Consider the following 110486-nt stretch of genomic DNA (forward strand, 5'->3'; position numbering starts at 1 on the left):
TCGTGGTCAGCCTCTGGCGCGGCGAGTTCGGCCTCGACATCGTGGCGGCCCTGTCCATGACGGGGGCGCTCGTCCTTGGCGAGACGCTCGCCGCCGCCGTGGTGGCCCTGATGTACGCCGGCGGGTCCATGCTCGAGGCCTTCGCCGAGCGGCGGGCGGGGCGCGATATGACGGCGCTGCTCGCCCGTGCGCCCCGAAGCGCCTGGCGCCTTCGCGGCGGAAAGCTGGAGGAGGTTCCCCTTGGGTCGGTCGAGGCCGGCGACAGGCTGCTGGTGCGGCCTGGCGACGTCACGCCGGCCGACGGCGTCGTCGCCGATGGCGAGGCTCTCCTGGACCAATCCGCCATGACGGGCGAATCCCTGCCGGTCCGGGCGCCGACCGGCGCCGAGTTCGTCAGCGGCTGCGCCAACGCCGGAGGCGCCTTCGAGATGGTGGCGAGCCGCAGGCCCTCCGAGAGCGCCTATGCGGGCATCGTGCGCATGGTGTCGGCCGCCCAGCAGTCCCGGGCGCCCATGGCTCGCCTCGCCGACCGCTACGCCATGGCGTTCCTGGGGCTCACCGTGGCCCTGGCCGGGGGAACCTGGCTCGTCACCCATGACCCGGTCCGGATGCTGGCCGTGCTCGTCGTGGCGACGCCGTGCCCGCTGATCCTGGCGGTTCCTGTCGCCATCGTAGCCGGGATGTCCCGATGCGCCCGGGCCGGCGTGCTCATCAAGAACGCTGGCGTGCTCGAGCGCCTTTCCCGCGTCACGGCGCTGCTGTTCGACAAGACTGGCACGCTCACTGTCGGGACGCCCATGGTGGTGGGGATCGACGCCCACGAGGATTTCACGCCGGACGAGATCCTCGCGGCCGCTGGCGCGCTCTCTCAGGGCTCGTCGCACGTGGTGTCCGCCGCCATCGCCGAGCATGCGCGCCGGCAGGGGCGCGCGCTGGCGCCGCCGCGGGCGGTATCGGAAGCGCACGGCGCGGGTCTGACCGGCGAGGTGCAGGGGCGGCGCGTGGCCGTCGGCGCCTATGACCATGTGGCCGCCCATGCGGCCGATCGGTCCTGGGCCGAGTCGCGGCGCGCCCGGGGCGGCGAGCGCGGCATGACGGCCTATGTGGGAATCGGCGGCCGCGTAGCCGGGGCGATCACCCTGGCGGACGTGGTCCGCCCGGAGGCGGCGAGGGCGCTGGCGCGGCTGCGCCGAAGCGGCGTTTCCCGCATCGTGCTGGTCACGGGCGACGCGCCCGCCGTGGCGAACGCCGCGGTCAAAGGCTTGCCCGTGGACCTGGTCATCGCCGGCGCGAGTCCGGCCGAGAAGGTGGACACGGTGCGCCGCGAGCATGGGCGCGGGACGACCGTCATGGTGGGCGACGGCGTCAACGACGCGCCGGCCCTCGCTGCGGCGGACGTGGGCGTCGCCATGGGAGCCCGCGGCGCGGCAGCCGCCTCGGAGGCGGCGGATGCGGTCATCCTGGTCGATGACCTCGACAGGCTGCCCTCGGCGATTCTCATCGCCCGCCATTCCCGTCGAATCGCGCTGCAGAGCGTCTGGGCCGGCATGGGGCTCTCCCTGGCCGGCATGGTGGCCGCCAGTCTGGGCTACCTGAGTCCCCTTGAAGGGGCGCTCCTGCAGGAGGGCATCGACGTCGCGGTTATCGTTAACGCGCTCCGCGCCTTGCGGATTCAAGCGGAATCCAGGCCTGAGCCGCAGAGTGGCCGGACGGAGGAGGCCGCCGCTCCCCAGCCCGCGGCTCCCGGCGCGTGAAATTTGCGCCGAGGCTGTTGACAGGGGAGGGGGGCTCCCGTAGATCAGCGCCACCGCAGCGGACTGCTTCGACGGTTCGCCTCGCGGGGGTGTAGCTCAGTTGGTTAGAGCGCCGGCCTGTCACGCCGGAGGCCGCGGGTTCGAGCCCCGTCACTCCCGCCACTTTCCCTCTCAAGATCACATACATGGCCTCAGCTCGGGGATCCCCATCGAGGGAGGCTGGAGGACAGGTTCCGATTCCTGATCGGTTTCGGTTCTCGTCGTTTCGCCGTGTCTCCCGCCGGCCGAGTTGCGGCCTGCGAACCGCGCGCCGGGCGAAGCGTCCGGCGCGCGACAGCCTTCCCGAATGTGCTTTCCGCCACATCGTGGACATGCTGCGCGCCGGCGAAGTCTCGCTGGGCATCGCCATGAACAACCAACCGCACCACGACATTCACGTCGAAACCATCGGGCATGCCGATCTGGTGTGCCTCATGCCCGCATTATGAGCTGGGCTGGGCGTGTCGCCCCATAGGCCGCGCTTATGGGGCGCCTCGATTCCCAACTTTGACGCGATCAGGTGGGAGCGGCAGCTTGCCAGCTCGGAATTCCGCGCGGCCTGGAGAAGGCGATGAACGTGATCGTGCTCGGCGGCGGCTTCATGGGGACGGCCGCCACGTTCTTTCTCGCCCGCCGAGGTGTGCGCGTGCCTTCGGGCGATCCTCAGCTGAGCGCGTGGCTCGCCAATCCGTAGACCCGTGGGGTTCCCCCCGCGTCAGGCGTCCGGAGCCACGGCCCGGGACCGAGCGACATGGTCGTGACCGTGTCGAAGACCGGCAGGCCCGACCGGACGAGCAGCTCTGCGAAGGGACCTGTTTCGTTGCGGGTGTCCAGGCGAACGAAGGAGCCGGCGTGCTCGGCGATCAGGGGGCTTGCGAGCGCGGCGGCGTCCTCGTCGTTGCGCGCGACGAGCGGCCCGATCACGTGCCCCCGGCCGAACGGCCGGCACAGGGCGTAGCCGACCACGTCCCCGCCGCGCTCGAGCACGAGCCCCGTCGATTGAGGCAGGAGCAGCTCGAGCAAGCGAAGCCTGTCGGCCCCGAAGGCCTCCCGGTCCAGCGCGAGCACCGCCGCCGCGTCGCCGGCCCTGACCCGACGAAGGGCCCCAGGCGCCTCGACGCGCGGCGGCGCGAGGGCCTCGCCCTGGCACTGGAAGACGGTGGCCTCCACCTTGAAGCCCATGGATCTGTAGAGCGGCATGGCCGGGCGCGTGGCGTTGAGGCCCAGCCGGCGCGGCCTCGTGCGGGCGATGACGTGCTCCATCAGCCAGCGTCCGGCGCCATGGGTCTGGAGCCTGGGCGACGTGATCAGCATGCCCATGGTGGCGAAGTCGTCCCCATGGTCGAACCACATGGCGGTGGCGAAGACGCGTCCAATCTCGTCGCATGCGGCGACGCCCTGTCCGAAGCCGCGCAGCATCTCCCAATCCGCCCCGCGGTGGGGCCAGCGGACCGCCATCGAGAGCGCATGCAACTGCTCCAGTTCGACATCGCGGATGTCCGCGATCCGCATGCGGTAGGATTCGATCGTCAGCTCGTCCGTCGCACCCGTCACCAGCGTGCCCACCCTGCCTCAGCGCCCCTCCGTCTTGTATCCCAAGCAGCGCCGCATCATGCGCTGCGGATCGCCGATTAGTCGGCACATTCCGTCGATTTAGGTGTCCTGGGCGCTCCGGAGGACGCGGACTCCGCCGCTCGGCCGCATTTCGGCGCGATCTGCCGCGGGGCGGCTTCGGTTCGACGCAAAATGCCGCATAGGGCCGGCGATGCTTGGGTCAACCGCTATGGCCGGTCCAGCGACCACATCCCGCCGACCGGATCTAAAGCCGCGCGGGCGCTTATGGCGGCCATCGAGCGCACGACCGCGTCGGGCGTCGGCGCCGTCCCGGGCAAGGACCGCACCGAGGCGATCACAGCCGCCCTGCTGGCGGCGCTCTGAACGAAGGAGATCCGACATGCTGAGCCACACGGGGCTGCTGCGGCAGAAATGCCTGATCGCCGGCGCCTGGCGCGACGCGGGCAGCGGCGCGACCATCGACGTCACCGATCCCGCCACCCGCGAGGTGATCGGGACCGTCCCGGACGCCGACGGCCAGGACACGCGCGACGCGATCGAGGCCGCGGCGGAGGCCTTCGGTCCCTGGCGGGCCAAGACCCAGGGGAGCGCGCGGCGCTGCTGGAGCGCTGGCACGCGCTGATGCTCGAGAACCTCCAGGCGCTCGCGCTCATCCTCACCACCGAACAGGGCAAGCCCCTGGCGGAGGCGCAGGGCGAGATCCGCTATGGCGCGTCCTTCGTGAAGTGGTTCGCCGAGGAGGCGCGCCGCATCGGCGGGACCACGATTCCGTCCCCGACGCTCGACCGGCGCATCCTGGTGCTGAAGGAGCCGGTCGGCGTCTGCGGGATCGTGACGCCCTGGAACTTCCCGAACGCCATGATCACCCGCAAGGTCGCCCCTGCGCTCGCAGCCGGCTGCACCGTGGTGATCAAGCCCTCCGACCTCACGCCCTTCTCGGCCCTGGCGCTCGGGGCCCTGGCCGAGCGGGCCGGCATCCCGGCCGGGGTGATCAACATCGTGACGGGCATGCCCGCCGCGATCGGCGCGGAGCTCACCGGCAACCCGACCGTCCGGAAGATCTCGTTCACCGGTTCGACCCGCGTCGGCGCGCTGCTCATGCGGCAGGCCGCGGACAGCATCAAGCGGCTGAGCCTCGAACTCGGCGGCAATGCGCCGTTCATCGTGTTCGAAGATGCGGACCTCGACCGGGCGGTGGAGGGCGTGATCGCCTCCAAGTTCCGCAACGGCGGCCAGACCTGCGTGTGCGCCAACCGCATCCTCGTGCAGTCCGGCGTCTATGACGCCTTTGCGGAACGGCTTTCGGCCCGGGTGTCCGCCATGAAGGTCGGACACGGCACGGAGGCGGGGGTCGACATCGGACCGATGATCAATGCGGCCGCGCTGGAGAAGATCGAGCGGCACGTGACGGATGCCCTGGCCAAGGGCGCGCGGGCCCTGTCCTCCCGGGCGCCTGCGCCCAGGGGCGGCTTCTACACGACCCCGGTCGTGCTGGGCGGCGCCAACACGGACATGCTGCTGGCCGGCGAGGAGACTTTCGGCCCGGTGGCTCCGCTCTTCCGGTTCGACACGGAGGCCGAGGCGCTCGCCATCGCCAACGGCACGCCGTACGGGCTCGCAGCGTATTTCTACACGGAGAGCCTGAAGCGGGCTTGGCGCGTGGGCGAAGCGCTCGAGTTCGGCATGGTGGGCCTCAACACTGGCGCCATCTCAACCGAAGTGGCGCCCTTCGGCGGCGTGAAGCAGTCCGGCCTCGGCCGCGAAGGCGCCCAGGTCGGCATTGAGGAATATCTCGAGATCAAGAGCTTCCACATCGGCGGCCTGGACTGAACGAAAAAGGGCGGCCCTCGGGCCGCCCTTTTTGTTGAACCCAGGCGCGCTTACTGGAAGCGGTCGAGGATCTTGTAGTAGAGCCCGACCAGCGGCAGGAACCAGGGCTGGCCCAGGTGGCCTGGCACGGCCGGCCAGCTCAGGCCCTTCACCGGGTTCCGGTCGTCCTTGCCCAGGATGGCGTCCGCCACCATCGAGCCCATGTAGCTCGACATCTGCGCCCCGTGGCCCGAATAGCCCATCGCGTACCAGAGCCCGTCCTCGTTGCGGCCGGCCCGCGGGTAGCGGTCCTTGGTCATGTCGACGAGGCCGCCCCAGCAATAGTCAATGTCCACGTGGGCGAGCTGCGGGAAGAGGTTGGCCAGGCTCGCCTGCAGGATGGCGCCGCTCTTCGCGTCCGACTGCTGGTTCGACACGGCCGAGAAGCGGGCCCGTCCGCCAAAGATCAGCCGTCGGTCGGGAGAGAGCCGGAAATAGTTGCCGATGTTCATCGAGGTCACGCAGGTGCGCTCGCGCGGCATCACGCCCGCGATCTCGGCGTCCGTCAGCGGTCGCGTCGCCACGATGAAGCTCCCGACGGGCACGATGCGGCGCCGGAACCAGCCGAAGGCGCCGGTGGTGTAGGCGCCTGTCGCCACGAGGACCTCGCCGGCGCGGATCGACCCACGCGGCGTCTCGAGCACGCGCTTGCCGCCGTCGCGGCGCAACGACGTCACGGGCGCGTTCTCGAACACCGTGGCTCCGCGACGCGCGGCAGCCTCCGCGAGCCCGGCCGCGTAGCGGCCCATGTGCATCACGGCGCTCTTCTTGAACAGCATGGCCCCATGAAAGGCGTCGGAGCGCACCTCGCTCGCCACGTCCGCGCGCGTGAGCAGCGCCGTGTCGGGATCCACCTCGCGGTGGACGGCTTCGAAATTGCGGGCGATCGCCTCCATGTGGGCCGGCTTGGAGGCGAGCTTGAGCTTACCCACGCGCTTGAAATCGCAGGCGATGTTCTCCTCGGCCACGGTCCTCTCGATGAAGTCGACCGAGGCGTCGAAGGCGCGGTAGAGGGCGGCGGCGCGCTCGGGCCCGAGATGCGCCTTGGCGGCCGGGTAGGAGTGGGCGAGGCCGTTGTTGAGATGGCCGCCGTTGCGCCCCGAGGCGCCGGACCCGACGATCCCGGCCTCCAGCAGGGCCACCTTCGCGCCCGCCATTGTCAGCGTGCGCGCGGCGGAGAGCCCGGTGAAGCCGCCGCCCACCACGGCGACGTCGTAGGTTCCCTCGGCGGGGCCTGCGGCGCCGCCAGTGAAGGCCGGCGCCGTGTCGTGCCAGTAGGACGCGAAGCGCATCGTCAGGTCCTCACAAGCCCAGGAGGGCGGGCAGGCCGGAGATGTCCGTGATCTCCACGTCGTTGTAGTAGGGGTTCGCCGGCTCGTGCCCGCGGTTGACCCAGACCTTCTGCCTGATGCCGAGGTCGTAGGCCGACATCAGGTCGTAGCGGAACGAGGACGAGCAGTGCATCACGTCCTCCGGATTGCAGCCAAGCATGTCGAACATGTACTCGAAGGCCTGGAAGCGCGGCTTGTAGGCGTTGGCCTGCTGGGCCGTGAACACCTTGTGGAACGGCGCGCCGAGCTTCTCGACATTGTGCATGATCTGGTCGTCCGAGGCGTTCGACAGGATCACCAGCGGGATCTCCTTGGCCACCTTGGCGAGGCCCGCCGGAACATCGGGGTGGGGGCCCCAGCTCGGCACGCGCTCGTAGATGGCGCGGGCGTTCTCGGGCCGGAAGGCGACGCCGCTCTTGCGGCAGGTGCGCTCCACCGCGTTGTGCACCACCTCGGCGTAGGGCTTCCACGCGCCCAGGATCTCATCCAGCCGGTAGGCGGCGAAATGCTTGATGAACCGCAACATGCGCGGCTCGTCCAGCTGGGCGCCGTAGATGTCGCGCGCCGCCTCGGCCATTTGGAAGTTGGTCAGCGTGCCGTAGCAGTCGAACGTGATGTACTTGGGGCGGAAGCTGGTCATGGCGGGCGTCCTTAAATGAGTCCGACGGGATCACCCGAAGGATAGGCGCCGCCGGGCAGAGGCTTCGCCGGAAAAGCTTCGCGGCCGAAGCAGATCCTGCCGTATCGCGAAAGCGCCGCGGCAGAGAGTTGCGCCGCCCAGCCCGGCTTTCACGGCCATCCGGGACCTCACGGGCGGAGGTGCGCCACGGCGTCGGCATAAGATGCGGCGCCGGCCGCGCGGAAAGATGGAAGCTGCCGTCGCCGGGTCGCAATGGAGCGCAACCGCCTCGCGGCCTGGCGCTACCGTTTCCGCACGATGACGAACCGGACCGCGACATCCACCCAGTCGGCCGCGCCCATCGGCGCGCTGACGCCCGGCCATCTCGACGAGGCTCTCGCCCTGTCGCGCCAGGCAGGCTGGCCCCACAGGCGCGAGGACTGGGCCCTCGTGCTCGGCCTGAGCCGCGGGTTCGCGGCCTTCGAGGGCGGTCGTCTGGTCGGAACGGCTCTGGCGACGCCCTTCGGCGCGCATGTCGCGACGGTCAACATGGTGATCGTCGACGAGGCGATGCGCGGGCGCGGCCTCGGCCGGCGCCTGATGGATGCGGCGATGCAGGCGGTCGCGGGGCGGGAGCAGCGGCTCGTCGCCACCCGGGATGGCCTGCCGCTCTATGAGAAGCTCGGGTTCCGGGCCGTCGGCCAGATCGTCCAGCGCCAGGGCCCGGCCCCTTTGGTGAAGCAACTTTCGCCGGCGGTGGATTGGCGCCTGGCCGCAGCCGACATGGACCGGATCGCCGAGATCGACCGGGCCGCCACTGGCGCGGATCGCGCCGCGCTGCTCCGCACTCTCGCGGCGGCAGGCGCGATCGCGGTCCTGCGCGACGAGGGCGGCGTCGGCGGCTTCGTCGGGTTGCGGGCCTTTGGGCGCGGCCAGGTGGCCGGCCCGGTCGCGGCCCGCTCCCAGGCCGAGGCCCGCGCCCTGCTGGAGGCCGCCTTCGCGCGCTGCGCCGGCGGCTTCGTCCGCGTCGATACACCGGATTCCGAACTCGACGCCTGGCTCGCCGCGAAGGGCCTGGCCGCCGCAGGCGGCGGCGTCCCCATGGTGCGCGATCCGCGGCCGCGTCCCGCCGCCCCGTTCCACACCTTCGCGCTCGCCAGCCAGGCTTTGGGCTGAAACCGGAGAGACCCATGTCCAGCAATTCCCTGGTCGAACTCGACCGCCTCCACCTGGTTCACCCGGTGGCGTCCTATCGCGGCCACGAACGGGCCGGCGTGCGCGTGCTCAAGTCCGCCAAGGGCGCGACCGTGACGGATTCGACCGGCCACTCCATGGTGGACGGCTTCGCCGGTCTCTGGTGCGTGAACGTGGGCTACGGCGTCGACAGCATCGTGGAGGCGGCGGCGAAGCAGATGCGCGAGCTGCCTTACGCGACGGGGTATTTCAGCCTGGGCTCCGAGCCGGCCATCCGGCTCGCGGCCGAGCTCGCCGAGCGCGCGCCCGGCGACCTGAACCACGTCTACTTCACCCTGGGCGGCTCCGACGCCGTCGACAGCACCGTGCGCTTCATCCGCTACTACCAGATCGCGCGCGGGCGGCCGGCGAAGGACCAGTTCATCTCGGTGGAGCAGGGCTACCACGGCTCGTCCACGGTGGGCGCGGGCCTCACGGCCCTGCCGGCCTTCCACCAGGGCTTCGGCGTGCCGTTCCACTGGCAGCATAAGATTCCGTCGCACTACAGCTACCGCAACCCGGTGGGCTCGGACCCGGCCGCGATCATCGCCGCCTCGACGGCGGCGCTGCGCGCCAAAGTCGAGGAGATCGGCGGCGCGGAACGGGTCGCCGCCTTCTATCTCGAGCCCATCCAGGGCTCCGGCGGCGTGCTCGTGCCGCCTCCGGGTTGGGTGAAGGCCATGCGCGACCTGTGCCGCGAGCTGGACATCCTGTTCGTGGCCGACGAGGTCATCACGGGCTTCGGCCGCACGGGCCCGCTGTTCGCCTGCGAGGACGAGGGCGTCGTCCCGGACCTGATGACCACCGCGAAGGGCCTGACCTCCGGCTACGTGCCAATGGGCGCGGTGTTCCTCTCGGACCATGTGTACGACACGATTGCTGATGCGGCGGGACAGGGCGTCGTCGGGCACGGCTACACCTACTCGGCCCATCCGGTGAGCGCCGCCGTCGCGCTCGAAGTGCTGCGGCTCTACGAGGCGGGCCTGCTCGAGAACGGGCGCAAGGCGGGCGCCCGCCTCATGGCGGGGCTCCACAGCCTGGCGGATCATCCGCTGGTGGGCGAGGTCCGCGGGCGCGGCATGCTGGCGGCGGTCGAGCTCGTCACCGACAAGGCCCGCAAGACGCCGCTGCCCGCAGCCGCGGAGCCGGCGCGCCGCATTTTCGACCGCGCGTGGGACAACGGCCTGGTGATCCGCGCCTTCGCCAACGGCGTGATGGGCTATGCGCCGCCCCTGTGCTGCACGGACGCCGACATCGACGCCATTATCGAGCGCACGCGCATGACCCTGGACCAGACCCTCGAGGACACCGCCGTCCGCGCCGCCATGGCCTGAGCCGGCCGGCGCCTCGCGCCGTTATGTCGGTCCGCCGGCCAATACAGAATTTTGTGCTGCGGGGCCTCGCGCATTCAGCGACTTCCGCAGCCCCACGCTGAGACACTCATACGAAGGTCGAACAACGACCCGAGCGAGAGCCGCCCGAACGGCGGGACAGATCCTGCAGGCGGACCCCGAGGGGGCCTGCGGCGGAACGACAGCAGCGGGCGCGGCAGGCCGCGCCGACGGGCAGGGGAACAGGACGTGGCGAAGAGCTTGCGCGAATTCCGGTACATGACCTTCGATGTGGTCGGGACGCTGATCGACTTCGAGGGCGGCATCAAGGATTGCCTGGCGTCGATCGCCGCCGAGGCCGGCGCAGCGGTGGACGGCGAAAAGGCGCTCACCTTTTACCGGAAGGCCCGCTACTCGCCCGAAGCCCTGCGTTTCCCCGACGATCTCGAGCGCGTCTATATGGTGATCGCGTCCGACATCGGCCTGCCGGCCGAGCCGCGCTACGGCAAGCGGCTGCGCGATTCCGCCGCCTCCTGGAAGGGGTTCCCGGACAGCGCCGAAGCGCTCGCGCGGCTCGCCCGGCGCTACAAGCTGATCGCCATGACCAACGCCCAGCGCTGGGCCTACGAGCATTTCGCGGACGCGCTCGGGCGGCCCTTCCACGCCGCCTTCACCACGGATGACACCGGCACGGAGAAGCCCGACCCGGCTTTCTTCCAGCAGGTCTTCGCCTTCGTGGAGGGCGAAGGCGGCCGCAAGGAGGACATCCTGCATGTGGCCCAGAGCCAATACCACGACATCGGCGTCTCGCGGCGGCTCGGCCTGACGAACTGCTGGATCCAGCGCCGCCACGCCCAGCCCGGCTATGGCGGCACGATCGAGCCCGAGAGCTTCACGCAGCCGGATTACCACTTCACCTCGTTGGCCGAGCTCGCCGACGCCGTGGAGCGCGAGAAGGCGGCCTGAGCGCCGCTCCGGGCGGCCGTGCGCGGCCCGGGCAAGTCAACGAGAGAAGGGAAGGGGAACCTCGTGACGGACAAGATCGCATCCAACTGGACCAAGGCCGACGACGCCATGGTCGAAAACGCCATCCGCCGCGGCGCCACGCGGCGCGAGCTGATGCAGATGCTGCTGGCGGGCGGCATGGCCGCCGCGGCCGGCGGCTCCGTCCTGGGCCGCGCCACTGCGGCCGTCGCCCAGACCCCGACCTCGGGCGGCCACCTGAAGGCCGCGGGCTGGTCGTCCTCGACGGCGGACACGCTCGACCCCGCCAAGGCGTCCCTGTCGACCGACTACGTGCGCTGCTGCGCCTTCTACAACCGGCTCACCTTCATCGATAAGAGCGGCACGCCGCAGATGGAGCTGGCCGAGAGCATCGACACCAAGGACGCCAAGGTCTGGACGATCAAGCTGCGCAAGGGCGTGACCTTCCACAGCGGCAAGACGTTGTCGTCGGCCGACGTGGTCTACTCGCTGAAGCGCCACCTCGACCCCGCCGTGGGCTCGAAGGTGAACTCGATCGCCAAGCAAATCTCCGAGGTGAAGCCGGTCGACGACCTGACGGTCGAGGTGACCCTGGCCAACCCCAACGCCGACCTGCCCACCATCCTGGGCACTCACCACTTTATGATCATCGCCGACGGCACGACGGACTTCTCCAAGGCCAACGGCACGGGCGCATTCGTGTGCCAGACCTTCGAGCCGGGCGTCCGCTCGGTGGGCGTGCGGAACCAGAACTACTGGAAGAGCCAGAAGGCGCACCTGGACTCCTTTGAGTTCTTCGCCATTCCGGAAGACTCGGCGCGCGTCAACGCGCTCCTGTCGGGAGACATCCAACTCGCCGCCTCCATCAATCCCCGGTCGATCCGGCTCGTCGAGAACCAGCCGGGCGTGGTGCTGTCGAAGAGCAACTCCGGCGGATACACCGACCTGAACATGCGTCTCGACATGGCCCCCGGCGACAAGCAGGGCTTCGTGGAGGGCGTGAAGCTGCTCCTCAACCGCGAGCAGATCAAAAACTCGGCGCTTCGCGGCCTCGCCGAGGTCGCCAACGACCAGCCGGTCCCGCCTTCGAGCCCTTATTTCAACACCGAACTGAAGCCGCGCGCCTTCGACCCGGACAAGGCCAAAGCCCTGTTCCAGAAGGCCGGGGTGCTTGGACAGGCCATTCCCGTGGTCGCCTCGGACGCCGCCTCGTCGTCCATCGACATGGCCGTGGTCCTGCAGCAGGCCGGCGCCGGCATCGGCATGAACTTCGACGTGAAGCGCGTGCCCTCGGACGGCTACTGGTCGAACTACTGGCTGAAGGCGCCGGTTCACTTCGGCAACATCAATCCGCGTCCGACGCCCGACATCCTGTTCTCGCTGCTCTACACCTCCAGCGCGCCCTGGAACGAGAGCCAGTACAAGTCCGAGAAGTTCGACCGCATGCTCGTGGAGTCGCGCGGCCTTCTGGACCATGCCAAGCGCAAGCAGATCTATGGCGAGATGCAGGCCATGATCTCCAACGAGGCAGGCACCGCCATCCCGGTGTGGATCGCCAATGTGGACGCCATCTCGTCCAAGCTGAAAGGCTTGGAGCCCAACCCGCTTGGCGGCATGATGGGCTACGCTTTCGCTGAGTACGTCTGGCTGACCGCCTGAGGCCCGCCTCTTGCATTCCCGGGAGGCGGCCGCTCGGCGCCTCCCGGGCGACGCCCGTCCACGCCAGGAGCGAGGCCGAGACCGCTTCATGAACAGCTTCGTCTGGTCCCTCGTGGGCGGCCGCGTCCTGGTCGCGGTGTTCACGCTCCTGGTGGTGTCGTTCACCGTCTTCTGCGCGACGGCGATCCTGCCCGGCGACGTGGCGGAGGTGCTGTTGGGCCAGGCCGCCACGCCCGAGGCGGTCGCCGGCCTCCGGGCGGCGATGCACCTCAATGATCCGGCCCTGCTGCGCTTCGTACGCTGGCTGGCGGGACTGGCGTCCGGCGATCTCGGGAAATCCTACGCCAACAACATGCAGGTGGCTCAGCTCATTGGGCCTCGGCTGCTCAATTCCCTGAAACTCGCAGGGATCACCACGCTTTTCTCGGTGCCGATCGCGCTGGCGCTGGGCATCGCCGCGGCGATTCTCCGCGGCAGCGTCTTTGACCGCGCGCTGACGTTCCTGACCATCGCGGTGATCTCCGTGCCGGAGTTCATGGTGGCCACGACGGCGGTCCTGCTCTTCGCCGTGCACCTGAAGTGGCTGCCGGCTCTGTCCTTCGCCCGGGAGGCGACCTCCTTCTGGGACCTGCTGCGGATCTACGCGATGCCGGTGATCACGCTCGCCTTCGTGATCTCGGCCCAGATGATCCGGATGACGCGCGCCGCGATGATCGAGACGCTGGACACGCCCTATGTGGAGATGGCCCGCCTGAAAGGCGCCTCTCCAACCCGCATCGTCCTGCGGCACGCCCTGCCCAACGCGCTGGGTCCAATCGTCAATGCGGTGGCTCTGTCGCTCTCGTACCTGCTGGGCGGGGTGATCATCGTCGAGACGATCTTCAACTACCCGGGCATCGCCAAGCTCATGGTCGATGCGGTGTCGACGCGCGACCTGCCGCTGATCCAGAGCTGCGCGATGATCTTCTGCCTCGTCTACCTGCTCCTGATCACGGTCGCCGACGTCATCGCGATCCTGTCCAACCCGCGGCTGCGCCGATGATGACCCGCGCGATCCCGCTCCCGTTGCACTACCGCATCAACATCGTCGGACTGCTGGCGTTGTGCGTCATCCTGTTCTGGACGATGGTGGCCCTGTTCGCGTCCCAGCTGGCGCCCCACGGCGTCGGCGAGATCGTCGACCTGGACTATTTCGGCCCGATGTCGCGCCAGTTCCCGGTGGGCACGGACTATCTGGGCCGGGACATGCTGTCGCGCATCCTCTTCGGGGCGCGATACACCGTCGGCATATCGCTGGCCTCCGTGACCATCGCGTGCGTCACGGGCGTGACGCTCGGCATGGCGGCGGCGGTGACGGGCGGCTGGTTCGACACGGCGCTGAGCCGGTTCCTCGATGCGCTGAATTCCATTCCGAGCAAGCTCTTCGGCCTCGTGGTCGTGGCCGGGGTGGGTTCGTCGATCCCGGTGCTGATCCTCACGATGGCGGTGATCTACACGCCGGGATCGTATCGCTTCGCCCGCGCGCTGGCGGTCAACGTCAACACCATGGATTTCATTACCGTGGCGCGCGCCCGAGGGGAGGGGGTGCCCTACATCATCGGGTCGGAGATCCTGCCCAACATCATCGGGCCGGTCTTCGCCGATGTGGGGCTGCGCTTCGTCTTCATCGTGCTGCTGCTCTCGGGCCTCTCCTTCCTCGGCCTCGGCGTGCAGCCTCCAGATGCCGATTGGGGGGCGCTCGTGCGGGAGAACATCAGCGGCCTGCCGTTCGGGGCGCCCGCGGTGATGTTCCCCTCCATCGCCATCGCGAGCCTGACCATCAGCGTGAACCTGCTCATCGACAACCTGCCGAAGAAGACCCGGGACCGGAGCGCGTGATGGGCAACCTGGTCGAGATCCGGGATCTGAAGGTCGGCGCCACCACCGACGCGGGTCGCCGTGTCGACATCATCAAGGGCGTGAGCTTCGACATCGCCCCCGGCGAGATCGTGGCCCTCATCGGCGAGAGCGGCTCCGGCAAGACCACGATCGCGCTCACGCTGATGGGCTACGCCCGCATGGGGTGCGCCATTCAGGGGGGCTCGGTCCGGGTGGGCGGCCGCGACATGACCCAACTGAGCGAGAAGGAGAGGGCGGCCGTCCGTGGGACGGAGGTCGCCTATGTGCCGCAGAGCGCCGCGGCGGCGTTCAACCCGGCGATGCGGATCATCGACCAGGTGGTCGAGGTGTCGCGCATTCACGGCCTCATGCCGGATGCGCAGGCCCGGGCCCGCGCGGTGGAGCTGTTCCGGGCGCTGTCCCTGCCCAACCCGGACACGATCGGGGACCGCTATCCGCACCAGGTCTCCGGCGGGCAGTTGCAGCGCCTTTCCGCCGCCATGGCGCTGATCGGCGATCCCAAGCTCGTCATCTTCGACGAGCCGACCACCGCGCTGGACGTGACCACCCAGATCGAGGTCCTGCGCGCCTTCAAGGCGGTGATGAAGGAACGCCGCATCGCGGGCGTCTACGTGTCCCACGATCTCGCTGTCGTGGCGCAGATTGCGGACCGGATCGTGGTGCTGCGGGGAGGGGAGGTGCAGGAGATCGGCGCGACGGCCGACATCCTGTCCGCGCCGGCGCACCCCTACACGCGCGAGCTTCTCGCGGCCTTCCGCCCGAGCGTGGACGCGCAGGCGGCGCCGGCGCCGGCCGCCGTCGCCCAGCCGGTGCTGGAGTTGCGGGACGTCGTCGCCGGATACGGCGCCCTGAAGTCCGACGGGGCTCCGACGATCACCATCGTCAAGGCGGTCAGCCTGAGCCTGGAGGCCGGGCGCAACCTCGGCGTCATCGGCGAGTCCGGCTGCGGCAAGTCCACCCTGGCGCGCGCCATCGCCGGCATCCTGCCCCCGAGCTCCGGGGATATCCTGTTCGAGGGCAAGTCCCTGCCGCGCGCCGCCAAGGACCGCACGCGCGAGCAGCTTCGGCAGATCCAGATCGTCTTTCAGTCGGCCGACACGGCCCTGAACCCGGCCAAGTCCATCGCCGAGATCCTGGGCCGGCCCCTGGCGTTCTACCACGGCCTGAAGGGGCGCGAGGCGCAGGCGCGCATCGACCGTCTGCTCGACATGGTGCGCCTGCCGCGCGCCTTGCAGGAGCGCCGTCCGCCCGAGCTGTCGGGAGGCCAGAAGCAGCGCGTCAACCTCGCGCGCGCTCTCGCCGCCGATCCCCGGATCATCCTCTGCGACGAGATCACCTCCGCTCTCGATACGGTGGTGGCGGCGGCCATCATCGACCTGCTCAAGGAGCTGCAGCGCGAGCTCGGCCTCTGCTACGTGTTCATCAGCCACGATCTTCCCACGGTGCAGGCCATCTGCGACGAAATCGCCGTCATGTACGCCGGGGAGAAGATCGAGCAGATGCCGCGCTCCCGCGTGGGCGCCCGGGACCATCACGCCTACACCAAGCTGCTCTTCGCCTCTGTGCCCAAGCTCGACCCCCAGTGGCTGGACTCCCTGGAGCGCAACCCTGAGCTTGTCGCTGCCCTGGCGAGGAGGTAACAGGATTCAGGATCCCGTGGAGGATCGCGCAGCGCGCATGAAACTCGATCAGATCGACGTCAAGATCCTTGCAGAGCTGCAGAAGAACGGCCGCATAACCAACGTGGAGCTGGCCAGTCTTGTGAACCTGTCGCCCAGCCCCTGCCTGATCCGAGTCCGCAAGCTGCAGGACGAGGGCTACATCACCGGCTACTCGGCCATCGTGAACGTCGCCAAGCTGGGCCAGGCGCTGACCGTCTTCACGGAGGTCACCCTCAAGAACCACCGCCAGATCGACTTCGCGCGCTTCGTCGCGACCGTCGAGAAGCTCGACGCCGTGATGGAGTGCCACCTGATCTCGGGCGGCTACGACTACCTGGTGAAGTTCGTCACCGGCAGCATCGCCGAGTACCAGTCGATCATGGAGCGTCTGATCGACCAGGACGTCGGGATCGAGAAGTATTTCAGCTTCGTGGTGCTCAAGTCGCCGGTGGTGAAAAACCACGTGCCGCTCGCCAACCTGTTCAACCGCTGAGCGGCGAAGGCGCCGCCGCCGCCATTCCCGGCCGCACAAAATGCCGAGCGCGGGGCCCACTCCAGCAGCCGGCTCCGGCGCGCTGCGGCTAGCATGCGAGCGACTCCGGAGAGCCGCCATGCGCGTTCAGCTGATGACCATCGAGACGACGCCGACTCTGCCCCGGGAGGCGGACGTCGTGGTGATCGGCGCCGGCGTGGTCGGCACCTTCGCGGCCTATTATCTGGCCCGGCGCGGCATGAAGGTGGCGCTGGTCGAGAAGGGCCTGGTCGGGGCCGAGCAGTCGAGCCGCAACTGGGGCTGGTGCCGCCAGCAGAACCGGGACGCCCGCGAGCTGCCGCTTGCGACCAAGAGCCTGCAGCTCTGGGACCGGCTCGCGTCCGAGACGGGCGCGGATCTCGGCTTCAGCCGCTGCGGCCTGCTCTACCTCAGCGACGACGAGGCGGAGCTCGCCGGCTGGGCGCGCTGGGGCGCATTCGCGCGCGGCGTTGGGGTGACGACCTACATGCTGGACGCCGAGGAGGCTTCCCGCCGCGGCTCCGCCACGGGCCGGCGCTGGAAGGGCGGCGTCTTCTCGCCCACCGACGGCGTGGCGGATCCGAGCCGCGCCGTCCCGGTGGCGGCGCTGGGCGTAATCAAACATGGCGGCACGGTGCACCAGGGCTGCGCGGCGCGGGGCCTGGAGCTCGAGGGCGGACGCGTCAGCGCCGTCGTGACGGAAGCGGGCGTGATCCGCACCCGCACGGTCGTGATGGCGGGCGGCGCCTGGGCGTCGTCGTTCTGCAACCAGCTCGGCGTGCGCTTTCCCCAGGCCTCCATCCGGTCCTCGATCCTGTCCGTCGCGCCGGGCGCCCAGGGCCTCCCGGACGCACTGCACACCAAGGCCGCGTCCGTCACGCGCCGCGGCGACGGCGGCTACACCCTGGCGATCAGCGGCGGCGCGCGGGTCGATCCCACGCCCCAGCAGATGCGCTTCATCCGGCAATTCGGCCCCATGTTCGCCAAGCGCTGGCGCAGCCTCGCGCCCGGCGGCCTGCAGGCCTGGCGCGCCGGGCACGAGAGCCTCGCGCGATGGCGCCTGGACGCGCCCACCCCCATGGAGGCCTGCCGCGTCCTGGACCCCAAGCCGGACGCGCGGATGATCGTGCTCACGCACCGGCGCGCCGTGGAGCTACTGCCGGCGCTGCAGCGAACCCCGGTCGCGGCGGCCTGGGCCGGCTACATCGACAGCACGCCGGACGGCGTGCCGGCCATCGGGGAGATCGAGTCCGTTCCGGGGTTCATCCTGGCCGCCGGCTTCAGCGGCCACGGCTTCGGCATCGGCCCAGGCGCGGGCCATCTCATCGCCGACATCATCACCGGCGGCGAGCCGCTGGTGGATCCAAAGCCCTACCATCCGCGCCGGTTCTCGGCTTCGTCCTGGGGAAAGGTGGCGGACTTTTAGGCCCGCGCGAAACGCGCGGCGAGGTCCAGGATCAGCCGCTCGCAGGCGGCGAGTTCGGAGGCCTCGATGTACTCGTTCGGCTTGTGGGCGCGCGCGATGTCGCCCGGGCCGCAGATGATGGCGTCGATGCCGGCGGCCATGTAGAGCCCAGCCTCCGTGCCGTAGCTGACCGCCGCCAGGGGCTCCTGGCCGCTGATGTCGGCGAGCATGCGGGCGATAGGCGCGTCCTCGGGAAGGGCGAGCGCGGGGTAGTCCGAGAGCGGCTCCCAGCGGGTCTCGAAACCCTCCGCATCCAGCCGGGCCAGAGCGGTCCGGATTGGGTCGAGCAGCGCCACGGGCGAGACGCCCGACACGGCGCGGGCCTCCACCTCGGCCACGCACAGGGCTGGGATGATGTTCAGGGCCTCGCCGCCGCGAAGGGCGCCGACCTGCACGGTGGAGTAGGGCGGTTCGAAAGCGGGGCGCCGAGGGCCGGACTTGGCCGCCTCCGCAGCCGCCACCGCGGCGGCCAGCACCGGGGCCATCGCGTGAATGGCGTTCAGACCGAGATCGGGCCGGGAGGAATGGCCCGCGCGGCCGCGGATCGTGATGCGCGCGGCCGCCTTGCCCTTGTGGCCGCGGATCGCGCGCAATCCGCTGGGCTCGCCGATGACGGCGCAGGCCGGGTGCGCGCACAGCTCGCCGAGGCGGGCGATCAGATGCGGGACACCCCGGCAGCCGGCCTCCTCGTCATAAGAGAAGGCGAAGTGGATCGGGCTTTTCGGCTGCAGCGCAAGGAGGCGCGGAACGGCGGCCAGCGCCGCCGCGAGGAAGCCTTTCATGTCGCTCGCGCCGCGGCCGTAGAGGCGGTCACCGTCGCGACGCAGGCGGAACGGGTCGGATATCCATTCCGGCTCTTCTGCGGGCACCACACCCATGTGCCCTGAGAGGATCAGGCCCGGGCGGTCGCGCGGGCCAATGGTGGCGAACAGGTTCGAACGGTCGCCCTCCGGACCGGGCAGGACCGTGGCCTGCACGCCATGCGAGGCCAGATAGGATCGGATCCAGTCGACGATGGCGGCGTTGGGGCGTCCTACGACGGATGGAAAGGAGACGAGGCTCGCCAGGATGTCTTGCGCGGTCATGGGCGCTCCGGAAACGCTTCCCGCACCCTAGACGGGACCGCACGGCAGAAAACGCCGTTTTGCCGGCGCCCGCTTCCCGGATGTCGCGCCCAGCCAGGCAAGACGGGCGAGATCCAGCCCGCCCGTTTGCAGTGTGTGGCTGACCGGAGGTTCACGCCCGACCGCGTCGCTCAGAACCTGATGTTCAGGCCCACCACGGGGCCGTGCTGCAGCATGTCGAACTCATAGCGGCGGCGGCCCTCGCCGCTGGCGTAGTCGACATAGAGCGCCCTGTAACCCAGGACGCCCGAGTAGCTGACGCCGTTGCGGTTGGCGAACTCGATGCTGTAGGCCGCGAGCGCTTGCCAGGACCCCTTGCTGCCGCCTCCGCCGATGTCGCCGCGCAGCTGGATCTCCTGGCCCGGCGCGACTGCGATCCGGGCCCGTCCACCGATGAACCCGTCCAGCCAGCTGAAGGAGCCGGACTTGGCGATGGCCAATCCGCGGGCGACCACGACGTCCCCGAGGTCCACCGTTCCGGCCAGGTCGAACGAGAGCTTGCCCTGCTGGTTCCAGTAGCGTGCGCCGGCCAGGGCGTCCAAGCTCACCGCTCCGAACCGGGCGACCTCGTAGGCGGCGCCGGCTTCCACGATGCCCATCTGTAGCCGGGCCTCGGCGGCCGCTCCCACCGTTCCAACCACGCCGGGTTCCGGGGTGACTGTCCGCTCGCCCCGGCGCCGGATCCCCAGATCTGTCCAGACCACGTCGGCGAGCAGCGAGACGGGGCCGTTGCGCGCCTCCAGGTCGAGCATCAGCCCCACGAGCGTGCCGCCGCTGCCTGCCGTCGCCTCCACGACCCTCGGGAAGCTGGCGTTCACGTCGACGGTCCTGCCGCGCACGGTCTGGCTGCCGTTGAGGGATGTCAGCCAGCCGTAGGGCGTCATCCTGTATGTCCAGCCGGAGAGCGCGGGAACGGCCGCCGGCGGCTGAGGCGCAGGCAGGTCCGCCCCGAGCGCGCCGCCGCACGCCGTAAAGGCGAGAGCCGCCCCAAGGACGGGCCCCATCAAACGTCCGCTCATCAGAATGCCCCTCTGAGGTGAAGACTCAACCAGTCTTGATCAGGAGTTGTGAAAGGGCAAACCGGAAACTGGTCGGAGATTGACGGGAGTCACAGCCGACGGGCTTCGTCCGGTCCGCTTGGGCGCCTTCGTCCTGAGAGTCCGGACGCGCTGGACGCCCCCGCAGGGCCAGCCTGCCGAGCCTTGCCGATCGGCGGCTTGCGGCCGGAGACCGCAAGTCCATCCTTCGCGTTGCGGCGGGTGGCGACCGAGGCCCAGAGCGCCAGCTTCACTCCGCCAGATCGCTGGCCAGTTCGACGTCGCCGGGCTTCCAGGTCTTGTCGAACCACGGCTCCAGCGGGCCATAGAGCCGCAGGAGGACGTTCCATCCCTTGCCGGGCACGGTCTGGACCCAGTTGCTCTCCCGGCCCGCCGGCGGTTTCGGGGCGAACCAGATCGTAACGGAGCCGTCGGCGTTGGTCTTCAGGCCGGGATGGTGACTGTCGACCCCCGCAAGCTTCTGGTCGGTCTCCAGCAGTGAGCGCGTCTGGTTGTCGTAGACCACGAAGGACCAGAACTCCTTGGCGGGCACGGGGCCGGGCAGCGTGATCTTGTAGGTCTTCCCGCCGTCGAGGAAGTCGCCCTTGGCGTCCCGGAGAGATGCCGCGTACGCCGAGCCAGAGCCCACCTTCGCCATCGCCATGGCCGGCGTGATGCCGGTGGCGTAGTAGAAGAACATCGTCCGCGCGTCGAGCAGGCGTTCCGCGCCTTGCTGGAACAGGTAGCTGCCGCCGATGAACGCCGTGAACCATTGCCGGTCCGGATAGAACTTGGCGCGGGGATCCCGGCTGTCGAAGAGGAGCGTCCTGGCCGTCGCGTTCGCGACCGCCACGGCGTCGGTCAGGATGGCCTTCATCCGCTCGTCGGGCGCGAAAGGCTGCCCCTTGCGAATGCCGATCGAGGCGAAGAGCCCGATTCTCTCGGGGTCCAGGAAGTCGGCCGGCTCGGTCTGCACCACCTCGTTCAGCTCGTCGTAGAAGCGAGCGGTGTTGGCGCTGATGGTGTTGAACCGAAGGCCGGACGTATTCACGAAATCCGCCTTGGGAGGCTCGCCCGCCTCCGTCGTGGCATTGAGCGGATACATGTTGGCCTGCGCCTTCGCGTGCTGCACGGCCGCGGCGACATCGCCGTCCTTCACGAAAACGCGGAAGAAGACCAGGAGCGTGTTCGTGCGGGGCCTTTGGACGTAGTAGCCCTCCGTCGGCGCGTCCCCCGCGTAGCCCGGCGGCAGGAACAGGTACTTGCCGCCGCGCCCGGCGTCGGGACCGGTCAGGCCAATGTCGGTCACCCAGCGGAAATACCCGTCATCGACGGGCCCGAGCACGGCTGCCGGGGCCTGAAACACCATCGGCCCTTCGCGGAGGTCGATGCAGGCGAAGGCGTACACCGTGGTGGTGTTCGGCGTCAGGAAGAGCGAGCGGGCGTCCATCAGGTCTTCGGTGATGCCGATGGCCCGGTTGCGCCTGACGCCGATTTTTTCGAGGCCGTTGCAAGCGGCCCGCACGGACGTGGCGGGAATGCCGTCCATGAACGCCTGCACGCCGCGCATGAAGTCCAGGTTGTCATACACGCGCTTCACCGTCGCGGCGTCCGGCGCTCCCTGGTGGAAGCGAAGCGCGCCCAAGCGGGTCTCCACGGTGTCGGGCGTTGTGATCCAGGCCGGAACATCAGCCGAGAACTTCGGCTGGCTCTGCGCCAAGGCCCCGCCGGCTCCGACCGCCGACAGGCCAACACAAATCGCCGCCCAACATGCAACACGCGAACACGCACGCATCGTCGCCTCCTGCCCAGCCACTGGTCTGGAGGCAGATTAGATGCAGGCGAGGGGCCTGGATTTGATCTCGCGCATGCCCGCACCCAACCGGCGCGGCCGGCGGGCAGGGCCGCCGCAGCATTTGCGGCCGTCTGGCGGAGCGGCGTTCCGCCCAAGCCGCTTGACAGCGGGGAGTCGCCGGGGTGTCATCCTGCCCCTGGGGGTTGCGATCCCCTCACGAGGCTACGGCCGAAGCATCGCGTCCAGGTTCGCTTTTCAAGCCGGGGACGCGCCATGCCTTCCATCAGCTCCATATCCGTCGACAAACTCGCCCGCCTTATCGGCACGCGATCCTGCCCTGCGCTGGTGGACGTCCGAACGGACGAGGAGTTCGAGGCCGAGCCCTTCCTTGTCCCGGGCTCCGTGCGCCGATCGCACCAAGACGTCGTGGACTGGGCGGCTGCCTACGCGGGCTGCGCCGTGATCGTCCTGTGCCAGCACGGGCGCACGCTGAGCCACGGCGTCGCCGCCTGGCTGCGGCACGCGGGAGCCGCCTCGGCCGAGAGCCTGGAGGGTGGGATTGAGGCCTGGCGCCGCGCCGGACAGCCTGTCGTGGTCGCCGCCAAGCTGCCGCCCCGGGACGCCGTCGGGCGCACGGTCTGGGTCACCCGCGAGCGGCCCAAGGTCGACAGGATCGCCTGCCCCTGGCTGATCCGCCGCTTCGTCGACCCTGCGGCGGTTTTTCTCTACGTGAAGGCCTCAGAGGTGGCTGGCGTGGCGAGCCGCTTCGACGCGACGCCCTTCGACGTGGAGGACGTCTTCTGGAGCCACCGCGGCGAGTCCTGCAGCTTTGACGTGATGATCGAGGAGCTCGGGCTCACAAGCCCGGCCCTGTCCCGTCTCGCCCGCATCGTACGCGCCGCAGACACCGATCGGCTCGATCTGGAACCGCAGGCCGCCGGGCTGCTCGCCGCGTCCCTTGGCCTGTCGCGGCTCTACGCCGACGACCTCCAGCAGCTCGACGCCGGCATGATGCTCTACGACGCCTTCTACCGCTGGTGTCGGGACGCCGCGGACGAGACGCATAACTGGCCCTCCACCCGGCCGGGGCCGTGACCGTGGACGCTGAGGCGCTCGCCCGCGGCCCTGGGCGGCGTTCTGACGCCGCAGCCCCAGGGGTGGTGGCGCGGTTGTACTGGGGCCGGGCGCTCCGGGACTTTGGCGACGGGTTCGTGGCCGTGCTGCTGCCGGTCTATCTCGCCGCCCTGGGGCTTGGGGCGTTCGAGATCGGCCTCGTCGCCACGGCCGCGCTGCTCGGCTCTGCTGCGATGACGCTTGGCATCGGTTGGCTCGGCGCGCGCCACGACACGGCGCGCCTGCTGGTGGTGGCGGCCGTGCTCATGGTCGCGACGGGCCTCGTCTTCGCCGGCGCTAACGCTTTCCCGGTCTTCCTGTTCGTGGCGTTCGCGGGAACCGTCAATCCCTCGGCCGGAAGCGTCAGCATCTTCGTGCCCCTTGAGCACGCGGTCCTTTCACGATCCGTCCCGGACGAGCGTCGCACCGCGTCCTTCGCGGCCTACAGCCTTGTCGGCGCCCTCGCGGGCGCGCTGGGCGGCTTCGCTGCGGCGACCCCCGACCTGATGGCCTGGGCGGGCGTGTCGCAACTCGCGGCCATCAGGGGCATGTTCGTCCTTTACGCCGCCCTGGGCGTCGGCGCCGCGCTGCTCTACCGGGTTGTCCCGACCGCGGCGGGAGTGGGCCAGACGAAGGGCGCCCCGCTCGGGCCCTCCAGGCGCATCGTCCTGAAGCTCGCCGGGCTCTTCAGCATCGACGCGTTTGCGGGCGGCTTCGCCGTCCAGTCGCTCCTCGCTCTCTGGCTGTTCGAGCGGTTCGGGCTGTCCTTGATCCAGGCTGGCTTCTTCTTCCTGTGGTCGGGCGTCCTGGCGGCGTTCTCCTACCCCGTCGCCTCGTGGCTTGCGGCGCGCATCGGCCTGGTGAACACCATGGTGTTCACCCACATCCCGTCGAGCCTCTGCCTGATCGGGGCGGCGCTCGTTCCCAACCTCGACCTGGCGCTCGCCCTGTTGCTGGTGCGTTCGGCGCTTTCCCAAATGGATGTGCCGACGCGCTCATCGTATGTCATGGCGGTGGTCACGCCCCCCGAGCGGGCTGCGGCCGCGAGCGTCACCTCCGTCCCGCGCAGCCTGGCGGCCGCCGCGAGCCCCGCCCTCGCTGGCGCCCTCTATGCGACGGGCCTCACGGCCTGGCCCTTCATCGCCTGCGGCGCGCTCAAAATCGCCTACGACCTGCTGCTGCTCTGGACGTTCCGGCACGTCCGGCCGCCCGAGGAGCAGCCCGGCCGTTAAGCGGGAAGGGGGCGAACAGGAGAAGCGCCATGGGCCGAGCCATCGCAATCTTCGTAGCGTCCGCCGCCATTCTCGCCGGCTCCACCGCCCTCGCTGCGCCCGACTGGGGCGCCCGGTGCTCAGGGCGCTGCGGGCCAACGGCATCGAGGTGACCGCCCTGCACAACCACATGCTGGCCGATGAGCCGAGGCTTTTCTTCATGCATTTCTGGGCCAATGATGAGGCCCGCAAGGTCGCGACCGGCCTGCGCGCCGCGCTCGACAAGGTGAGCCTGGCGGGCGGCGCGCCCAAGGCGGGCATGGAACCGCAGCACAAGGACGTGCTGGCGGCGCAAAAGCAGCACAGCGAGGGCGAGATCGCCAGATGCGGACAGCAGCAGGAGTGAGCCTGGCGCTTGCGGCGGTCCTGGCCGGAGTTCCGCTTCCGGCCAGGGCCGCCACGCTGACGGTTGAGGCGCGCGTCCCGCTCGGCGCCGTGAAAGGCCGCATCGACCACCTCGCCCTCGACCTGGACGGCCGCCGGCTGTTCGTGGCGGAACTCGGCAACGACACCGTGGCTGTGGTCGATCTTCGGGCCGGCCGGGTGGTCGACCGCATCGAAGGACTGGCCGAACCCCAGGGCGTGGGCTGGGAGCCGAAGACGCGCACCCTGTGGGTCGCAAACGCCCGGGACGGCTCGGTGCGCGTGTTCGACGGGGTTTCGCTGAAGCCCCTGGGCCGGATCGACCTCGGCGAGGATGCCGACAACGTGCGGATCAGCCGCGGCCAGATTTTCGTGGGCTACGGCTCCGGCGCCCTCGCGGTGATCGACGCCTCGTCCAGGAAGGTGACCGCGACCCTGCCGCTGAAGGCCCATCCGGAAGGCTTCCAGGTCGACCGGAACTCGGGGAAAGCCTTCGTCAACGCGCCTGACCGACAAGAGATCGCCGTGCTGGACGTATCGACCGGCAAGCAGGTCGCGACATGGAAGACGGGCCGGTTCCGGGCCAACTTTCCGATGGCCCTGGCGCCGCGGGGCGAGGGCTTGGCGGTGGTCGCGCGGCAGTCCGCCGCGCTGCTGCGCTATCGCCCTGACGGGGCCATCCGGTGGCATGCGCCGACCTGCGGCGACGCCGACGACGTGTTCTTCGATCCGCGCCGACGCCGTATCTATGTCAGCTGCGGCGAGGGCGTCGTCGCGGTCCGCCCGGACCGCGAGGGCGGCGAGACCGAGAAGATCCCGACGGGGCAGGGGGCGAGGACCTCCCTCTTCTCCCCGGAGCTCGACCGGCTTTTCGTCGCAGCGCCAGCACGCTCGGGGCGAGCGGAGATCATCGTCCTCAAGCCTGCGGGGAACTAGCGCTGGGGCCCGCCGGCCGTCGCCGCTTGAGGCGGCCAGCCAGGGCGACGAGCCCCGGTGACCGCAGGAACCGGAGCGGCTTCGCCGGCTCGAGCCCCGCCTCCCGCATCCAGCCCGCGACGGCTTCGACCGGCCATGTTCCGCTGGCGCTCGTCAGCCCGAAAAAGACGCTCAGCACAGGGGCGATGCGGGAGCGCTCGCGCAGGCCCTGGTCGAGGTGGTCGACGACCACGAAGGCCCCGCCCGGCGCCAGCAGCCCCGCCGCCCGCCGCGCCACCTCCAGGTTCTCCCCCTCCGTGAGGTGATGCGCGACGTTGGCGAGGAGGATGACGTCGTAGGCGCCCGCGGGCCACGCGTCCGCGAGGATGTCGCAGGCGTGGTGGCGTACGCGCGCACCCATGCGCTCGCGCGCGAGCAGGCGCTGCGCCTCCGGGAGCGCCTCCGCGCGCTCGAGCACGACCGCGCTCAGGCCCGGGTGCGCGCGGCAGAGCGCGGCCGCGTAGAGCCCGTGCCCGCCCGCGAGGTCGAGCATGCGCGCGGGCGCCCGCAGGGGCAGGCGCCGCGCCAGCTCGCGCGCGGGCTGCGCGGCCATGTCGCGCATGGCGCGCTGGTACAGGCGCCAGTCGTCCGCGCCCATGCTCGCGTGCATGTCCACGGGCGCGCCGTCGCGCAGCCACCCGTCCAGGCGCTCCGTCCACGCCCACTCCGCGCGCTGGAACGCGAGCTTGTGCACGACCGTGTCCGCGCTGTCCGCGAGCAGCCACTGGCGCGCGCCGCGCGTCAGCGCGTAGCGCCCGTCCGGCCGCGCGATCAGGTACCCCTGCGCGGCGAGCGCGCGCATCGCCTGCTCCAGCGGGCGCGGCTGCAGCCGCAGGCGCGCGGCCGCCTCCTGCGCGCCCAGGGGCCCGTCCGCGAGCGCCTCGAACACGCCCGCGTCCGCGGCCGCCATCACGATGCGCGCGAACAGGAACGCCGCGTGCGTGTCCGCGACCGGCTTCGGCCCCCACCGGAACCAGACGGCGAGGCGCTCGAGGAGGCCTTCCGGGGATGCGCCCAGCCTCACGCCGCCGCCTGCATCCGGCCGGCCGCGGCCAGCCTCTCGAAGCGGAAGGTCTCGGCGACGAGCCCGGGGCCGAACGCCATGGCGAAGCCCGGCGCCGACTCGCCGCCCTCGCGCAGCATGCGCTCCAGCACGAACATGAGGGTGGGGGAGGACATGTTGCCGTAGTCGCGCAACACGCCGCGGGACCGGACGAGCGCGTCGCCCGGGAGCGCGAGGCCGTGCTGGACGGCGTCCAGGATGGTGCGCCCGCCGGCGTGCACGGCCCACAGCGACACGTCGCCCGGCCCGTCGCCCCGAAGCAGGCCCTGGCCGGCGCGGGCCGGCTCATGCCGCAGGGCGCTCTCAATGCGGGCCGGGACCTCGCCGGAAAGGGCCATGTCGAAGCCGGCGTTCCCGATCCGCCACGTGATCAGGTCCTCCGAACCGGGGATCGTCACCGACCTGAAGTCCCGGAGAAGAAGCCCTTCCGGCCGGGCGGAGACGATCGCCGCCGAAGCGCCGTCGCCGAACAGCATGGCCATGAGGGTGGCCTCGAGGTCGACCGTGTCCTGCAGATGCAGGGTGCAGAGCTCGACATTCACCACCAGAACGGTCGCGTCCGGCTCGGAGCGCACGATGTGGTGGGCGACCCGCAGGGCGTTCACGGCCGCGGCGCATCCCATGAAGCCCACCACGGTGCGCTCGACGTCCGGCCCGAGACCGAGCCGCTCGCACAGGATCTGGTCGACCCCGGGCGCCACGAACCCGGTGCAGGTGGCGAGCACCAGGTGCGTGACGCCGGAGCGTTGCGCGCCGGCGTCCAGGCCCGCGACCGCCGCTTCGGCCAGCACGGGCGCCTCGCGGGCGAACACCGCCATGCGGCGGGCAGTCCCGGCGAACCCGCCGGGAGCGAAAAGGCCTTCCCGGTCCAACGCGTCGCCCGTCTCGGCGGGCGCCAGCACGGAATAGCGATGGGCGATGCCCGCCCGCTCGGCCATGCGGCGAAACAGGTTGGCTTCGCGGGCGGGCAAGCGCCGCTCGGCGAAGCGGAGATAGACGTCGTGCACGTCATGTGGCGGAACGGCGGTTGCGATGGCGTTGATGTATGCCGGCATGGGCCTCCTCCTGCTGCTGAGAGAATGACGCCCACGAGCGCCGCCGCATTCCAGGCATGGAGGGACGGGCGATCACCATTTGGTGAGATCCAGGCGCCCGCCCGCTCCATGGGGGAGGATCTCGGGAATAATCGCGGCCTTCGCGGCGTCTTGGCTTCTGGCGGGGATAGCCGGCGGAGCCCGGCCGCCGACGCTTCCGATGGGGAGCGGGGAGGGGCGATTGGACGAGCGGTCTGCGCTGATCGAGCCGCACATCCCGAGCCTGCGCCGCTATGCGCGCGGGCTGCTTCGGGACGCGTCCTCCGGCGACGACCTGCTGCAGGATTGCCTGGAGCGAGCCCTCCGGAACTGGTCCGCGCGACGGCCGGAAGGAGACCTGCGGGCGTGGCTGTTCGCCATCATGCACAACCTCTTCGTCAGCGGCGCTCGCCTGCGCGGCCGCCGCGGGCCGACCGCGTCCTTGGGCGACCTGCCCGAGGAGCCGCCGATCCGCCCGACCCAGGAGGATCGCATGCTGCACGACAGCGTGCTGGACCAGCTCCAGAAGCTGAGCCCGGAGCACAGGGCCGTGCTCCTCCTGATCGGCGTCGAGGAACTGTCGTACCGCCAGGCGGCCGAGGCGCTCGGCGTGCCTGTGGGCACCGTCATGTCGCGCCTGAGCCGCGCGCGAGAGCATTTCCGGCAGGCCCTGCGAGACCCGCCGCCCCTTCGCCTGAGGACCGTGAAATGAAAGCCCGTCTGGTCCAGGAAGAGGATCTCCAGGCCTATGTTGACGGGCGGCTCGACCGAAGGCGCGCCCGCGCAGTCCAGGCCTATCTGGAGGAGCGGCCGGAGGAGGCTGCGCGCGTCGCCGATTACCAGGCGGACCTGCTGTTGCTGCGCCAGGCGCTTGGCGTTGGCGACGAGCCCCGGGTGGAGGCCTCCGAAGCGCGCCCGGGGGTCACGCGCCATTTCTGGAGCCGCCAATGGGCCCTCGCGCTTGCCGCGGCGGGGCTGATCGCCGTCGGGGCTGGCGCAGGCTGGATGGCCAATGGCTGGCTCGGGGCGGAATCCCTGCCGCCCTTCCGCCAGGTGCACTGGCGAAGCATCGCCCAGGAAGCGCTGCAGGCGCATCGGACCTTCGCGCCGGAGGTGCGCCGCCCCGTGGAGGTGGCCGGCGACAGCGGCGAACTCGCGTCCTGGATCTCGCGGCGCCTGGGACGGCGGCTGCCCGTGCCTGACCTGTCGGCGAAAGGCTTCGCCCTGGTCGGAGGCCGCGTCCTACCGGGATCGACCGGAACCGCCGCGCTGATCATGTACCAGGACGACAGCGGAGCCCGGGTGACAGTCTACATCCAGTCCGCCGAGCCCGGCCGCAGCGCCATGCGCTTCCTTAGGACATCCGACCTGCTCGCCTTCTATTGGGTCGACGACGACTGCGTTTATGTCGTGACGGGTTCGCTGGACAGGGCGCAACTGGGCGCCTTGGCGGATGCGACCTTCCAGCAGTTCGAGGAGGCCTCCTGAGCCTTCGGGCTCACGGGGCCCGCGCCGCCCGGTTCACGCTGACCGACACATGTCCGACTGATCGAGAGGACGCCAGATGGCCCCAGTAGCGCGTCCGAGCATCCAGGCCTGGGCGGGTTTCGCCTGCATGGGGGTGGGCATGTTCATGGCCATCCTGGACGTGCAGGTGGTCGCCACCTCCCTGCCGACCATCCGCACGGCGCTCGGCATGTCCGAGGACGAGGTAAGCTGGATCCAGACCGCCTATCTGATCGCCGAGATCGTCGCCATTCCGCTCACCGGCCTGCTGACGCGGACGCTGAGCATGCGGTGGCTCTTCGTCGCCGCCGTGCTTCTGTTCACGTTGGCGTCGGCAGGGTGCGCCTCCAGCGGTTCTTTCGGTGCGCTGATCGGCTGGCGTCTGCTCCAGGGGCTCTCGGGCGGGACGCTGATCCCGAGCGTCTTCGCCGCCGTGTTCCTGCTGTTCGACGAGCGCGACCAGACGCTCGCCACGACCTTCGCGGGCGTGCTCGCCGTTCTGGCGCCCACCCTGGGGCCGGTCGTGGGCGGATGGATTACCGACGCCTATTCCTGGCGCTGGCTCTTCCTGATCAACCTGGCCCCGGGGTTGGTCGCCGGCTTTCTGGCCGCGTTCTTCCTGCCGCGCGACCGGCCTGACCTGCGCCTCGCGGCCCGCATCGACGTCGTCGGGGTCTGCCTGCTGGCGGTCGGGTTGGCGTGCCTGGAGATCGGGCTGAAGGAGGCGCCGGGCCGGGGATGGTCATCGGCGCGGGTCCTGGGGCTCATGTCCGTTTCCGTGCTGTGCGGTGGGGCCTTTATTCGCCGGATGCTGCGCTCGGACGAGCCGGTAGTCGATCTGCGCAACTTCGCGGCGCTGCGCTTTTCCCTCGGCTGCGCGCTCAGCTTCATTCTGGGAATGGGGCTTTTCGGCTCCGTCTACCTGATGCCGTTCTTCCTCGGCTTCGTCCGCGGCCACGACGCCCTGGCCATCGGGGAAACCATGCTGGTGACGGGCGTGGCGCAACTGCTCGTCACGCCGCTCGCGGTCGCGTTGGAGAAGCGCTGGGACGCGCGGTTGCTCAGCGCCGCGGGCTTCGCCCTGTTCGGCGCCGGCCTCGCCGCCAGCGCCTTACAGACCCCGACGACGGATTTCCGCGAGATGGCCGCGCCGCAGGTGCTGCGCGGGCTGGCCGTCATGTTCTGCCTGCTTCCGCCAACCAGGCTGGCGCTCGGGCATTTGCCGCACGAGAAGGTCCCGGACGCGAGCGGCCTGTTCAACCTGATGCGCAACCTCGGGGGCGCGATCGGTCTGGCGCTCATCGACACGGTCATTTTCAGTCGCCTGCCAACCCACGCCGACCGGCTGGTCGAGAGCCTGAAAGCGGCCGACGCCCAGGCCGCGCGGTTCGTGGGCATCGCACCGGCGCTGCTGGACCGGACGTCGCCGCCCACGGCGGCCGAGATCGCCTTCGTCGAACCCCTGGTGCGCAGGGCGGCCATGACGATCGCCATCAACGAAGCCTGGATGATGCTCGCCGGCGTCACCGGCGTCGCCCTCGTGTGCCTGCTTGTGAGCGGGGGGTGGTTGAAGATCCGCGACGCAGGCCTGGAGCCCCTTGGGCGCCCGTCGCACCCCGGATCGGGTGGCTGGCCGTCCACCTGAGGTCCAGGCATCCGGGGTTTATTTCACGCCCATGTGATGCGGCGCACATCCCAAACGCGCCCGGAGGCCTATCACCATGCCCGGGGATTCCTCCCCGGTCAGATGAGGGGCGTCATCATGAACCCCGGTCTTGCGACTGCCGCATCCGCTGCGGCCATCATTCTCTGCGCATCTGCGGCGTCCGCCGGCGGCTTTCCGACCTTCGAGGTGAACGGGCTGCCGATCACGCCGCACCAGGCGGCGCTGCTGGGTCTGCCAAACATGGAGGAGCAGGTCGGCGCCTTCGTGCCGACCGTGAACGGGATGCCGGCCTCTCCCCACCAGGTGGCCGTCCTGGCGCCCCGGCGCCCGGCCGTGGCGAAAGCCGCCCCGACCACGCGCGACGGGGTGGTCAGCGTGAAGCTCGTGATCCCGCTCGAAGGTCGCGAGCCCGTCGGCGAACACTGATCGTCAGGTCGGGTGAAACGAGCCCGGCGGCGCGCGGCAGGCCAAGGCTCCTACGTGTCGCCGGGCCGGATGAAGGCGCACAGCGTGTAGAAATTCTGGTCGATCTGCAGCGGTTCGCCTGTGTGGTAGCCAGAACTCGCATAAGGCCGTCCGCACCAGTGCGCCTCGACTTCCTCCGCCCCTGGCACGGCCATCCAGATGATCTTGTCATGGGCCACCAGCACCGATCGGCCATAGCGCCTGGAGTCCATCAGCGCGTCCCCGTTGGGCAGCATGCGATATTCGACGGGTTCGCAGTCCCCTGTCACGGGATCGCCCCCGCAGCAGAGTCGCCCGGCTGGGTCTTTCAAGCCGTTGTAGATGTCGTGGCTCTGGGCAGGAGCCGCCGCGAGAGACGCGAGCGCGACGAGCGAAGCCAGGCGGCCACGCAATGCAGAGGCTCCCCCCATGATCCGCGCTCCCTGGTTGGCGCTGGCCTCGGGGAAAGTGAGGCTGGCAAGCATGGCCGAAGCAAGGCGCTGCAGCCTTGGCCCCTCGGCTAGCCCAGGGCCAGCAAGTGCCCGGTCTTGATCCAGACCCTGGCGCCCTCGGCCCCGGCTGTCGCCTCGAGGCGCGATCCCTTGGGCAGCCGCAGCCAGGAACAGGGAGCGAGGGTGTCCTCGTGCTCCTGGAAGCCGCCTCGGAGGACCAGAGCTTCAAGGCCGCCCGGAAGGTCCCGGGTGATCTTTGCGCCCGGCGCCCAGTTCTCGACGCAGACGGTCTCGTGCTCGTCCTGGTACAGGGAAATTCGTGTCACGCCGGCCGCCCCGTCCACGGAGACGGGAGCGATGGCATCGATGTCCAGGCGGACATGACGCCGGTCGGCCGGATCGAACTGGTGCAGCTTGACGAAGATTGTGCAACCCTCGGCCGAACGGGGCGCGTGCCGGGAGGTCGGCGGGTTTCGGACGTAGGATCCGACGCCATAGTCCCCCAGTTCATCCTGGAAGACGCCTTCGAGAACGAGGAACTCCTCGCCGCCGCCATGGGTGTGCTCGCTGAAGGCGCTGCCCGGCGCGAAGCGCACGATGGTGGTCGCCCGGGCGACTTCCTCGCCCACGCGGTCGAGCATCTTCCGCTCGACCCCGGCGGCGGGGGAGGGCGTCCAATCCTGGGACGCGGCATGGACGACAGCCCGGCGGTTGAAGTCGGCATTGATGCGCATACTTACATCTCCTGGGCTCGCCTTCTCGCCCGCCAGGCGTTGGCGTCCGCCAGCATGCAGGGGGTATGACGTCCACCCGGAACCGTGGCGAAGCCATGATAGCCCTGATCATCACCGTTTGCGCGATCGCTCTTCCGGCCCAGTGCCAGGACGAGCATCTCCCGATGGCCTCGGGCGCCTCCCCGCGACAATGCGCCATGTCGGCGCCGCCCTACATCGCCAAGTGGGTCGACGAACATCCGCAGTGGCGCGTGGTGCGCTGGCACTGCGAAATCCCACACAGCAACGACAAGGCCTAGCGGCAGGCGACGGCTGCGCAGTCCAACCCGCGTCTCCGGGCAGCTCCCCAGAGGGTCAGGTCGCGACCGAGCCCTGGCGCTCGGCCTCATGCTCGACGCGGCGCTTGATCGCCGCGACGTCGGACGCGTCTCGCGCCGCGCGCGGCTTGGGGATGAAGGTCTCCGACACGATCCGGCCAGGGCGGGCCGACATGAGGAAAATGCGGTCGCCGAGCCGGACCGCCTCGTCGAGCGAATGGGTGACCAGCAGGGTCGTCACGGGCCTGCTGTCCACGAGCGCGGCGAGTTCATCCCGGATATGCGCCGAGAGCCTGGCGTCCAGGGACACGAGCGGCTCGTCGAGGATCAGGATGTCCGGCTCGACCGCGAAGGCGCGCGCGATCGCGACGCGGCGGGCGAGGCCGAGCGAGAGCTCGCCCGGGAAGTGCGTGCGATGGCGGTCGAGTTGCAGGATCGCGAACAGCGCCGACAGTCGCTCCTCGGTGATGTCGGGCGCGACGAACCGCACATTGTCGTCCACCGACCGCCAGGGGAGCAGGCGAGGCTCCTGGAACACCATCCCGATGCGCGCGTGCGGCGGGCGCACGACCCTGCCCGTGTAGTCCGGATCCAGCCCTGCGATGATGCGCAGCATGGTGGTCTTGCCGCACCCCGACGGGCCGAAGAACACCCCCACCTCGCCGTGGCGAAGCGTGAACCTCACGTTTTCCAGAACCTGGAGGCGATCCCCGGCCGAGGCCGCCCATGCCTTGCGTTCGATGTCGACCTCAAGCAGCGCGCTGACGCCAGCGGGACGCATATCGTTCAAGGGGCTGCACCAACAGGAGTTCGATCGAAAGCACGACGACCGAGAAGCTCAAAGCGTAGGCGAGAATACGGGTGATGTCGAACAACTGGAACGCAGCCCCGATCTCGAAGCCGACGCCGTTGGGTCGGCCCAGGAGCTCGGCCACGAGCACGATCTTCCAGACGAGCGACAGCCCCGATCGGGCCGACGCGGCCAGGTAGGGCGCAAGCTGCGGGACGACGACGTGCCGAAGTCGCCGCCAGGCCGGAACCGCGAACACGGACGCCATCTCGTCCAGCGTGGGATCGAGCGCGCGCGCCCCTTCCCGGACGGTCACCACGGCGTTCGGCAGCTTGTTGATCGCGATCGCCCCGATGGCGGCGGCCTCGGTCAGCCCGGCCCACACATAGGCGAGCACGATGACCACCAGCGCCGGCAGGTTGAGCAGGATCAGCAGCCAGGGGTCGGCGAGCCTGTCGACGGTCCGCCTGCGGCCCATGACGTAGCCGATCGCCGTCCCCAGCGTCATCGCCAGGGCGAAGGACAGGGCGACCCGCGCCAGCGTCGCGCCCAGGTGCAGGAACAGCGCCCCGGACCGGGCCTCCGCCACGACGGCGCCCAGGACCGTCGCCGGCGCCGGAAGCAGCTGCCCTCCGACGCGCCACGAGGCGGCCTGCCACGCCAGCACGAACAGGCCCACGGACAGCAGGCGCAGCATCGCTCAGCGTCCCGGTTCGGCGTGATAGTAGGTCCCGGGGTCCAGCTCCCGCGCCGGACCCACGAGGTCGGGCCCTCCAATCTCGGCCAGCACCCGGTAGAGGGTGGCGGCGTCCGCCGCCTCGTCCGCCACCGGCCGGCGTGGGACGCCCTCCCGGTAGCGATCGCGGTAGGCCTGCAGGGTCGCGGCGTCGGAGGCTCCCGTGAGCGGCGCGATGCGCTCCCATTCGGCGTCGGAGCTGGACAGGATGTCCTTCGCGCGGCGCGTCATGGCGATGAAGCGGGCGACCGCGTCCGCGTTTTTGGCCGCCCAGCGCTCGTCGAAGACGTAGCCGACCATCGCGGTGCGGCCCTTCGCTCCGAGCCTGGGGAGCAGGTCCTCCATGCTGGCGACCCGCCGGAAGCCCTTCGCCTCCAGCGCGGCGCAGAAGTTCCAGTAGTTCAGGTTGGCGTCCATCTCGCCGCCCGCGACCTTCTGGGCCAGCAGGGCGGGGGCGCCGTACACGATGCTGGCCTCGGCCTTGAGGTCGACGCCGTCCTGGCGCGCGGCCGCCTGGAGCAGCAGCCAGCTCTTGTCGAGCGGCCCGCCCGCGACCCCGAGTTTTCGGCCCTTGAGGTCCGCCAAGGCGCGCACCGGCGACGACGACGGGGCCATGACCGCGCCCAGGGCGCTCGAATAGGGGGAGAAGGCGAGGGGAAATCCCTGCGACCGCTCCCGGGACACCCACAGCCAGTCGGACACGATGATGTCCGCGGACCCGCCCAAAAGCGCGATCTTGCCTGCTTCCGGGCTGGCGAGCTTCACGACGTCCAGCGTGAGGCCCGCCTCCTCGTCCAGCCGATGGGCCTGGATGACCGCAAGTTCCCATGCGACCGTCCCGGTCTGCTGGACGGCGAGCCGGATCGCATCGCGGGCGGCAGCTGGAGCGACGACCCCCAGCAGGACGAAGAGCGCGGCGAGCAGGCGAAGCGCGTGGCGGCGGATGGTGCTGTTCAAGGCCTGTAACCTTCCGGGGATGCTCTGAACCGCCCTGGGGCTCGCCGATTTCGCCCGCCCGGGGTCTTGCGCATGGCGGCTTCGAGCGGAAGGATAGCTCATGTTTGCCTGGCTGAGACCCTCCCTGCTCGTCCTGCTGGCGTGCGCCGCTTCCGTTCCCGCCAAGGCTGAGGACCTGAACGATTATCCGACCGCGGCCCGCGCCGACTATGTCTTCGGCTGCATGAAGGCCAATGGCGAAACCCGGATGGCCCTCGAGCAATGTTCGTGTTCGATCGACGTCGTGGCGACGCTGGTCCCCTACGACCGGTACGTCACCGCCGAGACGGTGCTCAGTATGGCCCAGGTGCAGGGCGCGCTCGGGACCCAGTTCCGCTCGACCGAGCAGGCGACCGCCGCGTTGAACGACCTTCGGCGCGCGCAGGCGGAAGCGGAGGTGCGCTGCTTCTAGCGGCTCAGCGCGCCGCAAGCGCCCCGCCAGGCCCGGGGCGTCTGGCGCCGAGCCTTCAGGGCCCGGGTTGTTCCGAAGGCCACTCGCCCTTGAACACCCTGCCGTCGGTGTCCTTCGCCTCCACGCGGATGCGGTCCTCGTCTCCGGCCACATACGTGAAGCGGATGTTCGGATCCTCCGAGATCGATATCCCGCCCTCCATCGAGAGCATCATCTCGTCGTTTCGCCAGATGCGGACCTCATTGACGAAGGAGGGCGGGATGTAGAGATGCGTCAGCTGATCCATCTGCAGCCCCGAGTTGTTGGGGTGGCCGATGATCAACTGAGCCTCGCGGGTCCGGCTCGCCTGCGGGTCGGGCGGCGTGGCGAACTGGCGGAACCGCAGCTGGCCCAGCCTCTTCTTCGCCGCTTCGGCGTCCTTGGCCGCAGGCGCCGAGCATCCGCCGGACGCCTTCACGTATTTCTTCGTGACGTAGAGCTTGCCGTCGCTGAGCTCGAGAACGGCGTGCACATCCGTATAGGCGTTGACGCGAACCCGGGTCGAAAGCGCCGTGATGGTGGAGTCGCGCCCGAACTCGAACCTGGCCGCCATCGGTGCGGGGTTGTGGTCGATCACGAGCGTCATGGACATCGGGTAGCGGGCGTCGCCCGGGGGAAGCGTGGTCCGGAGCGTCACCGGAACGACGGCGGCGTCCTCCGCCCGGTTCGGAGCCTCCAGAACGATCAAGCGGGAGCCGTCCTCCATGGGGCGGCCCTGGAAGATGTCCTGGACGAGTCCCGGCCATGGGTCGTCGTCCTCGGGCGCGGCGGCCTGGGCGCAGATCGGGGCCGCCACGGCTGCGACGAGGCAAAGCTGGCGAAGACATGAGCTGATCATGATCGGCGTCCTTGCGTGGGAGGGGACGGGCGCGCATCCCGATCCGGGGATCCTGGGCCTTATTCCCACTCCAGTTCCGAAAACGCGGCGGTCGCGTTCCGGGCATTGTACTCCTCGAAGAGCTTCCATCTGGATCTTTCGGACGCGGCGGCTGTTTGAGCCGCCGTTTCCAGGCGTTCTCCACGCGCGATCAGGGCGCGCACGTCACGCGCCAACTGGTCGAGGTAGCGCCTCTCGCCGGCAAGGGCCTCAGGCCAGGCGCTGACCGGCCCATGGCCCGGCACGACGCGTCGCGCCTCGGTCCCGGCGAGCTGATCGATGCTCGCCAGAAAACCCCGGATGCTGCCGTCGACGATGGGGATGTGCTCCACGAAGACGAGGTCGCCGGCGAAAAGCGTCCCCGTGGACTGGTCCAACACGGTCAGGTCGCTGTCGGTGTGCGCCGTCGGCCAGGTCTGCAGCGTCAGACGCCGACCGCCCAGGTCGAGTTCGGCCGAGCCCTGAACGAGCTGGGTCGGCGGGGCCAACTTCACGTCGCGCATGAGTTCATCGCCGAGAATGGGACGAAACGCATCCAGGTAGAACGGCCCTCGGACAGCCAGCGCCTGCGGCAGGTTCTGGTGGCCGACAAAGGCCGCGCCGTCCTGCAGGAAGGCGGCGTCGCCGAAGATGTGATCGGGGTGGGCGTGGGTGTTGATGACGTAGCGGATCGGCTTGGCTGTCTTTCCGCGGATCGCGGCCCGGAGGCGCATTCCTTCCAGCACGCTCCCGCCAGAGTCGATCACCGCTACCGCGTCGCGGCCGACGACGAAGCCGAGGTTGGCGATCGCGCCTTCGTTTTCTCTGGTCATCAGGGAAACGGCGCCCTCGAAGACGAATGTTCCGGGCGCGACCTCCGTCACTGGCAACGGGGTCAGAGCGTCGGCAGAGCCGGCTGAACTCGGCGCCCGCCCCGCGAGCGACGCGAGGGCCAGGACGAGGGCGAACTTGCGTAGAATCCGCATGGCGGATCCGATCCTCTCGGCAGGCTTCCCGCATGGGCGGAGCCCTGACGGCTGACCTTACCAAACTCGATGGCGGCAGGTGACGGCAATCGTTGCGCCATGTTTCCGTCAGCCGAGTAACAAAAAAGATCATTTATGAATCGAACATCATTTCACTCTGGAATTCTGGAAGGGCAGGCGTGGGCGGAGCTGTTGTCGCATTTAAAGAGGCTTGGCAAGTACATGGAGCCGGAGACTTAGGCTGCCACGAAACGAATGTTCTTTTCTGTTGCACCATCCGGGGGAGGGGATTAGCATTCAAGTGCTACCCTAAAGCAGTAATCCTGCAACCCGTGGCTTGCTGGATACTTAGAGTCGTGGCTCGAAAGCCGCTGTCCGGCGTAGTCGCCGGTGTGACGATGGGGAGACGCAACACCTAAGGCTGTCAAAAAAAGACGCGGGAGGAAATGCGATGCGCACGATCCTGGTCACCAGTTGTCTCGGTGTAATGATGGCGTTTGCCGGTGGGCCCGCCAGCGCCAATGACGAACTCATCAAGATGTCGCAGAACCCAAAAGACTGGGTGATGCCGACCGGCGATTACGCCAACCACCGGTTCTCACAACTCAAGCAGATCACCGCAGAAAACGTCGGAAAGCTTCAGGTCGCCTGGATGTTTTCGACAGGCGTGCTGCGGGGGCATGAGGGTGGCCCGCTCGTCATCGGCGACATGATGTACGTGCACACGCCTTTCCCCAACATCGTTTACGCCCTGAACCTGAAGGACGACAACAAGATCGTCTGGAAGTACGAGCCGAAGCAGGATCCAAATGTGATCCCGGTGATGTGCTGCGACACGGTCAATCGCGGCGTCTCCTATGCGGATGGAAAGATTTTCCTCCATCAGTCGGATACGACGCTGGTCGCCTTGGACGCAAAGGACGGCAAGGTCGTCTGGTCCGTCAAGAACGGCGATCCGAGCAAAGGCGAGACCGGAACGTCTGCGCCCATGATCTTCAAGGACAAGGTCATGGTCGGGATTTCGGGCGGCGAATTCGGCGTCCGCGGCTCCATGTCGGCCTACAACATCAAGGACGGAAAGCTCGTCTGGCGCGGCTATTCGATGGGACCGGACAGCGACACCCTGATCGACCCCGAAAAGACGACCAATCTGGGCAAGCCGGTCGGCAAGGATTCCGGCACCAACACGTGGGAAGGCGACCAGTGGAAGATTGGCGGAGGCACCACGTGGGGTTGGTACTCCTACGATCCTGAGCAGAACCTGATGTTCTACGGCTCGGGCAATCCCTCGACCTGGAATCCCAAGCAGCGGCCTGGCGACAACCGCTGGTCGATGACGATCTGGGCGCGCGACGTCGACACCGGCAAGGTCAAGTGGGTGTACCAGATGACGCCCCACGACGAGTGGGATTACGACGGCGTCAACGAGATGATCCTGGCCGACCAGAATATCGGCGGGACCATGCGCAAGACGCTGGTACACTTCGACCGCAACGGCTTCGCCTACGTGCTCGATCGCACGAACGGCGAATTGCTGAGCGCCGAAAAATACGACCCGAAGGTGAACTGGGCCACCAAGGTCGACATGGATAAGAACTCCAAGACCTACGGGCGGCCGCTCGTCGTCAAGGAGTTTTCCACGGACCAACAGGGCGAAGACGTGAACGTGAAGGGCATCTGCCCCGCGGCGCTCGGCACCAAGGACGAACAGCCCGCGGCCTACTCGCCCGACACAGGATTGTTCTACGTGCCGACGAACCACGTCTGCATGGATTACGAGCCATTCCGCGTCAAATACACCGCCGGACAGCCCTATGTCGGCGCCACGCTGTCCATGTACCCGCCTCCCGGCGACAAGAACATGGGCAACTTCGTGGCGTGGGACGCCAAGACGGGCAAGGCGGCCTGGACCATCAACGAGCAGTTTTCCGTCTGGTCCGGCGCCCTCGCGACGGCCGGAGGCGTGGTCTTCTACGGCACGCTCGAAGGCTACCTGAAAGCGGTCGACGCGAAGACGGGCAAGGAGCTCTACAGGTTCAAGACCCCGTCCGGCATCATCGGCAACGTCACCACCTACGAGCAGGGCGGGAAGCAGTACATCGCCGTCCTCTCCGGCGTCGGCGGCTGGGCCGGGATCGGCCTCGCGGCCGGACTGACCGACCCGACGGCGGGCCTCGGCGCGGTGGGCGGCTACGCCGCCTTGAACAACTACACGGCCCTGGGCGGAACGCTGGTGGCGTTCAAGCTGCCTGACTGAGCGCACGCCGGCTGAACTGCGGGCCTCTTCCCGCCGCGCGGACGCCATCTGCGCGGCGGCTCGTCCCCCGGCGAACACGCCCGAACCGAAGGACATGCTCGTGCGATCCATCCATTTGACGGCCGCGATCGTGCTTCTGGCGCTCGCCGGTCCAGCTTTCGCCGACGGAAGCGGCGATCCCAGCCCAGTCAAGAACAATGACGGCAAGTACCTCGACAAAGACGGCAACCCGACCTTCAAGGTCGGCGCCGACGGAACCGTCGACTGGTACACCTATTCCGGCTTTCGCCGTTACCACTCGGATTGCCATGTCTGCCATGGCCCCGACGGCGAAGGCTCGACCTATGCGCCCGCGCTGAAGAACTCTCTGAAGACGCTCAGCTACCCGGATTTCCTGGCGGTGGTCGCCGGAGGGCGCAAGAACGTCAGCACGTCCCAGGAAAACGTCATGCCGGCCTTTGGCGACAACCCCAACGTGGCCTGCTACATGGACGACATCTTCGTCTATCTGCGCGCGAGGGCGAACGACGCCGTGCCGCGCGGCAGGCCCGCCAAGCATGAGCCCAAGCCTGAGACGGCCAAACAGCAGGAGGACGCCTGCATCGGCAAGAGCTGACGGGCCCTCGGTCGCGACGGCGCCGGGGATGGCGCTGGCGACATTCGGACGAAGGAGGAACCCCGGCATGGCGAGACCCGCGCTCCTGCGTCGGCTCCTATCCTGCCTCGCGCTGGCGAGCGTGGTCGCCTATCCGCATGTCGACCGCGCGCGAGCGCAGGCGCTGCACCCCCAGCAGCCGCAGGCCGCCGAAAGCGAGGACCTGTCGATCGAACTCGTCGATCCCAAGCGCCTGAGGGTCTGCGCCGACCCGAACAACCTGCCGTTCTCGAACGAAAAGGGCGAGGGATTCGAGAACCGGCTTGCCGAACTCCTGGCCGGGAAACTGGGCAAGACGGTTTCGTACACCTACTACCCGCAGGCGACAGGGTTCGTCCGCATGACGCTGGGGGCCCACCTGTGCGACGTCATCCTGGGCTTTCCGCAGGGCGACGACCTCGTCCAGGGCACCAATCCCTACTACCGGACGGCCTATGCGCTCGTGGTCAAGGCGGGCAGCGATCTCGAGACGGTCGCGACCCTCGGCGATGCGCGCCTGAAGGGCAAGCACATCGGCATCGTGGCCGGCACGCCGCCGGCCACCAATCTGGCCGCGAACGGCCTGATGGGCAGCGCCAAGCCCTATCCTCTGGTGGTGGACACGCGGGTGGATTCGTCCGCGCAGGCGATGATCAGGGATCTCACGTCGGGGGCGATCGACGCCGGCGTCCTGTGGGGCCCGATGGCCGGCTACTACGCCCGGAAGACCGAGCCGCCCCTGCGCGTCATTCCGCTCGTCAAGGAAACCGCCGGGCCCCACCTGGTCTTTCGGATCGGCATGGGGGTGCGCCCCTCTGATCAGAACTGGAAACGTCAGCTCAACAAGCTCATCGCGGAAAGCCAGCCGGACATCAGCAGGCTGCTGCTCGAGTTCGGGGTGCCGCTGCTCGATGAGCACAACCAGCCGATCACGGCCGAGACCCTGACCAAGGCGCCCTGATGGGTCACTTGATTAGCCTGCTGTTCGGTATGCTGAGCCTGGCCTGCGCCTCGGCTTACGCCCAGGACGGCCCGCCGCCGGAGCCGGAGCAGTACAGGATGGAGAACTACAGGGCGCCGACGCCGGCGACCCTGCGCGGCGCTCGCGTGCTCACGACGGAGGAGGCCGCCGCGCTGTGGCGGTCGGGCTCGGCAGCCTTCATCGACGTCCTGCCCCATCCCCCCAAGCCCCAGGGCCTGCCTCCCGGGACCGTTTGGCGGGACGAGCCCCGGCAGGACATCCAGGGCAGCATCTGGCTCCCCGACACCGGCTACGGCGCGATCGCCGCCGTGACCGAAAGCTACCTGCGGGCCGGGCTGGAGCGCGCCAGCGGCGGAGACCGCTCGAAGCTCCTGGTCTTCTACTGCATGGAGAATTGCTGGATGTCCTGGAACGCCGCCAAGCGCGCGCTCTCGCTGGGCTACGAGAAGGTTGCCTGGTATCCCGAGGGGACGGACGGGTGGAAGCGCGCCAACCTGCCGCTCCAGACGGCGCGGCCGGAGCCCCGTCCCGGCGAGTAGGGCGCCTACTCTTCCATGGCCTGCTGAATGGCGCGGCCGAGCGCGAAGATCCTCTGGTCGATGGCGACGGGCGCCTCGCAGACAAACCGGACGACGTGCCGGCGGTCCTCGAAGATGCGCGTTTCCCAGGCGAGCTGGCTGGAGAGCTGCGTGATCTTCGCCTGGTCAGGGGAGGTCGCCTCCTGCAGGTTCTCCAACTCCAGGGTATCGGAGCGGATCTTCTCCGCCTGCCGGCGCTGTTTCCGCGTGACCCGTTCGAGGCCGCTCATGACCGTTGAGCGCTCCGCGTTCAGCCGGTCGAAGAGGCCCCGGAACAGCGCCTTCCCACGTTCGGTCCTGTCCGCCGGAGCCTGCGCGAGGAAGTCGGCCGCCATCTGCTCGGCGTCGGCCAGGGGCGTGCGCCGGGCGGCGAGCCGGGCGACCATCTCGTGGATGCCGGGGTCGTCCCGCCACCGCGGCGCGAGGTCGTCCAGCGGCGGCCCGGCCCAGACGGCGGCCAGCGAGATCTCGGGCACCTTGGCCTGGCTGCAGGGCCAGTCCGGATAGCGCGGGTCGAGCGCGGCGGCGGGCCGGACGCCTGCGGCGCCCAGGACGAGGGCCATCACGATGCTGCGGCTCTTCACGCCTCTGCTCCCGTCGGCCTTCGCCGCACGAAGCCGCGAGCGGGATCGTAGGCGAAGACGGCTCCCAGAATGAACGCGACCGTGCACCCGCCGACCACGGCGAGCGACGTCCAGTTGACCTGGCCATAGAGCGCGAACCGGACCAGCTCGATCGCATGGGTGAACGGATTGAGCTCGCAGAAGCGGTACAGGATCGGGCTGCCCTCCTGCACCCGCCACAGCGGGTAGAGCGCCGAGGAGGCGAAGAACATCGGAAAGATCACGAAGTTCATCACGCCGGCGAAGTTCTCGAGCTGCCTGACGGCGGACGAGATGAGCATCCCGAGCGCGCCCAGCATCAGGCCGGAGAGGATCAGGGCCGGCAGCACCGTGAGATACCCGACCGGCGGCGCCTGGATGTCCCAGAACCACGCGATGGCCAGGAACGCATAGACCTGGAGCACCGAGACGACGGTTCCGGCGACCAGCTTGGAGCACAGCAAGAACCAGCGGGGCAGGGGGCTGACGAGCAGCGTCCGCATGTTGCCCATCTCGCGGTCGTACACCATTGACAGCGAGGACTGCATCCCGTTGAACAGCTGGATCATCGCCATCAGGCCCGGGGCTATGTAGACCTCGTACAGGATGTAGGTCTCGTATGGTGGAATGATGGATACGCCGAGCACCTGCCGGAAGCCGGCCGCGAAGATGAACAGCCAGACCAGCGGCCGCACCAGCGCGGACACGAAGCGCTCCCGCTGGTGAACGAAGCGCAGCGCCTCCCTCCAGACGATCCCGTGCAGGCACCTGGCGTATTCCGCCGGCGAGAACCCCCGCCTCGGGGTGAGAGCGTCAGGCCTCATGGCGCCAGGCTCCCGACGCCCGCGCCCGTGAGGCGCGTGAAGGCCGAGCGGAGGTCTTCGGCCCCCGCCGCGGCCACGAAGCGCGACGTCTTGCCGGTCGAAAGCACCTGACCCTGGTGGAGGACCACGAGGTCGTCCTCGGGCCGGATTTCGTCCAGCAGGTGCGTCGCCCAGAGCACCCCGATCCCGTCCTCGGCCACAAGGCGGCGCACATGCCCGAGGATGTCGGCCCGCGCCTTGACGTCCAGGCCCACCGTGGGCTCGTCGAGCAGCAGCAGGCGCGGCCGGTGCAGGAGCGCGCGGGCGATCTCCAGGCGCCGCATCTGGCCGCCGGAGAGGCCCCGGACCTTGTCCCGGCCGCGCTCGGTCAGCCCCACGCGGGCCAGCGCCTCGGCCGAGCGTTTCAGCGCTTCCCGCCGCCCCATCCCGTGCAGGGCCGCGTGGTACAGGAGGTTCTGGGTCACCGACAATTCGAGGTCCAGCGTGCGCGGCTGGAACACCACGCCCAGCAACCGGAGCGCCTCGCCGGGATGGGCCTGGATGTCGTGCCCGAACACCCGGATGGCGCCGGACTGGATCCTGAGCAGCCGGGTCGCCAGCGAGAAGAGGGTGCTCTTGCCCGCCCCGTTGAGGCCCAGCAGCGCCGCGAAGCACGCGGGCGACACGGAGAAGCTCACCCGATCGAGGGCCAGGCGGTCGCCGTAGCGGTGGCTGACGCCCTCGACCGAGAGTGCGACGGGCCCGGTGGCCTCGGCGCCTTCGATCCCGCCTGTCGGCGACTGTGCGACACATCCGTTCATTGCTGCGCCATCGCGACTCCCCAGGGAAGCTCCCCGACCTGAACCGTCTTGATGACCTTGAGGGCCGCCACGTCGATCACGGAGACGTCGTTCGACAGGCCGTTCGTCGCCAGCAGGTATTTCTCATCCGGCGTGAAGGCGGTGTGCCAGACGCGCTGGCCGACCAGGAGGTACTTGGTCACCTTGTGCGTGCCGCCATCCACAACGGCGACCCGGTTGGCGGGCCCAAGCGCGACGAAACCCGTCTTGCCGTCCTTGGTGATGCTCATGCCGACCGGCTGGACCGCCTCCCGGCGCAGCCCCGGGATGCTGAACTCGATCTTGGAGGTCACCGCCCGCTTGGCCGGGTCGATCACCGACACGGTCCCGCCGATTTCCGAAGAGACCCACAGTTCGGAGTTGTCCCGCTTGAACTCGGCGAAGCGCGGACGGGAGTCCACCAGCACATTGGCGATGATTTCGCGCGTCCCGGTATCGATGAAGTGGGCCATGTTGGTGGTTTCGGACGTGTTCACCAGCGTCTTGCCGTCGGGGCTGATGGCCATGCCCTCCGGTTCGACGCCGACGGGGACGTCTCCGACGCGCGCGCGCCTGGCGATGTCGATGAGCGTCACCAGGTTGTCGTTCTCGTTGGCGACGTAGAGGATCTTCCCCTCTGCGTCCTGGACGAACAACTCGGGGTCGGGACCGGAGGGGAGGGTGTCGGCCACCTCCTGCTTCGCCGTGTCGATCATCTGGATGGTGTCGTCGTCCCCGACCGCCACGAGGACGTATTTCCCGTCCTTGGTGACCTCGATCCCGCGAGGCCGCTGGCCGACCTTGATGGTCTTGGTGACAGCCCATTTCTCCGTGTCGATCACCGACACCGTGTTGCTTTTCTCATTGGAGACATAGGCCGTGAAAGCCTGCGAGGGCTCGCTGGCGCCGACCAGGCACACGGCCATCGATCCGAGGAGGAGACACGCTCGCCACATGGGGCAAAACTCCTTCACTTCAGCTTGCAACGGGTCTCGGGCCGGTCGACGCCCAGCGTATCGAGCTCCGACGTCTGGTGGAGGAAGCCCTCCTGCGGTGAGACGGAGACCACCATGCGGCCGTCGGCCAGCAGGATGGGCTGGCGCAGCTGGAGGTTCCAGTCCCGGAGGGTCAGGCTCTGGCCCTTGAACGCAGCCAGGGAGAAGTCCGGGGAACGCATGTAGTCGGACACCTTCCCGGGGTCGCCGGAGTGGGTGCGAGCGGCGGCTTCGCCGACCATGCGGGCCGCGGTCCATGCCTGCATGTCGAGTTCGGTCATCCGCCGGGAGTTCAGCTTCACGAACCTGTTCTGGAGCTGGATGGCGCCCCACTGGTCGTGGGCGGCGTCCCAGCTCTTGGGCACGAGGCCGGCGGAGCCCGCGACGGGGCGCGGGTCCCAGGTGCGATAGGGCAGGTAGGCCCCGAAGGTCTCGCTCTCGTCGGCGGCCACCAGCACGTCGTACTCAGGGGCGTCCTGGGTCAGCACCGGCATCTGCCGCTGGATCAGGGTGACGCCGCTGTCCGTACGGCGGGCGCCGCCCCGATCCTCGAAGACGCGTTCCGCGACGATCTTGGCGCCGAACCGCGTTGCGGCGCGCCGCAACGCGTCGGCATAGAGCCGGTCGGCCGGATGCGATCCCACCACCAGCAGCCAGCGTTTCCAGCGCTTCCAGGCGAGATACTGGGCGAGGCCATCCGCCAGCATCGAACGGGTGGGGGCGACGTGGATGACGTTTGCACGACAGTCCTCTTCGCGGAGCCTGTCGTCTCGCGCGCCCACGTTCAGGATGACGGCGCTGCGCTGGCGCACGGCATCGGCGGCCCGAAGCGTGTCGTCCGCCGACAGGTCGGTGAGGATGAACGAGACCCCGCCGTCGGCCAACGCCGATGCAGCTGCGGCGGCGTCGGCGCCATCCTTGAGCCGCACCTCTTCCAGCGTGAAGCGCTGGTCGAGAAACGCGCCCGTGGTGTTGTTGTCCTGGATGGCGAGGCGGGCGCCCGCGAGCCCGTCGTCGTCAGCGGGTTGATCCACCAGGGAGAGCGTCGACGGGAGCTTGGCCGGGCCGATATAGGCAAGCTTGATCTCGACCGGTTCTGCGGCGAGGCAAGTGGAAGCGAAGATGCAAAACGCCATCGCTCCCAGGGCGAACGCTTTCAACTGCCTCTCCCTTGCATAGGCCCGTGGGGACTGCTTCGTCGCCTTCTCGTTCGTTATGGAATCCAACCGCCTGTACAGTTGAAACAGTATGCGACCGCCTTAGATCGACTCAAGGCTGCTCCTGCGCGGCTTCCGGGAATTCTTCCATGCTGCGTATGCTTGTCGCCTGCATGGGCCTGCTGCTCGCCTGCGTGACGCAGGCGGTCGCCGGGCCGCCGAAGGTCGCCGTCTTCGATTTCGAACTGCTGGACATGAGCCTCGAGGGCGGGGCCAGGCGCGCCGATGAGCAGGAGCGGCTCGCGCGAGCCAGCCAGCAACTCCGCAAAGGGCTCGAGGCCTCCGGGCGGTTCGCCGTCGTGGACATCGCTCCAGTGAGGGATGAGGCGGCGGCAGCCAACCTGCAGGCCTGCGGAGGGTGCGACGTCCGACTGGCACGCAAGGTCGGAGCGGATCTCTCCGTCACTGGCGTGGTCCAGAAGGTCTCGAACCTCATTCTCAACATGAACATCTATGTGCACGACGCCAGCGCCGGCCAAAGAGTCGCGGCCATGAGCGTGAGCTTCCGGGGCAACACGGACGAATCCTGGACGCGTGCGCTGGACTACCTGCTGCGCAACCGCCTGCTCGCCCCCGATTACGGCGTGCACTGAAGGACCGCTTATCCGAGCCTGTCAGCGTGCCAGCGCAGATGGTCCTGCATGAAGGTCGAGATGAAATAGTAGCTGTGGTCATAGCCCGGGCGGAGGTGGAGCGTGAGCGGGATCCCCGCCCTGGCGCAGGCCTGCTGCAGCATTTCCGGTCGCAGCTGTTCGGTCAGGAATGGGTCGGCGTCGCCCACATCCACCAGAAGGGAGTCGAATCGCGCGCCGTCCTCGATCAGGGCGACCGCGTCGTGCTTGCGCCAGGCCTGCCGGTCATCCCCGAGATAACCGCCCAGGGCCTTCATGCCCCAGGGGACCTGCGAGGGGGCGACAATGGGCGCGAAGGCGCTGGCCGCGCGGTAGCGGTCCGGATTGCGCAAGGCGACGGTCAGCGCTCCATGGCCCCCCATGGAGTGGCCCATGATCGACTGGCGCGCGCGATCGACGGGGAAGTGCGCGCCGATGAGCTCCGGGAGCTCCTCGACCACGTAGCTCCACATCCGGTAGTTCCGGGAGAACGGCTCCCTGGTCGCGTCCACGTAGAAGCCGGCGCCGAGGCCAAAGTCGTACGCGCCCCCGGGGTCGCCTGGCACGTCAGCGCCGCGCGGGCTCGTGTCGGGCGCCACGAAAGCAAGGCCCAGCTCCGAGCACGCTCTCCGGAATTCGCCCTTCTCGGTGACGTTCGCATGCGTGCATGTCAGGCCGGACAGATACCAGACCACGGGCGGCCTGGCGCCCTCGCCGGCGCGCGGCGGCATGTACAGGGAGAAGGTCATGTCCGTGCCGGTGGCGCGGCTCCGGTGGCGGTAAACGCCCTGGACCCCGCCGTGCGAACGGCTGGTCGAAACAGTCTCGAGGCTCATTCTTCGGGAAACTCCGCTCGGCGCGTGCGACAGGCTTGGGCGAGGGCCGGATGGGCGGCGATCAGGCCGCCGCCCATCCAGTGCGTCAGGCGGCCACTGCGGCCGCAGCCTTGGACTTCGCCACATGGGCCGCGATCGCGTCCATCAGGGGCGGCGACAGGCAGTCATAGGGTTCGAGGCCCAGTTCCTTGAGCCGCGCCCGGATGGCCGGCATCTCATCGGGATTGACGCCGGACTCGATGACCGAAGATACGAACGCCGCGAAGGTGGGCGCCGCCGATCCGCTTTCCTCGAACAGTTCGGGATGAATGAAATCCAGCCCATAGAACGGGTGGGACTTGTTCTCGATCCGCCCGAACATGTGTGTTCCGCACACCGTGCAGGCGTGGCGCTGTATCGTCGCCGATGGATCGACGACGGCGAGCTTGTCGCCATTCTCGAGAATGGTGACGTTGTCGCGCGGCACGACGGCCACGACCGAGAAGGTCGCCCCCATGGGCTTCCAGCACTTGGTGCAACCGCAGGCGTGGTTATGCGCAACATCACCTTTCACCCCGATCTTCACGGGGCGATCGGAGCACTTGCAGACAAGCGTCCCGCCCGTGAAGTGGCCCGAGCCCTGCTGGACGCCATTGTCGACGGACGGGTGGATCTTCACACTCATAGCTCGCTCCTCCCTGTTGCTTGTTCCGTCTTGTCGCTCGGCTAGTAGACCACCACCGAGCGGATGGACTCGCCTCGATGCATCAAGTCGAAGCCTTCGTTGATCTGCTCGAGGCTGAGCACGTGCGTGATCATCGGGTCGATCTCGATCTTCCCGTTCATGTACCAGTCGACGATCTTGGGCACGTCCGTGCGGCCGCGGGCGCCGCCGAACGCCGTTCCCTTCCAGACGCGGCCCGTGACAAGCTGGAATGGCCGCGTGGCGATCTCCCTGCCGGCTTCCGCGACCCCGATGATCACCGAGACGCCCCAGCCGCGGTGGCAGGCTTCCAGCGCCTGGCGCATCACGGTCGTGTTGCCGGTGCAGTCGAACGTGTAATCCGCCCCGCCGTCGGTAAGCTGGACGAGATGCTGGACGATATCTCCGTCCAGCTTGGTGGGATTGACGAAGTGGGTCATGCCGAAGCGGCGGCCCCACTCGTCCTTGGCGTCGTTGATGTCCACGCCGATGATCTTGTCCGCGCCGACCAGACGGGCGCCCTGTATCACGTTGAGTCCGATGCCTCCCAGGCCGAACACCACGACGTTCGCGCCGGCCTCGACCTTGGCGGTGTTGACCACCGCGCCGACCCCCGTGGTCACCCCGCAGCCGATGTAGCAGGTCGAGTTGAACGGGGCGTCCTCACGGATCTTGGCGACGGCGATCTCCGGCAACACTGTGAAGTTGGAGAAGGTCGAGCAGCCCATGTAGTGGTAGATCGGCTTGCCCTCGAAGCTGAAACGGGTGGTTCCGTCCGGCATCAAGCCTTTGCCCTGTGTGGCGCGGATCGCCGTGCACAGGTTCGTCTTGCGGCTCAGGCAGCTTTTGCATTGCCGGCATTCGGGCGTGTAGAGCGGAATGACGTGATCGCCTGGCTTCACGGTGGTGACGCCGCTGCCGACCTCCCGCACGATCCCTGCGCCCTCGTGGCCCAGCACAGAGGGAAATATTCCCTCGCTGTCCAGCCCGTCGAGCGTGTAGGCGTCCGTGTGGCAGATGCCCGTCGCCATGATCTCGACGAGGACCTCGCCCGCCTTGGGGCCTTCGAGGTCGAGTTCGACGATGGTGAGTGGAGCCTTGGCCTCGAAAGCGACGGCCGCGCGTGTTTTCATTGCATTGCTCCCAGCCGAAAAGTTCAAAGGACTTTCGCTTCGAAGCTGAGTAACGCCAGGTCGTCGTCGACCGTTGACGCCGCCCCAAGTTGCTGGCGTCCTGCTTGGGGCAACCACGGTCACCGCCAGAAATCGTCAAGACGATCTGGCTCGGCGATCAGCGTGGCGGAGTACACTGCCACTGTTGGTCGCAGCATTGCACGCACGACGGGCGCGTCAAGCAAGAAGTATTCGCCTCCTGAGAGACGGGAGCGAATGCCCGATATTCGAGCGGGCCTGCTTGGGCGGCTCCATCTCGTTCGCGAAGACATGGAGCCGCCATCCAGAGGCGGAGCTTGCAGCTTCAGCTGAGGAGCGCCCGGCCGGTTCCGGTCCCACTCCGTGCCCAACGCCCCGAGGACCTCATCCCCTGCGCATGCCCGTCACTTCGAAGAGAGCCGGGGCTTGGCGACGCCGGCGGTCTCGCAGTGGGCGTCCGCCATGGCCGAGAAGTCCTTGTCGCCGTAGCCGCGGGCCCGTGCGGAGCTGAAGGCCTCCCGGGCGGCGGCCGCAAGCGGCATGGGCACGCGGGCGGCGTTGGCCGCCTCCACGATGAGGGAGAGGTCCTTGTGGGCGAGGTCGATGGCGAAGCCGGGCGTGAGATCCCCCTTCAGCACCTTGTCCGGCCAGTTGATCTTGAGCTGGCCGTTGGTCGCCGTGGTGCCGTAGAGCACGTCGAGCGTCCGCTCGAGCTGGAGGCCGAGCCCCTGGGACAGCGCCAGGGCTTCCGCGTTGAGCTGGCAGAGGCTCACGGCCAGGAAGTTGTTCACGAGCTTGGTGCGCGTGCCGGACCCGGCGGGGCCGCAATGGAAGATGGTCGTGCCCATGGCCTCCAGCAGGGGCCGGACGCGGGCGACGTCGGCTTCCTCGCCGCCCACCATGAACAGCGACTCGCCCCGCGCGGCGTGGGCCGCGAGGCGCCCGACGGGCGCGTCCACGAAGCCGATCCCACGCGCCCTGGCTTCGGCCGCGAGCGCATCGGTGGTTTCCGGAGATACGGTGCTCATGTCCATGACGACCGCGCCCTTGCGGGCCTGGGCCATGGCGCCATCGGGGCCGAGCAGCACCTGCCGGACGATGGTCGAGTTAGGCAGCATGGTGACGAGCACGTCGCAGCGCTGCGCCACCTCGCCCGGGGTGGGCGCCGAGGAGGCCTGCAGCCCCTCGAGCTCCTGCACGGCGGCCTGGTTGATGTCGTTGACGACGAGCCTGAAGCCCTTGCGGCAGAGGTTCGATGCCATGGGGCGTCCCATGACGCCCAGTCCGATGAAGCCTACTTCCATGATGCGGTCTCCCCGAGTTCACGCTTGTTGTTGCGCGCGCATGGCTGCGCGCGGACCTGCTTGATGGGTCAGGCCAGCGCGCCGGGCCGGCAGGCCTCGACAGCGCGCTTCAGGTGGCGAAGCAGCAGGCCGGCGTCGGAGCCCAGCCCGATCATCCGGAATCCCTGCTCCTGGCGCCGGGCGATGTCCTCCGGAGAGGTTCCGATCACCCCGTTGGCGATGCCCCGCTCGGTCGCCTTCGCGGCCGTGCGGAGGATCATGTCGGCCACGCCTGGGCCTTCCCACACCGCCATGTGTCCGAGGCTCTGGGACAGGTCGGACGGCCCGAAGAAGATGGCCTCCAGGCCGGGGACGTCCAGGATGGCGTCGATGTTCGCGATGGCGTCCGCCGTCTCGATCACCGGGATCACCATGGTCTCGTCGTTGGCGCAGGCGACGTAGCTCTCCACCGCGGCGCCCCACCGCACCGCGCGCTCGCCGCCGAGCCCGCGCTGGCCCGTGAGGGGATAGCGGGCGTGCCCGAAGCCGGCGCGCAGTTCCTCCGCCGTGCGGATCAGCGGCAGCAGGACGCCATGGGCGCCAAGGTCCAGCGCGCGCTTCACCGTGTCCACCGTCGTCGTGGGCACGCGCACGATCACCGCCAGGTCGGACCCCTTCGCCGCGCGGATATGATCGAGCGCGTCGCGGTAGCTGAGGCACCCGTGCTCCATGTCCACCACGATCCAGTCCACGCCGGCTTCCGCCGCGATCTCGGTGACGGTGGCGGATTCCAGGGTCACCCAAAACCCGAGAGTGGCCTGTCCCGCCTGCAACTTCGGGCGGAGCGGATTCCTGAAGGCGGTCATGGAAGCGTTGTCCTCCCTGCGGGGCCGCGTTCGACCGCCGGCGCCAAGTCTTCGCGCCGAAGATCGAGACGGCACCCTGGAATGCGGCGTTGTTTGTTTTCGCGCCTGCAACATTGCGGGCCGGTCGCGCCGTCCGGACTAGACTTCAACGGAGCCGGGCGGGCGCATAGCCCCGAGTGATCCCGGTTTTCGCATGGCGGGGCCTCGCCTGCTGCATGGCCGTGCTCCAAAGAGCCTCGATCGGGCCTCTTAAAGGCTGTTGCGGCAGCGTCAGCGGCGCCGGCCGGCCAAATCGGTTCAGTTTGCGGCGCAACATCCGCGTCATGCGTATTCGGATGAGTTCGATAGCGGGTTGCCAGCCTGAAAGCATTGTGTTCGGATGGTCTTGGGAAGAAACGCACGCAAGAGAATTCAACGAAATCTGCATAGAGTGCTGCTGGACCGGCGGGCGGCAGGCCGTCCGTTCACGGTTGGAGTAGTCCGTGCAGAAAAAACGCAACGATGTTTCTGGCGTCGGCTAGAACGACTGGTGGACCAAGACATGTCGCGTTGATCTCTGACGCGCACGACCCGGAAATCGGGCGGCGCTTCCACGAGGGAGGAACAGAATGACAGAGGATCGCACCTGCGGCGTTTCACGCCGCCAGGCCCTGGGTCTCGTCGCGGGCGCCGGCGCAGCCGTGGCCATGCCTTCCATCGCGCGAGCGGCGCAGGTGAACTGGATCGGCGCCAGCGCGGTCCCGCAGAGCGACTTCATCGCCCAGGCGCTGGATGTCTTCGCGCAGCGCGTCGGCGAACTCACCAAGGGACAGCTCGTCGTCACCAACCATCACGCCGGTTCGCTGGGCGGCGAGCGCGAGCACGTCGAGGGCCTGCTGCAGGGCTCCGTGCACGTCGCCAGCCCGGGGCAGGGACTCGTGGCCGGGTGGTACAAGCCGGCCGAGGTCTGGACCTACCCGTACCTGTTCAAGGACGTGCCGCACAAGAACCGTGTCTGGGACGTGCTGCGGGACGACTACACCGCCGACCTCGTCAAGCAGGCGAAGCTGCGCACGCTCGCGGCGATCCCGCGCATGCCCCGCATGCTCAGCTGCAACAAGGTGGTGAAGAGCCCCGCCGACATGAAGGGGCTCAAGATCCGCGTGCCCGAGACGGCGCTCTGGCGCCGCACCTTCGAGCTGATGGGCGCCTCGCCGACGCCGTTGCCGTTCCCCGAAGTGTTCACCTCGCTGAAGTCCGGCATCATCGACGGCCAGGAGAACCCGCTCGCGCTCACCTACAACGCGGGCATCTTCGAGGTGAACACGCATCTCTCGCTCACCGAGCACATGATGCAGGACAACTGCCTCATCACCTCCCAGGCGGCCTACCAGGCGCTCTCGCCGGACATGCAGAAAGCCGTGGACCAGGCCTCGCGCGACATGGAGGCGGACCTGCGGCCGAAGGTGGAGGCCGACGACAAGTCCATCCTCGACAAGATCAAGGAGAAGAAGATCGTCATCTCCGAGGTCGACAAGGACGCCTTCCGGCAATCGGTCGCCAAGATCGGCGAGGAGTTCCCGGCCGGCAAGAAGTGGGTCGACCGCATCCGCGAGATCAACTGACCTGAGCGACATGGGGACGGCGGGGTCCCCGCCGTCCTGCCAGCCTGGAGGGGTGTCGGGATGAATGGTGCGCTGACCGGATTGTGCGAACTCCTCGTTCGCGTCGCCAAGATCGCCCTCGGCGTGCTCACGGGGGCCATCGTGGCCGTGACGCTGGCGGCCGTCTGGTGGCGCTACGCCCTGAACGCGCCCCTGTCGTGGACGGAGCAGGTCTGTCGCATCTTCTTCGTCTGGATGACGTTCCTGGGCGCGGCCGTGCTCTATCGCGAGCGCCTCCATGTCGCCATCGACATGTTCGTCCTGATGCTCCCCCGGCCGGCCCGGATGGCGGTGCTCTGGTTCGTCGAGGGCCTGATCCTCGTCTTCAGCCTCGTGCTGCTGGTCTACGGGGCGAAGCTCTCGGTCGACACGCTCGACCAGACCTTCGGCGCCCTCGATATCTCGCCCGCGACCTTCTATTTCGCCGCCCCCGTGGCCGGGGCGATGATGATCCTCTTCTTCTTCGAACTGCTGCTCACGCCCGCCCGGCGCGTGGCGCTCGACAAGATCGGGGTGAGCACGAGCGTGTGACCCCGGCGACGCCGTCCACGACGGCCAGGCCCGTCCAGACAGGGAGGAAGGCTTGAGTTCCGCGCTGCTGCTTGGCTTCGTCGTGCTGATGTTGATCGGCGTGCCCATCGGGTTCGCCATGGGACTCGGGAGCCTCCTGGCCCTGATCGTTCAGGGCCAACTCCCCCTGTCCCTCCTGGCCCAGCGCGTGCTGGTCGGCGCGGATTCCTATTCGCTCCTCGCCATTCCCTTCTTCATCCTGGCCGGCAACCTCATGAACCAGGGCGGGATCACCGTCCGGATCATCTCCTTCGCCAACGCGGTGGTCGGGCGCTTTCGGGGCGGCCTGGCGCAGACGACCGTGCTCGCCACCATGATCTTCTCGGGCATCTCCGGCTCCGCCGTCGCCGACGCCACGGCCCTTGGGAAGGTGCTGATCCCGGCGATGAAGCGCAACGGCTACGGCGCGCCGTTCTCCGCGGCGCTCATGGCTTCCGCCTCCGTGAACGGGCCCATCATCCCGCCGTCGATCCCGCTCGTGATCTACGGGCTGTCGGTCGGCAAGGGGATCTCCATCGCGGCGCTCTTCCTGGGCGGCGTCGTGCCGGGCCTGATGCTCGGCCTCTCCCTGATGGCGGCCGCCTACTACATCTCCTGGAAACGCGACTTCCCGGTCTACGAGGCGGTGCCGTGGCGCGATCTCCCGCGCAGGGCCTTGCCGGCGGTCTGGGCGATCCTGATGCCGCTCATCATCCTGGTCGGCGTCACGGGAGGGATCTTCACCGTGACCGAGAGCGCGGCCGTCGCGGTGGTCTACGCCGCCTTCGTGGGCCTGGTCGTGTACCGCGACCTCAAGCTGCGGGACCTGTTCCCCATCCTGGTCCAGACGGCGCTGGATTCGGCCCTGGTCATGTTCATCATCGCGGTGGCCTCCGCCTTCGGCTACCTGATGGCGATCAGCGGCCTGCCGACCACCATCGCCCGGTGGATCTCGTCGGTGTCGACGCACCCGATCGTTATCCTGATGCTGATCAACGGGCTGCTGCTGATCGTGGGATGCTTCATGGAAGCCATCGCCGCGATGCTGATCCTGATCCCGGTGCTGGTCCCCATCGTCCAGGCTGCCGGCGTGGACCTGGTGCATTTCGGCCTGGTGATGGTGTTCAACCTGATGTTGGGCCTGCTGACGCCGCCGGTCGGCATCCTGCTCTACATCTGCGCCAACTTCGCCGAGATCAGGCTCGAGGACGAGGTGAAGGCGGTCATGCCCTTCCTGCTGATGGGCGTCCTCGTCCTCGTCCTGATCACCCTGATCCCCGGACTCGTGCTGTGGCTGCCCAACGCGGTGCTGGGTCGGTAAGGGGTGACGCGAATGGCTGACCCGGTCCGCATCGAGGCGGATTACCTGATCGAGACGGCCTACGACCCCCGGCGCGCGGCCGAGGCCATGGCCGGCGAGCAGTCGAGCGGCACCTTCGTGCCTGTCCCGGGCGAGACCCCGGAGCTGAAGGCCCGTTCGGCCGCACGCATCGAGGCCCTGGAGCTGTTCGACGAAGTCGTCCCGGTCCCGTCGCTCCCCGGGGCGGGGCGACCTGGGGGCGAGGACGTCGTGTATCGCCGGGCGCGCTGCACCCTGTCCTGGCCCATAGAGAACATGGGGCCGTCGCTGCCCAACCTGGTGGCGACGGTTGCCGGCAACCTGTTCGAGTTGCGGCAGTTCTCGGGCCTGCGGCTGCTCGACCTGCGCCTGCCGACCGCCTTCGCGGACGCCTATCCCGGTCCCTCCTTCGGCGTCGAGGGTACCCGAAGGCTGGCGAACGTCCATGGCCGCCCGCTGATCGGAACCATCGTGAAGCCCAGCGTCGGGCTCGGGCCGGAGGAGACGGCCGCGCTGGTCCAGACGCTCTGCGAGGCGGGGATCGACTTCATCAAGGACGACGAGCTGCAGGCCGACGGGCCCCATTGCCCCTTCGACCGTCGCGCCGAGGCAGTGATGCGGGTCGTGAACGCCCACGCGGACCGCACCGGCAAAAAGGCGATGGTCGCCTTCAACCTCACCGGCGACCTCGACCAGATGCGCCGGCGTCATGACCTGGTGCTGGCGCTCGGCGGCACGTGCGTGATGGCGAGCCTGAATGCGGTGGGGCTCGTCGGCATGGTCGAACTGGGCCGGCACACGCAGCTGCCGATCCATGCCCACCGTAACGGCTGGGGCGCCCTGAACCGGCATCCGCTCCTGGGGTGGTCCTATGTGGCCTGGCAGAAGATCTGGCGCCTCGCCGGCGTGGACCACATGCATGTGAACGGGCTCGCCAACAAGTTCTGCGAGGACGACGACAGCGTCATCGCCTCGGCGCGCGCGTGCCTGACCCCGATGTTCGAGGCGAAGCCCTGCACCGTGATGCCCGTGTTCTCGTCGGGGCAGTCGGCCCGGCAGGCCGACGGCACCTTCCGGGCGCTGGGCTCCACGGATCTCATCTTTGCGGCGGGAGGCGGCATCATGGCCCATCCGGACGGGCCCGCCGCCGGCGTGGCCAGCCTGCGCGAGGCCTGGGAGGCGGCGATGGCGGGTATCGACCCGGCGACGCACGCCCGAGCCCACCCGGCGCTCGCCCGGGCCCTGGAGACCTATGGCGGATGAGCGTCGACGTGCGCGACAGGCTGCCGGATGGCCTGCTGATCGCCTTCTATGGCGACGACTTCACCGGCTCGTCCGCTTCCATGGAGGCGACCGCCTTCGCCGGGCTGCCGACCGTTCTGTTCCTGGCGCCGCCCACCCCCGAGCAGTTGTCTCGGTTCGCGTCCTACCGGGCCATCGGCATCGCGGGCGTGGCCCGGTCGCAGAGTCCCGCATGGATGGACGAGCGCCTGCCGCCAGTCTTCCGCGCGCTGCGCGACCTCGACGCTCCGGTGGTCCACTACAAGGTCTGCTCCACCTTCGACTCCGCCCCGCATGTGGGCTCCATCGGCCACGCCATCGATCTCGGCGCGCCGATCCTGGGCGGGACCTGGCGCCCGCTGGTCGTGGCCGCGCCCGACATGGGACGCTACCAGGCGTTCGGCAATCTCTTCGCGGCAGTGGACGGCCGTGGATATCGGCTCGACCGGCATCCCACCATGGCGCGCCATCCCGTGACGCCCATGGACGAGGCGGACGTGACCGTGCACCTGGCGCGCCAGACAGAGAGGCCGATCGGCCTGGTCGACTTCGTCGCCATGAAGCAGGGGGAGGGCGACGCCGCCCTGGAGCGCGCCCGTGCTGCCGCCGACATCATCGCGTTCGACGTGCTCGACGACGAGACGCTGGCCGAGACCGGCCGGCTCATCTGGGAGAACCGCGGCGAGCGCATCTTCGCCATCGGCTCCCAGGGCGTCCAGTTCGCGTTGCTGGCCCACTGGCGCAAGGTGGGGCTCCTGGCGGGGCCGCCCGGTCCGTTCAGGGCGGCCCCGGAAAGGCGGATCGCCTGCGTCTCGGGCTCCTGTTCGCCGGTCACCGCCGGGCAGATCGCCCACGCGGAGCGCCACGGCTTCGAGCCGATCCGCATCGATCCGGGCCGCGCCGTGGACTCCGTGGCCTGGAGCAGGGCGGTCGGGGAGGCGACGGACCGGGCGCTTGCCGCCGTCGGCGCCGGCGGGTCGCCCCTGGTCTTCACGGCGTCCGGGCCGGACGACCCAAGCGTGCCCGCCATGCGGGAGGCGATCGCCGCCAGCGGCGCCTCGGCGGCGGAGGTCAACGCCCGGGTCGGCGCAGGCCTCGGGCAGATCCTCCGGGACGTCCTACGCGCCTCCGGCCTGCGCCGCGCCGTGATCGCGGGCGGCGACACGTCGGGCCATGCGGCGCATGAACTCGGGCTCTACGCCCTCACCGCGCTGGCGCCCATCGCCCCTGGTTCACCGCTCTGCGCCGCCCATTCCGACCACGCGAGCGGCCAGGGGCTGGAGATCGCCCTCAAGGGCGGCCAGGTCGGCCGGGCGGATTTCTTTTCGGTCGCCCGCGATGGGGGCGGCTGAGCAGGCGGCCCAGCGCGGGGCAGGGCTCCGCCAACAAGTCGAAAGGGGAGGACCAATGAGCTGTCATCGCGAAGTGATCGGCGAAAAAGGCCAGTTCAAGATCGTCCTGATGGACTCGATCTCCTACGCCAATTCCGGGGACGGGGGCGTCTTCGCCGTGTCGGGCTCCCATGGCGGGCGCAGCTCCGGCGACATCACCTCCGCGCTGCCCGTGGTGGGGGCGATCTTCAACGATGCGGGCGTCGGCAAGGAGGACGCGGGCATCGCCGGGCTTCGCGCCCTCGACGAGAAGGGCGTCCCCGCGGCGGCCGTGAGCTCCACCAGCGCGCGGATCGGCGACGCCCGGGACACCTGGCGCTCCGGCGTCATCTCCCACGCGAACAACAGCGCGCAAAAGGCCGGCATCACCGTCGGCACACGGGTCGAGGACGCGCTCACCGCGTGGCTGCGGGCCCGCTGAGGAGCCAACGAGAAACGCAACGAGGGAGGCCGCAGTGGCAGGACGTCTGGAAGGCAAGGTCGCGATCGTGTTCGGAGCGGGCTCGGTCGGGCCGGGCTGGGGCAACGGCAAGGCTGCGGCCGTGCAGTTCGCGCGCGAGGGCGCCATCGTGGCCGCCGTCGACCTGAATCTGGAGGCCGCGCGGGAGACCTGCGGCATTATCGGCTCGGAAGGACATGCCGAAGCGTCGGCCCATGCGGCCGACGTGACGCAGTCGGATCAGATCAAGGCGGTGGTGGATGCGGTGGTAGCCCGGCACGGCCGGGTCGACGTCCTGCACAACAATGTCGGCCTGCCCAAGATGGGCGGCCCCATCGAGCTCAGCGAAGAAGACTGGGACTTCGCGATGGCCGTGAACCTGAAGAGCATGTTCCTGACCTGCAAGCATGTCCTGCCGCACATGCTCGCCCGGAAGAAGGGCTCGATCACCAACATCTCGTCCATCGCGGCGATCCGGTGGACGGGCTACCCGTACCCCGCCTACTACGCGGCCAAGGGCGGCGTGAACCAGTTTACGGTGGGCCTGGCGCTTCAGTACGCCGCGCACAACATCCGGGTGAACTGCATCATGCCCGGCATGATGAACACGCCCCATATCCACCAGAATATCAGCGGCCAATACGCCGACGCGGACGAGATGGTCCGCAAGCGCGACGAGTCGTGCCCGATGGGCGTCATGGGCACCGGCTGGGACATCGCCAAGGCGGCGGCCTTCCTGAATTCGGACGAGGCCCAGTACATCACCGGCGTGTGCCTGCCGGTGGACGGCGGCATAAGCGCCCGGTGCGCCTGATGAGCGGGGAGCCCGACGACTTCGGCGGACGCGCGGACCGGCAGGCCCGGCGAGATCGCGGAGGCCATCGCCTCTCTCCTGTCGGACCGGGCGAGCTTCACCACGGGACACGGCATGGTGGTCAGCGGCGGCGCCGTCATGGAGCCCTAGCCGCGTCCACCCGAACGCAGGGAGGCTGAAAATGATGCTGAAGGACAAGGTCGCCGTCGTCACCGGGGCGGCGCGCGGGATCGGGCTCGCCACGGCGACCCTGTTCGCGGAGAACGGCGCGAAGGTGGTGATCGCCGACATCAACGGCCATGGGGCCCTCGAAACGGCGAGGCGCCTGGCCGACGAAGGCCGCGACGCGATCGCGTTCCACGTCGACGTGTCCGACGAGGCGGCCGTGCAGGCGATGGTGGACGGCGCCGTCGACGCCTACGGCCGTATCGACGTGCTGGTCAACAACGCCGGCGTGAGCATCAACCAGCTCTTCCTCGACACGGTCCTGGAGGACTGGCGCAAGGTCCTCGACGTCAACCTGACCGGCGCCTTTCTCGTCGCGCAACGCTGCGCGCGGGTGATGGCCCGGCAGGGCTCGGGTCGGATCATCAACATCTGCTCGCTCTCCGGCCAGCGGGGAGGGGTGGGGCGCGCCGCCTACGGAGCGGCCAAGGCGGGGCTCGAGCTCCTGACCAAGGTCATGGCGGTGGAGCTCGCCGAAAAGGGGATCAACGTGAACGGCATCGCGCCGGGGCCCATCGACACCGAGATGGCGCGGGTGATCCACACCCAGGCGACCCGCGAGGCCTATCTGCGCATCATCCCGCAGCATCGCTACGGCGCCATGGACGAGATCGCCAAGGGCGCCGTGTTCCTGGCCAGCGGCATGGCCGACTACGTCAACGGCCACATCCTCAACATCGACGGCGGCATGCTCACGGCGGGCCTGATGTACGCCTTCGACCAGCCGCCGTCGAAGTCGTTCTGAGCCGGACCGGACTCACTGCACCCGGCAGGGCATCACGCGGCCCTCCCGCGTCTTGAAGGTCTGCGTGGTCGGGTCGTAGCTCTTGTAGTGGTCGCAGCCGGCATAGCCCTTGGGATAACGCGGCGCAGCCGAGTCTGGCGCGGCGGCCGTCGCCGGAGCTTCGGGCGCTGCCGCGTCCGCCGCCTGGGGCGCGGCAACCGTGGGAGCAGGAGCGGAGGGCGCCGGCGAAGCGGGCGCCGTCGCGGTGGGCGGAGCAGGGGCGGCCGGCACCGGCGCGGGAGCAGGGCGGGCGACGCGGGCAGGCGGCGTATCCGCGCGCGGGATCGGCTGCGGCGCATAGGGGCGCTCCATGGCGGGCCCGATCTTCTTGGGCTCGGTCTTGGCGCCCGGCGTCACCCGGGACGCCACAAAGAACAGCCCTCCCGCCAGGACGGCCAGCGCGGCGATCAGGATCGCAATGGTCTTCAACATGAACTCTCCCTTACGACCGAACAGGTAACGGCTCACGGCGGGATGGTTCCCGGGACGGCCGCCCAGCCGCGCTCCCGCGGGCTCGCGCGCAGACCCGATCCTGGTGGGACCTAGGAAGTGTCCTATAACCGGCGCACCCAGACTGGTCAGCGCCCGCCTTCGCCCGCAGGTGGAGCCCAGGCAAGCAAGCGAAGGCTTCGGAATGCAGCCCATCCAGGATCGCGACGCGGACGGACTCCCGACCCCGCGACGCTATTTCGCGGCGGGGGCCCTGCTGGCGGCCATCGTGCTGGCCGTTCTCGACGGGGCGATCGCCAATGTGGCGCTGCCGACCATCTCGTCGGTCCTGGCGGTCTCGCCCGCGGATTCGATCTGGGTGGTCACCGGCTACCAGGTGGCGCTCGTGATGGCGCTGCTGCCCTGCGCCGCCCTGGGGGAAAGCCTCGGGTACCGACGCGTCTTCGTGGGCGGCGTCGTGCTGTTCACGGCGGCTTCGGCCTTGTGCGCCTTCTCGCCGTCGCTGCCCTGGCTTGTGGCGGCCCGCTTCCTCCAGGGCTTGGGCGGCGCCGCGGTCATGTCCCTGATCGCGGCCTTGCTGCGCTTCACCTACCCGCACCAGATGCTCGGGATCGCCATCGGCTGGAATGCGCTGGCCGTCGCGCTTTCGTCGGCCGCCGGGCCAACGCTGGGCGCGGCGATCCTCTCGGTCGCGAGCTGGCCGTGGCTGTTCGCGGTGAACATCCCGGTCGGGGCCGTGGTCCTGCTGGCGTCACACGCGCTCCCGGAGACGCCAGGCTCGGGACGGCGGCTCGATCTGTTCAGCGTCGCCCTCAACGCCGGCGTGTTCGGCCCCCTCGTTGTCGGCGTCGACCTGCTCACGGAGAATGCCGCCATCGCCCTGGGCCTCATCGCGGTCGCGGCCGTCAGTCTCATCGCCCTGATCCGGCGCGAGGCCCCGCGCGAAGCGCCGCTCATCCCGATCGATCTGCTGCGCAGCGGGCCGTTCCGGATCTCGGTGATCGCGTCCGTGTGCTGCTTCACCGCGCAGATGGCGAGCTATGTCGCGCTGCCCTTCTACCTGCAGCACGGCCTCGGCCAGAACGCCTTCATGACCGGGCTCTACATGACGCCCTGGCCTCTCACCGTCGCCCTGGCGGCGCCCATTTCGGCGCGCCTCGCCAACAGGGTGTCGACCGCCTGGCTCTGCGCCGCCGGCGGCGTGTGCCTCAGCGTCGGGCTGGCCCTGGCCGCGGCCTGGCCGCTTCACCGGGGGCTGCCGCCGCTCGTCGTCTTCACCGTGCTGTGCGGACTGGGCTTCGGCTTCTTCCAGACCCCGAACAACCGCAACATGCTGTTGTCGGCGCCGCGGGAGCGGGCGGGCGCCGCCGGAGGCATGCAGGGCACCGCCCGCCTGGTGGGCCAGACCACAGGCGCCATCATCATGGAGCTTCTCTTCACCGTCACGAGATCCGAGGGCGCGCCGCGCATCGGACTCGCCATCGGCGCCGCCCTTGCGCTCGCGGGCGGGCTCGTCAGCACCCTGCGGATCGGCCGGTGATGCAGGACCTAAAAAGGGGCTCGATGCCGCGCACAGGGGAGGCGCACGAAACGCGGGCGGACCTGACCTGCAACCTTTGCGAGCTTACTCGGTCATCTAAGTACTCTTACGTGCCGTCAATTTAACCGGCGCTCAACCGCCAGGCCCGAAGTTTCGGGATCAGTCTGGCGGCCAATGGATGTCGGTTCTTCGCGAGAGACATAGGCAATTTCTGCGGGTCGCGCTCATCCCCTTGGGCGCCGGCCTGTTTGGGGCGTCCATCGTCGTCGCGGTTCTTGTCGCCTTTCAGGTCCTTGGCCGTCCGCTGGTGATCGAGAGCGCCAAGTCGCGGGCCGCGGAACTCGCCCTCCTGGTGTCGGAGCACACCCGCCAGAGCATGACCGCCGCGGCGGTGGTGGCCGGCAGCATCGCCGACTATGTCCGGGACACCGGCATCAACGACGAGGCTGGCTTTCAGACTTATCTGTCCACCCAGGCGGTATTCGAGATGCTCCGCAATCGCGTCGCGGGCGTGCCCCAGATCGACGTGCTTTCGCTCGTGGACAATGCCGGCCGCGTGGTGAACTTCTCGCGCAGCTTCCCGACGCCCCAGATCGACCTGAGCGAGCGAGACTACGTGTTGGCGCACAAGGCCGATCCGGGCCTGGTCCAGTTCATCAGCAAGCCGGTCCGCAACAAGGGCAACGGGGAGTGGACCTTCTACCTCGTCCGCAAGCTGTCCTCGTCCACGGGCAGGCCGCTCGGGTTGGTTCTCGTCGGGCTGAAGACCAGCTTCTTCACCCAGTTCTTCCAGGCCGTCCGCCCAGGCGACGCCGAATTGTCGCTGCGGCGGATGGACGGCGTGCTTCTGGCCCGGTTCCCCGAGATGGAGCATGCGTTGGGAACGGCCGTGCCCGGCTCTCACGCGATGACGGCGCTGGACGCCCCCGGACGAGCCGTCTTCATCACGAAACCGCGGACCACCAACCCAGCCGATTCGCGACCCCGCGTGATCACGGCGCGGGCCTTGGACGACTTTCCCCTGCTGGTCACGATGACGCTCAACGAGTCCGCGATCTTCGAGGGGTGGACCACCATCCTGAAGGTCGTGCGCGCGGTCGCGGCCGTCCTGATCCTTGTCCTCGCCCTGGGGATCGCCTTCATCGTCCGGCTGCTCCTGCGACAGCGGGACGCCCGCCACGCCCTGGCCCGCGCGCGCAACGAAGCCAGCACGACCCAGAACGAACTCGCCGCTCGCGACCGGATCGAGGCCGACCTGCGGCGCAGGGCCGAGCGTCGGGAGGCGGCGCTTCGCTTCGCAGCTGATCTGAACCATGCCGTCGAGAAGCTGGACCAGATGGCCGCGTGCTTCACCGACGTCACCGGCCAACTCACCGTCTCGGTCACGCACTCCCAGCGGTCCTCCGCCGGGGTGGCGGCGGGAGCTCTGGAGGCCTCGGCTCGCGTGTCGGAAGCGGCGGACACGGCCGAGGCCCTCTCGCGGGCGGCCCAGGACATCGCCGAAAGTTTGACCAGCACGGTGCAGCACTTCGAACTGGCCAGCGTGGACGCGGAACAGAGCGACGCGGCGGTCGCCGAGCTCGCCTTTGCGGCGGAGCAGATCAAATCCGTCTCCCAGGCCATTCGCGGGGTGGCTGGGCAGACGAACCTCCTGGCCCTGAACGCGTCCATCGAGGCGGCGCGCGCCGGGGAGGCCGGCCGCGGCTTTGCAGTGGTGGCGGCGGAAGTGAAGGCGTTGGCTGAGAAGACGGCGCACCTGACGGCGGACATCAACGTGCAGATCGAGACGACGCGGGCCGCCAGTCTGGCGTGCATCGCGGCGCTGCGGCGCATCCGCTCCCGCATCGAGGATGCCGAGGACCTCAGCCGCCAGGTCGACCGGTTCAAGGACAGCCAGATGACGGCCGCCCAGGGCCTGGCCTCCAGCATTCGCTCCGCGGCCAGCCGGGCCCGCGAGGTTCATGAGCACGCCGACGAGGTGCGCGAGGCCGCGACGATCACGGAGGACACGGCGCGCGCGGTCGCCGCACTCGCCCTGGCGCTGAAGGACGAAGCGCACCGCCTGCGGGCCGAGACCCTGCTCTTCGTCCGCCAGGAGGGCGAGGGCAGCGCGGAGCCCTGCCGCGGCCAGGGATAGCCAGCGCTTTGCGCCAATCAGCGCCGAGCGGCGCGGCCGTGGCGATTCGCACGTCGGAAAGGGAACAGTTCCTCCCAAACCAAGTTCTAGGCCAGACTTGAAAGAAGCACCCGTTCGGCGTCGTTGTCAGGAGTAACGCCGATGAGGATCTCAAAGGCTGCCCTCGCCTTGGTTCGAGGACTGTGCGCGCTGGCGTTTCTGGGCGCTTGCGTGTCCTCCGCCTGGTGGGCCTGGACCAGCGCCACACCAGGGTTCGAAATGGCGAACCCTGGTGTGGCCGTGAATGCTCCAGCGCAGCGGGTGGAAGATCCAGCCTCCGCCGCGCCTGCTCCTCCCGTCGAGACGCCTAGCGTCGCGTCCGAAGCCCCCGGACGGTCCGTCGACACAGCCGCGGCGCCTGAACCCGCTTCTCCAGACCATCTGGACGTGGAGACGGGCGCGCTGGGTGGTCCAAGCGCGCCTGTTGCAGCGCCCGCGCCCGCCCCCAGCTCGGGATCTGGCAATCTAGGGTGCGAGAAATACAAGACCTTCGACCCCGGGACGCGCACGTACCGGGGCTTCGACGGGGCCGTGCATCCCTGTCCGGTGCGTCGCTGAGGCTCCAGCCGCCACAGGAGGTTCCAAGCTCCGTTGGCGGCTGATCGCCGGTCAGGGCGAAGCGGCGGCGGTCTTGGTGGGAAGGGGCTGAACGAGCGCTCCCGGTCCGAGCTTCTGCAGATTGCCGACCACGACTCGCTCGCCCTCCGCGACGCCTCGCGTGACGGACACCAGCTCGCCGTCCGTCTGTCCGAGCACGACCGGCCTCTGCTCGACCCGGCTGCCTTCACCCACGATGTACAGGTGCTTGCCCAGCTGGCTCGAACCGACTGCCGCCTGCGGAACGAGCAGCGCGTCCGGCTGCTCGCCAACCCGGAGCCGGATGCGCACGTACTGGCCCGGGAGGAGGGACTGGTCGTCATTCGCGATGGTGGCCCGGGCCGTGATGGCTCCGGTCAACCGGTCGACGGTGTTGTCCAGGAAGGTCAGCCGTCCCTGGTGGGCGGAGCCCTCCTGGCCCGGAACGGAGACCTCCGCCTCCAGATCAGCGCCGCGCGCCTGCGCCTTCTGGATGGCGGCCAGGTCCGTTTCGCTCGGATTGAAGGTGACGTAGATCGGGTTCAACTGGACCAGCGTGTTGAGCGGGCCCCCGCCGGCATTGATCAGCGTGCCGACCGGGGCCTGGTCGCGCCCCAGGCGGCCCGCGAAGGGCGCCCGGATGGAGGCGCGCTCCAGGTTCAGTTCGGCCGTCCGGATGGCGGCGCGATCGATGTCCAGGGCGGCTTCGGCCTGGCGCACGGAGCTTGTGCGCTGGTCGAAGTTGTCCTTGGCGAGGAAGCCGCGCCTGGCGAGCTCCTCGCCCCGGTCGAGGCTCGACTTCAGATAATCCAGCGAGGCCTGGTCGCGCTGGAGCTGCGCCTTCGCCTGCTCAAGCGCGGCCTCGAAGTCCCGCGGATCGATGCGGTAGAGCAGGTCGCCCGCCTTCACGTCGGCGCCATCCGCCACGTGCTGCTCGAGCACGTAGCCGGACACCTTGGCTTGGAGGGCGACGCTGCGCACGGCCTCGGTCCGGGCCGCGTAGTCGAGGTAGACGGGCAGCGTCTTCTTGACCACCGACGCGACCGGGGCCGGCATGGCCATGGGCGCCGGGGCGGCGGTCGCCTGTGTGGCCGCCGGGGCGCCGAGGCCCAGGCGGTCGCGCACGGGAGGACTGAGTAGGACCACGGCGGCGATGGCGCCGCCGGCGCCGAGCGTCACGATGAGCTTGCGCATGGGGGATCTCCGGAACCTATTCGGCAGCTTGTTGGAAGCTCGCCTGATGGGAATGGGCGTGGTCGGGGTGGCCGGGCTCGACATGGCCGCGCCCTTCGCGCAGCCGCTCGATCACGGCGTAGAAGACGGGCGTGAACACCAGCGTCAGCAGGGTGGCGGCCAGCATGCCGCCGAACACGGTCGTGCCGATGGAACGACGGCTCGCCGCGCCCGCGCCGGTCGCCAGCATCAGGGGCACGACGCCCAGGATGAAGGCGAAGGCCGTCATCAGGATCGGCCGCAGCCGCAACCGGGCCGCCTCCATGGCGGCCTCCACGATGGAGAGGCCCTCCTCGCGGCGGCGCTTGGCGAACTCGACGATCAGGATCGCGTTCTTGGCCGCAAGGCCGATGAGCATGACGAAGCCGATCTGCGAGTAGACGTCGATCTGCATCCCGCGCGTCCACAGGGCCGCCAAGGCTCCGAAGAGCGCCAGCGGCACGGAGAGCAGCACCATGAAGGGCATGGTCCAACTCTCGTACTGGGCAGCCAGGATCAGGAACACGAACCCGATGGCGAGGGCGAACACCACGGTGGCGACCGAACCCGCCTTGAGCTCCTGGAACGTGATGCCCGTCCACTCGAAGCCGAAGTCGCGCGGCAGCACGGAGGCCGCCACGCGCTCCATGGCGGCGACGGCCTGGCCCGAGCTGTAGCCCGGCGCGGCGCCGCCGTTGATCAGGGCGGACGGGTTGTTGTTGTAGTGCGGCACCGTTTCGGGCCCGACCGTCGGCTTGAGCGAGCCCAGCGTGCTGAGCGGCACCATGCCGCCGGTCGAGTTCCGGACATACAGCCGCGAGATGTCGTCCGAGGAGGCGCGCGCGTCCTTGTCAGCCTGCAGGGTGACCCGGAAGGTGCGCCCGAACAGGTTGAAGTCGTTCACGTAGAGCGAGCCAAGGTAGATCTGCAGGGTGTTGAACACGTCCGGCAGGTTCAGGCCCAGCATCTTCGCCTTGTTGCGGTCGAGGTCGTAGGTGTACTGCGGCGTCGACGTGCTGAAGGTGGTGAAGAGTTGGTGGGCGTTGAGTTCCGGCTGCTTGCGCGCCTCGGCGATCAGCTGCTGGGTGACCTCGTTGAGCACGGCGCTGCCGCGGCCCGTGAGGTCCTGCACCTGGAACTCGAAGCCGCCCGTGGCGCCCAGACCCGGGATGGACGGCGGGTCGAAGCTCAGCGCGATGGCGTCGGGGATGCCGAGCAGCCGGGGGCGCACCTCGGAAACGATCTTCGAGGCGTTCTGGTCCGGCCCGCGCTCGTCCCACGGCTTCAGGATGGCGAACTCGACGGCCGAGTTGGACTGCGCCGCGCCGGTGAGGAAGTTGAGGCCGCTGATCGAGCCGACGATGTCGACGCCAGGCGTCTTCATCAATTCCTCCCGCACCTTGCGGGCGACCGCGTCCGTACGCTCCAGCGACGCGCCGTCAGGCAGCTGGACGACCACGAAGAAGTAGCCCTGGTCCTCCACGGGAAGGAAGGTGGATGGAATGCGGCTCCAGGTGGCGTAGGTCGCCCCGAGCCCCGCCACGAAGAGCGCCAGCATGGCCCAGCGCAGGCGGATGAGGCCGCGGACCCCACGCGCATAGGCGTGGGACAGCCAGTCGAACATCGCGTTGAACAAGCGGAACGGCGGGAAAGTCGAGGCCGGCCGGTGGCGCAGGAAGGCGGCGCTCAGCGCCGGGCTGAGTGTGAGCGAATTAAAGGCGGAGATGCCGACCGAGATCGCCACCGTGAGGGCGAACTGGTTGTAGAGCCGGCCGGCGACGCCCGGGATGAAGGCGACCGGGATGAACACGGCCATCAGCACCGCCGTGGTGGCGATGATGGGACCGGTCACCTCGGCCATGGCCCTGCGTGTCGCCTCCAGCGGCTTCAGGCCGGCCTCGAGTTGCCGCTCCACGTTCTCCACCACCACAATGGCGTCGTCCACCACGAGGCCGATGGCCAGCACCATGCCGAGCAGGCTCAGCATGTTGAGCGAGAAGCCGAGCAGCTTCATCACCACCAGGGTGGCGATCAGCGACACCGGGATGGCGATCGTGGGAATGATCGTGGTGCGCCAGTTCTGCAGGAACAGGAACACGACCGCGACCACGAGCACGAGCGCCTCTCCGAGGGTCACCAGCACGTCGTGCATGGAGGCGGAGACGAACCGGGTCGTGTCGTAGTGCATGCCGTAGGCCACGCCCTTGGGGAAGCGTGCGGAGAGCTCCTGCATCTTGTCCTTGACCCGCTGCTGCAGGTCGAGCGCGTTCGAGCCGGGCATCTGGTAGACGGCCAGCACGACCGTGGGGTCCTCGCCGAAGAAGGCGGAGGACGCGTATTGCAGGGCGCCCAGCTCGATGCGCGCCACGTCCCGCAGGCGCACCACGGCGCCGCTCGCCGGGTCGGCGCGCACCACGATGTCGCCGAACTGCTCCGGCGTGCTGAGGCGCCCGACGGCGTTCACCTGCATCTCGAAGGCGGTGCCGGCCGGCGCCGGCGACTGGCCGATCTTGCCGGCCGCCACCTGCACGTTCTGCTCGGCCACCGCCGCCTGCACGTCGGTGGCCGTGATGCCGAGCTTGGCGAGCTTGTCGGGGTCCAGCCAGACGCGCATGGAATAGCGGCGCTCGCCGAAGATCTGCACGTCGCCCACGCCGGGCAGGCGCTTCAGCGGGTCCACGATCTGCAGGTAGGCGTAGTTGCTCAGCGCTACCGGGTCGACCGAGCGGTCCGGCGACGTCAGGTTCACGATCAGCACGAAGTTGGGGTTCTGCTTTTTGATCGTCACGCCCGACTGGTTGACGATCGCCGGCAGGGACGAGGCCGCCTGGGAGACGCGGTTCTGCACGTCCACCGCGGCCGTGCTCAGCGGATAGCCCACGTCGAACGTGATCGTGATCGTCGCGCTGCCGTCGTTGGAGCTCGACGAGGACATGTAGGTCATGCCCTCGACGCCGTTGATCTGCTGCTCGAGCGGGGTCGTGACCGTGTCGGCCACCACCTGGGCGCTGGCGCCCGGGTACTTCGCGCTGACCACCACCTGCGGCGGGGTGATGTCCGGGAACTGGGCCACGGGCAGCGTGAGGTAGCAGATGGCGCCCGCCATCACCATGATCACGGCGATGGCGGACGCGAAGATCGGCCGCTGGATGAAGAAGCTCACCATGGCTGTTCGGCCTTGCGCAGGCGGCCGGCGGCCGCGGCGGTGGATTCGTTGAAGTGGATGCAGTCCGTCACCAGGTGACGAAGGTCCGCGAGCAGGCTGTGCGGCTCCGCACTGGCGAGCCTGCGAATCTCCGTCGGGCGGACGCGGACCGCGCGCAATTCGCGCTCCGCCGCGGCAGGGTTCACGCCGTCGGCGCGCATGAGCGCCCGAACCAGCGGATCGGTAAGGAGTTCATCGAGAGTGAGATCGGGGGACAAAGGCTTCATGGCATATCTCCGGCGGCGGCACGCTCCAGAGAAGGCTCGTCCGGTCCGGGGAGGGCCCCGGCGCGAGATCGTTGACGCCAATCTGGAAGGGTGTTACCGGTCAGTAACGCGAGGGGAAGTTACTGACCGGTCACACCCGCGTCAACCCCCTGCAATGTGTTTTGTGCGTGAGGACACCATGGGCCTGACCTGCCCGTCCAAGAGCCGCCCGCGGGATCGCATCCTTGACGCCGCGCGCGACATGTTCCGGAAATTCGGGATCAAGGGCTGCGGCGTGGATTCCATCGCCGAGGCCGCCGGCACCAACAAGATGACGCTCTACAGGCACTTCGGCTCCAAGGACGAGCTGGTGGCCGAGTGCCTTCGCGACCAGGCGCGCGCCGTCGCAGACAAGTGGGCCGAGTTCGACGCCGCCTATCCGGACGACCCGCTGAGCCAGCTGCGCGCGTGGGTGAAGATGAGCGCCACGTGCGATTCGCGCGGATGCGACCTCGCCAACGCGGCCATCGAGCTGCCCGACGAAGACCACCCCGCCCGCAAGGTGGTCGAGGACTTCAAGCGCTCGCAGCGCGACCGGCTCGCCGGGCTGTGCCGGCGCGTCGGCGCCCGCGACCCGGAGATGCTCGCGGACACGTTGTCCCTGCTGGTCGAGGGCGCCCGCGTCAGCCGGCAGAGCGTCGGTCCCGAGGGCCCTTGCGCGCGCTTCCAGCGTGTCGCCGAGGCGGCCATCGAGGCTTCGATCGGGGCTGCGTAAACAGCTTCGTAGGGTCATCGGTCGCATCCTTCGTGAGGTCGTGCCTGGACCTCGCCACCTTCTCGCGAAGGCGGGACGGACGCGATTACCTGCCATTTCGGGTGCGGGCGTCGCCTTGCCGAAACTGTTCGGGGTGAGCGGGGAATACCGGCTCGTCAGAAGCTGTTGCGCTCGTGGTAGGTCCGCAGGAAGGCCTGGATGCGCGGGTCCGCTGGGCGGTGCAGGATGCGGTCGGGCGCGTCCACGCCGACCAGCTCGCCTTTTTCCATGAAGGCCACCCGGTCCGCCACATGGGCGGCGAAGCCCATCTCGTGGGTCACGACCACCATGGTCATGCCTTCGGACGCCAGCGTCTTCATCACGGCCAGCACCTCGCCGACGAGCTCCGGGTCGAGCGCGGAGGTCGGCTCGTCGAACAGCATGAGCCGCGGCTCCATGGCGATGGCGCGCGCGATGGCGACGCGCTGCTGCTGCCCGCCAGAGAGGCGGGAAGGGTGGTTGGCCATCTTGTCGGCCAGCCCCACCTTGTTCAGCGCCTCGGCGGCGCGGGCCTCGGCCTCGGCCTTCGGCAGGCCACGCACCCGGATCAGGCCCTCGGCGACGTTCTGCAGGGCCGTCATGTGCGGCCACAGGTTGAATTGCTGGAACACCATGCCGATGGAGCGGCGCATCTCGCGCAGCTTGCGGCCCGGCATCTTGCGGCCGCCCGGGGTCAGGTAGCCGATCAGCTGGCCGTCCACCGTGATCTCGCCGGAGTCGTACTCTTCGAGGAAGTTGATGCAGCGAAGCAGCGTCGACTTGCCGGATCCCGAAGGCCCGATCAGGCACGTCACCTCGCCCGGCCTGACCGAAAGGTCCACGTCCTTGAGGGCGTGGAAGGGGCCGTAGAATTTGTTGACCTTGCGGATCTCGACGGATGATGCGGAAAGCATCTTACGTCCTTTCGATCAGGTGTTGGGTGATGCGCGCCTCGAGGCTGCGGCCGAAGCGCGAAATGGACTCGACCAGCCCCCAGAAGAACAGGGCCAGCACCAGGTTCGCCTCGAGATACCGGAAGGTCTCGGTCGACATGCGCTGCACGCTGTACATGATCTCCGGCACCGTGATGATCGACAGGATCACGGTCTCCTTGGTCAGGATAATCGAGAAGTTGACCAGCGCGGGGAGGGCGGAGACGAGCCCGACCGGCAGCAGGATGCGGCGCACGATGGCCGGTTCCGGCATGCCGATGGCGCGCGCGGCCTCGAGCTGGCCGACAGGCACGGCGTTGAAGCCCGAGCGGAAGATCTCGGCGAAGTAGGGGCTGCCATACACGGTGAGGCCGAGCACGCCCGCCGGCAGGGCGTCCAGGCGCAGCCCCAGCAGCGGGCCGCCGTAGTAGAGCACGAAGAGCTGCACGAGAAACGGCGTGCCGCGGATGACCTCGATATAGACCTGGATGAGCCAGCCGAGCGGTCGCGGGCCATAGCGCCGGGCGAGAGCGATGAGGAGGCCGAGCGCCATGCCCAGAACCGTGCCCAGCGCCCAGCACAGGATCGTCAGCCCGAAGCCCCTCAGCAGGAGCGGCCAGTATTGCAGGAAGATGGACGGGTCCATCAGACGCTCATCCTATGCTCGAGGAGGCGCCCCAGCGCCGCGAGGCAGAGATTGATCAGCAGGTAGATGCAGGCCGCCGCGAGGTAGACCTCGAGCGGGCGGAAGGTCGTGGCCGCCTGCGCCTGGCTGGCGCGCGTGACCTCCAGGATCCCGACCACCGAGACCAGGGAGGACGCCTTCACCAGCAGGATCAGCTCGTTGACCAGCGCCGGCAGGGACAGGGTCACGGCTTGCGGCAGGATGATGCGGGACCAGATGTCCCCGGGGCCCATGCCGATGGCGACCGCGGCCTCGCTCTGCCCCCTGGGAAGCGCCATGATCGCGCCGCGCCAGATCTCCGAGATGTAGGCGCTTGCGCAGATGCCGACCGTCACCACGGCCGCGACCATCGCGGGCACGTTGATGCCGATCACGGGCAGAAGATAGTAGACCAGCAGCAGCTGCACCAGCAGCGGAACGCCCCGCAGGAAGCTGACCCAGAGCGCCGCGAAACGGCGCAGCCCGGCCACGGGCGACAGGGCGGCCGCGCAGATCAAGGCCCCGATCACCAGCCCGAGCGCGATGCCCAGGACGGAGATCAGCAGCGTGAAGCGGGCCGCCCACAGGAGCGGCCCGAAGCTGTCCACGAAGGTCGAGATCGAAAACATCGCCACTCCACCGTGGCTAGGATGGGCGGGCGGGGGATCCCCGCCCGCAGGGTGTGTTACTTGGCGGCCTCTTACTTGGCGGCCGGCACTTCGCGCGGCAGCTCGGTGTATTTGCCGAGCCACTTCTCCTGGATGGACTTCACGCGGCCGTCGTCCGTCATCTTCAGCAGCGCGGCGTTCACCGCCTTGATGAAGCTTTCGCTGTCCTTGTCCTTGCGGGCCACCCAGCCGAAATAGGTGGGCTTGCCGAAGGTGGCCGGCTCGAAGAGGGCGAAGGTTTCCGGGCGGTTCTTCACCAGGTAGGTCAGGTTGGGCAGGGAGCCCACGACCGCGTCCAGGCGGCCGGCGGCGAGGTCAGCATAGGCCTCGTCAGTCGTGCCGTATTCCTTGATGTTCACGCCGCCCAGCTCCTTGCCGTAGGCCTCGAGCTGGCGGAACTGCGCGGTGCCCTGCTGCACGCCGACCGTCTTGCCCTTGATGTCCTCGGGCTTGGTCAGCTTGCTGTTCTTGGCGTGCACGAGAGCGACGGTGGCGTCGGCGATCGGCAGGCTGAAGGCGTAGCGCTCCAGGCGCTCCGGCGTGATCGTGACCGGGGCGATGACGATGTCGAACTTCTTCACCTCGAGACCGGGCAACTCGGCGGTCCAGGGAATGTCCTGGTAGACCGGCTCGGCGCCGATCTCCTTGGCCACGCCGTCGAACAGGTCCTTGGTCATGCCCTGGTAGGTGCCGTTCACCAGCATGTCGAACGGCGCGTAGTGCATGTCCGTCGCCGTGACGATCTTCTTGGCGGCCTTCACGTCCGACAGCTGGTCGGCCATGGCCGGGGCGGCGAGGCCAAGCACGGCCAGGCCGAGCAGGGCGGACTTAAGCGTGTTCGCGAATTTCATGTCGTTTTCCCTCCTGGATAGATGCACGCATAGGCGTCCTCTCGCGCGCCGCCTCGCTTGGACGGCGCGCTGAAGCTTCAGAGTATGCCGGGCAGGTTGAGGCCATGCTCCTTCGCACAATCGACGGCGATCTGGTAGCCCGCATCCGCATGCCGCATGACGCCGGTCGCCGGGTCATTCCACAGCACGCGGGCGAGCCGCGCATCTGCATCTTCCGTGCCGTCGCAGCAGATCACCATGCCCGAATGCTGGGAGAAGCCCATGCCCACGCCGCCGCCATGGTGCAGCGACACCCAGGTGGCGCCTGACGCGGTGTTGAGCAGCGCGTTGAGCAGAGGCCAGTCGGACACCGCGTCCGAACCGTCCCGCATGGCCTCCGTCTCGCGGTTGGGCGAGGCGACCGAGCCCGAGTCCAGGTGGTCGCGGCCGATCACGATCGGCGCCTTCAGCTCGCCCTTGCGGACCATCTCGTTGAAGGCGAGGCCGAGCCGGTGGCGCTGGCCGAGGCCGACCCAGCAGATCCGGGCCGGCAGGCCCTGGAAGCTGATGCGCTCGCGGGCCATGTCGAGCCAATTGTGCAGGTGCGGATCGTCGATCAGCTCCTTCACCTTCTGGTCCGTCCTGTAGATGTCCTCCGGGTCGCCCGAGAGCGCAACCCAGCGGAAGGGACCGACGCCGCGGCAGAACAGCGGGCGGATATAGGCCGGCACGAAGCCCGGGAACGCGAAGGCGTTCTCCAGGCCCTCCTCGAGGGCGACCTGGCGGATGTTGTTGCCATAGTCGAGCGTCGGGACGCCGCGGTTCCAGAACTCCACCATGGCGGCGACATGCGCCTTCATGGAGGCCCGGGCCGCCTTCTCGACGGCCTTGGGATCGCTCTCCTGCTTGGCCCGCCACTCGGCCACGCTCCAGCCGACCGGCAGGTAGCCGTGCACGGGATCGTGCGCCGAGGTCTGGTCCGTGACGATGTCGGGCCGGACACCGCGCCGAACCAGTTCGGGGAAGACCTCGGCCGCGTTGCCGATCAGCGCCACGGACTTGGCCTCGCCCGCCTTCGTCCAGCGCTCGATCAGGGCCAGGGCGTCATCGAGCGAGTCGGTCTTCTCGTCCACGTAGCGGGTGCGCAGCCGGAAGTCGGCGCGGGTCTCGTCGCATTCGACCGCCAGGCAGCAGGCGCCGGCCATGACGGCGGCGAGCGGCTGGGCTCCGCCCATGCCGCCGAGGCCGCCCGTCAGGATCCACTTGCCTTTGAGATCGCCGCCATAGTGCTGGCGGCCGGCCTCCACGAAGGTCTCGTAGGTGCCTTGGACGATGCCCTGCGACCCGATGTAGATCCACGAGCCGGCGGTCATCTGGCCGTACATGGCCAGGCCCTTTTTATCGAGCTCGTTGAAGTGGTCCCAGGTGGCCCAGTGCGGCACCAGGTTGGAGTTGGCGATCAGCACTCGCGGCGCGTCCTTGTGGGTCTTGAAGACCCCCACCGGCTTGCCGGACTGCACCAGGAGGGTCTCGTCGCCCTCGAGTTTCTTCAAGCTGTCGACGATGCGGTCGAAATCCTGCCAGGTGCGGGCGGCGCGGCCGATGCCGCCATAGACCACCAGCTCATGCGGGTTCTCGGCCACCTCGGGATGCAGGTTGTTCATCAGCATCCGCATGGGGGCTTCGGTCAGCCAGCTCTTGGCCGTGATGTCGGAGCCGGTCGGCGGGAAGACGTCGCGCGCGTTGTGTCGAGGATTGCTCACGGTTCGAACCCCTGGTCAGGCCAGCATGTTGCCGGAGATGATGTTGCGTTGGATTTCGCTCGACCCCTCGTAGATGCGCATGATGCGCAGGTCGCGGTTGATCCGCTCGACGGGGAAGTCGCGGGTGTAGCCATAGCCGCCATGCAGCTGCAGGGCGGTGTCGGCGATCCTGCCCGCAGCCTCGGAGGCGGCGAGCTTGGCCATGGAGGCGGCGAGCGAGAAGCGGCCGCCATGCAAATGGGCGAGGTCGCGCTGCCGCGCCGCCTCCAGCGCCAGCAGCAGCGCCGACTGGTAGGCCACGCCCATGTCGGCGATCATCCAGCGGACGCCCTGACTATTGGTGAGCGACGCCCCGCCGATGACCCGATCCTTGGCGTATGCTATCGCCGCCTGCATGGCCGCGCCGGCGAGGCCCAGGCACTGGGCCGCGACCTCGATGCGGCCGTTGTCCAGCACCTGCATGGCCGTGCGGAAGCCCTTGCCCTCCTCGCCCAGCAGGGCGTTCTCGGCCAGCTCGCAGTCGAGGTTGAGGGTGAAGACGTGGCCGCCTTTCAGCCCCATGGTCTTCTCGGCCTGGCCGGCCTGCAGCCCGGGGGTCCCCTTCGGCAGGATGAAGGCTGAGATGCCGCGATGCGCCTTCTCGGGATCCGTCACCGCATAGACCACGATGAAGTCCGCGACGCCGCCGTTGGAGATGAAGCACTTCGTCCCGGTGAGGCGCCAACCTCCCGGCGTGCGCCGGGCGCGCGTCTTCATGTCGGCCGGATCGGAGCCGGCGGTGGGCTCGGTCAGCGCGAAGGCGCCGAGCGCCTCGCCGGCGGCGGCCCTGGGCAGCCACGCCTGCTTTTGCGCCACGGTCCCGCCGATCAGGATGGAATCCGTTGCGAGGTAATGCGCCGTCAGGGCCGAGGCCGTGGAGCCGCAGGCGCCCGCCACAATGGCCACAGCGCGCAGCAGGGCAGGGGCGGACACGCCGCCGCCGCCGTACTCCTCCGGCAGGTTCGCGCCCATCATGCCGGCCTCGCCCAAAGTGGCGAGCTGGTCGTGCACGAACTGCGAGGTCTCGTCGGTCCTCGTCGCCAGCGGGGCGATCCGGTCCGCGCAGAGTCGCTCCAGCACCTCGCAGAACAGGCGCTCCTCGTCGGAGAGCATGCGCCAGGGATCGTCGATCTTGGTCATGCGGTCTCCAGTCCAAGTTCTTTCAGCACGTCGTCCAGGTCGCCCCCGAGGGCGGGCGCGGCGGTTTCCGCGACCGGCTTGGCGCCGTCGAAGCGCACAGGCTGGCCCACGACGGGCGCCTGCCCGAGGACGGGGTGGCGGAGCAGGCTGACCAGCCCGCGCGCGGAGGCGTGTTCGCTGCCGGCGGCCCGGGCGATGTCCCAGATGGGCGCGGTGGGGAGGCCCTGGCCCGCCAGGGCCGCCACGGCCTCCTCCGTGGTGAGCCGGCCGGACCAGTCCTCGATCAGCGCCCGCAGGGCGGGCTCGTTCTCGGTGCGGCTGCTGTCGCTGGCGAAGCGCGGATCGTCCGCGATCTCCGGCTTGCCGATCAGCGCCGCCAGCCGCTGGAACTGCCCGCGGTTCAGCACGGCGATCACGGCCTGGCCGTCCGAGGTCCGGAAGCAGCCGAACGGGGTGGAAAGGGGATGGCGATTGCCGACCCGTCCCGGCAATACGCCGCCATAGAAGTGCTGGGCGTGGCTGGTGGTCAGCATGGAGAACAGTGCGTCGTACATGGCGACGTCCAGGGTCGCGCCCTGTCCCGTGGCGTTGCGCTGCACCAGCGCCGCCATGATGGACCAGCTCGCGAACAGCCCGGCGATCAGGTCTGCGACGCTCTCGCCCGTCTTGAGCGGCGCGCCGCCGTCTTCGCCCGTGGCGGCCATCAGACCGGACATCGCTTGCACGACGAGGTCATAGGCCGGCAGGTCCTTGAAAGGGCCGTCCTGCCCGAAGCCGGAGATGGAGCAGTAGACGAGGCGCGGGTTCGCCTGGCGCAGCGCCTCCGCGCCCAGGCCCAGCCGGGCGGCCACGCCGGGCCGGAAGTTCTCGACCACGACGTCCACCCGCGCCGCGAGCGCCTGGGCGAGCTCCAGGTCGGCCGGCTTCTTGAGGTCGAGCACGACGCTCTTCTTGCCGCGGTTGTTCAGCGTGAAAAGGGCGCTCTCGCCGTCCTTGAACGGCCCGATGTGCCGGTAGTCGTCGCCGGCCGGCGGCTCGAGCTTGATGACCTCCGCGCCCAGGTCGGCGAGCAGCGCCGTGCAGTACGGCCCGGCCAGGACGCGCGACAGGTCCAGGACCCGGATGTTCGCCAGGGGCCGGTTCACCGCTTCAGCTCCGGCGCCAGCGCCACCAAGCGGCCGAGGATCGACGCCAGGGTCGTGCGCAGCGTCGCGGCCTTCCCCTCGTCGTAGGCGAACGGCGGCGCCTCGGTGGCCAGGTGCGTGGACTGCGCCAGCTCCATCTGGATGGCGTGCACGCCGTCCTGCGGCCGCCCGTAGTGGCGCGTCGTCCAGCCGCCCTTGAAGCGGCCGTTCAGCACGTGCGTGCGGCCGGACGCGGCGCAGATGTCGACGGCCGCGGCCTCGATGCGGGGATCGCAGGTGGTCCCGTTGTTCGTGCCGATATTGAAGTCTGGCAGCACGCCCTCGAACAGGAACGGGATCACCGACCGGATGGAGTGGCAGTCGTACAGGATCGCCACCCCATGCTTGGCCTTCACGCGCTCGATCTCGGCCGCCAGCGCCGCATGGTAGGGGGCGTGGAACTGCGCCTTGCGCTCGGCGATCTCGGCGGCGCTGGGCTCCTCGGTCCAGATCGGCTGGCCGGCGAAGTCGGTGACGGGCACGAGGCCCGTGGTGTTCTGGCCGGGATAGAGGCTGGCGTCGTCCGGCCCGCGGTTGGCGTCGACGACGTAACGGTGGAACGTCGCCCGCACCGTCGTCGCGTTGGCCACGAGCCCGTCGTAGAGGCGCTCGATATGCCAGTCCGTGTCGGCGAGCACGCGGCCGCGTGCGTTCAGCTTCGCCAGGATCCCGTCCGGGACATGGGTGCCGGTGTGGGGCAGGCCAAGGATCAGCGGGCCGTCGCCGCGGACGACTTCGACCGGGTTCACCGAAACCGCGTTCATGGGCGGACCTCCTGGAGCATGCCTTGGGGGAGCGCTTCGAGCAGCGCGCCGGAACGGACGAGCGACGCGGCCTCGGCGAGGTCGGGCGCCATGTAGCGGTCGTGCCCCATGGGGGCCACCGACTGGCGCAGGCGCGCGATCACCGCCTGGAGCGGGGCCGAGGTCTTCAGCGGCGCCCGGAACTCGACGCCGGCCGCGGCGCACAGCACCTCGATCCCCACGATGTGGGCGAGATTGGCGTTCATGCGCTTTAGCCGCCGCGCGCCGTGGGCCGCCATGGACACGTGGTCCTCCTGGTTGGCCGACGTCGGGGTGGAGTCGGTGGAGCAGGGCGTCGCCAGGTGCTTGTTTTCGCTCATCAGCGCCGCCGAGGTGACCTCGGCGATCATCAGGCCGCTGTTGAGTCCGGGCTCAGGCGTGAGGAAGGGCGGCAGGTCGTGGCTCAGCGCCGGGTCGACCATGAGGGCGATGCGGCGCTGCGCGATCGCGCCGATCTCGGCGATGGCGAGCGCGATCTGGTCGGCCGCGAAGGCGACCGGCTCGGCGTGGAAATTGCCGCCCGACACGATCTGGCCGCTCTCGATGAGCACCAGCGGGTTGTCGGTGGCGGCGTTCGCCTCGATCTCCAGCGTCCGGCCCGCCTGGGACAGGAGGTCGATGCAGGCGCCGGTCACCTGCGGCTGGCAGCGGATGCAGTAGGGGTCCTGCACGCGCGGATCGCCCACCCGGTGGCTCTCCCGGATCTCCGACCCGTCCATCAGCTCGCGGATGACGCGGGCGGCGAGGATCTGGCCGGGGTGGCCGCGTAGCTGGTGGATCTCGTCCAGGAAGGGCGCGGTCGAGCCCATGATGGCGTCGGTCGACAGCGACGACGACACCAGCGCGTTGCGGGCGGCGCGGAACGCCTCGAAGAGGCCGACGAGCGCGAAGGCCGTCGACACCTGCGTGCCGTTGATCAGCGCAAGCCCTTCCTTCGCCGCCAGCACGATCGGCCTGAGCCCGGCCGCCGCCAGCGCCTCGGCGCTCGCCATCTCGCGGCCGTTATACATGGCTCGCCCTTCGCCGAGCATGGCCGCCGCCAGGTGGGCGAGGGGGGCGAGGTCGCCGGACGCGCCCACCGATCCCTGCGACGGGATCACGGGCAGCACGCCCCGGTTGAGCATGTCCTCGATCAGCGCGACGACCTCGGGGCGCGTGCCCGAGGCGCCGCGGCCCAGCGACAGGAGCTTCAGCGCCATGATGAGCCGCACGGTCTCGGGCTCGACCGGCTCGCCCACGCCGCAGCAGTGCGACAGGATCAGGTTGCGCTGCAGGGTCGCCGTGTCCTCGGCCTTGATCTTGATCGAGGCGAGCTTCCCGAAGCCGGTGTTGACGCCGTAGACCGGCGCGTCCCCCCGGGCAGCGGCGTCGATGCGCGCGGCCGAGCGGGCGATGCCGGCGCGGGCGGTGTCCGCCAGCCGCACCGCGAGGCCTTCGCGCCAGATGCGCTCCAGGTCGGCGAGCGTGACCTGGCCGGGGGTCAGGATGATCTCAGGCATACTGCCCTCCGAAGATGCGTGCGTGCAGCGGGTTGAAGCCGATGCGATAGGAGAGCTCCGCCGGGTGCTGGACGTCCCAGATCGCCAGGTCGGCGCGGGCGCCGGGCTCGATCACGCCGCGGTCCGAAAGGCCGAGCGCGCGGGCTGCATGGCGAGTCACGCCACGCAGGCATTCGGCGGGCGTCAGGCGGAACAGCGTCGCGCCCATGTTCATGGTGAGCAGAAGAGAGGTCAGCGGCGAGGTTCCGGGGTTGGAGTCCGTCGCCAGGGCGATGGGCACGCCGGCGTCGCGCAGCGCCTGCACCGGCGGGAGCTTCGTTTCCCGAAGCGTGTAGAACGCGCCCGGCAGCAGCACGGCCACCGTCCCGTTCTTCGCCATGGCGGCGACGCCGTCCGGGCCGAGATATTCCAGATGGTCGGCCGACCGGGCGCCGTGTTCCGCCGCCATGGCCGCGCCATGGAGGTCCGAAAGCTGCTCGGCGTGCAGCTTCACCGGCAGCCCGAGCGCTTTCGCGCGGTCGAAGACGCGCGCCATCTCGTCGACCGAGAAGGCGATGCCTTCGCAGAACCCGTCTACGGCGTCGATCAGGCCCTCCGCATGGCCCCGGTCCATGCCGGCCAGGACGACCCGTTCAATGTAGCCGGCGCGATCGGTCCTGAACTCTGGCGGGAGCGCATGCGCGGCGAGCCAGGTCGTGACGACGCGCACCTGTCGCGACTCGCCGATCCGGCGGGCGACCCGCAGCATCTTCAGTTCGGAGTCGACGTCGAGCCCGTAGCCGGATTTGATCTCCAGCGTCGTCACACCCTCGCGAAGCAAGGCGTCGACGCGGGGCAGGGCCTGGGCGAGAAGCTCGTCTTCGCTCGCCCCGCGGGTGTGGCGCACGCTCGACAGGATGCCGCCGCCGGCCCGGGCGATCTCCTCGTAGCTCGCGCCTTCGAGCCGCATCTCGAACTCGCGGGCGCGGTCGCCGCCATAGACAATGTGCGTGTGGCAGTCGATCAGGCCCGGCGTGACCAGCCGGCCTTCGAGGTCGCGGACAGCGGCTTTTTCAAACGCGGCAGGGAGGTCCGCAGTGGGCCCGACCCAGGCGATCCTGTCGCCATCGAGCGCAATGGAGGCGCCCTCGACAAGCGGGACGCCCGCCGCGTGCCCGTCCATCGTCGCGACCCTGGCGTTCCTGAGAACCTGCATTTCGCGCTCCGGTTGTGTCTTGGCGTCGAGGTTGAACCACGGCGACGGCGCTATGTCTAGACTTATTGCGGAACTATGTCTAGACTAATCCAAGTGACGCAAACCGGGGCGGGAGAAGGCCATGGCGATGATTTGGGCGGAGCGGGCCTTGCTGCCGGGCGGCTGGGCGGAGGGCGTGCGCGTTGACCTGGGGCCGGACGGCCGCATCGCGAGCGTCGCCGCCGGCGAGCCGCCCGCCGGCCAGCGGGTCGGGCTGCTCCTGCCGGCCATGGCCAACCTGCATTCGCATGCGTTCCAGCGCGCCATGGCGGGCCTGTCCGAGGCGCGCGGGCCGCAGCCGCGCGACACCTTCTGGACGTGGCGCCAGATCATGTACCGCTTCCTCGACCACCTGACGCCGGAAGACGTCGAGGCCATCGCCGCCCTGGTGCAGATGGAAATGCTGGAGGCCGGCTACGCCACGAACGTGGAATTCCACTACCTGCACCATCAGCCCGGCGGCGTGCCCTACGCCAACTTGGCCGAGATGTCCGAGCGGATCGCGGCGGCCGCCGCGCGCACCGGCGTCGGGCTGACGCTCCTGCCCGTGCACTACCAGTTTGGCGGCCTCGACGGCCGGCCGCTCGGACCCGGCCAGCAGCGTTTCGGCACGACGCCTGACGGGTTCGCTGCTCTGCTCGACGCCGCCGAGCAGGCGCTGAGCCGGTTGCCTGCCGACGCCGGGATCGGCGTGGCCCCCCACTCGCTGCGCGCCGTCAGCCCGGAGGCGCTTCGCCTCTGCGAGGGCCTGCGTCCGTCCCGGCCGTTGCACATGCACCTCGCCGAGCAGATCCCGGAGGTCGAGGAGGTTCAGGCCGCGCGCGGCCGACGGCCAGTGGAGTGGCTCCTCGACAACCACAGCCCCGATCGCCGCTGGACGCTGATCCATCTCACGCACATGACCGACGACGAGACCCGCCGCCTCGCCGCGACGGGCGCGGTCGCCGGCCTCTGCCCCATCACGGAATCGAGCCTGGGCGACGGCATCTTCAACGGTGTCGTCTGGCGGGAGGCCGGCGGCCGTTTCGGCTTCGGCTCGGACAGCAACATCCGCATCTCCCTGGCGGAGGAGCTGCGCACGCTGGAATACAGCCAGCGCCTCCGGGACACGTCACGAGCCGTCCTGGCTGAATCTGACCGCTCAACCGGTCGCATGCTCTACGAAGCCGGGCTCGAGGCGGGCGCGACCGCGGCCGGACGGGAAACGGGGGCCATCGCCGAGGGCCTGTGGGCCGACCTGAGCGCCGTTTCCCTGGACAATCCGGTGCTGTTCGGACGCAGGGGCGACCAGATGCTCGACAGCCTCGTTTTCGCCGGCGGCGACGGTCTGGTCCGCGACGTCTGGGCGGCCGGGCGCCACGTGGTGCGCGATGGCCGGCATATCGACCGCGAACGCATCCAGGCCGATTATCTGGCCTGCATGGCGCGACTGCAGGAGCGCATGTGACCGACAGGCAAGCCGCCCCGAACTCGCGCAAGGCGCAGCACATCGTCAACGAAGTGCGCCGGCGCATCATCGAGCGCGAATGGCGCCAGGGCGATCGCATCCCGGACGAAGCGGATCTCGCCGTGGAGTTCGATGTCGCCCGCGCGACAGTGAACAAGGCCCTGCAGCTGCTGGCCGACGAGGGCCTGCTGGACCGCCGCCGACGCGCCGGCACGCGCGTGGCCGTCGACCCGGTCCGCAAGGCGACCTTCACGATCGCCATCGTTCGCGAGCAGGTCGAGCAGGCCGGCATGGCCTACAGCTATCGTGTGATCGCCCAGCGACGCAGCCCCCTGCCGGCGGACATCGCGGCGCGGCTCGGGCTTCCGGAGGGTCGCACGCTCGTGCACATGCGGGCGGTGCACTACGGCGACGGCAAGCCGTTCCAGCTCGAAGATAGGTGGATCAACCCGCACGCCGCGCCGGAGCTGGAAAGCGCCGACTTCTGGCATTTGAACGCCAACGAATGGCTCGTGCGAAACGCCCCCTATCTGCGGGCCGATCTCTCCTTTTCGGCGGAGAACGCCAACCGGCGCGATGCGCGGTTGCTGCAGACCCAGGCGGGCCAGGCTCTCCTGGTCATGCATCGCACAACGTGGAACGACCTCGGCCCGATCACGACGGTCAGGGTGGCCTTCCAGCCAGGCCATGTGGTCGGCGCGGGAAACACTCAAAGCCGGGGCTGACAGCCTTTCGCAGGGCGCGAGCCTTGCCTTGGAGATCGCGAGACATGACGGGGATTTTCCGGCGCGCCGAGCGGGTGTTCCGGCCGTGGAAAAACGGCGGGGGCCAGACGGCCGAGATCGTGGCCTGGCCTGCAGGAGCGGATTTCGACGCTTTCGAATGGCGCATCAGCACGGCCATCGTGGCCGCATCCGGGCCGTTCTCGACGTTCCCCGGGGTGGATCGGGTGATCACAGTGCTGGAGGGCGGCGCGATGGTTCTCACCGCAGGCGGAGAAGCCCGAAAGCTCGATGCGGGGAGCCAGCCCTATTCCTTCCCGGGAGACGTTCCTGCCGCAGCGGAGCTGGAAGGGGAGCCGCTCCTCGACTTCAACGTCATGGTTCGCCGGCCGCTCCGGGCGCAGGTGGCGCGCGGTCCCTTCGCGCCCGCCAGCCAGGGGGTGACGTCGCATGCGCGACTGGCGCTCCTGCTGGAGGATCGCGCCGGCCTGTCGCGCTTCGATCTGGTCGACGTCATGGCGGCCGATCCGTCGCTGATCGCCGCCCTCGTCGGGACGCCGGCGCTCGACGTGCGCATCTCGAACTGAGAGCTGCCGCGTCTGCCCGACTCCGAGGGCGCCACGGGCGGACTTAACCTGGCTGGTCGCCCCGGAATTGAACGGCCTGTCCGTCGATCCTGCGCTCGAGCGGCACGAGCGCGAAGCCCTGGTAGCGCAGGGCATGCGGGTCGAAGTCCTTGGCGAATGCGGGGTTGCGCTCGGCGAAGGAGGCGCAGGCGGCAGCGAAGCTGTCGCCCGTCGCCTCTCCGATGAACTCGTACGCATCCGCGCCGACGGCGGTCCAGATGCGCCATAGCGTCGGCATATGGCCCCTCTCCATGCGCCCATGCTGCCTGTGGATACGGCCATAAAGAGGCGGCGGATTGTAGAACGAGATCGGCTGCCCGGAGTTTGGTCTCGAAACGTACCCTTCAAGCGGCGCAGAGAGAGACCCGATGCCGAGCGACCGGGCCGAGCTTCGGAACGTGATTCCGTTCCCGAAACGCCAAGACAACGACACGCAATCCCATGTAGGCCTGCTGCTTCGGCGCATGTGGGCCAGCGCCGTCCAGGAGCCCGTTCCGGAGCGCTTCCTGGATCTGCTCAAGGTGCTGGAGGCTCAGCCCGGAAGCGCGCGGGGCTTCGGCGGCGGCGAGACGCAAAGCCGGCGGTAGGGAGTTCAGCCGCCCCGCTTCAGGCTGACGATGTACTTCGCCACGGCGCTGATCTCCTCCGGCGACAGCATGATGTTCGGCATGGGCGCGTGCGACGTCCGCAGGAACACCGTGACGGACAGCTCGGTCGTGGAGCTCATGCGGGCGATGGCCGGGAAGCTGGGCGCGCGACCGCCGGCTCCCATCCTGTCGCCTGTGAGCGCGTGACAGCCGGTGCAGTCCCTGGCGACGATCGCACGGCCCTGCCGCGCCGTCTGGGCCTGAACGGCAGCGGGCGCTCCCAGCCAACAGAGAGCCATCGCGGCGAGCGCGGCGGCGACCGGCAGGAAACGCCCACGAGGTGCCGGGCCCCGGCGCGGCGAAACGGCGGTCATTCGAACTCCCCCGCCAAGGTCTTCGCCCGTGGCTCGGGCCGGGCCCCCAGGCCAGCGGCTTCCATGGTGTGGCGCGCGATGGCGGCCTCCTCGTCCGTCTTGACCACGAAGGCCTTGACCCGGCTGTGGCGCGCCGAGATGACCGGGCCGCCGGCGCGGTTCGCCTCCGGGTCGAGTTCGATCCCGAGCCACTCGGCCCCTTCCAGCGCCATTTCGCGGATGCGCCAGGCGTTCTCGCCGATGCCTCCGGTGAACACGATCGCATCCACCCCGCGCATGGTGGCGGCGAGGGCCCCCATCTCGCGGCGGATGCGGCCGACGAAGTAGGCGATCGCCTCCTGCGCCTCGGGGCGGTCGGACGCCTCGAGTTCGCGCATGTCGCTGGAAATGCCGGACAAGCCCTTGAGCCCGCATTCGTTGTAGAGCAACTGGGTGAGAGACGCGGCGTCCATGCCGCGCTGGGCCATGAGGAAGAGCAGCACGCCCGGATCGAGTTGGCCGCACCTGGTGCCCATGGGCAGGCCATCGAGGGCGGTGAACCCCATAGTGGACGCGACCGAGGCGCCGCCCTGGATGGCGCACATGGACGCGCCGTTCCCCAGGTGGGCCACGATCACGCGCTTGTTCCACTCCGTCGGAGCCATCGCGGGCAGGAGCCGCATCACGGACTCGTAGGACAGGCCGTGGAAGCCGTAGCGCCGGATGCCCGCCTCGAACATTTCGCGCGGCAGGCCGTAGGCTTCCTCCGCGAATGCATGGCCGCGATGGAAGGCGGTGTCGAAGCAGGCGACGTGGACCGCGTCGGGGAAGGCCTGCCGGGCCACCTCGATCCCCGCCAGGTTGTGCGGCTGGTGCAGCGGCGCCAGGGGCTCGAGCAGGCGCAGGCGCTGCAGGATCTCGTCCGTCACCACCACCGGGCCGGCGAAGAAGCGCCCGCCATGCACCACCCGGTGTCCAACCGCGGCGACCTCCAGGCCGGGCATCTTCTCCCCCAGCCAGGCCAGCGCCGCGTCGAGCGCCTGCCGGTGGCTGGCTGGCCCCCCGTCGCCGAGCGTCCGCTTCTGCTTCGCCTCGTCCCCCAGCCGCGCCTCGAAGCGGGCGTGGCTTTTGAGGCCTTCCGCCTGGCCGCGCGCCAGGCGCCACGGCTCGCCCGCGCGCAGCGCGTACGCCGCGAACTTGAGCGAGGACGAGCCCGCGTTGAGCGTGAGCAGGCACGCGCTCATGACGCGAGCCTCCGGGCGGGGCGGGCGCCCGCGGGCGCGCCCTCGCGCCTGAAGTGCTCGTACAGGAGCGCCAGCGCGCAGGAGGCCATGCGCGCGCGCGCGTCATCCGCGCGCGAGGTGAGCATCACGGGCGCGCTCGCGCCCAGCACGAGCCCGGCCGCCTCCGCGCGCGCCACAAACGTCAACTCCTTCGCCAGCATGTTGCCGGCCTCGAGGTTGGGGACGATGAGGATGTCGGCGCGGCCGGCGACCAGGGAGCCGATGCCCTTGGTCTGTGCGGCCTCCAGGTCGATGGCGTTGTCCATGGCGAGCGGGCCGTCCACGACGGCGCCCTTGATCTGGCCGCGGTCGGCCATCTTGGACAGCACCGCGGCGTCGAGCGTGGAGGGAATGGCGACGTTGACGGTCTCCACCGCCGACAGCACGCCGACGCGCGGCTTCGGCAGGCCGCAGGCCTGGGCGAGGTCGATGGCGTTCTGGACGATATCCACCTTGGTGGTGAGATCCGGCGAGATGTTGATGGCCGCGTCCGACACGAACAGCAGGTGGTCCAGCGTCGGCACGTCCAGCACGAAGCAGTGGCTGATGCGGCGCGGCCCGCGCAGGCCGCCGTCCTTCTTCACCACCTGAGCGAGCAGTTCGTCGGAATGAACGTTGCCCTTCATGATGGCGCCTGCCTCGCCGGCGCGCACCATGGCGACGGCCTTGGCCGCCGCAGCGCGGTGATCCTTCTCGGCCACGACCGGGAAGCCCGAAAGGTCGACCCCCTGGTCCGCCGCGGCTCGCCGGATGGCCCCCTCGTCGCCGATCAGGATGGGCGTGATGAGCCCGCCCTTGGCCGACATCGCGACGCCCCCGATGGAGTTGCGGTCGTCCGGGCACACCACGGCCGTTTTCAGCGGCGGAAGGTGCGCGGCCGCCGCCATCAGCTTGGCGAAGTGGTCGTGCTGGTCGACGATGATCTGCGGCAGCGTGCGTCGCGCGGTCGAGACGGAGGTGAGGGGCGCCTCGACCTCCGCGGTCCCTTCGCATACGACCCGCCCGTCCGCGGTCGCGACGGTCGTCTCGAAGACCGCCAGGGGCCGCTCCCGCTTCGCGACGCATTTCACCGTGGCGACGAGCCGGTCGCCCACATGCACCCGCGAGGGAAACCGGAAGCTCTGGGCGCGGTAGACGGTCCCGGCGCCCGGCAGGATGTTGCCCAGCACGGCCGAAACGAGCGATCCGACCCAGAGGGACGGCGCCATGGCCGGCACGGCCGCGCGGGCCTCCTCCTGGGTGGGCAGCATCAGAGGATTGGTGTTCCCGGAGACGTGGGCGAACAGGATGAGGTCCTGAACGGCGCAGACGCGCTCCACGGTGGCGGTCTCGCCGACCTGGAGCTGATCCCAGGTGCGGTTGCGGATGGTGTCGCTGGCGCTCATGGCCGCCCCTTTGAGTATTGGGATGGAACGCGGAGGGCCTCAGCCCATGATGTGGTAGCCCGCGTCCACGTGGATCGTTTCGCCCGTGATGCTGCGGGCGCCGTCGCTCGCCAGGAAGGCGGCCGTGGCGCCCACATCCTCGATGGTGGCGAGGCGCCCCATGGGCGAGCGCTCGGCCGCTTCCTCCAGCATGTCGTCGAAGGAGGCGATGCCGCCGGCCGCCCGGGTCGCCATGGCGCCGGGCGAGAGCACGTTCACGCGCACGCCCCTTGGCCCGAGCTCGGACGCCAGCTCCCGGGCCGTGGCTTCGAGCGCGGCCTTCACGGGCCCCATCATGTTGTAGGTCGAGATCACCTTCTCCGCGCCGTAGTAGCTCACCGTGAGGCAGCAGCCGCCGGAGCGCATCAGCGGCTCGGCGCGGCGGCACAGGCGGGCGAAGGAATGGACGGACACGTCCATGGCGAGCCCGAACCCTTCGGCGCTGGTGTCGATCACCCGGCCATGAAGGTCCTCTCGCGGGGCATAGGCGATGGAGTGGACCAGGACGTCCAGCCGATCCCAGCTGCGGGTGATCGCGGCGAACAGCGCGTCCTCCTCCTCGGGCTTAGCGACGTCGAGGGGCGCCACGAGCGTCGCCCCCAGCTTCTCGGCGAGGGGCCGCACATGCGGCTCGGCTTTGGGGTTGAGGTAGGTGATCGCGAGTTCCGCGCCGGCGGCGCGGAGGGCGGACGCGATCCCCCAGGCGATGGACCTGTCATTGGCGATACCGACGACGAGCGCCTTGCGGCCAGAGAGGGCGTTGATCATGGCTGCCTCCTGGGTCACGACGCCGCCGGCGAGCGGTGAACCACCCGGGCCCGGCGCGGCTCGAACATCGCCGCGACTTCGCCGAGCCGGCGGGTCTCCTCCTCCGTCCTGTCACGGCTTGCGAAGAGCGCCCGCACCAGCGTGAGGCCGTTCTGCCGCTTCTGCGCGTCATCGGGCAGGAGCACGGGCAGGGTCTCCAGGGCTCGGCGCTCATCCATCCACACCGTCAGGGCTTGCCGGCGGAAAGCCTCCTTCAGGCGCTCGCGGCCGATCTTGAGATGGTCGGGCAGCTGCGAGGCGATCGCCTTGACGGTGACGAAGGAGCGCTCGTCCGTGCCCCGGCCGCCCCCACGCGCGATGTAGACGATGGACCTGAGGATGGCGTCGACCATGTCGCCCTCGTCCATGGTCTGCTCCACCTCCGCGCGCAGCGCCTCGGCCTCCGCGCGACGGGAGATGTCGCGCACGATGCGGGGCTGCTCGCCGGCCGGCGCGCCCTTGAGGCCAACAAGGGCCTGCAGCAGGGGGTTGCCGTACGTCGCCATGAAGACCTGCTCGGTCCAGGCGTCCCGGACGTCGCCCCACGTCTTGAGCCCGAAGGAGATGGCGTCGGAGCCGATGCGCTCCATTTGCCGGAACGGGTTGTCCTCGCTCACGGGCCGGCGATTGGCGCGGACAGCCTCGGCGCCCTGCGCGATCGCGCCTGAGAAGGGGTTGCGGTCGGAAATGGCGGAGAAGCGGAGCCTGTGCGGGTGCGTCTCACGCATGATCTCCGCGGCGGCCTCGGTCGCCGCCGCCTTCGCGAAGGGCGCCAGAAACGTCTGGTACAACCCCTTGTTGATGTCCGAGACCCGGGCGACGGCGGCGAAGCGCGCCTCGTCCTCCGGGCTGTTGACGCCCATGGCGCGGATCGCGTCGAGCGAGCGCGGCTCGAGACTGAAAAGGTACTTGCCCTCGATCAGGTCCGCCCGGGGCGTGTCCGGTCCCGCCTCGGTGATCAAGGCCTCGTAGAGGCCCGGCGGCAGCATGTCGATCATCTCGATGCAGGAGGCGAACTCGGCGTGCTCCTTGGTCGCCACCTTCCCGGACACGAAGATGCCCAGGTGGCCGATGCTGGCGTGCACGCTGTAGACCACCGTCTGTCCGGCCAGGATGAGGTCCTCGTCCCTGTCGTACAGGTCCAGCAACCAGCCGAGCGCCTGCGGCGGCGGCGTGATGTCATCGCCCCAGGAGCAGAACACCACGATGGGAGAGCGGATGTTGCGCAGGTCCACGCGCTCGCCGTTCGAGGTCACGATCCCGCCCTCGCGCAGCTTGTTGCCGACGAAGAGGTTGTCGGCGATCCACTGCATTTCCTCGGCGTTCAGCAGGACCGGCGAGCCCCACCAGGTCTCGAAATCCAGGAAGCGCTGGGGCTCCGTGTCGACCTTGGCGTAGACGTTGTACGCCTTCTCCCAATAGGTGTTGTCCGGGTGCATGCGCTCGAAATTGGCGACGAGGTTGGCCCCGTCGAAGATGCCGTGGCCCACGTCTCCCGCGAGAGCGGTCAGCCAGGTGCCGCCCAGCATGCCGCCCAGATACCGCAGGGGGTTCTTGCCCCGCACGCCGGCCCAGTAGGACAGGGGCGAGCCGGCCAGGATGATCGGACCGGGCAGGTCCGGCCTGATCGCGGCGGTGAGCATGATCTGCCACCCGGCCTGGCAGTTGCCAATCAGGCACGGCTTGCCGGCGGCCTCGGGCTCCAGCTCCATCACCTTCGCGATGAACATGCCCTCGGCGACACAGACGTCCTCGATAGTCTGGCCCGGCATGGGCTTGGACAGGAATCCGACGAAGTAGCACGGATGGCCGGCGTTCAGGGCGACGCCGATCTCGCTGTCCTGCTTCATCCCGCCGATCCCGGGACCGTGTCCGGCCCGAGGATCGAACACCATGAACGGACGCTTCTTGTGGTCGACGGTGACGCCTGGGGGAGGCTTGATGCGGACCAATGCGTAGTTGACCGGCCTCGGCAGGGTGCGCCCGTCCATGATCAAGTCGGCTTCGAAGCTCAGCACGTGCGGAGCGGTCTTTTCCGATTGTGCGATGAACGTGTTGCCGCGCCGGCGCAGGGTGTCGAGCATCAGCACGGAGCGCTGGCATGCGTCGGCCCAATACTCCCCCCAGGCATTGAGCAGAAAGAATGGCGAGAGCGCTTTGGGGGCTTTTGGCTCCGACGCTGAGCTCATGATCCGTATCCTATAAGGGATTTACTATGCGTGGATCCGGCTGCTCATCGAGGGAATCGGATGAACGGCGTCTGCCCAAGTAGAATTCGGGAGGGTTGCGGCCCAACGCGGCGAAGTTCGATTGCTCTGGCCGCATAATAGCGCGGCGGGCCGGATCAAAACTGATCGCGCTCAGTCGCACCCGCTCCTGGCCGGGGTAGTCGATTGACGGACGATTTGCGTTCGAGCCGCCGGTCCCCACCGCCTTGCAGGGGGACCCCAGACGGGAGATCCACGATGACTACGGTCGCTTCCCAGCCGCACAGGGAGCACTCCAAGCTGGGTGACGAGGCCTTCATGAGCGCGGAGGATTTGCGCGGCTACATGAACCAGATGACCATGGCGGAGGCGATGGCCGAGGTGACGGCCATGGAGAAGGCCGAGCAGGCGCAAAAGGAGTTGGTCAAGACGCTCTCCAAGCCGGTGGAGCTGACGCCGGAGTTCGTTGAGGGGCTTCGGAAACGTCTGGCTTCGCGCCTGAAGGACGCCGCCAGGAAGGGCGAGTCCGAAATCATGGTGATGCGCTTCCCGAACGCCCTGTGCACGGACGGAGGCCGGGCGATCAACAACGCCGAGGAGACCTGGCCGGAGACCCTGACCGGAAGGCCCCGGCAGGCCTACGAGATCTGGAGGGACAGGCTGCGGCCTGCGGGCTACAAGCTGAAAGCCATGATCATCGATTGGCCGCGGGGCATGCCAGGGGATGTGGGCATGTTCCTGAGTTGGTCCGATTCCCAGTTGCACTGACCTTCAGATCCGCCTTGGCGAAGCGGCGGGGGCCGGCCAAGGGTGAAGAACCGGGGCGGCCGGCAGAATGGAGCGGGGCGATGCGCGGTTCATGGACTCGGGCCCTCTTGGCCGCAGCGGTCGGGACGTTGCTGGGGTGCGTGGCCGCGTCCGCCAAGGATTACGCGGTCCAGGTCGCCTACGAGCCGCCCAAGAACCCGGCCCACGAGGAGATCGCCAAGCAACTCCGGGAGCACCAGGCGCTCGAGAAGATCCGGGACCACATGCAGGGAATGCGGTTCCCCCGCCCGCTGACGATCAAGGTGGAGGGCTGCGACGGCGACGTGAACGCTGCGTATGATCCCGACGAGGCCACGGTCTCGATCTGCTACGAGTACCTCGCCTATATCCAGGAGCTCTCCCACGACATCCCGCCTGTGGGGCTCAAGGAGGGTCTGACACCATCCAACTACGTCGTCGGTCCCTTCTACGAGGTGGTGCTGCACGAACTGGCGCACGCCATCTTCGACCTCAAGAAGGTGCCTGTGCTCGGCCGCGAGGAAGACGCCGCCGACCAGGTGGCCACGTTCGTGCTGCTGCACATCGGCAAGAACGAAACGCGGCGCGTCATCGCGAGCCTGGCGGTGATGTATGCGAAGGAGGCGCAGGACGAGAAGCCCGGGCTGAAGCAGTTCGCGGACGAGCATGGCCTGCCGGCGCAGCGGTTCTTCAACCTGCTCTGCATGAGCTACGGCGCGGACCCGAAGACGTTCGGCGACCTGGTGGACAGGAAGTATCTGCCCAGTGAGCGCGCAGGCTCCTGCTCCGACGAGTACAAGCAGGTGCGCTACGCGGTCCAGAAACTGATCGCGCCCGGGCTGGACTGGCGTCCGCGCACCGGCAAGGAACACGTCGCCGGGAGCCGCTAGGCCCAGCATGGGTTCACGCGACCGCTCAATCGCCAACGAGCCGCGGCCCCCTCGCGCCCCGGAGGACCATCAACGGGACGCTCGCGTCGGGGCAGCGGGCCTCGAAGGCGCGGACGGCCTCCTGGGCCGAAACCCCCGTGTCTTCGATCAGAACCCTCACGCGGCCGTTGGTCTGGACGTCGAGGCTGGCGAATCCACGGCGTTGGAGGGGACCTTTCGCCTGATAGCCGCCCAGGAGGGCCACGTCCTCGCGCTGAGCCGTCGCGAGCGTGTGGCCGCGGTTCGTGCGCACCACGAAGAATGGGCAGAAGGGGGTCTCCTCCAGCACGATCTCTCCGGAAGTCTGCTGGCGCCACTCAGAATAGAAGATGCCGCAGACGGTCAAAGCGCTCAGGCTTGGCCAGAGCAGAAGCATCCCGACGATCGGCTTCATGGTCTCATCTCCTCAGCCGGAGTGGAGACGCGCCAAGGCATCCGCGAATTCACGCGGAACGCCGGTGGAATGCTTTAGGAATGGGTGAAAAGGATACGCCCAGGCTGGAATAACGCAAGTAGCATGCTGCGGCGCCGAACGCCGGGCATCCCTCCGCCGACGCCGCGGCGGCAAGGCGACCCGGAATGTCACATTTCGTCACAAGCCGTCACGGCTCAGTCATCAGCTTGTCTGAAGCCTGGCACGTTCGTCTGCTTTCATGCGCGGCAAGAACCAGGGAGGGACGGTTTTGATGTTCGTTGCGCTCAATCCTCGCCTCGCAGCCACCCAGCCGCGCCGGACGGACCACGTTCGCGGAACGCGCGGCGGACGACCGTGGCGCGTGGCGGGGCTCAGGACGTTCTGGGTGTTCCGCCGCCGTGGCGAAGCCGACCTCCTGTGCGCGCTTCCCGCCGAAGGGCCACTTCCGGATTTCATAGAGGGTGGCGCGGACTGGGAGTTCGTGACCCGCTGCGACCGGTCCCAGCTGGCCCGGCTCGGGGTGGACCTCGAGGCCGCCGATCTCGGCCTGCGCCTCGTCGGCTATCATGTGTTCATGAACCTCAACCTCGACTGGACGGGCATGGCCGCCCACGGCAAGGACGAGTACGCGAGCCTTTGACAGATGGGAGTTGGGCGCGCGAGACCCTCGCGCGCCCTTTTTGCGTTCAGGCCTGTGGCACGTAGAGGCTGGCGCCAGCCGCGGCGAACTCGGCGCTCTTGGCGGCGAGCCCCTTCTGGCGCTCCTCCTCAGCCAGCGTGTCGGCCCGGATGTCCTGGCTTATTTTCATCGAGCAGAACTTCGGACCGCACATGGAGCAGAAGTGCGCGACCTTGTGCGCCTCCTTGGGCATGGTCTCGTCGTGGAAGCTGCGCGCTGTGTCCGGATCCAGCGAGAGGTTGAACTGATCCTCCCAGCGGAACTCGAAGCGCGCCCGCGACAGGGCGTCGTCGCGCAGTTGCGCGGCCGGATGGCCCTTGGCGAGGTCGGCGGCGTGCGCGGCGATGCGGTAGGTGATCACGCCCGTCTTCACGTCGTCCCGGTTGGGAAGGCCGAGGTGCTCCTTCGGGGTGACGTAGCAGAGCATGGCCGTGCCGAACCAGCCGATCATGGCCGCGCCGATGCCCGACGTGATGTGGTCGTAGCCGGGCGCGATGTCCGTCGTCAGCGGGCCGAGCGTGTAGAAGGGCGCCTCGCCGCAGGTCGCGAGCTGCTTGTCCATGTTGGCCTTGATCTTGTGCATCGGCACGTGGCCGGGGCCCTCGATCATGACCTGGCAGCCCTTGGCCCAGGCGACCTTGGTGAGCTCGCCCAGGGTCTCCAGTTCGGCGAACTGGGCGTCGTCGTTGGCGTCGGCAATGGAGCCCGGCCGCAGGCCGTCGCCCAGCGAGAACGACACGTCGTAGCGCTGCATGATCGCGCAGATCTCGTCGAAGCGCTCGTACAGGAAGCTCTCGCGGTGATGGGCCAGGCACCAGCGCGCCATGATGGAGCCGCCGCGGGACACGATGCCGGTGACGCGCCGCGCCGTGAGCGGCACATGCGCCAGGCGGACGCCGGCGTGGATGGTGAAGTAGTCCACGCCCTGCTCGGCCTGCTCGATGAGCGTGTCCTTGAACACCTCCCAGTCGAGCCTGGCCGGGTCGCCGTCCACTTTCTCCAGGGCCTGGTAGATCGGCACCGTGCCGATCGGCACGGGCGCGTTGCGCAGGATCCATTCGCGGATGTTGTGGATGTTGCGGCCGGTGGAGAGGTCCATCACCGTGTCCGCGCCCCAGCGGATGGCCCAGACCATCTTCTCGACCTCCTCGGCCACGGAGGAGGTGACGGCCGAGTTGCCGATGTTGGCGTTCACCTTCACCAGGAAGTTGCGGCCGATGATCATCGGCTCGAGCTCGCGGTGGTTGATGTTGGCCGGGATGATGGCGCGGCCCGCCGCGATCTCCTGGCGCACGAACTCGGGCGTCACGTGGGCCGGGATGCCGGCGCCGAAGCTCTCGCCGTCGGCGATGCGCTGCTCGGCCTCGGCGAGCGCCACCTCGCGCCCCAGGTTTTCCCGGGCGGCGACGTAAGCCATCTCCTCCGTGACGATCCCGGCGCGGGCGAACTCATATTGCGTGACCGGCGCGCCGGGCTGGCCGGCCAGCACCTGGCGGCGGGCGGGGCAGGGCGGCACGAGCCTGTCGGGCGACACCGAGCCGTTGTCCTCCGGCTTCACCGCCCGCGGATGCGCCGCAACAAGGCCAGCGCGCCTCGACAGCCACGCCGAGCGCACCTCGGGCAGGCCGGCGGAGAGGTCGATGACGGCCTCCGGATCGGTGTACGGGCCAGAGGCGTCATAGACGCGCACCGGCGGCTCGCTGGCGCCCGCGCTGACGGCGATCTCGCGCAGCGGGACCCGAATCTGCGGCGCGCCGGGCGCGGCGGCGTAGATCTTGCGCGAGGCGGGGAGGGGGCCGGTGGTGACCGTCTCGGGGGACGCCGGCTGTGGCTTGACGGGGAGTTTCATGGGGATCTCCTCGGCACGGAAGTGCGCGGAAATCCGGGGCAGACGCGGTGCGGCAAGATGTGTCCTGTCCCTCCGCCGGTACGACCCGGATCAGGTTCAAAGGGTTCGGCCTGCGCCGTCTCAGCCCTTGCGGGCGCCCCTCGGATGGGCGGGAGTGAAGCATCGGGCCGCCGCCCGGTCAATTGCAGACGACGCTCGCCGCCATTGTGGGTTGGTAATGTCAGGCGGGAAGCCTCGCCTTGGGCACAGTGCGTGAAATGCCGGAGCCCGGGCCGGGTGATTCTGACGGCTGTCAGTCCAAACCGTATTCGGCCGTGAAACGATGCCTCCCGGCACAGAGACGGGAGGCGTCTCATGAAAAGATCAGCGGCAGCGATCTCGGCCATCCTGGCGATGGCCATCTTTGCCCCGGGCGAAGCCTCGGCGCGGTTCGGGGGCGGTTTCGGCGGCCACGGCTTTGGCGGAATGGGGGTGCGGGGCGGCGGCGCCGTATTCCGTCCGTCGATGATGGGCGGCGCCGGCGCGTTCCGTTCAGGTTTCGGCGGCATGCGCCCTGGGATGGTCGGCATGCGCCCGGGCTTCGTCGGGATGCGTCCAGGCGTCGTGGGGATGCGGCCAGGCGTTTATCACGGCTACGGCCGCCCAGGCTGGGGAGGCGTCTGGAGGTACCCCTACCGCGGCTACGGATGGCGCGGGCGCTACCCATACTACGGCTATGGGTATGGCGCCGCGCTGGCGACGGGGCTCGCCCTCGGAGCCGCCTATGACTACGGCGACTACGGTTACGGCTATGGCTACCCCTACGATTACGGCTACGGCTACGACGACTGCGCCTGGGTGGTCCAGCGCATGGTCGACGCCTGGGGCAGGTTGATCGTGCGTCGCGTGTATCGTTGCTTCTATTGAAGCGCCAAGCGCCAGAACCGGTCGCGGATGCAGATCCTTCAGGCTTGCAAAGTTCAGCGGCGAACCATTTCGCCGTTTGAAAGCATTTAAGAGCGCGTCCGAGCGCCATTAAAGATTAACGCCCGGCGCGCACGAAGCGCACCGGGCGTTGGGGACCGATTCTCGGTGCTCAAGCCTCAATTGGTCCCAGCGCAGATTACAACTGAAGCGCGCAAAATCAAGAATTGCCCGTATTTGGTATCGATGTTCCAGGGGATTTGACAAAGGCGCGACGCACAAGCGACGAACAGCGCCGCGAGCGACCGCTGAATGTCTCTGGCCCGGACCGTCCGCCGCAAGTGCGACTCACGTGGGTCCAGCCCGCGGCGCCCCGCGGCTCAGCCCCGGCTCACCTGGCCGGTGAACACGTAGCCCACGCCGCGCACGGATTTGATCAGGGTTGGCTTGTGCGGCGCCGTCTCGATCTTCTTGCGCAAGCGTGCGACCTGCGCGTCGATGGTGCGGTCGAAAGCCTCGCGTCCGCGGCCGCGCGTGAGATCCATCAGCGTGTCGCGGTCGATTACCCGCCCGGGTCTCTGGGCGAGCGCGAGGAGCAGGTCGAACTCGCCCGTCGTGAGCGGCACTTCCCGGCCGGCCGGATCGCGCAGTTCGCGACGTTCGGCGCTCAGCCGCCATCCCTCGAAGCAGATCAGGTTCTCCGCCTGCTTCGGTTCGGGCGCGTCGTGATTAGGGCGAAGCCGCCGCAGCACCGTCTTGATGCGCGCATGCAGCTCGCGGAGATTGAAGGGCTTGGCGATGTAGTCGTCCGCGCCGATTTCGAGGCCCACGATGCGGTCCACGACGTCGGACCGCCCCGTGATCATGATGATCCCCACATCGGAATGAGCGCGGATGTCCCGGGCCAACTGCAGGCCATCTTCTCCGGGCAACATCAGATCCATGAGGACGATGTCCGGCTCCTCCCGCCTCATCCTGTCGCGTAGTTCGTCGCCACTCTCCGCAGTCGAGACGCGGTAGCCTTCATCCGTAAAGTATCGGCTAAGCATCAGCAAAACGCCGGGGTCGTCATCGACAGCCAATATATGGGTTTGTCGTGTCGCCGTATTCCTCATATCCGCACATTCTATTCAGTCGTGCTCGACTGTAAAGCTAAAGGCGGTTTTCGTTACAAATTGTCATAAAGTCTAGAGGTCTAGTTACATTGGCGTAATCAGCGCGTACTTGGACTCGGCTAGCCTCACCCCGGTGGTACGAATTCGTCGGCAGCAACCTGCTCTTGCTCAAGTGGCTGGCCGCCGTTCGCCTCTACTGTGCAGTGATAACGAAGCCTCATTCGGGCGAACACCGATGTCGGACGAAGCTGGCCAGGTCGCGACTGGTTCAGGCGCAAAGTTGCGCGGAGACTACCCGCGCAGGGAAACAATTGACCGTCTCGTCGAACAGGTCGGCATGGGTCTGTTGCGCGTGACGCTCGACGGGGTGGTGCTGGACGTCAATGAGGCGCTGTGCCGAATGCTGGAGTGCACCGCGGAGGATGTGCTCGGCAAGTCGGAGCGCGAACTTCTGTTCTCGAATGGCTCCGACGCCAGGGACGAGGACAGGGCGGCCCTCGTCGCCGGCGTGACCCAGTCCTACAGGCGGGAAACGCGGCTGAGGCGCAAGTCCGGCCATCCGCTCTGGGTGCGCGAGACATTCTCCCTCATCGCCCGTGGGTCTCCAGCCGCCTATGTTCTCACGGCGGTCGAGGATATCAGCGAGCGCAAGCGGGCCGAGGCTGAACTGCGCGAAAGTGAGGCCCGGTTCCGGGCCACCTTCGAGCAGGCAGCGGTCGGCATCGCACATGTCGGCCTCGATGGGCGCTGGATCCGGGTCAACGAACGCCTGCTCGAGGTGACTGGCTACTCGCGGGAGGAGATGGAGGCCCGCACCTTTCAGGACATCACGCACCCGGACGATCTCGAGACGGATCTCGCGCACATGCGGGAGCTGCTGGACGGCGTCGCGCCGACCTACACGATGGAGAAGCGGTACATCCGCAAGGACGGCGGAGTCGTGTGGGTGATTCTCGCGGCCACCCTGGTCCGCGACGAGATGGGGGACCCGTCCTATTTCATCGCCGTGATTAAGGACATCACCGGGCGAAAGCAGACCGAAACGCAGCTCCGCAACCGTTCGACGGAGTTGCAGGGCCTCGTTGACACGGCGCCGGTCGCGGTGTGGTTCCTGCACCTGCACAATTCGGGAACCTTGCACGCCAACCGCTACGCGTCCGACCACCTGGGCGTACCGGTCCGTTTCGCCAAGCCGGGGGAGAGCGGGCAGACCTTTCGGCTGCTCGAGAACGGCTCCGAACTGGACGCAACAAGCTATCCGATCAGCCGTGCGCTCGCCGGGTTGGACACGCGCAACCGCGAACTGCAGGCGGTTCGAAGCGACGGCCGCGTCTTCCTGCTGCTCTACAACGCTTCCCCTCTCCGAGACGATCGCGGCGCCATCATCGGCGCGATCTCGACGGCGGTGGACATCACTTCGGCCAAGGAAGCCGAAACCGGGATGCGCGAGCGGGAGGCCCGCCTTCAGTCCATCCTCAACACCGTGCCGGAGGCCCTGATCACCATCAACGAACAGGGCGTGATGGAGTCCTTCAGCCGCTCCGCCGAGGATTTGTTCGGCTACAAGGCCAGCGAGGTGCTGGGGCAGAACGTCCGCATGCTCATGCCTCAGCCGTACCAGCATGAGCACGACGAGTATCTCGCCCGCTATCGGCGAACCGGCGAAAAGCGCATCATCGGCGTCGGCCGGGTGGTTCGCGCCCAGCGGAAGGACGGCTCGGTTTTGCCTGTCGAGCTGTCCGTAGGGGAGGTCCGCACGTCCGGCCGCCCGGTCTTCACGGGCTTCATCCGCGACCTGACGGCCCAGCACAAGATCGAACAGGAGCTTCGCCAGGCCCAGAAGATGGAAGCTATCGGGCAGCTCACGGGCGGCGTGGCCCATGACTTCAACAACCTGCTCACGGTCATCCTGGGCAACCTGGAGATGCTTGAACCGCGGCTGACCGAGAACCGCCAGCTGGAGCTGCTCAAGGAAGCTCGCGAAACCGCCGAACATGGCGCCCGCCTGACGGAGCGCCTGCTCGCATTCGGCCGCCGCCAGGCGCTTCAGCCGACGCTGACCGATGTCGGCGTACTGCTGCGCGAGATCGTGCCGGTTCTGCGCCGCACCCTGGGCGAGACGATCAAGGTCAAGATCCGGCTGGACGTGGAGCTATGGCCGGTGATCGTCGACCCAACGCAGCTCCACAACGCCATTCTGAACGTGGCCATCAACGCGCGCGACGCGATGCCCGAGGGGGGCAAGCTCACCATCGCGGCCGAGAACGCCGAGGTGGACCTGGACTACGCCCGCACGCATCCGGAGGTGCGCGCCGGCAGCTACGTGGTCATCGCGGCCACCGACACGGGAACCGGCATGTCGCCGGAAGTGCAGGAGAGGGCGTTCGAGCCCTTTTTCACCACCAAGGAGGTCGGTGCAGGCAGCGGCCTCGGCCTGTCCATGGTGTACGGCTTCGCCAAGCAATCGGGCGGACATGTCGCCATTTACAGCGAGCCGGGCCACGGGACGACCCTCCGGATCTATCTTCCGCGCGCCGTCCCAGCCGCGGCCGAACCTGCCTCGGAATCCAGGGTCGCTGAGGCCGACCTGCGCCGCGGCCGGGGCGAACTGGTCCTTGTGGTCGAGGACGAGCCCCGCGTGCGGCGGATCGCGATGGCGCGGCTGCAGGAGCTCGGCTATCGGGTGCTGGAGGCCGCTGACGGACCGTCGGCCCTTTCGGTCCTGCGAAGCACACCCGAGGTCGACCTGCTGTTCACGGACATGATAATGCCGGGCGGAATGACCGGCGCAGAATTGGCCCGGCATGCGCGCGAACTCAAGCCGAGCCTCAAGGTGCTCTTCACCTCCGGATACGCAGAGCCGGACCTGGTCAGCCGCGGCCTGATCAGCAAGTCGAGCTGGCTTCAGAAGCCCTACTCGACGGCCGAGCTGTCACGCAGCATGGAGAAGATCCTCGCGTCCTGACACGCACGCGCGATCACAACGCGTCACCATCGCGAACAATTTGATTCATCCGAGCCGATTCGGGATCACGAGCGTCTGTTGAGATCCTCCCATAAGGAGGGTGGCGACATGAACCGGCGATCAATGGCTTTGCCCGGACAAAGGGATCGGCTGGACCGCATGGCGGTTCCTTCAAGCGTCACAGCCGCCCCCTGCCTCGATCTGCGCGGCCCGGCCCCATGCGCCGTCAACGACAACGGCGTGCGCCTTCGATTGCGGAAGGCGGCCGGCCCGGCTGCCGGCCGGCGCACGGGTCGGGACCAGACCCGCGCAGGCCAATTGGGCCCACTGCCGATCGTCATCGGGGCCCTCATGCCGGCGTGGCTCTGCTGACCGGTTGGCCGCCAAGGCCGATGCAAGACCTCCACGCCTCGACTTCATGCCGCCAAGACCCTCCTCGGAGGAGATCATGACCTCGTTGTCCCGGTTTCTGGCCTTCATGACAGCCTTCGCGGCCGTGCTGGGCTCGAGCTCTCTCGGCGCCCGCTGGCAGGAGCCGGCCCGCGCCGAACGGGAGATCAAGGCGGCGGTAGCCGACCGCCTGCCCGGGCGCATGCCGATGCCCTTGGGGGCGCAGGCTCCTCGTCCTGCATGCGCGCCGCAGGCGGCTCCGGCCGCCGCGCAACAGGCGCCGGCCGCGCCACGCCCCGGCGCTCCTCAGCCGGTCGGGCCCGTGCGCGTCGCATCCATCGCGGAGGAGGCGTGATGGCTGTCCTGGACGCCTCGGAACTGGATGGCGCCAGCCCGGAGTTGGAGTTGCTGCGCGCCGTGATCGCGCAGGCGAACGGCTCGCCCGGCAAGCAGCCAGTCCCATCATTGGACCCCGGCCTCTGCGAAGCTCGCCGTGAACTCGACGACGACTGTCGATCGAATGGCGTCGGGGCCGCTGCGCTCCAGAAGCTGTCGCGTGCTCGGGTCGGAGGGAGCGACGATCTGGAGTCGCTCCAGACCCTCGCTGGCGCAGAGTCGCCGCAGCCCGCGGATCATGGCGCCGGTCACCGCGGCGTGGTCGAGGGCGGACGGAACGACGAAGAGCGGAACGCCCAGGCTGAGCCTGTCGGCGGCGACGGGCCAGACCTGGGTCGAGCAGAGCCCGCGAACGTATTCTCCGCGCACGAGGCCGAAGAGCCGCGCTCCCTCCATCTCGGCCCGCGCGCAGACGTCGCGCCAGCGCTCCAGGGTGAGCGCGGGCAGGAGGCCGATCAACAACGGAAAGCACTGGTCTACCTGGAGGCGCGAGAGCTGGGTGAAGCAGTAGCCATGGACCATGGACGCCCCCCGCCGTTTGGTTGGGCCCATTCTATGCACTGCTCCGCGATCGCGCGCCTGACGTCGATCAAGCCTGCGCGCGGGCGTACGCCATCGACCACAGAAACCATCGCGTCCGGACGACTTGCGCCCCGCCCGCTGGCCGCTCCGCGCTTCGCCATCGCGCTGACCGCATCAGCCGCCTGCGCCCAGTCGGCGCCGGTCGCGGCGGCGCATTCGCTTGTGAGTCGGGAGGAGGGGATATGACGACGACCAGCCTGCGTCCCTCGCACGGGGACATCATGGACCGCACGCGCTCCGGCATGCTGCTGGCGGGCGGTGACTACTCCTTCAAAGGCCGCGGCGGAACGACCTTCGAGGACCGGGCCGAACCCGACTGGACGAGCGAGATGTTCGGAGCCCGCATTCCCGAAACGGCGGCCCGCGGCAAGGCTCTGTTCTGGGAAGGCGCGCCGGCCGAGCACATCTTCCAGATCGTGGAAGGGGTCGTGCGGCTCTTCCGTATCTTCCCCGACGGCCGGCGCGTCGTCATGGGCTTCGCGTTCCCGGGCGACGTGCTGGGCATCGCCGTCAAGGACCGCTACCTGTTCACGGCCGAGGCGGTCACGCCCGTGCGCATGCGCAGGGCGTCCCGGGAGCGGCTGTCGGCGCAACTCGCCGAGCAGCCGCAGGTCGCGGCGATCATCTTCGATCGCATGCGCGACGAGCTCTGCGCCGTCCAGGACCAGATGCTCCTGCTGCTGTGCCAGGCCGCCGAGACGCGCATCGTCAAGTTCCTGGTGCGCGTGGCGCGCAAGAGCCCGGGCGCGATCGAGCACGGCGAGGAGTTCGAGCTGCCCATGCTGCGCACCGACATCGCCGACCACCTCGGCCTCACCATGGAGACGGTCTGCCGCACCATGACGAAGCTGCGGCGCGATGGCCTGATCGCCATGCGCGGGCCGCACAAGATCCAGATCCGCAATGCGCGGCGGCTGCTAGAGGCTGCAGGCCGCGAGGAAACGGACGACGCCGACGAGGCCTGGGGCTGACATCGCCCATGCGCCGCGCCGCTCCCGCGCGCCTCGGCGAGGCGGCCGATCTCAGGATTTCGGCGTTCGGACGGGTTTGGCGCCCGGCGCAGCCGGCGGTTGGGCGCCCCCGGAGCCCATCTCGAGGCACGAGATCAGCTCGATGTAGCTTGGGTGATAGGCGTTTGCGAGGTTCGCCACGCACTGGCTGCGGGCCTTGGCCGAGTAGGAGCTCCAGTGGGCGACGATGTCGGCGCGCACCTTCTGCTCGTTCTCCATGCAGCTCTTGTAGTGAGCCGCGTCCCGCGTGCCTTCACCGGTGGCCCGGCACGTGCTCTCGATCCTGAGCCTGGGCACGGCGTCCACCGCCAGGCTGGCGTTGATGGGCATGGCCGCGAGCGCCGCCGCCAGCGCCAACAAGGTCCTTGTCATGAACTCCTCCAGCGTTACGCAGGCGAGCCGATGCCGGAAACGGTCCCGTCCCGCCCGTTCACTGAGGCGGGCTGGGATAGGCCTGGTCCCCGAACGGGGACGCGTTGGGCGTCTGGATGCGGATGAACTCCACCCCCCCGGCCTTGTGACAACTGTTGCAGGCGTTGTTCAGTTCGCCGTAGGCGGCCTGGAACTTGGCCGAGTCCTTGTCCTTGGCCGCCTCGATCAGCGCCATGACGGGCTTGTCGACCTTGGTGACCTCCTCGATCGGGATGCCCTGGTAGAGCAGGGCCGCGCGGATCAAGGTGTCCTGCAGGGTCGCGACCTCGTGCTGGAGCAGCCGCCAGTTGCCGGTGCGCCCGGCGAACCAGACCTTGATGTGCCGCAGCTGCGTGGTCAGCATGATGTCCCCGAGCGTGGGCGAGGACGTGTCCGAGTACTGGCCTGCGCGCGGGGCGGGCGGCTCCGAGAACGGACTGCTCTGGGCCGCTGCGGGGCTGGCCAGCGCGACCGCGGCGAGGGCGACGGCTCCGAAAATCCTCATGGACCTCTGCTCCCTGTCATCGCCCCCTCCCGCGGCCGCCAGTCTCCGTCCTGCTTGCGGTAGCGTCGCTTCACCGCCGACCAGGCGATCCTGAACGAGACCGCCTCGCGGTCGGGGTCGTCGGCGTGCTGGTCGAAGGCGTTGTTGAAGGCCGCGAAGAAGATCTCCTGCGCGTGCGGGGGCAGGTGGTCGCGGACTGAGTCTGGCAGCTCCGAGATGCTGCGGTACGGCATCGGCCGGCCTCCGACGTCAGTTGATCCATTCCACCTTGGGATGGCTGCGCGCGACGGCGGGAGCGGGCGCCGCTGGCCAGCCCACGATCAGGGGCGCCACGGCGCGCATGTCCTGCGCGAGGCCGATGGCGCTCTTGCCCTCGGGCGTGTTCAGGTACCCCTGCGCGAAGCCGATCCAGCAGGTCCCAAGCCCGGCGGCATAGGCCGCCAGCATGAAATTCTGCGCCGCAAGGGCGCAATCCTCGACCGCCCACGGGCTGCTCTCCGGCGCGGCGATCACCACCAGCGCGGGAGCATGGTAGAAGATCTGGTACGTGGGATCGCCCAGCATCGCCTTCGCGTGCTCCGCATGCGGACCCTCGCCCACAGCGCCCGCCAGAAGGTGGCGCTTGGCCGCATCAGAGAGCCTGTCCAGGCGCTCCGCGTCCATGATGACATTGAACCGCCAGGGTTGCTCGTTCATGGCGCTTGGCGCGAGCGCAGCCGCCTGGATGAGCTTGAGGAGCGTGTCGGCCCCGAGAGGCTCCCGCCGGTAATCGCGAACGGATCGACGGCCCCGAAGCGCTTGTTCGAAATCCATGGCCCCCTCCACCACAGGCGCGCAGCCCTGCGCGAGTGACGCGTGCAACCTTAAGTGGCGCAAGTCCGGCATTCGATGACGTCGATCAAGGTTTCAGCCAACGTCCTTCCCGTCACCGGTGCTAAGGCGTGACGCCTCAAAACACGCGTCGAACCTGACCTGTCGCAGAATTGCCTCCGGGAAACCGCGTATTGTGGCCGGCAAAATCGAGCCGTTGGAGGCGACGATGTCTGAAAGCATGCTGAGAAAAACACCGGTCTTCGATGCGATCAACCTGATCGCCGCCGTGGCCTTGTTCGTGGCGCCCTGGGTGGTGTCCTTCGGGCCCGAAAGCTACGCCAACTGGAACGCCTGGATCTCCGCGGCGGTCATCGCCCTCGTGGCGCTGGGAGCCATCACGGCGTTCTCCCGCTGGGAGGAGGTCGTGAACCTGGTCGCGGGCCTGTGGTTGATCGCCGCTCCCTGGGCGCTGCGCTTCACCGGGGACCGCAATGCCGTCGTGAGTCATCTGGTGATCGGAGCGATCGTGGCAGTGTGCGCGGCCGTGAGGCTTTGGGCGGCCACGACGTCCGTCGAAGCGACTGCACGCTGACGCGACGGGATGAGGGAAGGGGAGAGGCGCCCATGCGCGACTTGCTGGTCCAGATGGACGGCGGCCAGGACGATGAAGCGCGCTTGGGCCTGGCCCAGGCCTTGGCCTGTGGCCAGGAAGCGCATGTGACGGGGCTTCTCCTCAACCCTCTTCCGTCGGCTCCCGAGATGCCGGGCTTCGACGCCGGCGTCGCCGCTGGCGAGCTGATCGCGGGTATGTTCAAGGAGGCTCATCGCCTCGGCAACGAGGCGCAGGAGCAGGTCCGGCGGCGCCTGGCCCGCTGGTCGGCGTCCTACGAACTGCGCCGTTATGACGGCTATTCGCTCGATCTCGCCGCCCATGCGGCGCGCGAAGCCCGATGGAAGGACATCTTCGTCGCGCCGCTACCCTCCGGGGAGCGGCGACAATGGCGAGAGACCGTCATCGCAGCGTTGTTCGGATCGGGGCGGAGCGTGCTCCTAGCGCCGGCCGGCGCACGGGCCCCGGCCTCGTTCGGAACAGTGGTGATCGCCTGGCGCGATACGCGGGAGTCCGCGCGAGCCGTCGAGCAGGCGCTGCCGATCCTGGTTTCCGCGAACCGGACGGCGCTCGTCGTGGTCGAGGAGCCTCTCGCGCGAGGCGCGCGGCGCACCACGGAGCCCGAGGCCGACGCCGTGCGCTACCTCGCACGCCACGGCGCCAAGCTGGACGTGATCTTCGCATCCAGCCAGAACGGTGACGTCGGCGCGATCCTCAGGGACCAATGCGCCAGGCTTTCCGCCGACCTGCTGGTCATGGGCGGCTATGGCCACTCCAGGCTCCGGGAATGGGTGCTGGGCGGCGTCACGGAAGACATGCTCGACGCCTCCCCGACGCCGGTGCTGATGGCCCACTAAGCGGATCGCGCGGTCCCTACCGATCTGCCTGGTGGCCGCGAATCAGTTTCTCCAGACCTGTGCCTTTTCTGCACAGGTCGCGCGCCTGCGCGAAGTCTCTCATAAAAATCGCAGCCTTTTCAAGCTCTTGCGCAGGGTGGCCCGGACACGGGCGCGCCCTGCTGCGGCGCTTTGGCTGGGGAATGTTCAAGATTTCGCCTCGATTGTCACTCATTGGCGACACCTGTCAGGGCTGGACAGGGACGCGCAGGCCTGAAAAAAGAAGATCTTGGTTCATCGCTGATTAACCAAGCGCGCGTCCAATGGATGTGGAACGACGGATTGGGTTGTCTCCTCCTCGGGATGTTGCTGCAGCGTTCTCGCAGCGTCGGTCTGAATGTCAGGCCTGCGCGAGAAGTCTTGCGGCCGGTCCTTTGCCTGGAGGCGCCGTCGCCAGTACTGAGTGAGCGTCGCGTATGACTTATGTGATCGGCCAGCCAAGGTTCGTGGTCTCGAGGGCGCGACGCGCCCGCCGGAATATCCTGAGCGCTATGGTCGCCCCCAGCGTCGCCCTGGGTGTCTGCATCTGGGCCGGCCATTCCCAGATCACGTGGCGCTCCGCTGCGCCGGTGGTCACGTCCGACGCGACGTCTCGGCCGGCGCCCGCTCCGGCGGCGCCCGCAGCCCCTCCGCGGCGTGATCCGCTGCTGTCTCCAGCTTTTTCCCTGAATGCGCCGGCGCGAACCCTCGCCGAGAGCGCGCCGATGCAGTCCGCCTTCCAGTGGGCCAATCCGCCCGCGACGACGATGGCGAGCGCCGAGCCTCCCCGGCAGTCCGCCGAGCCGAAAGGCCCGACCGTCGCCGCCCTGGATCCGGCCGACGATGCCGAGGAGGATTCGCCGGAGATCCCGCTTCCCCTGGCGCGTCCGCCCGAGTTGAGGGCTCCCCTGGATGCAGCCCGGCCCGGCGGCGCGCCAACCCAGCCCTTGGGAGGCTCGCGATCCAAGCTCGCCACGGCTGCGACCCCTCCTGCGGATGATCGGGGCTTCCTGGAGAAGCTGTTCGGAGTCCAGCGCTCCGCGCCCGGACAGGCCATGGCCTACGCCGCGCCGCAGGACGAAGAGGCCGCGCCCCGCAAGAGCATCTTCGGCTCGTTCTCGTCACCCTCGGTCAAGGCCGGCGAAGGCACGGCTGTCTACGACATCAAGGCGAAGGTCGTGTACATGCCGGATGGCGAGCGGCTCGAGGCGCATTCCGGGCTGGGCGACAAGCGCGACGACCCTCGTTACGTGAACGTGTCGATGCGGGGCCCGACGCCGCCGCATGTCTACGATCTGTCCCTGCGCGAGCAGCTTTTCCATGGCGTGCGCGCGCTGCGCCTCAATCCCGTCGGCGGCAGCGGGGCCATTCATGGCCGTGTGGGGCTCTTGGCGCACACCTTCATGCTTGGGCCGAACGGCGACTCGAACGGCTGCATCTCCTTCCGCGACTATGACAAGTTCCTGCAGGCCTACCTCAAGGGTCAGGTCAAGCGGCTGGTGGTTGTCGCAAGCGCAAGCTGAGAAGCCCTGAACACGCCTGGAGGGCCGACCCGCTGTTTGCTTTCAGGGACGGCGTGACCGGCGCCTCTGTTTGAAGCTGGCCCGGATAAAAGAAACCACCTAGAGTTGCCTCCTCGTCGCGTAGCAACTCTGCTGGATGAATCCCGTTCGCCCCTATCGACTCCTGCTGGCCGCTTCCATTCTGGTGCCTGCCCTTGTCTTTCTGGGCGCGGCCGTGTGGAGCCGGTCGGAGGTCTTGCGCGAATCGGATGAAACGGTTGTGCGCGCAGACGCCGTATTGCACGAGCATGCGCGCAAGGTGTTCGACACGGTCGACCTCGTGCTTGGCCGTGTGGACGACCGCGTCAGCCGGATGACCTGGGACGAGATCGACTCGGCGGCCACCAGCGCGTTTCTGCACGCTCTCAAGGAGCCCTTGGAGCAAGCGGTGTCCATCTGGGTGACCGACGCCACTGGACGCGTGCGCGCCGGCAGTCAGCCCTGGGATCCCGCGGTGAGGATCTCCGAAAGGGAGTGGTTCCAGACCCAGCAGGAGAGGGACGCTGGCACCTACATCAGCGGCGCCTTTCAGGGGAAGGCGACAAAGATCGCCTCATTCGCGGTGAGCCGCCGCATCACCACGACCAATGGCCACTTCGGCGGCATCATCCATGTCGCGCTCAGCCCGGAATATTTCGCGCGCTTCGCCATGGAAGTCACCGGTGGGGTAGGCGCCGGCGCGCTGCTGCGAGCGGATGGCGAAGTGCTGTCCCGGTTCCCGTACCAGCGGCCCATGCCGCGGGTGGAACCGTCCAGCCCCCTGATGCGGATCATCGCCGCCCGCCCGCAGGCAGGCAAGGCGAAGGCGGTCTCCACCACGGACGGCAAGGAGCGATATTACGCCTACCAGCAGGTCGCGCCTTATCCCGTTTTCGCCGTGTACGGCCTCGACACGTCGTTGATCGACCAGCGCTGGCTGTCGCTGGTGGCTGTGTACGGTGTGGTGGCCGCCGCCTCTGCGCTGGTTCTGTTCGCCGTTTCCTGGCTCGCGATGCGCAGCGCTCGCGCTGAGCAAATGGCGTTGGTCAGTCTGCGCGCGGAGCACGAGCAGCGCGTCGCGGCCGAGCAGCGGTTGCTGCAGGCCCAGAAGATGGAGAGCCTGGGACAACTGACCGGCGGCATCGCTCATGACTTCAACAATCTGCTGGCCGTCATCATCGGCAACCTGGATCTGCTTCAGCGCCGGGTGAAGGGCGACGACCGCGCCAAGCGCCTGCTGGAGAGCGCGATGCAGGGCGCCGAGAGGGGAGCTGCCCTGACGCAGCGAATGCTCGCGTTCTCTCGCCGGCAGGATCTCTCCCCGCAGCCGGTGAACCTGCACAAGCTCATCGGCGACATGACGGACCTGCTCGAGCGTTCGCTCGGCCCGACGATCCGGATCGACACAACGTTCGCCGACGATCTGCCGCCGGCGCTGGCCGATCCCAACCAGCTCGAAATGGCCCTGCTCAATCTGGCGGTGAACGCCCGGGACGCCATGGGCGGGACAGGGCGGATCGTGATCGCCGCTCGGACTGAGTCGGCGCCGGAGGCGAACTCCATGGGGCTCGCGCCCGGCCACTACTGCTGCCTCAGCGTCACGGACACCGGCGCCGGGATGACGCCGGACACCCTGGCGCGGGCCGTGGAGCCGTTCTTCACCACCAAGGGCGTGGGCAAGGGTACAGGATTGGGCCTTTCCATGATCCACGGGTTCGCCGAGCAGTCCGGCGGCGCGCTGCGCCTGAAAAGCGCCCCAGGCGCCGGAACCACGGCGGAGCTTTGGTTGCCGATCGCCGATGCGCCCCCGCAGGACCAGGCTCCCGCCCCGGGGCCCGCGGCCCTTCGGGAGCCCTGCCGCGTGCTGCTCGTCGAGGACGATCCGCTCGTCCTGGCCGGCGCGTCGGCGATGCTCGAGGATCTTGGCCACACGGTCGCCCACGCCGCGTCTGGCGAGGAAGCGGCTGCGATTCTCGATCAGGACAGCCGCTTTGACCTGGTCGTCACGGATTACGCCATGCCCGGCATGACCGGCCTGGAGCTCGCCGACAGGATCCGTGTGCGTTGGCCGGAAATGCCGGTGCTCCTGGCCAGCGGGCACGCAGAACTGAACCACCGCCCAGGCGTGTTGAACCCACGGCTTCCAAAGCCGTACACCCGGCAGGACCTGGCGGCCGCGATCGCCTCGACCGTCGCCTCGGCCTGCAGGCACGCGCACATCGGTGCCTGAGTTCCCCGGCGCTTCTCGGAGGCGCCACCTGCAGCCTGAAACGCAACTCATGGTAAGCGAGCGTTAACGGATGTCGGTCAGCTTCGCCTCACAAGGGCATAGAGGACCGCCATGACCCATCGTTCCAAAGCCGTCGCCATCCTTGCGGCGACCTCCCTCCTGACCTCCTTGGCCGCCATGTCCGCGCCCGCCCAGGCGCGCGACGGCGTCAACGGCGCGCTGTTCGGCGGCTTGGCTGCAGGCGCGATCGCGGGCGGGATCATCGCCAACAGCGTGAACAGCCGCCCGCCTGTCGTGTACCGTGAGGTGGGGCCGCCCCCGCCGCCCGTGGTGGTCTATCCCGAGTGCCACACCGTGCGCGAGCCGCTCTACGACGCCTATGGCGAGATCGCCGGCCACCGCAACGTGCGGGTGTGCGACTGATCGATTATCGGCTCGTCGCCCGGCTCCCGGGCGGCGCTCCCGGTGGACAAGACGTCCGCCGCCGTTGACTTGGATCGGCGCAGGGCCGATCCATCGGCGTCAGAGGACCTGACGCCGTGACAGCCGAATCCCCCCAGCAGCCCCCGATCCGCTTTCGCGGCCGCAACTTCCTGGCGCTCGTTGTGGCGCCGGACCCGCCTCTCGAAGAGT

Annotated in this window: 106 protein-coding genes, 1 tRNA gene, 4 pseudogenes and 1 riboswitch (2 of these 112 running past the window's edge); of the genes and pseudogenes, 58 read left to right on the forward strand and 53 right to left on the reverse strand. The window is 68.8% G+C overall.

Annotated features, from left to right (window positions below; translation table 11 throughout):
* The 3 genes from SLNSH_RS08855 to SLNSH_RS25570 form a co-directional block, all read left to right on the forward strand.
* Positions 1–1754 carry the 3' portion of a heavy metal translocating P-type ATPase gene (locus SLNSH_RS08855; protein WP_106336318.1) on the forward strand. It extends 154 nt beyond the left edge of the window, so 1754 of the gene's 1908 nt are visible here — the last part of the coding sequence; its start codon lies beyond the left edge, outside the window; its stop codon occupies positions 1752–1754.
* Between the two features lie 85 nt (positions 1755–1839).
* A tRNA-Asp gene (locus SLNSH_RS08860) sits at positions 1840–1916 on the forward strand.
* Positions 1917–2364: 448 nt separating this feature from the next.
* Positions 2365–2487, forward strand: a complete 123-nt coding sequence (locus SLNSH_RS25570) for a hypothetical protein (protein ID WP_280954464.1) — start codon at positions 2365–2367, stop codon at positions 2485–2487.
* On the opposite strand, the gene SLNSH_RS08865 is transcribed toward SLNSH_RS25570, so the two are convergent.
* Positions 2457–3305 (reverse strand): GNAT family N-acetyltransferase, encoded by an 849-nt coding sequence (locus SLNSH_RS08865; protein WP_106336467.1) that lies wholly within the window; start codon positions 3303–3305, stop codon positions 2457–2459. The genes SLNSH_RS25570 and SLNSH_RS08865 overlap by 31 nt on opposite strands.
* A 312-nt stretch (positions 3306–3617) precedes the next feature.
* Here SLNSH_RS08865 and SLNSH_RS08870 point away from each other — a divergent pair.
* Positions 3618–3731: pseudogene (locus SLNSH_RS08870) on the forward strand (tartrate dehydrogenase); the annotation flags it as partial.
* Between the two features lie 16 nt (positions 3732–3747).
* Positions 3748–5198 (forward strand): annotated as a pseudogene (locus SLNSH_RS08875) (NAD-dependent succinate-semialdehyde dehydrogenase).
* 50 nt (positions 5199–5248) lie between these two features.
* Here the strand turns inward: SLNSH_RS08875 and SLNSH_RS08880 are convergent.
* Positions 5249–6529, reverse strand: a complete 1281-nt coding sequence (locus SLNSH_RS08880) for an NAD(P)/FAD-dependent oxidoreductase (protein WP_106336319.1) — start codon at positions 6527–6529, stop codon at positions 5249–5251.
* A gap of 10 nt (positions 6530–6539) precedes the next feature.
* Positions 6540–7208 (reverse strand): haloacid dehalogenase type II, encoded by a 669-nt coding sequence (locus SLNSH_RS08885; RefSeq protein ID WP_106336320.1) that lies wholly within the window; start codon positions 7206–7208, stop codon positions 6540–6542.
* A gap of 297 nt (positions 7209–7505) precedes the next feature.
* On the opposite strand from SLNSH_RS08885, the gene SLNSH_RS08890 reads away from it, so the two are divergent.
* The 9 genes from SLNSH_RS08890 (at position 7506) to SLNSH_RS08930 (ending at position 17891) form a co-directional block, all read left to right on the forward strand.
* Positions 7506–8363: a GNAT family N-acetyltransferase gene (locus tag SLNSH_RS08890; protein ID WP_106336468.1), complete on the forward strand. Its 858-nt coding sequence runs from the start codon at positions 7506–7508 to the stop codon at positions 8361–8363.
* 14 nt (positions 8364–8377) lie between these two features.
* Positions 8378–9754 carry an aspartate aminotransferase family protein gene (locus SLNSH_RS08895; RefSeq protein WP_106336321.1) on the forward strand — a complete coding sequence of 459 codons (1377 nt, stop codon included), beginning with the start codon at positions 8378–8380 and terminating at the stop codon, positions 9752–9754.
* 246 nt (positions 9755–10000) lie between these two features.
* A complete protein-coding gene (locus SLNSH_RS08900; protein WP_245422165.1) occupies positions 10001–10717 on the forward strand; it encodes an HAD-IA family hydrolase in 717 nt (238 codons plus the stop codon).
* 63 nt (positions 10718–10780) lie between these two features.
* Entirely contained in the window at positions 10781–12394 is a 1614-nt protein-coding gene (locus tag SLNSH_RS08905; RefSeq protein WP_106336322.1) for an ABC transporter substrate-binding protein, read from the forward strand.
* A gap of 88 nt (positions 12395–12482) precedes the next feature.
* On the forward strand, positions 12483–13436 hold the full coding sequence (locus SLNSH_RS08910) for an ABC transporter permease (protein WP_106336323.1): 954 nt from the start codon (positions 12483–12485) through the stop codon (positions 13434–13436).
* Positions 13433–14272, forward strand: a complete 840-nt coding sequence (locus tag SLNSH_RS08915) for an ABC transporter permease (protein ID WP_106336324.1) — start codon at positions 13433–13435, stop codon at positions 14270–14272. The genes SLNSH_RS08910 and SLNSH_RS08915 overlap by 4 nt, the downstream gene beginning before the upstream one ends.
* A complete protein-coding gene (locus SLNSH_RS08920; RefSeq protein ID WP_106336325.1) occupies positions 14272–15933 on the forward strand; it encodes an ABC transporter ATP-binding protein in 1662 nt (553 codons plus the stop codon). The genes SLNSH_RS08915 and SLNSH_RS08920 overlap by 1 nt, the downstream gene beginning before the upstream one ends.
* Before the next feature lie 37 nt (positions 15934–15970).
* Positions 15971–16447, forward strand: coding sequence for an Lrp/AsnC family transcriptional regulator (locus tag SLNSH_RS08925; RefSeq protein WP_106336326.1), 477 nt, complete (start codon positions 15971–15973; stop codon positions 16445–16447).
* Positions 16448–16565: 118 nt separating this feature from the next.
* Positions 16566–17891, forward strand: a complete 1326-nt coding sequence (locus SLNSH_RS08930) for an NAD(P)/FAD-dependent oxidoreductase (protein WP_106336327.1) — start codon at positions 16566–16568, stop codon at positions 17889–17891.
* On the opposite strand, the gene argE is transcribed toward SLNSH_RS08930, so the two are convergent.
* The 3 genes from argE to SLNSH_RS08945 form a co-directional block, all read right to left on the reverse strand.
* A complete protein-coding gene (argE, locus tag SLNSH_RS08935) occupies positions 17888–19015 on the reverse strand; it encodes an acetylornithine deacetylase (RefSeq protein ID WP_106336328.1) in 1128 nt (375 codons plus the stop codon). The genes SLNSH_RS08930 and argE overlap by 4 nt on opposite strands.
* Before the next feature lie 170 nt (positions 19016–19185).
* Positions 19186–20073, reverse strand: a complete 888-nt coding sequence (locus SLNSH_RS08940; RefSeq protein ID WP_146140227.1) for a hypothetical protein — start codon at positions 20071–20073, stop codon at positions 19186–19188.
* A gap of 268 nt (positions 20074–20341) precedes the next feature.
* Positions 20342–21811 carry a DUF1254 domain-containing protein gene (locus SLNSH_RS08945; protein WP_245422166.1) on the reverse strand — a complete coding sequence of 490 codons (1470 nt, stop codon included), beginning with the start codon at positions 21809–21811 and terminating at the stop codon, positions 20342–20344.
* Between the two features lie 348 nt (positions 21812–22159).
* Between SLNSH_RS08945 and SLNSH_RS08950 the strand changes: the two genes are divergently transcribed.
* From SLNSH_RS08950 to SLNSH_RS08965, 4 genes and pseudogenes are all read left to right on the forward strand, one after another.
* On the forward strand, positions 22160–22981 hold the full coding sequence (locus tag SLNSH_RS08950) for a chromate resistance protein ChrB domain-containing protein (protein WP_106336331.1): 822 nt from the start codon (positions 22160–22162) through the stop codon (positions 22979–22981).
* Between the two features lie 62 nt (positions 22982–23043).
* Complete coding sequence (locus SLNSH_RS08955; RefSeq protein WP_106336471.1) at positions 23044–24231, forward strand: MFS transporter; 1188 nt, start codon at positions 23044–23046, stop codon at positions 24229–24231.
* 112 nt (positions 24232–24343) lie between these two features.
* Positions 24344–24514: pseudogene (locus SLNSH_RS25320) on the forward strand (DUF1259 domain-containing protein); the annotation flags it as partial.
* An 80-nt stretch (positions 24515–24594) separates the two neighbouring features.
* Entirely contained in the window at positions 24595–25569 is a 975-nt protein-coding gene (locus SLNSH_RS08965; RefSeq protein ID WP_106336332.1) for a YncE family protein, read from the forward strand.
* Here the strand turns inward: SLNSH_RS08965 and SLNSH_RS08970 are convergent.
* Both SLNSH_RS08970 and SLNSH_RS08975 read right to left on the reverse strand, forming a co-directional pair.
* Complete coding sequence (locus SLNSH_RS08970) at positions 25550–26632, reverse strand: class I SAM-dependent methyltransferase (protein ID WP_106336333.1); 1083 nt, start codon at positions 26630–26632, stop codon at positions 25550–25552. The two genes, SLNSH_RS08965 and SLNSH_RS08970, sit on opposite strands and share 20 nt — an antisense overlap.
* Positions 26629–27726: a type III polyketide synthase gene (locus SLNSH_RS08975; protein ID WP_106336334.1), complete on the reverse strand. Its 1098-nt coding sequence runs from the start codon at positions 27724–27726 to the stop codon at positions 26629–26631. The genes SLNSH_RS08970 and SLNSH_RS08975 overlap by 4 nt, the downstream gene beginning before the upstream one ends.
* 220 nt (positions 27727–27946) lie before the next feature.
* Between SLNSH_RS08975 and SLNSH_RS08980 the strand changes: the two genes are divergently transcribed.
* The 4 genes from SLNSH_RS08980 (at position 27947) to SLNSH_RS08995 (ending at position 31342) form a co-directional block, all read left to right on the forward strand.
* The gene (locus SLNSH_RS08980) at positions 27947–28456 is read left to right on the forward strand and encodes an RNA polymerase sigma factor (protein ID WP_106336335.1); all 510 of its coding nucleotides are present in this window, start codon (positions 27947–27949) and stop codon (positions 28454–28456) included.
* On the forward strand, positions 28453–29232 hold the full coding sequence (locus SLNSH_RS08985; RefSeq protein WP_106336336.1) for an anti-sigma factor family protein: 780 nt from the start codon (positions 28453–28455) through the stop codon (positions 29230–29232). The genes SLNSH_RS08980 and SLNSH_RS08985 overlap by 4 nt, the downstream gene beginning before the upstream one ends.
* 76 nt (positions 29233–29308) lie before the next feature.
* Positions 29309–30895: a DHA2 family efflux MFS transporter permease subunit gene (locus tag SLNSH_RS08990; RefSeq protein ID WP_106336337.1), complete on the forward strand. Its 1587-nt coding sequence runs from the start codon at positions 29309–29311 to the stop codon at positions 30893–30895.
* A gap of 117 nt (positions 30896–31012) precedes the next feature.
* Positions 31013–31342, forward strand: coding sequence for a hypothetical protein (locus SLNSH_RS08995; protein ID WP_106336338.1), 330 nt, complete (start codon positions 31013–31015; stop codon positions 31340–31342).
* Positions 31343–31392: 50 nt separating this feature from the next.
* Here SLNSH_RS08995 and SLNSH_RS09000 read toward each other — a convergent pair whose 3' ends face one another.
* Together SLNSH_RS09000 and SLNSH_RS09005 are read right to left on the reverse strand one after the other, a co-directional pair.
* Entirely contained in the window at positions 31393–31791 is a 399-nt protein-coding gene (locus SLNSH_RS09000) for a hypothetical protein (RefSeq protein WP_146140228.1), read from the reverse strand.
* Positions 31792–31880: 89 nt separating this feature from the next.
* Positions 31881–32546: a cupin domain-containing protein gene (locus SLNSH_RS09005; RefSeq protein WP_106336340.1), complete on the reverse strand. Its 666-nt coding sequence runs from the start codon at positions 32544–32546 to the stop codon at positions 31881–31883.
* A 95-nt stretch (positions 32547–32641) separates the two neighbouring features.
* Here SLNSH_RS09005 and SLNSH_RS09010 point away from each other — a divergent pair, with 95 nt between their 5' ends.
* Positions 32642–32845, forward strand: a complete 204-nt coding sequence (locus tag SLNSH_RS09010; protein WP_106336473.1) for a hypothetical protein — start codon at positions 32642–32644, stop codon at positions 32843–32845.
* A 55-nt stretch (positions 32846–32900) separates the two neighbouring features.
* Here SLNSH_RS09010 and SLNSH_RS09015 read toward each other — a convergent pair whose 3' ends face one another.
* From SLNSH_RS09015 to SLNSH_RS09025, 3 genes are read right to left on the reverse strand one after another with little or no spacing between them, the layout of a single operon-like run.
* Positions 32901–33644: an ABC transporter ATP-binding protein gene (locus tag SLNSH_RS09015; protein ID WP_106336341.1), complete on the reverse strand. Its 744-nt coding sequence runs from the start codon at positions 33642–33644 to the stop codon at positions 32901–32903.
* Positions 33613–34350, reverse strand: a complete 738-nt coding sequence (locus tag SLNSH_RS09020) for an ABC transporter permease (RefSeq protein WP_106336342.1) — start codon at positions 34348–34350, stop codon at positions 33613–33615. Before SLNSH_RS09020 ends, SLNSH_RS09015 begins: the two co-directional genes overlap by 32 nt.
* A gap of 3 nt (positions 34351–34353) precedes the next feature.
* Positions 34354–35346 (reverse strand): ABC transporter substrate-binding protein, encoded by a 993-nt coding sequence (locus SLNSH_RS09025; RefSeq protein WP_425352987.1) that lies wholly within the window; start codon positions 35344–35346, stop codon positions 34354–34356.
* A gap of 100 nt (positions 35347–35446) precedes the next feature.
* Between SLNSH_RS09025 and SLNSH_RS09030 the strand changes: the two genes are divergently transcribed.
* Entirely contained in the window at positions 35447–35797 is a 351-nt protein-coding gene (locus SLNSH_RS09030) for a hypothetical protein (RefSeq protein ID WP_106336344.1), read from the forward strand.
* A 55-nt stretch (positions 35798–35852) separates the two neighbouring features.
* Here the strand turns inward: SLNSH_RS09030 and SLNSH_RS09035 are convergent, their stop codons facing one another.
* A complete protein-coding gene (locus tag SLNSH_RS09035) occupies positions 35853–36674 on the reverse strand; it encodes a quinoprotein dehydrogenase-associated SoxYZ-like carrier (RefSeq protein WP_106336345.1) in 822 nt (273 codons plus the stop codon).
* Positions 36675–36733: 59 nt separating this feature from the next.
* Entirely contained in the window at positions 36734–37678 is a 945-nt protein-coding gene (locus SLNSH_RS09040) for a quinoprotein relay system zinc metallohydrolase 2 (RefSeq protein WP_106336346.1), read from the reverse strand.
* A gap of 451 nt (positions 37679–38129) precedes the next feature.
* Here SLNSH_RS09040 and xoxF5 point away from each other — a divergent pair, with 451 nt between their 5' ends.
* The 4 genes from xoxF5 to SLNSH_RS09060 all read left to right on the forward strand — a co-directional run bounded on the left by xoxF5 (position 38130) and on the right by SLNSH_RS09060 (position 42090).
* Complete coding sequence (gene xoxF5 / locus SLNSH_RS09045; protein WP_106336347.1) at positions 38130–39935, forward strand: lanthanide-dependent methanol dehydrogenase XoxF5; 1806 nt, start codon at positions 38130–38132, stop codon at positions 39933–39935.
* A gap of 94 nt (positions 39936–40029) precedes the next feature.
* Entirely contained in the window at positions 40030–40551 is a 522-nt protein-coding gene (locus SLNSH_RS09050; RefSeq protein WP_106336348.1) for a c-type cytochrome, methanol metabolism-related, read from the forward strand.
* A gap of 67 nt (positions 40552–40618) precedes the next feature.
* Complete coding sequence (locus SLNSH_RS09055) at positions 40619–41530, forward strand: substrate-binding domain-containing protein (protein ID WP_196240227.1); 912 nt, start codon at positions 40619–40621, stop codon at positions 41528–41530.
* A 29-nt stretch (positions 41531–41559) separates the two neighbouring features.
* Positions 41560–42090, forward strand: coding sequence for a PQQ-dependent catabolism-associated CXXCW motif protein (locus SLNSH_RS09060; RefSeq protein WP_245422191.1), 531 nt, complete (start codon positions 41560–41562; stop codon positions 42088–42090).
* 5 nt (positions 42091–42095) lie between these two features.
* On the opposite strand, the gene SLNSH_RS09065 is transcribed toward SLNSH_RS09060, so the two are convergent.
* Genes SLNSH_RS09065 through SLNSH_RS09085 form a run of 5 tightly spaced genes read right to left on the reverse strand, consistent with a single transcriptional unit; the run spans position 42096 to position 46504 of the window.
* The gene (locus tag SLNSH_RS09065) at positions 42096–42713 is read right to left on the reverse strand and encodes a hypothetical protein (RefSeq protein ID WP_106336351.1); all 618 of its coding nucleotides are present in this window, start codon (positions 42711–42713) and stop codon (positions 42096–42098) included.
* Positions 42710–43555, reverse strand: coding sequence for an ABC transporter permease (locus SLNSH_RS09070; RefSeq protein WP_106336352.1), 846 nt, complete (start codon positions 43553–43555; stop codon positions 42710–42712). Before SLNSH_RS09070 ends, SLNSH_RS09065 begins: the two co-directional genes overlap by 4 nt.
* Positions 43552–44355, reverse strand: coding sequence for an ABC transporter ATP-binding protein (locus tag SLNSH_RS09075; protein ID WP_106336353.1), 804 nt, complete (start codon positions 44353–44355; stop codon positions 43552–43554). Before SLNSH_RS09075 ends, SLNSH_RS09070 begins: the two co-directional genes overlap by 4 nt.
* A complete protein-coding gene (locus tag SLNSH_RS09080) occupies positions 44352–45329 on the reverse strand; it encodes a YVTN family beta-propeller repeat protein (protein WP_245422168.1) in 978 nt (325 codons plus the stop codon). Before SLNSH_RS09080 ends, SLNSH_RS09075 begins: the two co-directional genes overlap by 4 nt.
* A gap of 14 nt (positions 45330–45343) precedes the next feature.
* Positions 45344–46504 carry an ABC transporter substrate-binding protein gene (locus SLNSH_RS09085; RefSeq protein WP_106336475.1) on the reverse strand — a complete coding sequence of 387 codons (1161 nt, stop codon included), beginning with the start codon at positions 46502–46504 and terminating at the stop codon, positions 45344–45346.
* A gap of 170 nt (positions 46505–46674) precedes the next feature.
* On the opposite strand from SLNSH_RS09085, the gene SLNSH_RS09090 reads away from it, so the two are divergent.
* Complete coding sequence (locus tag SLNSH_RS09090; protein WP_245422170.1) at positions 46675–47178, forward strand: DUF3280 domain-containing protein; 504 nt, start codon at positions 46675–46677, stop codon at positions 47176–47178.
* Positions 47179–47186: 8 nt separating this feature from the next.
* On the opposite strand, the gene fghA is transcribed toward SLNSH_RS09090, so the two are convergent.
* From fghA to SLNSH_RS09115, 5 genes are all read right to left on the reverse strand, one after another.
* Complete coding sequence (fghA, locus tag SLNSH_RS09095) at positions 47187–48032, reverse strand: S-formylglutathione hydrolase (RefSeq protein WP_106336355.1); 846 nt, start codon at positions 48030–48032, stop codon at positions 47187–47189.
* An 85-nt stretch (positions 48033–48117) separates the two neighbouring features.
* The gene (gene gfa, locus SLNSH_RS09100; protein ID WP_106336356.1) at positions 48118–48696 is read right to left on the reverse strand and encodes an S-(hydroxymethyl)glutathione synthase; all 579 of its coding nucleotides are present in this window, start codon (positions 48694–48696) and stop codon (positions 48118–48120) included.
* Positions 48697–48737: 41 nt separating this feature from the next.
* Positions 48738–49847, reverse strand: a complete 1110-nt coding sequence (locus SLNSH_RS09105; protein WP_106336357.1) for an S-(hydroxymethyl)glutathione dehydrogenase/class III alcohol dehydrogenase — start codon at positions 49845–49847, stop codon at positions 48738–48740.
* Positions 49848–50269: 422 nt separating this feature from the next.
* A complete protein-coding gene (locus tag SLNSH_RS09110) occupies positions 50270–51169 on the reverse strand; it encodes an NAD(P)-dependent oxidoreductase (RefSeq protein ID WP_210202494.1) in 900 nt (299 codons plus the stop codon).
* Positions 51170–51237: 68 nt separating this feature from the next.
* The gene (locus SLNSH_RS09115; RefSeq protein ID WP_158266725.1) at positions 51238–52014 is read right to left on the reverse strand and encodes an HpcH/HpaI aldolase family protein; all 777 of its coding nucleotides are present in this window, start codon (positions 52012–52014) and stop codon (positions 51238–51240) included.
* 608 nt (positions 52015–52622) lie between these two features.
* Here SLNSH_RS09115 and SLNSH_RS09120 point away from each other — a divergent pair.
* From SLNSH_RS09120 to SLNSH_RS09160, 9 genes and pseudogenes are all read left to right on the forward strand, one after another.
* Positions 52623–53618 carry a TRAP transporter substrate-binding protein gene (locus SLNSH_RS09120; protein WP_106336360.1) on the forward strand — a complete coding sequence of 332 codons (996 nt, stop codon included), beginning with the start codon at positions 52623–52625 and terminating at the stop codon, positions 53616–53618.
* Positions 53619–53678: 60 nt separating this feature from the next.
* Positions 53679–54188, forward strand: coding sequence for a TRAP transporter small permease (locus SLNSH_RS09125; protein WP_106336361.1), 510 nt, complete (start codon positions 53679–53681; stop codon positions 54186–54188).
* A gap of 52 nt (positions 54189–54240) precedes the next feature.
* Positions 54241–55527 (forward strand): TRAP transporter large permease, encoded by a 1287-nt coding sequence (locus SLNSH_RS09130; RefSeq protein WP_106336362.1) that lies wholly within the window; start codon positions 54241–54243, stop codon positions 55525–55527.
* A gap of 12 nt (positions 55528–55539) precedes the next feature.
* A complete protein-coding gene (locus tag SLNSH_RS09135; protein WP_106336363.1) occupies positions 55540–56808 on the forward strand; it encodes a ribulose-bisphosphate carboxylase large subunit family protein in 1269 nt (422 codons plus the stop codon).
* Positions 56805–58178, forward strand: a complete 1374-nt coding sequence (locus SLNSH_RS09140; RefSeq protein ID WP_196240228.1) for a four-carbon acid sugar kinase family protein — start codon at positions 56805–56807, stop codon at positions 58176–58178. The genes SLNSH_RS09135 and SLNSH_RS09140 overlap by 4 nt, the downstream gene beginning before the upstream one ends.
* 55 nt (positions 58179–58233) lie before the next feature.
* The gene (locus tag SLNSH_RS09145; RefSeq protein ID WP_106336364.1) at positions 58234–58638 is read left to right on the forward strand and encodes a hypothetical protein; all 405 of its coding nucleotides are present in this window, start codon (positions 58234–58236) and stop codon (positions 58636–58638) included.
* A 34-nt stretch (positions 58639–58672) separates the two neighbouring features.
* Complete coding sequence (locus SLNSH_RS09150) at positions 58673–59470, forward strand: SDR family NAD(P)-dependent oxidoreductase (RefSeq protein WP_106336365.1); 798 nt, start codon at positions 58673–58675, stop codon at positions 59468–59470.
* Positions 59471–59509: 39 nt separating this feature from the next.
* Positions 59510–59620 (forward strand): annotated as a pseudogene (locus SLNSH_RS09155) (SDR family oxidoreductase); the annotation flags it as partial.
* Between the two features lie 31 nt (positions 59621–59651).
* Positions 59652–60440, forward strand: coding sequence for an SDR family NAD(P)-dependent oxidoreductase (locus tag SLNSH_RS09160; RefSeq protein ID WP_106336366.1), 789 nt, complete (start codon positions 59652–59654; stop codon positions 60438–60440).
* Between the two features lie 12 nt (positions 60441–60452).
* Here the strand turns inward: SLNSH_RS09160 and SLNSH_RS24865 are convergent, their stop codons facing one another.
* Positions 60453–60911 carry a BA14K family protein gene (locus SLNSH_RS24865; protein WP_158266726.1) on the reverse strand — a complete coding sequence of 153 codons (459 nt, stop codon included), beginning with the start codon at positions 60909–60911 and terminating at the stop codon, positions 60453–60455.
* A gap of 202 nt (positions 60912–61113) precedes the next feature.
* Between SLNSH_RS24865 and SLNSH_RS09170 the strand changes: the two genes are divergently transcribed.
* Together SLNSH_RS09170 and SLNSH_RS09175 are read left to right on the forward strand one after the other, a co-directional pair.
* A complete protein-coding gene (locus tag SLNSH_RS09170) occupies positions 61114–62469 on the forward strand; it encodes an MFS transporter (RefSeq protein WP_106336367.1) in 1356 nt (451 codons plus the stop codon).
* A 178-nt stretch (positions 62470–62647) separates the two neighbouring features.
* On the forward strand, positions 62648–64606 hold the full coding sequence (locus SLNSH_RS09175) for a methyl-accepting chemotaxis protein (RefSeq protein WP_106336368.1): 1959 nt from the start codon (positions 62648–62650) through the stop codon (positions 64604–64606).
* A gap of 648 nt (positions 64607–65254) precedes the next feature.
* Here SLNSH_RS09175 and SLNSH_RS09180 read toward each other — a convergent pair.
* The 3 genes from SLNSH_RS09180 to SLNSH_RS09190 are packed head-to-tail and all read right to left on the reverse strand — an operon-like array spanning position 65255 to position 69865.
* Positions 65255–66415 (reverse strand): efflux RND transporter periplasmic adaptor subunit, encoded by a 1161-nt coding sequence (locus SLNSH_RS09180; protein ID WP_106336369.1) that lies wholly within the window; start codon positions 66413–66415, stop codon positions 65255–65257.
* A gap of 16 nt (positions 66416–66431) precedes the next feature.
* On the reverse strand, positions 66432–69599 hold the full coding sequence (locus SLNSH_RS09185) for an efflux RND transporter permease subunit (protein WP_106336370.1): 3168 nt from the start codon (positions 69597–69599) through the stop codon (positions 66432–66434).
* The gene (locus SLNSH_RS09190; RefSeq protein ID WP_106336371.1) at positions 69593–69865 is read right to left on the reverse strand and encodes a hypothetical protein; all 273 of its coding nucleotides are present in this window, start codon (positions 69863–69865) and stop codon (positions 69593–69595) included. The genes SLNSH_RS09185 and SLNSH_RS09190 overlap by 7 nt, the downstream gene beginning before the upstream one ends.
* Positions 69866–70043: 178 nt before the next feature.
* Here SLNSH_RS09190 and SLNSH_RS09195 point away from each other — a divergent pair, with 178 nt between their 5' ends.
* Positions 70044–70619, forward strand: coding sequence for a TetR/AcrR family transcriptional regulator (locus tag SLNSH_RS09195; protein WP_106336372.1), 576 nt, complete (start codon positions 70044–70046; stop codon positions 70617–70619).
* Between the two features lie 155 nt (positions 70620–70774).
* Here the strand turns inward: SLNSH_RS09195 and SLNSH_RS09200 are convergent, their stop codons facing one another.
* The 10 genes from SLNSH_RS09200 to hutI form a co-directional block, all read right to left on the reverse strand.
* Positions 70775–71551: an amino acid ABC transporter ATP-binding protein gene (locus tag SLNSH_RS09200; RefSeq protein WP_106336373.1), complete on the reverse strand. Its 777-nt coding sequence runs from the start codon at positions 71549–71551 to the stop codon at positions 70775–70777.
* 1 nt (position 71552) lies between these two features.
* Positions 71553–72215 carry an amino acid ABC transporter permease gene (locus SLNSH_RS09205; protein ID WP_106336374.1) on the reverse strand — a complete coding sequence of 221 codons (663 nt, stop codon included), beginning with the start codon at positions 72213–72215 and terminating at the stop codon, positions 71553–71555.
* The gene (locus SLNSH_RS09210) at positions 72215–72862 is read right to left on the reverse strand and encodes an amino acid ABC transporter permease (RefSeq protein WP_106336375.1); all 648 of its coding nucleotides are present in this window, start codon (positions 72860–72862) and stop codon (positions 72215–72217) included. The genes SLNSH_RS09205 and SLNSH_RS09210 overlap by 1 nt, the downstream gene beginning before the upstream one ends.
* Before the next feature lie 71 nt (positions 72863–72933).
* Positions 72934–73752: a transporter substrate-binding domain-containing protein gene (locus SLNSH_RS09215; protein WP_106336376.1), complete on the reverse strand. Its 819-nt coding sequence runs from the start codon at positions 73750–73752 to the stop codon at positions 72934–72936.
* Positions 73753–73829: 77 nt separating this feature from the next.
* Positions 73830–75494, reverse strand: a complete 1665-nt coding sequence (hutU, locus tag SLNSH_RS09220; RefSeq protein WP_106336377.1) for a urocanate hydratase — start codon at positions 75492–75494, stop codon at positions 73830–73832.
* Positions 75495–75509: 15 nt separating this feature from the next.
* Positions 75510–76673 carry an acyl-CoA dehydrogenase family protein gene (locus tag SLNSH_RS09225; protein WP_196240230.1) on the reverse strand — a complete coding sequence of 388 codons (1164 nt, stop codon included), beginning with the start codon at positions 76671–76673 and terminating at the stop codon, positions 75510–75512.
* Positions 76670–77818, reverse strand: a complete 1149-nt coding sequence (locus SLNSH_RS09230; protein ID WP_106336378.1) for a CaiB/BaiF CoA transferase family protein — start codon at positions 77816–77818, stop codon at positions 76670–76672. Before SLNSH_RS09230 ends, SLNSH_RS09225 begins: the two co-directional genes overlap by 4 nt.
* Positions 77815–78606 (reverse strand): N-formylglutamate deformylase, encoded by a 792-nt coding sequence (gene hutG / locus SLNSH_RS09235; RefSeq protein ID WP_106336483.1) that lies wholly within the window; start codon positions 78604–78606, stop codon positions 77815–77817. Before hutG ends, SLNSH_RS09230 begins: the two co-directional genes overlap by 4 nt.
* A gap of 11 nt (positions 78607–78617) precedes the next feature.
* Positions 78618–80159, reverse strand: coding sequence for a histidine ammonia-lyase (gene hutH, locus SLNSH_RS09240; RefSeq protein ID WP_106336379.1), 1542 nt, complete (start codon positions 80157–80159; stop codon positions 78618–78620).
* Positions 80152–81354, reverse strand: a complete 1203-nt coding sequence (gene hutI / locus SLNSH_RS09245) for an imidazolonepropionase (protein WP_106336380.1) — start codon at positions 81352–81354, stop codon at positions 80152–80154. Before hutI ends, hutH begins: the two co-directional genes overlap by 8 nt.
* Before the next feature lie 121 nt (positions 81355–81475).
* Here hutI and SLNSH_RS09250 point away from each other — a divergent pair, with 121 nt between their 5' ends.
* Genes SLNSH_RS09250 through SLNSH_RS09260 form a run of 3 tightly spaced genes read left to right on the forward strand, consistent with a single transcriptional unit; the run spans position 81476 to position 84149 of the window.
* The gene (locus SLNSH_RS09250; protein ID WP_106336381.1) at positions 81476–82840 is read left to right on the forward strand and encodes a formimidoylglutamate deiminase; all 1365 of its coding nucleotides are present in this window, start codon (positions 81476–81478) and stop codon (positions 82838–82840) included.
* On the forward strand, positions 82837–83565 hold the full coding sequence (locus SLNSH_RS09255; RefSeq protein ID WP_106336382.1) for a histidine utilization transcriptional repressor HutC: 729 nt from the start codon (positions 82837–82839) through the stop codon (positions 83563–83565). The genes SLNSH_RS09250 and SLNSH_RS09255 overlap by 4 nt, the downstream gene beginning before the upstream one ends.
* Before the next feature lie 44 nt (positions 83566–83609).
* Complete coding sequence (locus SLNSH_RS09260; RefSeq protein ID WP_106336383.1) at positions 83610–84149, forward strand: HutD/Ves family protein; 540 nt, start codon at positions 83610–83612, stop codon at positions 84147–84149.
* A 43-nt stretch (positions 84150–84192) separates the two neighbouring features.
* Here SLNSH_RS09260 and SLNSH_RS09265 read toward each other — a convergent pair whose 3' ends face one another.
* Positions 84193–84426 carry a hypothetical protein gene (locus SLNSH_RS09265; protein ID WP_106336384.1) on the reverse strand — a complete coding sequence of 78 codons (234 nt, stop codon included), beginning with the start codon at positions 84424–84426 and terminating at the stop codon, positions 84193–84195.
* Positions 84427–84556: 130 nt separating this feature from the next.
* On the opposite strand from SLNSH_RS09265, the gene SLNSH_RS09270 reads away from it, so the two are divergent.
* Entirely contained in the window at positions 84557–84775 is a 219-nt protein-coding gene (locus SLNSH_RS09270; RefSeq protein WP_106336385.1) for a NepR family anti-sigma factor, read from the forward strand.
* 5 nt (positions 84776–84780) lie between these two features.
* Here SLNSH_RS09270 and SLNSH_RS24565 read toward each other — a convergent pair whose 3' ends face one another.
* The 5 genes from SLNSH_RS24565 to SLNSH_RS09295 are packed head-to-tail and all read right to left on the reverse strand — an operon-like array spanning position 84781 to position 90831.
* Complete coding sequence (locus SLNSH_RS24565) at positions 84781–85149, reverse strand: c-type cytochrome (protein ID WP_146140230.1); 369 nt, start codon at positions 85147–85149, stop codon at positions 84781–84783.
* A complete protein-coding gene (locus SLNSH_RS09280) occupies positions 85146–86372 on the reverse strand; it encodes an acetate/propionate family kinase (protein ID WP_106336387.1) in 1227 nt (408 codons plus the stop codon). Before SLNSH_RS09280 ends, SLNSH_RS24565 begins: the two co-directional genes overlap by 4 nt.
* A complete protein-coding gene (locus SLNSH_RS09285; protein ID WP_106336388.1) occupies positions 86369–87796 on the reverse strand; it encodes a bifunctional enoyl-CoA hydratase/phosphate acetyltransferase in 1428 nt (475 codons plus the stop codon). The genes SLNSH_RS09280 and SLNSH_RS09285 overlap by 4 nt, the downstream gene beginning before the upstream one ends.
* Positions 87797–87835: 39 nt before the next feature.
* Complete coding sequence (gene fabI / locus SLNSH_RS09290; protein WP_210202495.1) at positions 87836–88603, reverse strand: enoyl-ACP reductase FabI; 768 nt, start codon at positions 88601–88603, stop codon at positions 87836–87838.
* A 14-nt stretch (positions 88604–88617) separates the two neighbouring features.
* Entirely contained in the window at positions 88618–90831 is a 2214-nt protein-coding gene (locus SLNSH_RS09295; protein WP_106336389.1) for a DUF3141 domain-containing protein, read from the reverse strand.
* A gap of 276 nt (positions 90832–91107) precedes the next feature.
* Here SLNSH_RS09295 and SLNSH_RS09300 point away from each other — a divergent pair, with 276 nt between their 5' ends.
* Together SLNSH_RS09300 and SLNSH_RS09305 are read left to right on the forward strand one after the other, a co-directional pair.
* Complete coding sequence (locus SLNSH_RS09300) at positions 91108–91617, forward strand: hypothetical protein (RefSeq protein WP_106336390.1); 510 nt, start codon at positions 91108–91110, stop codon at positions 91615–91617.
* A gap of 80 nt (positions 91618–91697) precedes the next feature.
* Entirely contained in the window at positions 91698–92525 is an 828-nt protein-coding gene (locus tag SLNSH_RS09305; protein ID WP_106336391.1) for a DUF4344 domain-containing metallopeptidase, read from the forward strand.
* Positions 92526–92550: 25 nt separating this feature from the next.
* On the opposite strand, the gene SLNSH_RS09310 is transcribed toward SLNSH_RS09305, so the two are convergent.
* Positions 92551–92958: a hypothetical protein gene (locus SLNSH_RS09310; RefSeq protein WP_106336392.1), complete on the reverse strand. Its 408-nt coding sequence runs from the start codon at positions 92956–92958 to the stop codon at positions 92551–92553.
* 292 nt (positions 92959–93250) lie between these two features.
* On the opposite strand from SLNSH_RS09310, the gene SLNSH_RS09315 reads away from it, so the two are divergent.
* Positions 93251–93619 carry a hypothetical protein gene (locus SLNSH_RS09315; RefSeq protein WP_146140231.1) on the forward strand — a complete coding sequence of 123 codons (369 nt, stop codon included), beginning with the start codon at positions 93251–93253 and terminating at the stop codon, positions 93617–93619.
* A 46-nt stretch (positions 93620–93665) separates the two neighbouring features.
* On the opposite strand, the gene thiC is transcribed toward SLNSH_RS09315, so the two are convergent.
* Positions 93666–95507, reverse strand: a complete 1842-nt coding sequence (thiC, locus tag SLNSH_RS09320) for a phosphomethylpyrimidine synthase ThiC (RefSeq protein WP_106336394.1) — start codon at positions 95505–95507, stop codon at positions 93666–93668.
* 49 nt (positions 95508–95556) lie between these two features.
* Positions 95557–95658: riboswitch (TPP riboswitch) on the reverse strand.
* A 203-nt stretch (positions 95659–95861) separates the two neighbouring features.
* Between thiC and SLNSH_RS09325 the strand changes: the two genes are divergently transcribed.
* Positions 95862–96413: a hypothetical protein gene (locus tag SLNSH_RS09325; RefSeq protein ID WP_106336395.1), complete on the forward strand. Its 552-nt coding sequence runs from the start codon at positions 95862–95864 to the stop codon at positions 96411–96413.
* Between the two features lie 377 nt (positions 96414–96790).
* Here SLNSH_RS09325 and SLNSH_RS09330 read toward each other — a convergent pair whose 3' ends face one another.
* A complete protein-coding gene (locus SLNSH_RS09330) occupies positions 96791–97525 on the reverse strand; it encodes a response regulator (protein WP_106336396.1) in 735 nt (244 codons plus the stop codon).
* Positions 97526–97760: 235 nt separating this feature from the next.
* On the opposite strand from SLNSH_RS09330, the gene SLNSH_RS09335 reads away from it, so the two are divergent.
* Positions 97761–100490 (forward strand): PAS domain S-box protein, encoded by a 2730-nt coding sequence (locus SLNSH_RS09335; RefSeq protein WP_106336397.1) that lies wholly within the window; start codon positions 97761–97763, stop codon positions 100488–100490.
* A 448-nt stretch (positions 100491–100938) separates the two neighbouring features.
* Positions 100939–101235: a hypothetical protein gene (locus SLNSH_RS09340; protein ID WP_106336398.1), complete on the forward strand. Its 297-nt coding sequence runs from the start codon at positions 100939–100941 to the stop codon at positions 101233–101235.
* Positions 101236–101342: 107 nt separating this feature from the next.
* Here SLNSH_RS09340 and SLNSH_RS09345 read toward each other — a convergent pair whose 3' ends face one another.
* Positions 101343–101798, reverse strand: coding sequence for a hypothetical protein (locus SLNSH_RS09345; protein ID WP_146140232.1), 456 nt, complete (start codon positions 101796–101798; stop codon positions 101343–101345).
* 242 nt (positions 101799–102040) lie between these two features.
* On the opposite strand from SLNSH_RS09345, the gene SLNSH_RS09350 reads away from it, so the two are divergent.
* Positions 102041–102829, forward strand: coding sequence for a Crp/Fnr family transcriptional regulator (locus SLNSH_RS09350; RefSeq protein ID WP_106336400.1), 789 nt, complete (start codon positions 102041–102043; stop codon positions 102827–102829).
* A gap of 51 nt (positions 102830–102880) precedes the next feature.
* Here the strand turns inward: SLNSH_RS09350 and SLNSH_RS09355 are convergent, their stop codons facing one another.
* From SLNSH_RS09355 to SLNSH_RS09370, 4 genes are read right to left on the reverse strand one after another with little or no spacing between them, the layout of a single operon-like run.
* Positions 102881–103240: a hypothetical protein gene (locus SLNSH_RS09355; RefSeq protein ID WP_106336401.1), complete on the reverse strand. Its 360-nt coding sequence runs from the start codon at positions 103238–103240 to the stop codon at positions 102881–102883.
* 58 nt (positions 103241–103298) lie between these two features.
* Positions 103299–103784 carry a cytochrome c gene (locus SLNSH_RS09360; protein WP_106336402.1) on the reverse strand — a complete coding sequence of 162 codons (486 nt, stop codon included), beginning with the start codon at positions 103782–103784 and terminating at the stop codon, positions 103299–103301.
* Entirely contained in the window at positions 103781–104017 is a 237-nt protein-coding gene (locus SLNSH_RS09365; RefSeq protein ID WP_106336403.1) for a ChaB family protein, read from the reverse strand. Before SLNSH_RS09365 ends, SLNSH_RS09360 begins: the two co-directional genes overlap by 4 nt.
* 16 nt (positions 104018–104033) lie before the next feature.
* Positions 104034–104597 (reverse strand): nitroreductase family protein, encoded by a 564-nt coding sequence (locus SLNSH_RS09370; RefSeq protein ID WP_106336404.1) that lies wholly within the window; start codon positions 104595–104597, stop codon positions 104034–104036.
* Between the two features lie 226 nt (positions 104598–104823).
* Between SLNSH_RS09370 and SLNSH_RS09375 the strand changes: the two genes are divergently transcribed.
* The 6 genes from SLNSH_RS09375 to minC form a co-directional block, all read left to right on the forward strand.
* The gene (locus SLNSH_RS09375; RefSeq protein WP_106336486.1) at positions 104824–105189 is read left to right on the forward strand and encodes an SPW repeat protein; all 366 of its coding nucleotides are present in this window, start codon (positions 104824–104826) and stop codon (positions 105187–105189) included.
* A 32-nt stretch (positions 105190–105221) separates the two neighbouring features.
* Positions 105222–106064 (forward strand): universal stress protein, encoded by an 843-nt coding sequence (locus tag SLNSH_RS09380; RefSeq protein WP_106336405.1) that lies wholly within the window; start codon positions 105222–105224, stop codon positions 106062–106064.
* Between the two features lie 743 nt (positions 106065–106807).
* Positions 106808–107605, forward strand: coding sequence for a DUF2778 domain-containing protein (locus SLNSH_RS09385; RefSeq protein WP_245422171.1), 798 nt, complete (start codon positions 106808–106810; stop codon positions 107603–107605).
* Positions 107606–107741: 136 nt separating this feature from the next.
* Entirely contained in the window at positions 107742–109853 is a 2112-nt protein-coding gene (locus SLNSH_RS09390; RefSeq protein ID WP_106336407.1) for a hybrid sensor histidine kinase/response regulator, read from the forward strand.
* Positions 109854–109964: 111 nt separating this feature from the next.
* On the forward strand, positions 109965–110276 hold the full coding sequence (locus tag SLNSH_RS09395; RefSeq protein ID WP_106336408.1) for a hypothetical protein: 312 nt from the start codon (positions 109965–109967) through the stop codon (positions 110274–110276).
* A 116-nt stretch (positions 110277–110392) separates the two neighbouring features.
* Positions 110393–110486 carry the start of a septum site-determining protein MinC gene (gene minC, locus SLNSH_RS09400; RefSeq protein WP_106336409.1) on the forward strand. It continues 677 nt past the right edge of the window, so the window shows 94 of its 771 coding nt (coding positions 1–94); it begins with the start codon at positions 110393–110395; the stop codon falls past the right edge of the window.

It is taken from the genome of Alsobacter soli (assembly GCF_003004785.1).
In the GTDB taxonomy this organism is placed as follows: domain Bacteria; phylum Pseudomonadota; class Alphaproteobacteria; order Rhizobiales; family Beijerinckiaceae; genus Alsobacter; species Alsobacter soli.

Coding starts and splice junctions, on each gene's coding strand:
- SLNSH_RS09085 (WP_106336475.1), bottom strand. CDS start 46,504: ATGGCGTTTTGCATCTTCGCTTCCACTTGCCTCGCCGCAGAACCGGTC.
- SLNSH_RS09285 (WP_106336388.1), bottom strand. CDS start 87,796: ATGAGCGCCAGCGACACCATCCGCAACCGCACCTGGGATCAGCTCCAG.
- SLNSH_RS09205 (WP_106336374.1), bottom strand. CDS start 72,215: ATGGACCCGTCCATCTTCCTGCAATACTGGCCGCTCCTGCTGAGGGGC.
- fabI (WP_210202495.1), bottom strand. CDS start 88,603: ATGATCAACGCCCTCTCTGGCCGCAAGGCGCTCGTCGTCGGTATCGCC.
- SLNSH_RS09110 (WP_210202494.1), bottom strand. CDS start 51,169: ATGGAAGTAGGCTTCATCGGACTGGGCGTCATGGGACGCCCCATGGCA.
- SLNSH_RS08995 (WP_106336338.1), top strand. CDS start 31,013: ATGAACCCCGGTCTTGCGACTGCCGCATCCGCTGCGGCCATCATTCTC.
- SLNSH_RS08950 (WP_106336331.1), top strand. CDS start 22,160: ATGCCTTCCATCAGCTCCATATCCGTCGACAAACTCGCCCGCCTTATC.
- SLNSH_RS09000 (WP_146140228.1), bottom strand. CDS start 31,791: ATGGGGGGAGCCTCTGCATTGCGTGGCCGCCTGGCTTCGCTCGTCGCG.
- SLNSH_RS09060 (WP_245422191.1), top strand. CDS start 41,560: ATGCTGAGCCTGGCCTGCGCCTCGGCTTACGCCCAGGACGGCCCGCCG.
- SLNSH_RS09175 (WP_106336368.1), top strand. CDS start 62,648: ATGTCGGTTCTTCGCGAGAGACATAGGCAATTTCTGCGGGTCGCGCTC.
- SLNSH_RS09105 (WP_106336357.1), bottom strand. CDS start 49,847: ATGAAAACACGCGCGGCCGTCGCTTTCGAGGCCAAGGCTCCACTCACC.
- SLNSH_RS09350 (WP_106336400.1), top strand. CDS start 102,041: ATGACGACGACCAGCCTGCGTCCCTCGCACGGGGACATCATGGACCGC.
- SLNSH_RS08925 (WP_106336326.1), top strand. CDS start 15,971: ATGAAACTCGATCAGATCGACGTCAAGATCCTTGCAGAGCTGCAGAAG.
- SLNSH_RS09265 (WP_106336384.1), bottom strand. CDS start 84,426: ATGCCGACGCTATGGCGCATCTGGACCGCCGTCGGCGCGGATGCGTAC.
- SLNSH_RS09005 (WP_106336340.1), bottom strand. CDS start 32,546: ATGCGCATCAATGCCGACTTCAACCGCCGGGCTGTCGTCCATGCCGCG.
- SLNSH_RS09010 (WP_106336473.1), top strand. CDS start 32,642: ATGATAGCCCTGATCATCACCGTTTGCGCGATCGCTCTTCCGGCCCAG.
- SLNSH_RS08975 (WP_106336334.1), bottom strand. CDS start 27,726: ATGCCGGCATACATCAACGCCATCGCAACCGCCGTTCCGCCACATGAC.
- SLNSH_RS09225 (WP_196240230.1), bottom strand. CDS start 76,673: ATGACCAAGATCGACGATCCCTGGCGCATGCTCTCCGACGAGGAGCGC.
- SLNSH_RS09145 (WP_106336364.1), top strand. CDS start 58,234: ATGAGCTGTCATCGCGAAGTGATCGGCGAAAAAGGCCAGTTCAAGATC.
- SLNSH_RS09385 (WP_245422171.1), top strand. CDS start 106,808: ATGCAGTCCGCCTTCCAGTGGGCCAATCCGCCCGCGACGACGATGGCG.
- SLNSH_RS08965 (WP_106336332.1), top strand. CDS start 24,595: ATGCGGACAGCAGCAGGAGTGAGCCTGGCGCTTGCGGCGGTCCTGGCC.
- SLNSH_RS08915 (WP_106336324.1), top strand. CDS start 13,433: ATGATGACCCGCGCGATCCCGCTCCCGTTGCACTACCGCATCAACATC.
- SLNSH_RS09310 (WP_106336392.1), bottom strand. CDS start 92,958: ATGAAGCCGATCGTCGGGATGCTTCTGCTCTGGCCAAGCCTGAGCGCT.
- SLNSH_RS09185 (WP_106336370.1), bottom strand. CDS start 69,599: ATGGTGAGCTTCTTCATCCAGCGGCCGATCTTCGCGTCCGCCATCGCC.
- SLNSH_RS09305 (WP_106336391.1), top strand. CDS start 91,698: ATGCGCGGTTCATGGACTCGGGCCCTCTTGGCCGCAGCGGTCGGGACG.
- SLNSH_RS09215 (WP_106336376.1), bottom strand. CDS start 73,752: ATGAAATTCGCGAACACGCTTAAGTCCGCCCTGCTCGGCCTGGCCGTG.
- SLNSH_RS09395 (WP_106336408.1), top strand. CDS start 109,965: ATGACCCATCGTTCCAAAGCCGTCGCCATCCTTGCGGCGACCTCCCTC.
- SLNSH_RS08880 (WP_106336319.1), bottom strand. CDS start 6,529: ATGCGCTTCGCGTCCTACTGGCACGACACGGCGCCGGCCTTCACTGGC.
- SLNSH_RS24565 (WP_146140230.1), bottom strand. CDS start 85,149: ATGACCGCCGTTTCGCCGCGCCGGGGCCCGGCACCTCGTGGGCGTTTC.
- SLNSH_RS24865 (WP_158266726.1), bottom strand. CDS start 60,911: ATGTTGAAGACCATTGCGATCCTGATCGCCGCGCTGGCCGTCCTGGCG.
- SLNSH_RS09070 (WP_106336352.1), bottom strand. CDS start 43,555: ATGAGGCCTGACGCTCTCACCCCGAGGCGGGGGTTCTCGCCGGCGGAA.
- SLNSH_RS09390 (WP_106336407.1), top strand. CDS start 107,742: ATGAATCCCGTTCGCCCCTATCGACTCCTGCTGGCCGCTTCCATTCTG.
- fghA (WP_106336355.1), bottom strand. CDS start 48,032: ATGAGCCTCGAGACTGTTTCGACCAGCCGTTCGCACGGCGGGGTCCAG.
- SLNSH_RS09365 (WP_106336403.1), bottom strand. CDS start 104,017: ATGCCGTACCGCAGCATCTCGGAGCTGCCAGACTCAGTCCGCGACCAC.
- gfa (WP_106336356.1), bottom strand. CDS start 48,696: ATGAGTGTGAAGATCCACCCGTCCGTCGACAATGGCGTCCAGCAGGGC.
- SLNSH_RS09300 (WP_106336390.1), top strand. CDS start 91,108: ATGACTACGGTCGCTTCCCAGCCGCACAGGGAGCACTCCAAGCTGGGT.
- SLNSH_RS09135 (WP_106336363.1), top strand. CDS start 55,540: ATGGCTGACCCGGTCCGCATCGAGGCGGATTACCTGATCGAGACGGCC.
- SLNSH_RS09190 (WP_106336371.1), bottom strand. CDS start 69,865: ATGAAGCCTTTGTCCCCCGATCTCACTCTCGATGAACTCCTTACCGAT.
- SLNSH_RS09120 (WP_106336360.1), top strand. CDS start 52,623: ATGACAGAGGATCGCACCTGCGGCGTTTCACGCCGCCAGGCCCTGGGT.
- SLNSH_RS08940 (WP_146140227.1), bottom strand. CDS start 20,073: ATGAGCGGACGTTTGATGGGGCCCGTCCTTGGGGCGGCTCTCGCCTTT.
- SLNSH_RS09140 (WP_196240228.1), top strand. CDS start 56,805: ATGAGCGTCGACGTGCGCGACAGGCTGCCGGATGGCCTGCTGATCGCC.
- argE (WP_106336328.1), bottom strand. CDS start 19,015: ATGACCGCGCAAGACATCCTGGCGAGCCTCGTCTCCTTTCCATCCGTC.
- SLNSH_RS09195 (WP_106336372.1), top strand. CDS start 70,044: ATGGGCCTGACCTGCCCGTCCAAGAGCCGCCCGCGGGATCGCATCCTT.
- SLNSH_RS09125 (WP_106336361.1), top strand. CDS start 53,679: ATGAATGGTGCGCTGACCGGATTGTGCGAACTCCTCGTTCGCGTCGCC.
- SLNSH_RS25570 (WP_280954464.1), top strand. CDS start 2,365: ATGAACGTGATCGTGCTCGGCGGCGGCTTCATGGGGACGGCCGCCACG.
- hutH (WP_106336379.1), bottom strand. CDS start 80,159: ATGCCTGAGATCATCCTGACCCCCGGCCAGGTCACGCTCGCCGACCTG.
- SLNSH_RS09015 (WP_106336341.1), bottom strand. CDS start 33,644: ATGCGTCCCGCTGGCGTCAGCGCGCTGCTTGAGGTCGACATCGAACGC.
- SLNSH_RS09340 (WP_106336398.1), top strand. CDS start 100,939: ATGACCTCGTTGTCCCGGTTTCTGGCCTTCATGACAGCCTTCGCGGCC.
- SLNSH_RS08985 (WP_106336336.1), top strand. CDS start 28,453: ATGAAAGCCCGTCTGGTCCAGGAAGAGGATCTCCAGGCCTATGTTGAC.
- SLNSH_RS08890 (WP_106336468.1), top strand. CDS start 7,506: ATGACGAACCGGACCGCGACATCCACCCAGTCGGCCGCGCCCATCGGC.
- SLNSH_RS09355 (WP_106336401.1), bottom strand. CDS start 103,240: ATGACAAGGACCTTGTTGGCGCTGGCGGCGGCGCTCGCGGCCATGCCC.
- SLNSH_RS08895 (WP_106336321.1), top strand. CDS start 8,378: ATGTCCAGCAATTCCCTGGTCGAACTCGACCGCCTCCACCTGGTTCAC.
- SLNSH_RS08885 (WP_106336320.1), bottom strand. CDS start 7,208: ATGACCAGCTTCCGCCCCAAGTACATCACGTTCGACTGCTACGGCACG.
- thiC (WP_106336394.1), bottom strand. CDS start 95,507: ATGAAACTCCCCGTCAAGCCACAGCCGGCGTCCCCCGAGACGGTCACC.
- SLNSH_RS09020 (WP_106336342.1), bottom strand. CDS start 34,350: ATGCTGCGCCTGCTGTCCGTGGGCCTGTTCGTGCTGGCGTGGCAGGCC.
- SLNSH_RS08920 (WP_106336325.1), top strand. CDS start 14,272: ATGGGCAACCTGGTCGAGATCCGGGATCTGAAGGTCGGCGCCACCACC.
- SLNSH_RS09050 (WP_106336348.1), top strand. CDS start 40,030: ATGCTCGTGCGATCCATCCATTTGACGGCCGCGATCGTGCTTCTGGCG.
- SLNSH_RS09295 (WP_106336389.1), bottom strand. CDS start 90,831: ATGAGCTCAGCGTCGGAGCCAAAAGCCCCCAAAGCGCTCTCGCCATTC.
- SLNSH_RS09040 (WP_106336346.1), bottom strand. CDS start 37,678: ATGCGGATTCTACGCAAGTTCGCCCTCGTCCTGGCCCTCGCGTCGCTC.
- SLNSH_RS09370 (WP_106336404.1), bottom strand. CDS start 104,597: ATGGATTTCGAACAAGCGCTTCGGGGCCGTCGATCCGTTCGCGATTAC.
- SLNSH_RS09315 (WP_146140231.1), top strand. CDS start 93,251: ATGTTCGTTGCGCTCAATCCTCGCCTCGCAGCCACCCAGCCGCGCCGG.
- SLNSH_RS09075 (WP_106336353.1), bottom strand. CDS start 44,355: ATGAACGGATGTGTCGCACAGTCGCCGACAGGCGGGATCGAAGGCGCC.
- SLNSH_RS09360 (WP_106336402.1), bottom strand. CDS start 103,784: ATGAGGATTTTCGGAGCCGTCGCCCTCGCCGCGGTCGCGCTGGCCAGC.
- SLNSH_RS09270 (WP_106336385.1), top strand. CDS start 84,557: ATGCCGAGCGACCGGGCCGAGCTTCGGAACGTGATTCCGTTCCCGAAA.
- SLNSH_RS09375 (WP_106336486.1), top strand. CDS start 104,824: ATGTCTGAAAGCATGCTGAGAAAAACACCGGTCTTCGATGCGATCAAC.
- SLNSH_RS09080 (WP_245422168.1), bottom strand. CDS start 45,329: ATGTGGCGAGCGTGTCTCCTCCTCGGATCGATGGCCGTGTGCCTGGTC.
- SLNSH_RS08910 (WP_106336323.1), top strand. CDS start 12,483: ATGAACAGCTTCGTCTGGTCCCTCGTGGGCGGCCGCGTCCTGGTCGCG.
- SLNSH_RS09335 (WP_106336397.1), top strand. CDS start 97,761: ATGTCGGACGAAGCTGGCCAGGTCGCGACTGGTTCAGGCGCAAAGTTG.
- SLNSH_RS08930 (WP_106336327.1), top strand. CDS start 16,566: ATGCGCGTTCAGCTGATGACCATCGAGACGACGCCGACTCTGCCCCGG.
- SLNSH_RS09280 (WP_106336387.1), bottom strand. CDS start 86,372: ATGAGCGCGTGCCTGCTCACGCTCAACGCGGGCTCGTCCTCGCTCAAG.
- SLNSH_RS09170 (WP_106336367.1), top strand. CDS start 61,114: ATGCAGCCCATCCAGGATCGCGACGCGGACGGACTCCCGACCCCGCGA.
- SLNSH_RS09345 (WP_146140232.1), bottom strand. CDS start 101,798: ATGGTCCATGGCTACTGCTTCACCCAGCTCTCGCGCCTCCAGGTAGAC.
- SLNSH_RS09325 (WP_106336395.1), top strand. CDS start 95,862: ATGAAAAGATCAGCGGCAGCGATCTCGGCCATCCTGGCGATGGCCATC.
- SLNSH_RS08865 (WP_106336467.1), bottom strand. CDS start 3,305: ATGCGGATCGCGGACATCCGCGATGTCGAACTGGAGCAGTTGCATGCG.
- SLNSH_RS09260 (WP_106336383.1), top strand. CDS start 83,610: ATGACGGGGATTTTCCGGCGCGCCGAGCGGGTGTTCCGGCCGTGGAAA.
- SLNSH_RS09210 (WP_106336375.1), bottom strand. CDS start 72,862: ATGTTTTCGATCTCGACCTTCGTGGACAGCTTCGGGCCGCTCCTGTGG.
- SLNSH_RS09090 (WP_245422170.1), top strand. CDS start 46,675: ATGCTGCGTATGCTTGTCGCCTGCATGGGCCTGCTGCTCGCCTGCGTG.
- SLNSH_RS09035 (WP_106336345.1), bottom strand. CDS start 36,674: ATGATCAGCTCATGTCTTCGCCAGCTTTGCCTCGTCGCAGCCGTGGCG.
- SLNSH_RS08990 (WP_106336337.1), top strand. CDS start 29,309: ATGGCCCCAGTAGCGCGTCCGAGCATCCAGGCCTGGGCGGGTTTCGCC.
- SLNSH_RS09055 (WP_196240227.1), top strand. CDS start 40,619: ATGGCGAGACCCGCGCTCCTGCGTCGGCTCCTATCCTGCCTCGCGCTG.
- xoxF5 (WP_106336347.1), top strand. CDS start 38,130: ATGCGCACGATCCTGGTCACCAGTTGTCTCGGTGTAATGATGGCGTTT.
- SLNSH_RS09250 (WP_106336381.1), top strand. CDS start 81,476: ATGGCGATGATTTGGGCGGAGCGGGCCTTGCTGCCGGGCGGCTGGGCG.
- SLNSH_RS09180 (WP_106336369.1), bottom strand. CDS start 66,415: ATGCGCAAGCTCATCGTGACGCTCGGCGCCGGCGGCGCCATCGCCGCC.
- SLNSH_RS09380 (WP_106336405.1), top strand. CDS start 105,222: ATGCGCGACTTGCTGGTCCAGATGGACGGCGGCCAGGACGATGAAGCG.
- hutI (WP_106336380.1), bottom strand. CDS start 81,354: ATGCAGGTTCTCAGGAACGCCAGGGTCGCGACGATGGACGGGCACGCG.
- SLNSH_RS09030 (WP_106336344.1), top strand. CDS start 35,447: ATGTTTGCCTGGCTGAGACCCTCCCTGCTCGTCCTGCTGGCGTGCGCC.
- SLNSH_RS09160 (WP_106336366.1), top strand. CDS start 59,652: ATGATGCTGAAGGACAAGGTCGCCGTCGTCACCGGGGCGGCGCGCGGG.
- SLNSH_RS09330 (WP_106336396.1), bottom strand. CDS start 97,525: ATGAGGAATACGGCGACACGACAAACCCATATATTGGCTGTCGATGAC.
- SLNSH_RS09200 (WP_106336373.1), bottom strand. CDS start 71,551: ATGCTTTCCGCATCATCCGTCGAGATCCGCAAGGTCAACAAATTCTAC.
- SLNSH_RS09115 (WP_158266725.1), bottom strand. CDS start 52,014: ATGACCGCCTTCAGGAATCCGCTCCGCCCGAAGTTGCAGGCGGGACAG.